103 protein-coding genes, 2 tRNA genes and 5 pseudogenes (1 of these 110 running past the window's edge) are annotated in these 111,477 nt (G+C 69.7%); 47 read left to right on the top strand and 63 right to left on the bottom strand.

The window, feature by feature from the left end:
- From JOE48_RS15415 to JOE48_RS15405, 3 genes are all read right to left on the bottom strand, one after another.
- Positions 1–888 carry the 5' portion of an ABC transporter substrate-binding protein gene (locus JOE48_RS15415; protein WP_210031135.1) on the bottom strand. Its footprint begins 102 nt before the window's first position, so 888 of the gene's 990 nt are visible here — the first part of the coding sequence; the start codon lies at positions 886–888; its stop codon lies off the left edge, out of view.
- A 257-nt stretch (positions 889–1,145) separates the two neighbouring features.
- Positions 1,146–1,850, bottom strand: a complete 705-nt coding sequence (locus JOE48_RS15410) for a response regulator (RefSeq protein ID WP_210031134.1) — start codon at positions 1,848–1,850, stop codon at positions 1,146–1,148.
- Positions 1,847–2,422: a MarR family transcriptional regulator gene (locus JOE48_RS15405; RefSeq protein WP_210031126.1), complete on the bottom strand. Its 576-nt coding sequence runs from the start codon at positions 2,420–2,422 to the stop codon at positions 1,847–1,849. The genes JOE48_RS15410 and JOE48_RS15405 overlap by 4 nt, the downstream gene beginning before the upstream one ends.
- A gap of 295 nt (positions 2,423–2,717) precedes the next feature.
- Between JOE48_RS15405 and JOE48_RS15400 the strand changes: the two genes are divergently transcribed.
- Together JOE48_RS15400 and JOE48_RS15395 are read left to right on the top strand one after the other, a co-directional pair.
- Positions 2,718–3,026, top strand: coding sequence for a DUF305 domain-containing protein (locus tag JOE48_RS15400; RefSeq protein ID WP_210031122.1), 309 nt, complete (start codon positions 2,718–2,720; stop codon positions 3,024–3,026).
- Between the two features lie 83 nt (positions 3,027–3,109).
- Positions 3,110–4,477: an 8-oxoguanine deaminase gene (locus JOE48_RS15395; RefSeq protein ID WP_210031118.1), complete on the top strand. Its 1,368-nt coding sequence runs from the start codon at positions 3,110–3,112 to the stop codon at positions 4,475–4,477.
- Positions 4,478–4,534: 57 nt separating this feature from the next.
- On the opposite strand, the gene JOE48_RS15390 is transcribed toward JOE48_RS15395, so the two are convergent.
- From JOE48_RS15390 to JOE48_RS15380, 3 genes are all read right to left on the bottom strand, one after another.
- The gene (locus JOE48_RS15390) at positions 4,535–6,208 is read right to left on the bottom strand and encodes a formate--tetrahydrofolate ligase (protein ID WP_210031116.1); all 1,674 of its coding nucleotides are present in this window, start codon (positions 6,206–6,208) and stop codon (positions 4,535–4,537) included.
- Between the two features lie 414 nt (positions 6,209–6,622).
- Positions 6,623–8,491 (bottom strand): tetratricopeptide repeat protein, encoded by a 1,869-nt coding sequence (locus JOE48_RS15385; protein WP_210031114.1) that lies wholly within the window; start codon positions 8,489–8,491, stop codon positions 6,623–6,625.
- A gap of 279 nt (positions 8,492–8,770) precedes the next feature.
- A complete protein-coding gene (locus JOE48_RS15380; protein WP_210031109.1) occupies positions 8,771–10,444 on the bottom strand; it encodes an electron transfer flavoprotein-ubiquinone oxidoreductase in 1,674 nt (557 codons plus the stop codon).
- A gap of 333 nt (positions 10,445–10,777) precedes the next feature.
- Between JOE48_RS15380 and JOE48_RS15375 the strand changes: the two genes are divergently transcribed.
- Complete coding sequence (locus JOE48_RS15375) at positions 10,778–11,662, top strand: uracil-DNA glycosylase family protein (protein ID WP_210031106.1); 885 nt, start codon at positions 10,778–10,780, stop codon at positions 11,660–11,662.
- A 155-nt stretch (positions 11,663–11,817) separates the two neighbouring features.
- A complete protein-coding gene (locus JOE48_RS15370) occupies positions 11,818–12,729 on the top strand; it encodes a neutral zinc metallopeptidase (protein ID WP_210031105.1) in 912 nt (303 codons plus the stop codon).
- A 105-nt stretch (positions 12,730–12,834) separates the two neighbouring features.
- Here JOE48_RS15370 and JOE48_RS15365 read toward each other — a convergent pair whose 3' ends face one another.
- Positions 12,835–13,095, bottom strand: coding sequence for a hypothetical protein (locus JOE48_RS15365; protein WP_210031102.1), 261 nt, complete (start codon positions 13,093–13,095; stop codon positions 12,835–12,837).
- A 179-nt stretch (positions 13,096–13,274) separates the two neighbouring features.
- Between JOE48_RS15365 and JOE48_RS15360 the strand changes: the two genes are divergently transcribed.
- Positions 13,275–14,897: an ABC-F family ATP-binding cassette domain-containing protein gene (locus tag JOE48_RS15360; RefSeq protein ID WP_210031101.1), complete on the top strand. Its 1,623-nt coding sequence runs from the start codon at positions 13,275–13,277 to the stop codon at positions 14,895–14,897.
- A 185-nt stretch (positions 14,898–15,082) separates the two neighbouring features.
- Complete coding sequence (locus tag JOE48_RS15355; protein ID WP_210031100.1) at positions 15,083–15,562, top strand: hypothetical protein; 480 nt, start codon at positions 15,083–15,085, stop codon at positions 15,560–15,562.
- A gap of 51 nt (positions 15,563–15,613) precedes the next feature.
- On the opposite strand, the gene mnmE is transcribed toward JOE48_RS15355, so the two are convergent.
- On the bottom strand, positions 15,614–16,927 hold the full coding sequence (mnmE, locus tag JOE48_RS15350; RefSeq protein WP_210031099.1) for a tRNA uridine-5-carboxymethylaminomethyl(34) synthesis GTPase MnmE: 1,314 nt from the start codon (positions 16,925–16,927) through the stop codon (positions 15,614–15,616).
- A 142-nt stretch (positions 16,928–17,069) separates the two neighbouring features.
- Here mnmE and bla point away from each other — a divergent pair, with 142 nt between their 5' ends.
- The 4 genes from bla (at position 17,070) to panC (ending at position 19,844) form a co-directional block, all read left to right on the top strand.
- Entirely contained in the window at positions 17,070–17,948 is an 879-nt protein-coding gene (gene bla, locus JOE48_RS15345; protein ID WP_210031098.1) for a class A beta-lactamase, read from the top strand.
- Positions 17,949–17,961: 13 nt separating this feature from the next.
- The gene (locus JOE48_RS15340) at positions 17,962–18,474 is read left to right on the top strand and encodes a YbaK/EbsC family protein (RefSeq protein ID WP_210031096.1); all 513 of its coding nucleotides are present in this window, start codon (positions 17,962–17,964) and stop codon (positions 18,472–18,474) included.
- A 67-nt stretch (positions 18,475–18,541) separates the two neighbouring features.
- Positions 18,542–18,898: a hypothetical protein gene (locus JOE48_RS15335; protein ID WP_210031094.1), complete on the top strand. Its 357-nt coding sequence runs from the start codon at positions 18,542–18,544 to the stop codon at positions 18,896–18,898.
- Between the two features lie 97 nt (positions 18,899–18,995).
- Complete coding sequence (gene panC, locus JOE48_RS15330; protein WP_210031093.1) at positions 18,996–19,844, top strand: pantoate--beta-alanine ligase; 849 nt, start codon at positions 18,996–18,998, stop codon at positions 19,842–19,844.
- Here panC and JOE48_RS15325 read toward each other — a convergent pair.
- Positions 19,841–20,233 carry a response regulator gene (locus JOE48_RS15325; RefSeq protein ID WP_210031092.1) on the bottom strand — a complete coding sequence of 131 codons (393 nt, stop codon included), beginning with the start codon at positions 20,231–20,233 and terminating at the stop codon, positions 19,841–19,843. The two genes, panC and JOE48_RS15325, sit on opposite strands and share 4 nt — an antisense overlap.
- Positions 20,234–20,561: 328 nt before the next feature.
- Here JOE48_RS15325 and JOE48_RS15320 point away from each other — a divergent pair, with 328 nt between their 5' ends.
- Entirely contained in the window at positions 20,562–21,848 is a 1,287-nt protein-coding gene (locus tag JOE48_RS15320) for an OprO/OprP family phosphate-selective porin (protein ID WP_210031091.1), read from the top strand.
- Between the two features lie 144 nt (positions 21,849–21,992).
- Here the strand turns inward: JOE48_RS15320 and JOE48_RS15315 are convergent, their stop codons facing one another.
- On the bottom strand, positions 21,993–23,441 hold the full coding sequence (locus JOE48_RS15315) for an EAL domain-containing protein (protein WP_210035808.1): 1,449 nt from the start codon (positions 23,439–23,441) through the stop codon (positions 21,993–21,995).
- Between the two features lie 279 nt (positions 23,442–23,720).
- On the opposite strand from JOE48_RS15315, the gene JOE48_RS15310 reads away from it, so the two are divergent.
- On the top strand, positions 23,721–24,596 hold the full coding sequence (locus JOE48_RS15310) for a MipA/OmpV family protein (RefSeq protein ID WP_312893233.1): 876 nt from the start codon (positions 23,721–23,723) through the stop codon (positions 24,594–24,596).
- 62 nt (positions 24,597–24,658) lie between these two features.
- Positions 24,659–24,880, top strand: coding sequence for a heavy-metal-associated domain-containing protein (locus JOE48_RS15305; RefSeq protein WP_210031089.1), 222 nt, complete (start codon positions 24,659–24,661; stop codon positions 24,878–24,880).
- A gap of 49 nt (positions 24,881–24,929) precedes the next feature.
- Here JOE48_RS15305 and JOE48_RS15300 read toward each other — a convergent pair whose 3' ends face one another.
- Complete coding sequence (locus JOE48_RS15300; RefSeq protein WP_192710413.1) at positions 24,930–25,079, bottom strand: hypothetical protein; 150 nt, start codon at positions 25,077–25,079, stop codon at positions 24,930–24,932.
- Positions 25,080–25,734: 655 nt separating this feature from the next.
- Here JOE48_RS15300 and mnmG point away from each other — a divergent pair.
- From mnmG to JOE48_RS15280, 4 genes are all read left to right on the top strand, one after another.
- A complete protein-coding gene (mnmG, locus tag JOE48_RS15295) occupies positions 25,735–27,642 on the top strand; it encodes a tRNA uridine-5-carboxymethylaminomethyl(34) synthesis enzyme MnmG (RefSeq protein ID WP_210031087.1) in 1,908 nt (635 codons plus the stop codon).
- On the top strand, positions 27,639–28,274 hold the full coding sequence (gene rsmG, locus JOE48_RS15290) for a 16S rRNA (guanine(527)-N(7))-methyltransferase RsmG (RefSeq protein WP_210031086.1): 636 nt from the start codon (positions 27,639–27,641) through the stop codon (positions 28,272–28,274). The genes mnmG and rsmG overlap by 4 nt, the downstream gene beginning before the upstream one ends.
- Positions 28,271–29,128 (top strand): ParA family protein, encoded by an 858-nt coding sequence (locus JOE48_RS15285; protein ID WP_280921321.1) that lies wholly within the window; start codon positions 28,271–28,273, stop codon positions 29,126–29,128. Before rsmG ends, JOE48_RS15285 begins: the two co-directional genes overlap by 4 nt.
- A 150-nt stretch (positions 29,129–29,278) precedes the next feature.
- On the top strand, positions 29,279–30,175 hold the full coding sequence (locus tag JOE48_RS15280) for a ParB/RepB/Spo0J family partition protein (protein ID WP_210035807.1): 897 nt from the start codon (positions 29,279–29,281) through the stop codon (positions 30,173–30,175).
- A gap of 171 nt (positions 30,176–30,346) precedes the next feature.
- Here JOE48_RS15280 and holA read toward each other — a convergent pair whose 3' ends face one another.
- The 10 genes from holA to JOE48_RS15230 form a co-directional block, all read right to left on the bottom strand.
- Positions 30,347–31,378 (bottom strand): DNA polymerase III subunit delta, encoded by a 1,032-nt coding sequence (gene holA, locus JOE48_RS15275; RefSeq protein ID WP_210031079.1) that lies wholly within the window; start codon positions 31,376–31,378, stop codon positions 30,347–30,349.
- 6 nt (positions 31,379–31,384) lie between these two features.
- Positions 31,385–31,930: an LPS assembly lipoprotein LptE gene (lptE, locus tag JOE48_RS15270; protein WP_210031070.1), complete on the bottom strand. Its 546-nt coding sequence runs from the start codon at positions 31,928–31,930 to the stop codon at positions 31,385–31,387.
- A 118-nt stretch (positions 31,931–32,048) separates the two neighbouring features.
- Positions 32,049–33,002 (bottom strand): AEC family transporter, encoded by a 954-nt coding sequence (locus JOE48_RS15265; RefSeq protein ID WP_210031068.1) that lies wholly within the window; start codon positions 33,000–33,002, stop codon positions 32,049–32,051.
- Between the two features lie 107 nt (positions 33,003–33,109).
- Complete coding sequence (locus JOE48_RS15260) at positions 33,110–35,344, bottom strand: TonB-dependent siderophore receptor (protein ID WP_210031066.1); 2,235 nt, start codon at positions 35,342–35,344, stop codon at positions 33,110–33,112.
- Positions 35,345–35,518: 174 nt separating this feature from the next.
- Positions 35,519–37,744: a TonB-dependent siderophore receptor gene (locus tag JOE48_RS15255; protein ID WP_210031059.1), complete on the bottom strand. Its 2,226-nt coding sequence runs from the start codon at positions 37,742–37,744 to the stop codon at positions 35,519–35,521.
- Between the two features lie 260 nt (positions 37,745–38,004).
- Complete coding sequence (locus JOE48_RS15250) at positions 38,005–38,889, bottom strand: phosphatase PAP2 family protein (protein WP_210031058.1); 885 nt, start codon at positions 38,887–38,889, stop codon at positions 38,005–38,007.
- Between the two features lie 138 nt (positions 38,890–39,027).
- Positions 39,028–39,882, bottom strand: a complete 855-nt coding sequence (locus JOE48_RS15245; RefSeq protein ID WP_210031057.1) for an alpha/beta fold hydrolase — start codon at positions 39,880–39,882, stop codon at positions 39,028–39,030.
- Positions 39,883–39,908: 26 nt separating this feature from the next.
- On the bottom strand, positions 39,909–40,784 hold the full coding sequence (dapD, locus tag JOE48_RS15240) for a 2,3,4,5-tetrahydropyridine-2,6-dicarboxylate N-succinyltransferase (RefSeq protein WP_210031056.1): 876 nt from the start codon (positions 40,782–40,784) through the stop codon (positions 39,909–39,911).
- Between the two features lie 35 nt (positions 40,785–40,819).
- A complete protein-coding gene (locus JOE48_RS15235; RefSeq protein ID WP_210031055.1) occupies positions 40,820–41,311 on the bottom strand; it encodes a cyclic nucleotide-binding domain-containing protein in 492 nt (163 codons plus the stop codon).
- 63 nt (positions 41,312–41,374) lie between these two features.
- On the bottom strand, positions 41,375–42,061 hold the full coding sequence (locus tag JOE48_RS15230; protein ID WP_192710400.1) for a response regulator transcription factor: 687 nt from the start codon (positions 42,059–42,061) through the stop codon (positions 41,375–41,377).
- A gap of 351 nt (positions 42,062–42,412) precedes the next feature.
- Between JOE48_RS15230 and JOE48_RS15225 the strand changes: the two genes are divergently transcribed.
- On the top strand, positions 42,413–42,979 hold the full coding sequence (locus JOE48_RS15225) for a L,D-transpeptidase (protein ID WP_210031052.1): 567 nt from the start codon (positions 42,413–42,415) through the stop codon (positions 42,977–42,979).
- A gap of 271 nt (positions 42,980–43,250) precedes the next feature.
- On the opposite strand, the gene JOE48_RS15220 is transcribed toward JOE48_RS15225, so the two are convergent.
- Entirely contained in the window at positions 43,251–43,958 is a 708-nt protein-coding gene (locus JOE48_RS15220; protein WP_210035806.1) for a YggS family pyridoxal phosphate-dependent enzyme, read from the bottom strand.
- A 454-nt stretch (positions 43,959–44,412) separates the two neighbouring features.
- Here JOE48_RS15220 and leuS point away from each other — a divergent pair, with 454 nt between their 5' ends.
- Positions 44,413–46,995 carry a leucine--tRNA ligase gene (gene leuS, locus JOE48_RS15215; protein WP_210031046.1) on the top strand — a complete coding sequence of 861 codons (2,583 nt, stop codon included), beginning with the start codon at positions 44,413–44,415 and terminating at the stop codon, positions 46,993–46,995.
- A gap of 170 nt (positions 46,996–47,165) precedes the next feature.
- Here the strand turns inward: leuS and JOE48_RS15210 are convergent, their stop codons facing one another.
- Genes JOE48_RS15210 through JOE48_RS15200 form a run of 3 tightly spaced genes read right to left on the bottom strand, consistent with a single transcriptional unit; the run spans position 47,166 to position 49,694 of the window.
- The gene (locus tag JOE48_RS15210) at positions 47,166–47,954 is read right to left on the bottom strand and encodes an ABC transporter substrate-binding protein (RefSeq protein WP_210031042.1); all 789 of its coding nucleotides are present in this window, start codon (positions 47,952–47,954) and stop codon (positions 47,166–47,168) included.
- Between the two features lie 16 nt (positions 47,955–47,970).
- A complete protein-coding gene (locus tag JOE48_RS15205) occupies positions 47,971–48,744 on the bottom strand; it encodes a TerC family protein (RefSeq protein WP_210031040.1) in 774 nt (257 codons plus the stop codon).
- Complete coding sequence (locus JOE48_RS15200) at positions 48,741–49,694, bottom strand: lipid kinase (RefSeq protein WP_210031039.1); 954 nt, start codon at positions 49,692–49,694, stop codon at positions 48,741–48,743. The genes JOE48_RS15205 and JOE48_RS15200 overlap by 4 nt, the downstream gene beginning before the upstream one ends.
- A gap of 409 nt (positions 49,695–50,103) precedes the next feature.
- Between JOE48_RS15200 and JOE48_RS15195 the strand changes: the two genes are divergently transcribed.
- The 3 genes from JOE48_RS15195 to JOE48_RS15185 all read left to right on the top strand — a co-directional run bounded on the left by JOE48_RS15195 (position 50,104) and on the right by JOE48_RS15185 (position 53,300).
- Positions 50,104–50,895, top strand: coding sequence for a hypothetical protein (locus tag JOE48_RS15195; protein ID WP_312893230.1), 792 nt, complete (start codon positions 50,104–50,106; stop codon positions 50,893–50,895).
- 64 nt (positions 50,896–50,959) lie between these two features.
- Positions 50,960–52,231 carry a thermonuclease family protein gene (locus JOE48_RS15190; protein ID WP_210031038.1) on the top strand — a complete coding sequence of 424 codons (1,272 nt, stop codon included), beginning with the start codon at positions 50,960–50,962 and terminating at the stop codon, positions 52,229–52,231.
- A 28-nt stretch (positions 52,232–52,259) separates the two neighbouring features.
- Positions 52,260–53,300: an aldose epimerase family protein gene (locus JOE48_RS15185; RefSeq protein ID WP_210031036.1), complete on the top strand. Its 1,041-nt coding sequence runs from the start codon at positions 52,260–52,262 to the stop codon at positions 53,298–53,300.
- Between the two features lie 578 nt (positions 53,301–53,878).
- Here the strand turns inward: JOE48_RS15185 and JOE48_RS15175 are convergent.
- From JOE48_RS15175 to JOE48_RS15150, 6 genes are all read right to left on the bottom strand, one after another.
- Positions 53,879–54,544 (bottom strand): hypothetical protein, encoded by a 666-nt coding sequence (locus tag JOE48_RS15175; RefSeq protein ID WP_245252839.1) that lies wholly within the window; start codon positions 54,542–54,544, stop codon positions 53,879–53,881.
- 24 nt (positions 54,545–54,568) lie between these two features.
- A complete protein-coding gene (locus JOE48_RS15170; protein ID WP_210031034.1) occupies positions 54,569–54,919 on the bottom strand; it encodes a hypothetical protein in 351 nt (116 codons plus the stop codon).
- Positions 54,920–54,934: 15 nt separating this feature from the next.
- Positions 54,935–55,348, bottom strand: coding sequence for a hypothetical protein (locus JOE48_RS15165; RefSeq protein WP_210031032.1), 414 nt, complete (start codon positions 55,346–55,348; stop codon positions 54,935–54,937).
- Positions 55,349–55,463: 115 nt separating this feature from the next.
- The gene (locus JOE48_RS15160; protein WP_210031030.1) at positions 55,464–55,985 is read right to left on the bottom strand and encodes an Hsp20/alpha crystallin family protein; all 522 of its coding nucleotides are present in this window, start codon (positions 55,983–55,985) and stop codon (positions 55,464–55,466) included.
- Between the two features lie 153 nt (positions 55,986–56,138).
- Positions 56,139–56,621 carry an Hsp20 family protein gene (locus tag JOE48_RS15155; RefSeq protein WP_210031025.1) on the bottom strand — a complete coding sequence of 161 codons (483 nt, stop codon included), beginning with the start codon at positions 56,619–56,621 and terminating at the stop codon, positions 56,139–56,141.
- A 246-nt stretch (positions 56,622–56,867) separates the two neighbouring features.
- The gene (locus tag JOE48_RS15150) at positions 56,868–59,516 is read right to left on the bottom strand and encodes a DNA translocase FtsK (protein ID WP_210031022.1); all 2,649 of its coding nucleotides are present in this window, start codon (positions 59,514–59,516) and stop codon (positions 56,868–56,870) included.
- A 167-nt stretch (positions 59,517–59,683) separates the two neighbouring features.
- Between JOE48_RS15150 and mtnA the strand changes: the two genes are divergently transcribed.
- Entirely contained in the window at positions 59,684–60,787 is a 1,104-nt protein-coding gene (gene mtnA / locus JOE48_RS15145) for an S-methyl-5-thioribose-1-phosphate isomerase (RefSeq protein ID WP_210031019.1), read from the top strand.
- Positions 60,788–60,976: 189 nt separating this feature from the next.
- On the opposite strand, the gene JOE48_RS15140 is transcribed toward mtnA, so the two are convergent.
- From JOE48_RS15140 to pth, 6 genes are all read right to left on the bottom strand, one after another.
- On the bottom strand, positions 60,977–62,020 hold the full coding sequence (locus tag JOE48_RS15140) for an aldo/keto reductase (protein ID WP_210031018.1): 1,044 nt from the start codon (positions 62,018–62,020) through the stop codon (positions 60,977–60,979).
- A gap of 58 nt (positions 62,021–62,078) precedes the next feature.
- Positions 62,079–63,068 carry a MaoC/PaaZ C-terminal domain-containing protein gene (locus JOE48_RS15135; RefSeq protein WP_210031017.1) on the bottom strand — a complete coding sequence of 330 codons (990 nt, stop codon included), beginning with the start codon at positions 63,066–63,068 and terminating at the stop codon, positions 62,079–62,081.
- Positions 63,069–63,262: 194 nt separating this feature from the next.
- Positions 63,263–64,360: a redox-regulated ATPase YchF gene (gene ychF, locus JOE48_RS15130; protein ID WP_210031016.1), complete on the bottom strand. Its 1,098-nt coding sequence runs from the start codon at positions 64,358–64,360 to the stop codon at positions 63,263–63,265.
- A 9-nt stretch (positions 64,361–64,369) separates the two neighbouring features.
- Positions 64,370–64,810 carry a PIN domain-containing protein gene (locus JOE48_RS15125; protein WP_210031011.1) on the bottom strand — a complete coding sequence of 147 codons (441 nt, stop codon included), beginning with the start codon at positions 64,808–64,810 and terminating at the stop codon, positions 64,370–64,372.
- Between the two features lie 83 nt (positions 64,811–64,893).
- Positions 64,894–65,043 (bottom strand): hypothetical protein, encoded by a 150-nt coding sequence (locus tag JOE48_RS30345; RefSeq protein WP_245252838.1) that lies wholly within the window; start codon positions 65,041–65,043, stop codon positions 64,894–64,896.
- Positions 65,044–65,088: 45 nt separating this feature from the next.
- The gene (pth, locus tag JOE48_RS15115) at positions 65,089–65,697 is read right to left on the bottom strand and encodes an aminoacyl-tRNA hydrolase (protein ID WP_210031008.1); all 609 of its coding nucleotides are present in this window, start codon (positions 65,695–65,697) and stop codon (positions 65,089–65,091) included.
- A 236-nt stretch (positions 65,698–65,933) separates the two neighbouring features.
- On the opposite strand from pth, the gene JOE48_RS15110 reads away from it, so the two are divergent.
- Positions 65,934–66,164: a hypothetical protein gene (locus JOE48_RS15110; protein ID WP_210031007.1), complete on the top strand. Its 231-nt coding sequence runs from the start codon at positions 65,934–65,936 to the stop codon at positions 66,162–66,164.
- Between the two features lie 42 nt (positions 66,165–66,206).
- On the opposite strand, the gene JOE48_RS15105 is transcribed toward JOE48_RS15110, so the two are convergent.
- The gene (locus tag JOE48_RS15105; protein WP_409518585.1) at positions 66,207–68,411 is read right to left on the bottom strand and encodes an FUSC family protein; all 2,205 of its coding nucleotides are present in this window, start codon (positions 68,409–68,411) and stop codon (positions 66,207–66,209) included.
- Between the two features lie 146 nt (positions 68,412–68,557).
- Here JOE48_RS15105 and JOE48_RS15100 point away from each other — a divergent pair.
- Positions 68,558–68,634 (top strand) — tRNA-Arg (locus JOE48_RS15100).
- A 380-nt stretch (positions 68,635–69,014) separates the two neighbouring features.
- Here JOE48_RS15100 and JOE48_RS15095 read toward each other — a convergent pair.
- From JOE48_RS15095 to JOE48_RS30835, 3 genes and pseudogenes are all read right to left on the bottom strand, one after another.
- Positions 69,015–70,238: pseudogene (locus JOE48_RS15095) on the bottom strand (DDE-type integrase/transposase/recombinase).
- 474 nt (positions 70,239–70,712) lie between these two features.
- Positions 70,713–70,883 carry a hypothetical protein gene (locus tag JOE48_RS15090; RefSeq protein ID WP_210031003.1) on the bottom strand — a complete coding sequence of 57 codons (171 nt, stop codon included), beginning with the start codon at positions 70,881–70,883 and terminating at the stop codon, positions 70,713–70,715.
- Between the two features lie 19 nt (positions 70,884–70,902).
- Positions 70,903–71,028 carry a hypothetical protein gene (locus JOE48_RS30835; protein ID WP_280921320.1) on the bottom strand — a complete coding sequence of 42 codons (126 nt, stop codon included), beginning with the start codon at positions 71,026–71,028 and terminating at the stop codon, positions 70,903–70,905.
- Positions 71,029–71,164: 136 nt separating this feature from the next.
- On the opposite strand from JOE48_RS30835, the gene JOE48_RS15085 reads away from it, so the two are divergent.
- The 6 genes from JOE48_RS15085 to JOE48_RS15060 all read left to right on the top strand — a co-directional run bounded on the left by JOE48_RS15085 (position 71,165) and on the right by JOE48_RS15060 (position 73,410).
- On the top strand, positions 71,165–71,548 hold the full coding sequence (locus JOE48_RS15085) for a hypothetical protein (RefSeq protein ID WP_210031002.1): 384 nt from the start codon (positions 71,165–71,167) through the stop codon (positions 71,546–71,548).
- Between the two features lie 54 nt (positions 71,549–71,602).
- A complete protein-coding gene (locus JOE48_RS15080) occupies positions 71,603–71,803 on the top strand; it encodes a hypothetical protein (RefSeq protein ID WP_210031001.1) in 201 nt (66 codons plus the stop codon).
- Positions 71,804–71,868: 65 nt separating this feature from the next.
- Positions 71,869–72,105 (top strand): hypothetical protein, encoded by a 237-nt coding sequence (locus JOE48_RS15075; RefSeq protein WP_210031000.1) that lies wholly within the window; start codon positions 71,869–71,871, stop codon positions 72,103–72,105.
- Positions 72,095–72,361: a hypothetical protein gene (locus tag JOE48_RS15070; RefSeq protein WP_210030995.1), complete on the top strand. Its 267-nt coding sequence runs from the start codon at positions 72,095–72,097 to the stop codon at positions 72,359–72,361. The genes JOE48_RS15075 and JOE48_RS15070 overlap by 11 nt, the downstream gene beginning before the upstream one ends.
- 399 nt (positions 72,362–72,760) lie before the next feature.
- Complete coding sequence (locus JOE48_RS15065; protein ID WP_210035802.1) at positions 72,761–73,297, top strand: hypothetical protein; 537 nt, start codon at positions 72,761–72,763, stop codon at positions 73,295–73,297.
- Positions 73,298–73,336: 39 nt separating this feature from the next.
- A tRNA-Ile gene (locus JOE48_RS15060) sits at positions 73,337–73,410 on the top strand.
- Between the two features lie 882 nt (positions 73,411–74,292).
- Here the strand turns inward: JOE48_RS15060 and JOE48_RS15055 are convergent.
- From JOE48_RS15055 to JOE48_RS15045, 3 genes are all read right to left on the bottom strand, one after another.
- Positions 74,293–75,482, bottom strand: a protein-coding gene (locus JOE48_RS15055) for an IS3 family transposase (RefSeq protein ID WP_210035800.1) whose coding sequence is annotated in 2 segments (ribosomal slippage) — positions 74,293–75,215 and positions 75,215–75,482 — 1,191 coding nt in all. Because the reading frame shifts where the segments join, the coding sequence is not laid out codon by codon here.
- Between the two features lie 58 nt (positions 75,483–75,540).
- A complete protein-coding gene (locus JOE48_RS15050) occupies positions 75,541–75,789 on the bottom strand; it encodes a hypothetical protein (RefSeq protein WP_210035798.1) in 249 nt (82 codons plus the stop codon).
- A 244-nt stretch (positions 75,790–76,033) separates the two neighbouring features.
- The gene (locus tag JOE48_RS15045) at positions 76,034–76,222 is read right to left on the bottom strand and encodes a hypothetical protein (protein WP_210030993.1); all 189 of its coding nucleotides are present in this window, start codon (positions 76,220–76,222) and stop codon (positions 76,034–76,036) included.
- 205 nt (positions 76,223–76,427) lie between these two features.
- Between JOE48_RS15045 and JOE48_RS15040 the strand changes: the two genes are divergently transcribed.
- Positions 76,428–76,790 (top strand): hypothetical protein, encoded by a 363-nt coding sequence (locus tag JOE48_RS15040; protein WP_210030992.1) that lies wholly within the window; start codon positions 76,428–76,430, stop codon positions 76,788–76,790.
- A gap of 924 nt (positions 76,791–77,714) precedes the next feature.
- Here the strand turns inward: JOE48_RS15040 and JOE48_RS15035 are convergent.
- The 7 genes and pseudogenes from JOE48_RS15035 to JOE48_RS15005 all read right to left on the bottom strand — a co-directional run bounded on the left by JOE48_RS15035 (position 77,715) and on the right by JOE48_RS15005 (position 83,490).
- Entirely contained in the window at positions 77,715–77,873 is a 159-nt protein-coding gene (locus JOE48_RS15035; protein ID WP_280921319.1) for a hypothetical protein, read from the bottom strand.
- Between the two features lie 64 nt (positions 77,874–77,937).
- Positions 77,938–78,720, bottom strand: a complete 783-nt coding sequence (istB, locus tag JOE48_RS15030; protein ID WP_210028606.1) for an IS21-like element helper ATPase IstB — start codon at positions 78,718–78,720, stop codon at positions 77,938–77,940.
- Entirely contained in the window at positions 78,720–79,958 is a 1,239-nt protein-coding gene (gene istA, locus JOE48_RS15025) for an IS21 family transposase (protein WP_210035590.1), read from the bottom strand. Before istA (JOE48_RS15025) ends, istB (JOE48_RS15030) begins: the two co-directional genes overlap by 1 nt.
- A 129-nt stretch (positions 79,959–80,087) precedes the next feature.
- A pseudogene (gene istB / locus JOE48_RS15020) lies at positions 80,088–80,783 on the bottom strand (IS21-like element helper ATPase IstB); the annotation flags it as partial.
- Positions 80,780–82,279: an IS21 family transposase gene (gene istA, locus JOE48_RS15015; protein ID WP_210025731.1), complete on the bottom strand. Its 1,500-nt coding sequence runs from the start codon at positions 82,277–82,279 to the stop codon at positions 80,780–80,782. The pseudogene istB (JOE48_RS15020) and the gene istA (JOE48_RS15015), both read right to left, overlap by 4 nt.
- 186 nt (positions 82,280–82,465) lie before the next feature.
- Positions 82,466–82,828 (bottom strand): hypothetical protein, encoded by a 363-nt coding sequence (locus JOE48_RS15010; protein WP_210030988.1) that lies wholly within the window; start codon positions 82,826–82,828, stop codon positions 82,466–82,468.
- Positions 82,829–82,956: 128 nt separating this feature from the next.
- The gene (locus tag JOE48_RS15005) at positions 82,957–83,490 is read right to left on the bottom strand and encodes a DUF1003 domain-containing protein (RefSeq protein ID WP_245252837.1); all 534 of its coding nucleotides are present in this window, start codon (positions 83,488–83,490) and stop codon (positions 82,957–82,959) included.
- Positions 83,491–83,945: 455 nt separating this feature from the next.
- On the opposite strand from JOE48_RS15005, the gene JOE48_RS15000 reads away from it, so the two are divergent.
- From JOE48_RS15000 to JOE48_RS14990, 3 genes are all read left to right on the top strand, one after another.
- Complete coding sequence (locus JOE48_RS15000) at positions 83,946–84,557, top strand: cysteine hydrolase family protein (protein WP_210030983.1); 612 nt, start codon at positions 83,946–83,948, stop codon at positions 84,555–84,557.
- Between the two features lie 88 nt (positions 84,558–84,645).
- The gene (locus JOE48_RS14995) at positions 84,646–85,329 is read left to right on the top strand and encodes an SGNH/GDSL hydrolase family protein (protein WP_245252836.1); all 684 of its coding nucleotides are present in this window, start codon (positions 84,646–84,648) and stop codon (positions 85,327–85,329) included.
- Positions 85,330–85,376: 47 nt separating this feature from the next.
- Entirely contained in the window at positions 85,377–85,688 is a 312-nt protein-coding gene (locus JOE48_RS14990) for a hypothetical protein (RefSeq protein WP_210030981.1), read from the top strand.
- Between the two features lie 225 nt (positions 85,689–85,913).
- Here JOE48_RS14990 and istB (JOE48_RS14985) read toward each other — a convergent pair whose 3' ends face one another.
- From istB (JOE48_RS14985) to JOE48_RS14960, 6 genes and pseudogenes are all read right to left on the bottom strand, one after another.
- A complete protein-coding gene (istB, locus tag JOE48_RS14985) occupies positions 85,914–86,657 on the bottom strand; it encodes an IS21-like element helper ATPase IstB (protein ID WP_210030979.1) in 744 nt (247 codons plus the stop codon).
- Between the two features lie 11 nt (positions 86,658–86,668).
- A pseudogene (gene istA, locus JOE48_RS14980) lies at positions 86,669–88,207 on the bottom strand (IS21 family transposase).
- A 696-nt stretch (positions 88,208–88,903) separates the two neighbouring features.
- Entirely contained in the window at positions 88,904–90,187 is a 1,284-nt protein-coding gene (locus tag JOE48_RS14975; RefSeq protein ID WP_210030972.1) for a TRAP transporter large permease, read from the bottom strand.
- Positions 90,184–90,771 (bottom strand): TRAP transporter small permease, encoded by a 588-nt coding sequence (locus tag JOE48_RS14970; protein WP_210030969.1) that lies wholly within the window; start codon positions 90,769–90,771, stop codon positions 90,184–90,186. Before JOE48_RS14970 ends, JOE48_RS14975 begins: the two co-directional genes overlap by 4 nt.
- Before the next feature lie 28 nt (positions 90,772–90,799).
- Complete coding sequence (locus JOE48_RS14965) at positions 90,800–91,801, bottom strand: TRAP transporter substrate-binding protein (protein ID WP_210030968.1); 1,002 nt, start codon at positions 91,799–91,801, stop codon at positions 90,800–90,802.
- Positions 91,802–92,076: 275 nt separating this feature from the next.
- Complete coding sequence (locus tag JOE48_RS14960) at positions 92,077–92,682, bottom strand: enoyl-CoA hydratase-related protein (RefSeq protein WP_312893228.1); 606 nt, start codon at positions 92,680–92,682, stop codon at positions 92,077–92,079.
- A 151-nt stretch (positions 92,683–92,833) separates the two neighbouring features.
- On the opposite strand from JOE48_RS14960, the gene JOE48_RS14955 reads away from it, so the two are divergent.
- From JOE48_RS14955 to JOE48_RS14905, 11 genes and pseudogenes are all read left to right on the top strand, one after another.
- Positions 92,834–93,652, top strand: coding sequence for an N-acyl homoserine lactonase family protein (locus tag JOE48_RS14955; RefSeq protein WP_210030967.1), 819 nt, complete (start codon positions 92,834–92,836; stop codon positions 93,650–93,652).
- A gap of 12 nt (positions 93,653–93,664) precedes the next feature.
- Positions 93,665–93,991 (top strand): NIPSNAP family protein, encoded by a 327-nt coding sequence (locus tag JOE48_RS14950; protein WP_210030966.1) that lies wholly within the window; start codon positions 93,665–93,667, stop codon positions 93,989–93,991.
- A gap of 65 nt (positions 93,992–94,056) precedes the next feature.
- Entirely contained in the window at positions 94,057–94,929 is an 873-nt protein-coding gene (locus JOE48_RS14945; protein WP_210030965.1) for an NAD(P)-dependent oxidoreductase, read from the top strand.
- Between the two features lie 4 nt (positions 94,930–94,933).
- Entirely contained in the window at positions 94,934–96,370 is a 1,437-nt protein-coding gene (locus JOE48_RS14940; RefSeq protein WP_210030963.1) for an aldehyde dehydrogenase family protein, read from the top strand.
- Between the two features lie 58 nt (positions 96,371–96,428).
- The gene (locus tag JOE48_RS14935) at positions 96,429–96,830 is read left to right on the top strand and encodes a carboxymuconolactone decarboxylase family protein (protein WP_210030961.1); all 402 of its coding nucleotides are present in this window, start codon (positions 96,429–96,431) and stop codon (positions 96,828–96,830) included.
- A 90-nt stretch (positions 96,831–96,920) separates the two neighbouring features.
- On the top strand, positions 96,921–98,297 hold the full coding sequence (locus JOE48_RS14930; protein WP_210030952.1) for an MFS transporter: 1,377 nt from the start codon (positions 96,921–96,923) through the stop codon (positions 98,295–98,297).
- Positions 98,294–99,217: an NAD(P)-dependent oxidoreductase gene (locus JOE48_RS14925; RefSeq protein WP_280921370.1), complete on the top strand. Its 924-nt coding sequence runs from the start codon at positions 98,294–98,296 to the stop codon at positions 99,215–99,217. Before JOE48_RS14930 ends, JOE48_RS14925 begins: the two co-directional genes overlap by 4 nt.
- 21 nt (positions 99,218–99,238) lie before the next feature.
- Positions 99,239–99,628 carry a cupin domain-containing protein gene (locus tag JOE48_RS14920; protein ID WP_210030948.1) on the top strand — a complete coding sequence of 130 codons (390 nt, stop codon included), beginning with the start codon at positions 99,239–99,241 and terminating at the stop codon, positions 99,626–99,628.
- On the top strand, positions 99,625–100,389 hold the full coding sequence (locus JOE48_RS14915; RefSeq protein WP_210030946.1) for a carboxymuconolactone decarboxylase family protein: 765 nt from the start codon (positions 99,625–99,627) through the stop codon (positions 100,387–100,389). The genes JOE48_RS14920 and JOE48_RS14915 overlap by 4 nt, the downstream gene beginning before the upstream one ends.
- Before the next feature lie 85 nt (positions 100,390–100,474).
- Complete coding sequence (locus JOE48_RS14910) at positions 100,475–101,167, top strand: GntR family transcriptional regulator (RefSeq protein ID WP_210030943.1); 693 nt, start codon at positions 100,475–100,477, stop codon at positions 101,165–101,167.
- Positions 101,168–101,729: 562 nt separating this feature from the next.
- Positions 101,730–101,819 (top strand): annotated as a pseudogene (locus tag JOE48_RS14905) (ATP-binding protein); the annotation flags it as partial.
- Positions 101,820–102,504: 685 nt separating this feature from the next.
- On the opposite strand, the gene JOE48_RS14900 reads toward JOE48_RS14905, so the two are convergent.
- The 4 genes from JOE48_RS14900 to JOE48_RS14885 all read right to left on the bottom strand — a co-directional run bounded on the left by JOE48_RS14900 (position 102,505) and on the right by JOE48_RS14885 (position 109,064).
- Positions 102,505–105,366, bottom strand: a complete 2,862-nt coding sequence (locus JOE48_RS14900; RefSeq protein WP_210030942.1) for an EAL domain-containing protein — start codon at positions 105,364–105,366, stop codon at positions 102,505–102,507.
- Positions 105,363–106,169: a PstS family phosphate ABC transporter substrate-binding protein gene (locus tag JOE48_RS14895; RefSeq protein ID WP_210030941.1), complete on the bottom strand. Its 807-nt coding sequence runs from the start codon at positions 106,167–106,169 to the stop codon at positions 105,363–105,365. The genes JOE48_RS14900 and JOE48_RS14895 overlap by 4 nt, the downstream gene beginning before the upstream one ends.
- Before the next feature lie 75 nt (positions 106,170–106,244).
- Positions 106,245–107,282 (bottom strand): 2Fe-2S iron-sulfur cluster-binding protein, encoded by a 1,038-nt coding sequence (locus tag JOE48_RS14890; RefSeq protein ID WP_210030940.1) that lies wholly within the window; start codon positions 107,280–107,282, stop codon positions 106,245–106,247.
- Positions 107,283–107,297: 15 nt separating this feature from the next.
- Positions 107,298–109,064, bottom strand: coding sequence for an ethylbenzene dehydrogenase-related protein (locus JOE48_RS14885; RefSeq protein WP_210030938.1), 1,767 nt, complete (start codon positions 109,062–109,064; stop codon positions 107,298–107,300).
- A 469-nt stretch (positions 109,065–109,533) separates the two neighbouring features.
- Here JOE48_RS14885 and JOE48_RS31240 point away from each other — a divergent pair.
- Positions 109,534–109,764, top strand: a pseudogene (locus JOE48_RS31240) (transposase); the annotation flags it as partial.
- Between the two features lie 377 nt (positions 109,765–110,141).
- Here the strand turns inward: JOE48_RS31240 and JOE48_RS14880 are convergent.
- Positions 110,142–111,176: an alpha/beta fold hydrolase gene (locus JOE48_RS14880; protein WP_210030936.1), complete on the bottom strand. Its 1,035-nt coding sequence runs from the start codon at positions 111,174–111,176 to the stop codon at positions 110,142–110,144.
- Positions 111,173–111,391, bottom strand: coding sequence for a fatty acid desaturase (locus tag JOE48_RS14875; protein WP_210030931.1), 219 nt, complete (start codon positions 111,389–111,391; stop codon positions 111,173–111,175). The genes JOE48_RS14880 and JOE48_RS14875 overlap by 4 nt, the downstream gene beginning before the upstream one ends.
- Between the last annotated feature and the right edge of the window lie 86 nt (positions 111,392–111,477).

The following is a 111,477-nucleotide window of genomic DNA, read 5'->3' as shown; positions in this document are numbered from 1 at the left end:
CTGTTCGATCGGCAGCACACCGGGCGCCGTACCGCGGAGGATCTTGTCGATGTAGATGGCCGAGCGCCGCCACAGGTCGATCGTAGCAGGCCCGTAACTCAGAACTGCGCCAGCGTCCGCCAGAACCGCGAATTCCGACATAACGGGGATCCTGTGGTCTGTCGCAAATTTGACGAAAGCATCCCTGTTCGCGACGACCACGGCGTCTTCCGTGGTCAAGATGACGTCCGCCCTCCAATCCCGGACGCCGACAAGGACACCGCTCATCGCTGAAGGCCCCGAAATGTCGAAGCGTTTCGTATCGATGCCATAGGCGGCGCTCGCCTCCGCGATGCTCTTCGCTTTGAGCAGAACGCTGTCGTTGCTCATGTTGCCGACGACAGCGATGCGGCGTGTCTCCGGAATGCACTCGCGGGCAAACTCCACCCTCTTGGCGCTCAGATCCGACGCATTGAGGCTGAACCCGGTCATGTTTCCGCCGGGGTGCGACAGGCTCTGGGCCAGACCGATCCCGACGGGGTCGCCAATCGTCGCCATGACGATCGGCAAGTCCCTGGTCGAAGCGAGCGCGGCTCTGGACGCCTCGGTTCCTGCTGTCAGGATGATGTTCACGTGGGCGGCGACGAGGTCCCTGGCCAATCCGGCCGCCTTGTTGGGGTCTCCACCAACGTATCTGATCGTGATGTCTAGGTTTGAACCGGTCTTCCAGCCAAGCTCGTCAAGCTTGGCTAGAACGGCATCAAGGCGCCGGCTCGTCTCCGGATCGGCCTCGCCGGATGGCATCAGGATTCCGAGGCGTCGGTTTTCCCTTACAGGTTGCGCATTCGAGCAATCAGGAATGAGCCCCATCGCCGCCACCACACCAATCGCTGTACGGCGGGTCGGCATCGTCTCTCCAGAAAAATCGGGTGTTGCCTGACGGGACGAGCATATGTCGAATTGTTGGAAATCTATAGTCGAGTGGTCTCTCGATAGGGCCCCTAGTCGCTAAAGCGCAGGCAGTCGATCTCGAATTCCGCACAGACGAGCGACTGCGCGGTACGTGAGGGTCCGCATTAACACGATGGCCATTTGAGAGCGGAGGGGCGGAGAACCACCCATCTCGGACATCACCGCGGCTAAGCTGATTTCGTTCAGACCCGTCCTCAATCCACCGCCAGCCGGTAGCCGACGCCCCGGACGGTCTGCAGGAACAGCGGGTTGGCGGGATCGACCTCGGTCTTGCGGCGCAGGCGGTTGATCTGGACGTCGACCGTGCGCTCCATGGCCGCCCCGCCGGAGCCGGCGAGCTGCTCGCGCTCGACATTGCCGCCCCCGGCCATGGCCAGGATCGTCAGGATCTCGCGCTCGCGGTCGGTGATCCGGATCAGCTCGTCGTCCCGGCGCAGCTCGCCCCGGTCGATCCGGAACGCGAACGGCCCGAAGGTCACGGCCTCGGCGGTCGCCGCGCGCGGGCGCAGGCCGCGCTGGATGATGTTGTTGAGCCGGAGCGTCAGCTCCCGGGGCTCGAAGGGTTTGGGCAGGTAATCGTCCGCGCCGATCTCCAGGCCCATCACCCGGTCGTTCGGGTTGGAGCGGGCGGTGAGCATCAGGATCGGCACCCGGGAGGTCTCGCGGACGCTGCGGGCGTAGTCGAAGCCGTTCTCGCCGGGCATCATCACGTCGAGCACCATCGCGTCGAACACGACGCTCTGGGCCCGGGCCCGGGCCTCGGCGGCGCTCGCCGCCGTGGTGACCCGAAACCCCTGGTCGGTGAGGTAGCGGGCGAGCAGGTCGCGCAGGCGGCGGTCGTCGTCGACCACGAGGACATGCGGCGCCTCGTCGGGCAGCTCGGCCCGGGCGGCCGTCACGCGCCGCCCCCGCGGAAATCGGCCGCGCGCGGGTCGGCTGCACGGGTATCGGCCGCACGGCCGCGCCGCGCCATCAGGCGCTGGACCGCCGGGCGGTCCTCCGGTTCGATCATCGCCATCAGGAAGTCCTCCGGGGAGCCGCGCGCGTCCGGTGCGGCGAGGGCCCGGGCGAGGCGGCGCGCCTGGACCCGCGTGAGGTCGGCCGCGAGCCCGGCGCCGGCCTCCGTGCAGTACAGGAGGCGCTGGCGCCGGTCGCTCGAACCCGGCTTCTGCGCGATGTAGCCCTGGCCGATCAGGTCCTTGAGCACCCGGTTCAGGCTCTGCTTGGTGATGCGCAGGATGTCGAGGAGCTCGGCGATGGTCAGGCCCGGATAGCGGTCGACGAAGTGCAGCACCCGGTGGTGCGCCCGGCCGAAGCCGTAATCCGCCAGGATCCGGTCGGGATCGCCCACGAAATCCCGGTAGGCGAAGAACAGGAGCTCGATCAGGTCGTCGCTGCCGAGGGTGGCCGGCGTGGCGCCCGGGACGGGCTTGGCCGCGAAGGACCCTTCGCGCGGGGCTGTCCGTGTCACGGCGCGGCCGCTCCCAACGGGTGATAGGTCAGTCTCCGTGACGTTTCCCAAGCACGGCCGGGCCCGTCAACCCTGATCGGTGCCGGGGCGTTGACCGTCCCACCGTGGTAACCCGTAGCGCGCCCGAATCGAACCCTGCACGGGTGGACAACGCGCATGCGACATCTCGGCCGCCTCTGAGCCTCGGGCTTGTTCTGACCGCGAGCCTGGCCCGCGCGCAGCCTTCGTCTCACGGCCCTTCGGTACCCGGGTTCCGCGATACCCCGCGCAGGGCTTCAAGGCCGCGCACGGCGCGATGATGCGCGCCAGGGCGGTTCCTTCCCGATACGGGGATCCGGACGTCGATTTCCGGCGTCAGACGATCCCCCATCACCAGGGCGCGATCGCGATGGCGCAGGTCGGCCTCGGGCATGCGACGGATCCCTGGACCCGTCAGCTCGCCGAGATGGAGGCCTGGCTCACCCGGCGGGGCGCCGCCGTGCCGGCCGGCGGGGCGCCGCAGCACGTCCAGACGGCCGGATCCTTCCGGAGCCAGGCGGCCGAGGCCGGGACCCGCGCGGCGATGCGCGGCCAGTCCTGGGCACCGGGCGCGGGCATCCGCTAGCGCGCCGCGCCCGGCGCAGGCTTGCGGGTGGTCCGGCCCCTCCGCTACGCATCCCGGGTTGGGCGGACGGAGCGACCGAGAGCATGGCCGAGGCAGCTGAACCGGGCCCCCGCCGCCTGTGGATCCGCGATCCGCTCGCCATCCTGGCCGAGGGGGCCGCCGGCGGGGTGGTGGTCGCGGGAACCCGGATCGTCGAGCACGTGCCGGCGGGCGCGAAGCCCGCGGCTCCCGTCGACGAGACCTTCGACGCGTCGCGCCACGTGGTCATCCCCGGGCTGATCAACACCCACCATCACGCCTTCCAGACCCTCACCCGCGCCCATCCGCTCGCGATCAACAAGCCGCTCTTCCCCTGGCTGAAGGCGCTCTACACGGTCTGGGGGCGGATCACCCCGGAGGCGTTCCGGCTCGCCACGCAGGTGGCCTTCACCGAGCTGCTCCTCTCGGGCTGCACCACGGCGGGCGACCACCACTACCTGTTCCCGAAGGGTCTGGAGGATTCGATCGACGTCCAGGTCGCGGAGGCCCGGGCCCTCGGGATCCGCGCCGCCATCACCCGCGGCTCCATGAGCCTCTCCGACCGGGAGGGCGGCCTGCCTCCCGAGGCGCTGACGCAGGACGACGACACGATTCTTTCGGATTGCGAGCGGGTGCTGAACCTGTTCCACGATCCCGCCCCCGGCGCGATGGTGCAGGTCGCGCTCGCGCCGTGCTCGCCCTTCGCGGTGACCAAGCGCCTGATGTGCGAGAGCGCCGCGCTGGCCGCCCGGCACGGGAGCCGGCTCCACACCCATCTCGGCGAGACGCTGGACGAGGATGCCTACTGCCAGTCGATGTTCGGCTGCCGGCCGGTGGAGTACCTGGAGGAGGTCGGCTGGCTGAGCGACCGGGTCTGGCTCGCCCACGGCATCCATTTCACCGATGCCGAGGTCGCGCGCCTGGGCCAGGCCGGCGTCGGCGTGTGCCACTGCCCGACCTCGAACATGACCCTGGCGTCCGGCCGCTGCCGCACCTGCGAGCTGGAGGCGGCGGGCGCGCCCGTGGGCCTCGGGGTCGACGGCTCGGCCTCGAACGACAGCTCGAACCTGATGGAGGGCGTGCGCCACGCCCTGATGATCAACCGGCTGACCTACGGGGCCGAGGCCGTGAGCCATCGGGATGCCCTCCGCTGGGCGACCGAGGGCTCGGCAGCGTGCCTCGGCCGCTCCGATATCGGCCGGATCGCGCCGGGCCGGGAGGCCGACCTCGCGCTGTTCACCCTGGACGAACTGCGCTTCTCCGGCGCCCACGACCCGCTGGCGGCACTGGTCCTGTGCGGCGCCACCCGGGCCGACCGGGTGATGGTGGCGGGGCGCTGGCGGGTGATCGACGGGCAGCCGCTCGGGGTCGATACGGGGCGCCTGCGCGAGGCCCATTCGCGGCTGGCGGTGGACTTGTTCGGGACGGTGTGAGGCGCATCCCGGAACGGCGCCCGCCCTCCTCTGGGGGACGGGCGGGCGCGACGTCCCTCAGAACAGCCCGTCGATCTGCCCGTTGGCGTCAAGGCGGATCGTGTCGGCGGCCGGCACCCGGGGCAGGCCCGGCATGGTCATGATCTCCCCGCAGATCGCCACCACGAAGCCCGCGCCGGCCGAGAGCCGGACGTCGCGCACGCCGACGATGTGGCCCTCGGGGGCGCCCATCAGGGTCGGGTCGGTGGAGAACGAGTACTGCGTCTTGGCCATGCAGATCGGCAGGTGGCCGTAGCCGTCCTTCTCGAAGGTGGCGAGCTTGGCCTGGGCCTTCGTCTCGATCTGGATGTCGGCGGCGCCGTAGAGCTTGGTGGCGATCGCCCGGATCTTGTCGGTGAGCCGGCTCTCGGTCTCGTAGGCGTGGCGGATCGGCGCCGGCTCGGCCTGGCTGAGCTTCACCACCGCGCGGGCGAGCTCCTCGGCCCCGGCGCCGCCCTCGGCCCAGTGGCGGCAGGTGATCGCCTCGACGTCGAGGCGCTCGCGGCACAGCTCTTTCAGCTTGGCGTGCTCGGCGTCGGTGTCGGCGTGGAAGTGGTTGACGCCGACCACCACCGGCAGGCCGAAGCCGCGCAGGTTGGTGACGTGCCGGGCGAGGTTGGCGAACCCCTTCTCCAGGGCGTCGATGTTCTCGCCGCCCAGGCTCTTCTTGTCGACGCCGCCGTGCATCTTGAGGGCGCGGATCGTCGCCACGACCACGACCGCCGACGGGGTCAGGCCCGCCTGCCGGCACTTGATGTCCAAGAACTTCTCGGCGCCGAGATCGGCGCCGAAGCCGGCCTCCGTCACCGTGTAGTCGGCGAGCCGCAGGCCGGCCCTTGTGGCGATCACCGAGTTGCAGCCATGGGCGATGTTGGCGAAGGGGCCGCCATGGATCAGCGCCGGGTTGCCCTCGAGCGTCTGCACGAGGTTCGGCTGCAGGGCGTCCTTGAGCAGCACCGTCATGGCGCCGGTCGCCTTCACGTCCTTGAGGGTGACGAGCTTGCGGTCGCGGGTCTCGGCGATGACGATCCGGCCGAGGCGCTCCTCCAGGTCGGCGAGGTCACGCGCGAGGCAGAACACCGCCATCACCTCGGAGGCCACCGTGATGTCGAACCCGTCCTCGCGGGGGAAGCCGTTGGCGACGCCGCCGAGCGACTGGGTGATCTGGCGCAAAGCCCGGTCGTTCATGTCGACGACCCGGCGCCAGTGGATGCGGCGGACGTCGATGTTGAGCTCGTTCGCCCAGTAGACGTGGTTGTCGATCAGCGCGGCCGCGAGGCTGTGGGCCGACGTGATGGCGTGGAAGTCGCCGGTGAAGTGCAGGTTGATCTGCTCCATCGGCACGACCTGCGCCTTGCCGCCGCCGGCCGCACCCCCCTTCATGCCGAAGCACGGCCCGAGCGAGGGCTCGCGCAGGCAGATCATGGTCTTCTCGCCGATGCGGTTCAGGGCGTCGCCCAGGCCCACCGTGGTGGTGGTCTTGCCCTCGCCGGCCGGGGTCGGGGAGATCGCGGTGACCAGCACGAGCTTGCCGGGCTTCCGGCTCTCCAGCCCGGCGATGTAGCCGTGGTCGATCTTGGCGATGTGCTTGCCGTAATTGTGGAGCGCGTCATCCGGGATGCCGAGTCGCTCGGCGACCTGCGCGATCGGCTTCAGGGTCGCGGCGCGGGCGATCTCGATGTCTGACGGCATGGGCGTTCCCTCCCTGGATTGCGGGCTCGGCGCCCGACCGCCGGCTGTTGCCGTGCGGGTGACCGGTCGTGCGGGCAGCCGCCCGCGAACGGCTGCGCACTGTGCGTCAAACCGTTCGGAAATGCGCGTCGATTTTTATGAGGTGGCCGACAAAATACTCTTGTCGATCCGGAAAGGGTGGTGGCCCCCATCCGCCCCGGTCTCGCCGTTCCACGAGGGCTCAAGGCGACAGGGTTTAGACGATTCATCTCCGTGTTGACGGTCTCAGGCCGGAGATCCACGCCGTCATTCCGGGCTTCGCTGCGCGGCCCCGGAATGACGGGGGGAAGCGGTCGCCGTCTCCCCGTACCGAAGACGAACATGGCACGGTGTCCAACCCCTAGCGGCAAGGGGCAGGAGAGGCCTGGGACCCCTTCAGCCCCCCGACTTCCTGGCCTTGTCGGCGGCGCCGGGCGCCTCGTGCGGCTGCGGCGCGCCCTTCGGCAGCTCCGGGTTCTCGGCGTTGTGCGGGGCGGCCACCGGGGCCGGCACGGTCTCGGCGGTGGCGGTCGGCTTCTCGATGTCGGGCAGGCCGTCCTTCAGCTTCGCGTTGATCTGCGCGAGGTCGTCCGGCTCGGGGTTCAGGTCCTTGGCATGCTGCCACTGGAACTTGCCTTCCAGCCGCCGGCCCGCGCGCCAGTAGGCGTCGCCCAGATGGTCGTTGATGGTCGGATCGCCGGGCTTCAGCTCGACCGCCTTCTCCAGTTCGCGCACCGCGTCGTCCCAGCGGCCGAGGCGGAAATAGGCCCAGCCGAGGCTGTCGACGATCATGCCGTCGCGGGGGCTCGCGTCGGCGGCCTGCTGCAGCAGCTTGAACGCCTCGTCGATGTTGGTGTTCTGGTCGACCCAGGAATAGCCCAGGTAGTTCATCACCTGCGCCTTGGCGGCCGGCTGGCTGGCCGGCACCAGGGACAGGGCCTTCTTCAGGTCGGCCTCGGCCTTCGGCCATTGCTTGGCGCGCTCGTAGGCGGTGCCGCGGAAGTAGTAGGTCGTCCAGTAATTGGATTGCGGCCGGTCGCCGATCAGGTCGATGGCCCGGCTATAGGTCGCCGCCGCCTCCTCGTACTTCTTGCGCGCGCGCTGGACGTTGCCGAGCGCGGTGATCACGTCGATGTCGTCCGGATGCGCCTTCATGGTGGCGTCGAGATGCTCGAGCGCCTCGTCGCCCTTGCCCATCTGCTCCAGGTTCTGGCCGATCTGGATGTCGCCGTTGAGCTTGAGCGGGGACGTGGCGGGAATCTGCGCGTAGGCCTCGTTGGCGCGCTCGGGCTGCTTCATCCGGTCGAGGGTGTCGGCCAGCGTCAGCCGGGCGAGCGCATGGTCGGGGGCGAGGTAGAGCGCCAGCCGCAGGTAGATCACGGCGGGCAGCTCGTCCCCTTGCGTCGAGCCCGCGGAGCCCAGCCCGTACAGAACCTCGGCGGCGCCCTCCTGGGCGGTGGCGACCAGGCGGGTCAGCGGCTTGCCGGCCTTGAGCTTGTCGAGGGCGTCGCGCACCAGCGGATGGCGGGGCGAGAGCTGGTCGAAATCGGAATAGGCCTGGATCGCCAGATCGGTGCGGCCCAGGCTCGCCTCCATCCGCGCGTAGGCATCGACGATGCGCAGGGTGTTGCGGTCGGCCTCGTAGGCCGCCTTCAGCCGGCGCTCGGCCTCGGCATTGTCGCCGGTCACCGCCGCGATCAGGCCGGCATGGTAGTCGCGGAAGGTGTTGTAGTAGCGCTCGCCGCGGAGCTTGTTGACCGTCTCCAGCGCCTTCTTGCCGTCGCCCGCACCGGCATACGACCAGGCGGTGAGCAGCGTCGCGGTCAAATCGGTGGCGGCGCCCCGGCCGCTGCGTGAAAAATTCTGACGGGCGGCGGCCCATTGGCCGGCCTTGATCTGGCGCACCCCGAGGGAGAGGTTGGCCAGCCCGTTGGTCGGATCGCGGGCGATCAGCTTCTCGGCGGCGCGGAACGCGTCCGGCAGGGCGCCGTCGGCCAAGAGCGAGATGAAGGCGCGCTCGACCAGCTCGGCGTTGCGCGGGTCGGCCTTGACCGCCTCGCGGTAGAAGGTCGCCGCCGCCGCCGTGTCGCGGGACGCGCCCGCGATGTAGGCGGAGAGGAAGTTGCCCTCGAGCGAATCCGCGGGCTCGAAGTCGAGCACCGGGGTCGATTCCTTCGGCTGCGCGGCGAGCCCGGTCTGCGGAAGCCCGGCGGCGAGCAGCAGGGCAAGCGCCGAAACGCTCCGGCGGGCGCGAGATGTCATCATGAACCGATCGCGGCTCCTGGGCGCCGGCTCGCAAGAGGGCCGGGCGCGAGAATGGCGGGGCGTCCCCGAAAAAACGTTGGGGACACTGAACCCATCCCGCCAGCCCCGCAAGGCGAAAGGATGGCGCGGAGGGGCCGAGCGCGTCGTCCGCGTTCCCGTCGTCGCGAGCGCAGCGCAGCGAGCCAGGGCGGCGCCGCCGCAAAAAAGCGTGGCGCCGCTGGATGGCTCCGCTGCGCGCGCGAGGGCGGGGCGCCTCGGCGCCTCGGCCGAGAGCGCCCCTCACATGTTCGGGTAGTTCGGACCGCCCGGTCCCTCCGGCGTCACCCAGTCGATGTTCTGGTTCGGATCCTTGATGTCGCACGTCTTGCAGTGGACGCAGTTCTGCGCGTTGATCTGGTAGCGCACGCCGTCGCTGGCGGACGCGTCCGCCACCCACTCGTAGACGCCCGCCGGGCAGTAGCGGCCCGAGGGCCCGCCATAGACGTCGTGCTCGGAGCGCTTCTGCAGCTCCAGGTCGCGGACCTTGAGGTGGGGCGGCTGGTCCTCCTCGTGGTTGGTGTTCGACAGGTAGACCGAGGAGAGCCGGTCGAAGGTCAGCTTGCCGTCGGGCTTCGGGTAGACGATCGGCGTCACCTCCGAGAGCGGCTTGAGGCAGGCGTGGTCGGGCTTGCCGTGGGACAGCGTGCCGAACGGCGAGGCGCCCAGCAGGCTCGTCGCCCACATGTCGATGCCGCCGAGCCCGACGCCGACCAGCGTGCCGTACTTCGACCAGAGCGGCTTGACGTTGCGCACCGCCTTCAGGTCCTGCCCGATCGGGCTGTCGCGCCAGCCGGCCTCGTAGGCGGTGAGCTCGTCGCCGGCACGACCCGCCTTCAGGGCATCGGCGATGGCGTCGGCCGCCTGCATGCCGGACAGCACCGCGTTGTGCGAGCCCTTGATCCGCGGCACGTTCACGAAGCCCGCCGAGCAGCCGACCAGGCAGCCGCCGGGGAAGACCAGCTTCGGCACCGATTGCCAGCCGCCCTCCATGATGGCGCGGGCGCCGTAGCCGATGCGCTTGGCGCCCTCGAAGGTCTCGGCGATCATCGGGTGGGTCTTGAACCGCTGGAACTCCTCGAACGGCGACAGGGTCGGGTTCTCGTAGTTCAGGTGCGTGACGAAGCCGACCGAGAGCAGGTGGTCGTCGAAGTGGTAGAGCCAGGAACCGCCGCCGGCCTTGTTGGGCAGCGGCCAGCCCATCGTGTGGCGCACCAGCCCCGGCTCGAACTTGCCGGGCGCGAGCTGCCACAGCTCCTTCACGCCGAGCCCGTACTTGAACACGTCGCTGTGCCGGTTGAGTTCGAAGCGCTGGATCAGGCCCTTGGTCAGGTTGCCCCGGGCGCCCTCGCCGAACACCGTGTACTTGGCGCGCAATTCCATGCCGCGGGTATAGTCCTCGCGCGGCTCGCCCGACCGGCCGATGCCGAGATCGCCGGTGGCGATGCCCGCCACGGCGCCGTTCCCGTCGAACAGCACCTCGGAGGCCGGGAAGCCCGGATAGATCTCGACCCCGAGCGCCTCGGCCTGGGCCCCGAGATACTTGCAGACGTTCGACAGCGAGCCGACGAAGTTGCCGTGGTTCGACATGAGCCTGGGGAAGAACAGGTTCGGCAGGGTGACGCCGCTGTTCTTGGTGAGCAGCATGAACTCGTCGCGCTGAACCTCGGTCTTCAGCGGCCGCTCCGGATCGCTGCGCCAGTCCGGCAGCAGCCGGTCGAGGCCGCTCGGGTCGATCACCGCTCCGGACAGGATGTGGGCGCCGACCTCCGAGCCCTTCTCGACGACGACGACGGAGATCTCCTCGCCGATCTCGGCGGCGCGCTGCTTCAGGCGGATCGCGGTGGAAAGCCCGGCCGGGCCGGCGCCCACCACGACCACGTCGAAATCCATGCTCTCGCGTTCGGGCAGCGCCATCCTCGGGTTCCTTTTTTTGTTCCCGCGCCCGGTTCGTCGCCGGGCCGGCCTTCCTGATGCCGTCTCAAGCGATTCCAAGCTAGAAAGGCAAGTTGCCGACGCCCAGGGTTATGGCAAAGTTCCCTTTGCCGCACGGCAGGCTAATGGTGTGATCGAGCCCTCCCCCGCCTTCGCGGCCTTCGCTGCGCTCCGGCACCTCAGGATGAAGGGGTGGATGGGACGATCCGTCCCCGGGGCTGCCGGCAGCGCGCTGTTCGGTCACGCAAGACCTTGCCCGCGCGGAGGGTTTCGCGCGTTGTCCACAGGCTCCGCGGATCCCAGATAGTCTCTTCCATGCCGAGCCCCTCCGACGCGCAAGCCGACCTGATCGCCTATCTCGACTTCCACGTGGAGGCCGGGGCCGACGCGGTGCTCGACGAGCAGCCGCACGATCGCTTCGGCGAGGCCGACACGCCGGCCCCGACCCTGCGCGCCCCCCGCCGCGCGGCGCCTCGGGCCGCCGAGCCGCCGGCCGGCACGGTCGCCAATACGCTCGTTCCCCCCCCCGGATCGCCACCCCCCGGATCGGCCGCGCCGTCGCGCACCTTCGGCCGTGCCGCCAGCGCCCAGCCCGACGAGGCCGCGAGCGACGCCCGCGCCCGGGCGCGGGAGGCCAGGACGCTCGACGAGCTTGAGACGATCCTGGCCGATTTCGACGCCTGCCCGCTGCGCTTCACCGCCAAGAACCTCGTCTTCGCCGACGGCAATCCGGAGGCGCGGGTGATGTTCTTGGGCGAGGCGCCCGGCGCCGACGAGGACCGGATCGGCAAGCCGTTCATGGGCCGCTCGGGCCAGCTCCTCGACAAGATGATGAAGGCAATCGGTCTGGACCGGACCAGCGCCTATATCGGCAACATCGTGCCCTGGCGGCCCCCGGGCAACCGCAACCCGACGCCCCAGGAGGTGGCGGTGTGCCGGCCCTTCGTGGAGCGCCAGATCGAGCTGGTCGATCCGGAGATCATCGTCTGCCTCGGCGCGCCCGCGACCCAGACGCTGACCGGCACCAAGGACGGCATCCTGCGGACCCGCGGCCGCCTGTTCCCGTACAAATTGCCGAACCGCGAGGCGAAGCTGCTGGCGACCCTCCACCCGGCCTTCCTGCTGCGCCAGCCGGTGCAGAAGCGCTTGGCGTGGCGGGATTTCCGCGCCCTGCGCGCGCTGCTCGACGGGAAAGCGTGACCGCGCGCTTGACCGGGCTGGCGGAACCGGGTCTCCCCTCCCGCCATTAGAGCTTCGTTCCCGCCGGTGGTCCGCCACCGGGCGGGCCAAGCGACGTGCAGACAGCCGCGGGCTGCCCGAGGCGGCCGGCGCAGCATCGATGGCGGGACCCAACCATGCGCTGGGAAGATCTACGCAGCTCCGACAATGTCGAGGACCGTCGGGGCGAGGGTGGCGGCGGCGGCGGCATGGGCTTCCCCGGCGGCGGTGCCGGCGGGCTCGGCATCGGCACGATCGTGGTGCTGCTGATCGTCAGCTACTTCACCGGCATCAACCCGGCGATCCTGATCGGCGGTGCCGAGCGGATCGGCGGCGGGCGCGCCCAGCAGGAGCAGCCGGCCGACCCCCAGGCCCAGGCCAAGCGCCGTCAGGCCCCGACCGACGAGAGCGGTCGGTTCGCGTCGAAAATCCTGGGCAACACCGAGGATGTGTGGAGCCAGATCCTGCCGCAGCAGACCGGCAAGCAATACACGCCGACGACGCTGGTGCTCTATACCGGCGGCACCCGCTCAGGCTGCGGCTCGGCGCAGGCCGCGATGGGCCCGTTCTACTGCCCGCTCGACAAGAAGGTCTATCTGGACACGGGCTTCTTCAAGGAGATGGCCTCGAAGTTCGGCGTGAAGGGCGACTTCGCCTACGCGTATGTCATCGCCCACGAGGTCGGCCACCACGTCCAGGACGTGCTCGGCATCCTCGGCAAGGTCCAGGCCCGCCAGCAGCAGGCCTCGAGCAAGACCGAGGCGAATGCCCTCTCGGTGCGCATCGAGCTGATGGCCGATTGCCTCGCCGGCGTCTGGGCCAAGAACTCCAACGACAAATACGCCGAGCTCGACCAGGGCGACATCGACGAGGCCCTGAACGCCGCCGCACAGATCGGCGACGACGCGCTGCAGCAGCGCTCCCGGGGCTACGTGGTGCCGGATTCCTTCACCCACGGCTCCTCGGCCCAGCGCCAGCGCTGGTTTACAGCCGGCTACAAGAGCGGCCAGACCAAGGCCTGCGACACGTTCCGGACGGCGAACAACTGAGGCACCCGATGCGCGCCCTCCCCCCTCGGCGGGGGAGGGCGATGTGCCGCTTTCCGTCAGATGGTGCTCAGCAGAGCTGCAGACCTGCGGGAGCGCGTGCGTCCCTCATCCCCGGCTCAGCCGCCTCGCATTGGCCTGGACCTTCCGCCGGTAGCTGCGGATCACCTTGCCGTTCGAGGCGCCCGTGGCCAGCATCACGGCGGCCTCGCCGGCAGCCAGCATCTTCTCGGTCACCATCAGCTGCGCCTCGGCCTGTGCGGCCGGGCCGCCGAGGGCGAACATCGCCATCCGCTGGGCGATCACGCCCTGCGCCTCCAGGCCGAGCATGGCCATGTCCATCCCCGTCTTCCACCAACCGAACAGCATCGCGTTCCTCGTGTTGCGCGGGGTAACGGCCGAGCCTGGCTTCGGCTCCCGGGCTGCACCCGCATCGTGCCTGCATGCAGCGCAGGCCCGTCCCGCGAAGCCGATCCCGTCTTTGCGCCGTCTCGATCCATGCCGTAAGCGCCCCAGGAGATTCCTCCCGGACACCGCGCCCGCTCTCCATGATACGCCTGGACAAAATCACCAAGCAGAACGGGCGCCAGCTCGTCTTCATCGAGGCCTCGGCCGCGCTGCAGCGCGGCGAGAAGGTCGGGCTCGTCGGCCCGAACGGCGCCGGCAAGACCACCCTGTTCCGGATGATCATCGGCCAGGAGGAGCCCGACGAGGGGCAGGTCGCCGCCGACCGGGGCATCACGATCGGCTATTTCAGCCAGGATGTCGGCGAGATGTCGGGCCGCAGCGTCGTCACCGAGGTGATGGACGGGGCCGGCCCGGTGAGCACGGTCGCGGCCGAGCTCGCCGCGCTCGGCGCGGCGCTCGCCGACCCGGACCGGGCCGACGAGATGGACGCCCTGATCGAGCGCTACGGCGAGGTCCAGGCCCGGTTCGAGGAGCTCGACGGCTACGCCCTGGAGGGCCGGGCCCGCGAGGTGCTCGACGGCCTCAGCTTCAGCCAGGCGATGATGGACGGCGACGTCGGCGCCCTGTCGGGGGGCTGGAAGATGCGCGTGGCGCTCGCCCGCATCCTGCTGATGCGCCCGGACGTGATGCTCCTCGACGAGCCGTCGAACCACCTCGACCTCGAGAGCCTGATCTGGCTCGAATCGTTCCTGAAGGGCTATGACGGCGCCCTGCTGATGACCTCGCACGACCGCGAGTTCATGAACCGCATCGTCACCAAGGTGATCGAGATCGACGGCGGCGCGCTCACCACCTACTCGGGCGATTATGCCTTCTACGAGGGCCAGCGGAAGCTCAACGAGGCGCAGCAGCAGGCGCAGTTCGAGCGCCAGCAGGCGATGCTCGCCAAGGAGATCGCCTTCATCGAGCGCTTCAAGGCCCGGGCCTCCCACGCCGCCCAGGTGCAGAGCCGGGTGAAGAAGCTCGACAAGATCGAGCGCGTCGAGCCGCCCCGGCGGCGGCAATCGGTGGCCTTCGAGTTCCAGCCGGCGCCGCGCTCGGGCGACGACGTCGTGATGCTCAAGGGCGTGCACAAGCGCTACGGCAGCCGCACGATCTACGAGGGCCTCGACTTCTCGGTGCGCCGCCGCGAGCGCTGGTGCGTGATGGGCATCAACGGCGCCGGCAAGTCGACGCTGCTCAAGCTCGTGACCGGCACCACCGCGCCCGACGACGGCGCGGTCACGATCGGGGGCAGCGTCAAGCTCGGCTACTTCGCCCAGCACGCCATGGACCTGCTCGACGGTGACCGCACCGTGTTCCAGACCCTGGAGGAAGCCTTCCCGCAGGCCGGCCAGGGCTCGCTGCGGGCGCTCGCCGGCTGCTTCGGCTTCTCGGGCGACGATGTCGAGAAGCGCTGCCGGGTGCTCTCGGGCGGCGAGAAGGCCCGGCTGGTCATGGCCCTGATGCTCTACGACCCGCCGAACTTCCTGGTGCTCGATGAGCCGACCAACCATCTCGATATGGGCACCAAGGAGATGCTGATCGAGGCGCTGGCCAATTACGAGGGGACGATGCTGTTCGTGTCCCACGACCGGCACTTCCTGGCGGCCCTGTCGAACCGGGTGCTGGAGGTGACCCCGGACGGCATCCACCAGTATGGCGGCGGCTATACCGAGTATGTCGCCCGCACCGGCCAGGAGGCGCCGGGCCTGCGGAGCTGAGGGGCGGCGTCATCGCGAGCGCGGCGAAGCGACCCAGGGTAGCGGGACTTCTCGGGAGCGAGCGCGTCGCTGGATTGCTCCGCTCCGCTCGCAACGACGGCCATTTCGGCCCTGCGACGGCCGCTCCGCTTACCGCGCCGGCCGACACGGGTTAGGCTGCCCCGAAACGGCCCTGGGACGACGCCGTGCGACGCCTCCTGAAATTCCTGCACACGATGGGATCGGCCGGATTGCTCGGCGCGATGGCCGCGCTGGTCGTCCTGCTGAGCCTCGCGCCCGCGCCGGCGGCTCTGCAAGGATACGCGACGATCCGGGGTGCGATGGGCGCGGTCGCCACCTGGATCTTCCTGCCGGCCCTGGCCGTGACGCTGATGTCGGGCCTGCTCGCGATGGCGCTGAACCGGGCCTATCTGAATGCCGGCTGGGCGTGGTTGAAGCTCGCCACCGGGGTCCTGATGTTCGAGGGCGGCCTCGTCTACGTGCAGGGTCCGATGAAGCGGGAGGCCGAGCAGAGCGCACAGGCGCTCGCCGGCACGCTCGATCCCGCCGTGCTGGCGGTCTCGCTCCCGGGCGAACGCGGCACGCTCTGGGTGCTGCTCGCCGTCGCCACCGCGAACGTGGCGCTCGGAATCTGGCGGCCGCGCGTGCTGCGGATCCCCCGCTAGGGATGCCCATCCGACCCGCGTCCCGAACCCGGGCGCACCGCGATCCGGTCGTCACTTCCCAATACAGAAGCCGGCAAACAATCGGTCGAGCACATCCTCGACACCGACATGGCCGCCGACCTCGCCGAGCGCCCGGACGGCAAGCCGCAGGTCCTCCGCGGCGAGTTCCGGCAGGGTGCCGGTGCTGGCCTGCAGCCGGTCGAGATGGGCCACGCAGGCCTCCAGCGCCGCCCGGTGACGCGCTCGGGTGATCAGCGCGTCGCCGGCGCCGAGCCCGGTTTCCGCCGCTACCTGGATGGCGTCGAGCAGCGCCTCGAGACCCGCGCCGGTCCGTGCCGAGACGGCAAGTCCCGCATGAAGTGAGCCGGCAAATAGATCGGCTTTCGTCAGAACCGTTACGGCTGGAACCGCCACTGTGTCGAGGTCCGGTGTGGTCCCGTCGGGCGGCACGAGCAGCAGCACCAGATCGGCGCCCGCGATCCGCGCGCGGGTGCGGGCGATGCCCTCGGCCTCCACGGGCTCGGCGGTGTCGCGCAGGCCCGCGGTATCGACCAGCAGGACCGGCAGGCCGCCGAGATCGAGCCGGACCTCGATCGCATCCCGGGTGGTCCCCGGCAGGTCCGAGACGATCGCGGCCTCGCGCCGGCTGAGGGCATTCAGCAGCGTGGATTTGCCGGCATTCGGTGCGCCGGCCAGAACCACGGTGAAGCCGTCGCGCAATCGCTCGCCCCTGCGGCCGTCGCGCAGGGCCGTCGCGATGGCGTCGCGCAGGGCGGCGGCCCGGCCGAACAGGGCGGCGTCGAGGCCTGCATCGTCCACATCGCCCTCGTCGGCGAAGTCCAGGGCCGCCTCCGCGGCGGCCAGGCAATCGATCGCCTCGGCGCGCCAGGCCGCAACCTGCCGGCTAAGTTCGCCGTCGAGCTGGCGCAGCGCCTGACGGCGCTGTGCGTCGGTCTCCGCGTCGATCAGGTCGGCGACCGCCTCGGCCTCGGCGAGATCCATCCGGCCATTCAGCACGGCGCGGCGGGTGAAGGCTCCCGGTCCCGCGGCCCGGCAACCCGGAATGGCCGCGAGCGCCGCGAGCACGCCCATGCGCACCGCCGGTCCGCCATGCAGATGCAGCTCGGCCATGTCCTCGCCGGTATAGGTGCCCGGTCCCGGAAACCAAGCGACCAGGGCCCGGTCGAGCTCCATCCCGCAGGCAGGATCGCGGAGCGTCCGGAGCGACAGCCGTCGCGGCGGCGGCAGTGTCCCCGCCAGGGCCAGCACAGCGTCCCGCGCGGCCGGGCCGCTGAGGCGGAGCACCGCCACCGCGGAACGGCCGAAGCCGGTGGCGGGGGCAAAGAGCGTGTCGGTGTCGGTCATGGTCTTCGATACGGGTGGGGCCCAGCGGCCGCCGGGCTGTCGGGACGGGATTTCACGTGAAACACGCACCCGGTCCTATACCATCCTGCCGCCATCGTGCTGGGCCAGGGGAAATGGACGGCACGTCGAATCGGGGATCGCCATGAGGCTCTGGACCCGTCGCAGCATCGGCCGCGGCCTGCTGGCGGCCCCCGCAATCCCTCTGCTTCGGCCGGCGCTGGCCGGAACCGAGCCCGAACTCGTGGCGATCGAGCGCCGGCTCGGCGGGCGCCTCGGAATCGCGGCGGCCTCGGCCGGGCGCGTCCTGATCGGCCATCGCGCCGGGGAGCGCTTCCCCCTGTGCAGCACGTTCAAGGTCCTGGCCGTCGCGGCGGTTCTGGCCCGGGTCGATTCCGGGTCCGAGACGCTGGAGCGGAGCATCGCCTACGGACCGGACGACCTGCTGAGCTACGCGCCGGTCACCCGGAAGGCCCTGGAATCCGGCGGCGGCCGCCTGACGGTCGCCGAACTCTGTGCGGCCGCCCTCGAATGGAGCGACAACACCGCCGCGAACCTGCTGCTCGCGAGCCTCGGCGGCCCGGAGGGGCTGACCGCGTGGCTGCGCAGCCTCGGCGATCCCCTCACCCGGCTCGACCGCACCGAACCGACCCTGAACACCGCGATCCGCGACGATCCGCGCGACACCACCACCCCGGAGGCCATGCGGGCGACCCTCGGGCGGATCCTGCTCGAGTCGGCGCTGTCGCCGCCCAGGCGTGCAAGGCTGGAGGACTGGATGGTCGGTTGTCAGACCGGCTTCAAGCGGCTCCGCGCCGGACTCCCGGACCAATGGACGGTCGGCGACAAGACCGGCAGCGGCGACAACGGCACCGTGAACGACGTGGCGATCCTGCGGCCGCCGGGGCGTGCGCCGGTGATCGCGACCGTGTACCTCACCGGTTCGGCGGCCCCCGCGGCGGCCTGCGAGGCGGCCTTCGCCGAGATCGGCCGGCTCGTCGCCGCGCGGGCGGCCGGTGCCTGAGACCGGACAGACCATGGCCAAGACCGCCGCGAAGACCGCCGCGAAGGCGCCCAGCAAGATCACACGGGCGACGCAGGTCCTCGACAAGGCCGGGTTCCGCTACAGCGTCCACACCTACGCCTACGATCCGGATGCCCCGCGCATCGGCCTTCAGGCCGCGGAGGCGCTGGGCGTCGATCCCGGCCGCGTGCTGAAGACCCTGATGGCGGCGGTGGATGGACGCCCGGTCTGCCTGCTGGTCGCCTCCGACAGGGAGGTCGCGATGAAGCGCGTCGCGGCCGCCTTCTCGGGCAAGGCCGCCGCGATGCTGAAACCGGCCGATGCCGAGCGCCTGACCGGCTATCATGTCGGCGGGATCAGCCCGCTCGGCCAGAAGCGGAGCTTTCCGACGGCGATCGATGCCGGCTCCCTGGGCGATCCGGGTGCCGAGATCCACGTCAATGGCGGCGGCCGCGGCCTTCAGATCCGCCTGACCGAGGGCGACCTCGTGGCGGTGCTGGACGCCCGGGTCGTCCCGCTCGCCTAGCCGGGCCGGGTAAGGGCGCGTTTACCCCGTTCCCGCACGGTGCGGCTTCCTGAGAGGTGGGACCGGCATGCGGAACGTGGGGCGCGGGGTGATGGCGGTGCTCGCACTCGCCCTGCTGACCGGTGGTCCCGGCGCGGCGGCGGATCTCGAGGTCCGCGGAGCCTCCGAAACCGGGGTGAGCGGCAGCCCGCGCTTCTTCCCGCGCAGCGACGGGATCGATCGCCGGCCGGTCTACGCCATCCGGACGCGGGCGGTGCCGGTGGGCTGCACGCCCCGGCGGGCACCGGTGCCCACCAACGCCCCGGACGATCCGAGCTATGTCGGATCCGAATACGGCCTGTCGCATCCGAGCTATTACGGCTTCACGCCGCCGCTGGGCGTCGATGATCCCTTCGGCCGCTCGCTCCTGCCCTATTGTCCCTGACGGGTCCGTCGGCGCGGAGGATCCGCTGCGTCGTTCCCGATTGCAACGCGATCGGAAACGGCTCTAGACCGGCGGCACTGCCCCCGGAGCCCGTGCCTTGCCCGAGTCGACCCCGCAGCGTTTCAGCGATCTCGCCGCCCTGCGCGGCTGCGTGGCGGCGTGGCGCGCGGCGGGCGAGCGCGTCGTCCTGGTCCCCACGATGGGCGCCCTGCACGAGGGCCATCTCGCCCTGGTGGCCGAGGCCAGGAGGCTCGGGCAGCGCATCGTGGCGAGCATCTTCGTCAACCCGACGCAGTTCGGCCCCAACGAGGATTTCGCCCGCTATCCGCGGGACGTGGAGACCGATCTGGCCCTTCTCGGTCGGGCGGGGGCGGATGCCGCCTGGACGCCCGACGTGCCGACCATGTACCCGCCGGGCTTCGCCACGCGGATCGAGGTCGGGGCGCTGTCCGAAGGCCTGTGCGGCCCGTTCCGCCCGGGTCATTTCGCCGGGGTCGCCACCGTGGTGACCAAGCTGCTGAACCAGGTCCGGCCGGACGTCGCCCTGTTCGGCGAGAAGGATTTCCAGCAGCTCCGGGTGATCCAGCAGGCGGTGGCCGATCTCGATCTCGCGGTGGAGATCCGCGGCGTGCCGACCGTGCGGGAGCCGGACGGCCTCGCCCTGTCGTCGCGCAACCGCTACCTCTCGCCCGAGGAGCGGGCAACCGCACCCCGGCTCCACGCGGTGCTGACCGAGATCGCGGCCGCCTCGCGCAACGGCACCCCGGTGGCCGGCCGGATCGCCGCCGGCAGGGCCGCGCTGGAAGTCGCGGGCTTCCGGGTTCAGTACCTCGCCGTCTGCGACGCCCGGACTCTGGCGCCGGTCGAGCGGGTCGACGGCCCGGCGCGCGTCCTCGCCGCCGCCTTCCTCGGCCGGACCCGGCTGATCGACAATCTGGCCGTCTAGGCCGGCTCCGGCGCGGCTACGCCCGCGAGCAGGCGTCCGCGTGCCCGAAGGATTTCGGGCGGCGCGAACGGCTTCTCCAGCCGGCAAGCTGCCGCGTAGCGTTCGGGCAGGACGGTCTGATCGTAGCCGGTGGCGAACACGAACGGCACGCCGCGGGCGATCAGACAGTCCGCGACCGGATAGACCATCTCGCCGCACAGGTTCACGCCGAGGATCGCCGCCTCAGGTGCCGCCTCGCTTCGGAGCAGGGCGAGGGCGCCATCGACGGACGAGACCGGCCCCAGCACGGTGGCCCCGGCCTGCCGCAAGGCCTCCTCCAACGCCTCCGCGATGACGTATTCGTCCTCGACCGCCGGGACGCGGCGGCGGGAAAGAGACCCGGCAGACATCGGCACGCCCCTTCCAGGCCTGCAGGTCCGGAGCAGGCCGGACAAGGGTGCTCCGAACGCGGCCGGTTTCCATCACGGAGGTTGGTCTGGCACCGGGTCGATCAACCACCGACGCAAATCGGTGCACCCGAGGGCCGTCCCCGGTCACCGGCCGGTGCAGGGGCCGTACGGCACCGGCGACATGCGCCGCGGGGTCCGAAGCCAGGCGGCGCGGGGCGAGCGCGTTTGGGAGCCGCGTCGTGGCCGCCGGGTCACGCTCCCGGGGTTTTCACCATTTGTTATCCCACGCTGTTGGCGCTGCCGTGCCGACCTGCTCTCTGCTGGCCCCGTGATCGGACCGCGCCCCGCCCTGGCCTTCCTGGCCGCCTCCCTCCTCTGCGCGACCCAGGCCAGTGCTGGGGACGACGCGTTCGAAGGCATGGCCGGCCCCTACGGCGAGCGCCTGCGCTACGACGAGAAGGGGCTGACCCTTACATTTCCCGATCCCGCGGTGAGCCTGAATATCGGCGGCCGGCTCCACCTCGATGCCGGCGCGGCGGGCTTCAGCCGGCCCGGCCTGCCCGAGGCCTTCCCCGACAATTTCGCCGTGCGCCGGGCCTGGATCGAGCCGACGCTGACCATCGGCAAGGATTGGGTGATCGCCTTCCAGTACGATTTCAGCGATCCGCTTCAGCCGATCAACGATGCCTTCGTGGCCTGGAAGGGGCTGCCGGACACGATCCTGACCCTCGGCAACATGAAGGTGCCGTTCAGCCTCGAATGGCTGCAGAGCAACAACGACATCCTGTTCACCGAGCGCTCGCTGGCCAACGCCTTCGTGCCGGATCGCCGCTTCGGCTTCGCGGTCGGGCATCACGGCCAAGCCTGGACCGCCGTGGCCGGCGTGTTCGGCAACGCCGCCAGCAACGGCATCGGCGGGGACGGGGTCGCGGCCGCGGGGCGGGCCACCGTGGCGCCGATCCTGGCGGAGAGCGAGACCCTGCATTTCGGCCTCGCCGGAATCGTCCGCCGCCGGTCCCGGAGCGACGGCGATTTCAGCTTCTCGACCCCGGCGGAGGCGTCGCTGTTCGCGCGACCGTTCGCCGATACCGGCGACCTGCCCGACGTGGCGCGCGTCTCGCGGCTCGGCGCGGAATTCGCCTATCGCAACGGCCCGTTCCTGGTCCAGGCGGAGTACATCCGGGCCGAGATCGAGCGCTTCGCGGGACCCGGCGGAGCGCCGCCCGCGCGGGCCTTCCAGGGCGGCTATGTCGAGGCGGCCCTGGTGCTGAACGGGGAGGGCCGCCGCTACGCGCTCACCCCGAACGGCGGCACCACCTACGCGACCTTCAAGGGCGTGGCCGTCCCGGAGGGGCAGCGGGTCTCCCGGGGCGGGATCGGCGTGTTCGAGCTGGCCGCCCGCTTCAGCGCCATCGACCTCGACGATCGGGGCCTGCGCGGCGGGATGGAGCGGGACGTGACCCTCGGCCTGAGCTGGTACCCCGAACCGAATCTCCGGCTCATCGCCAATTACGTCCACGGCCGCGTGCGGCCCGGTGCGGCGCAGGCCGACACATTCGGCACCGCGCCGTTCTCCGTCGATACGGTCATCGGGCGCCTGCAGATCTACTGGTGAGGCCGCCCCGGCCATCCTTGCGCGCGGAGCGAAGCCATCCGGAATCGCGCCCCGGTCACCGAGAGGTCGCGCCGCCCTGGGTCACGCCGCTGCGCGCGGGATGACGGGAGCCTCGTCAACCGTAGCCGTGGAACGGAAACCGCCTCAGACGGCGCGGCGCAGGACCGACCGGAAGGAGCGCCGCTCCGGTTCCGGCTCGGTGGGCGGCACCGGGGCGTCGGCGGGCGTCGCCAGCACTTCGGCGCGGACGGGCCGGGGGGTGGCGAAGGCCGAGCCCTGCGCGAACGGGACGTCGAGGTCGATCAGGTCGGGGACATCCGCCTCGTCGCCGACCTCCGTGGCGACCAGCCGGATGCCCGCGCGGCCCAGGGCCGGCGCGGTATCCTCGACGGCGAGGTCCGCGAGGCGGTCCCGGTCGGAGGCGGGGTGCAGCAGCATCGCGACCGGAACCTTGACCTGTCCGATGCCGAGCGCGGCCAGCTCCGCCGCGTCGAAGCGGAGATCGTCCGGGCGGTCGAGGCTGAAGCCGATCCGGCCGCGCAGGGGGGCCAGCAGGCTCCGCTGGCCGGCATCGAGGCCGCGCCAGCTGGCCTGCGGCAGGGCGATGATCAGACCCGCCAGGGCGGGATCGTCCGCGGCCATGCGGGCCAGCTCGCGCAGCAGGCCGGGCTCGAACAGCGACAGTGGCGACAGGCCGTAGGTCAGCATGGTCTCGCTGCCCCGCCGGGCGAGGTGGCGGGTCACGATGGCCGCCCGCTGCAGCATGCGGCGGTCGAGCTCGGTGGTGCGCCCGTGGCGCTCCAGCACCGGCAGGAACGTTTCGGGCTCCGCCGACGATCCGCCGACCCGCAGCCGGGCCAGCGCCTCGTAGGCCACGACCTTGCGCTGGGGCAGGGTGACGACAGGCTGGAGATGGATCTCCAGCCCCTCCCCTTCGAAGGCCCGGATGATCTCGGCCTCGCCCTCGGGCTCCCGGGCCGGCCGGGGCGGGATCGGTCGTGGGGAAATCGGCGGTTGCGAAATCGGCCGCGCCGCCGGCGGCGCCGGCACGATCGGCCGGGCGGCCGTGACGGGCGGCGCCTCGGACGCGACGGCCTGCGGGCGGGATGCGAGGGCGGCCGGGACCGGCTCCGGTGCGGACGCGGCCAGCTCGGCCCGGATCTCGGCTCGAAGATCCGGTATCGCGGCCGGCCGGGCGTTCAGGCGGGCGATCTCGGCATCCTGGGCGCTCACCACCCCGGTGAGGTCCCGGACGATCCCGCTCAGGAGCCCGAATTCGACGGTGAGCTCCTCGATCTGCGCCCGGAGCGCCGCCTCGGCCGATTCGGGCCGCAGCTGCGCGGCCGCGGTGGCGGCGGCCGTCTCGACCTTGAGCAGGCGGCGGGACAGCAGGTCGACCTCGCCGGACAGCTTCTCGCAGCGCCCCTTCAGGATCGCGATGCGGGTCAGCGCGAGGCCCGCGACCCCGGCGGCCAGGACGCCGAGCGTCAGGGCACTCCAGAGCGGCAGGAACACGGCGAGCGGCCCGAACACGACGAGCCCGAGCAGGCCGACCGTCAACAGCCCCGCGTACCGGCCGAGGACCGGGACCATCGTCTCTACACCCGCCAGGGTCACGCACCGGTCGCCGGGGGAGATCCCGGGCGAAGCCCCGCCGGGCGAGAACCGCTCACCGAATCTTTGGCGCCGCGCGGCCGGGGCGGCAAGGCCGTGCAGGCGCTGCGGCGGCGCGCAGGGTGTGAATTCCGGGCGGTGTGACGCCGGCGCCCACTGGAACGTTGCTGAATCGTCACGGCCGAGCCGATTGCGAGGCGTTCCGGGGAGGGTTGCGCGGCTTGCGAATGCGGAGGGGATGAAAAGGCGCCATAAAGCGTGACCATGACGTCAGTCTCCTCCCGTTCCTCTCGAATCCGCGCCCTGCTCGGCGCCGCGCTTGTCGCTGCCTGCGGCACGGCAACGTCGCGGGCCGCCGATCTCGGCGCGGTGCTGCCGCGCGCCGCGCCCACCTTCACGATGGTCGATCCCAGCACCTGGGTCGTGACGGTCAGCGGCTCGATCCAGGCCGTGCCGCGCTATCCCGGCGCGAGCGACTACACGGCGGTGGGCTATCCCTCGATCGACATCCGACGGGTCGGCGAGCCGCGCCGCTTCTCGACGCCGGATGACGGCTTCAGCCTGTCCCTCTACGACAGCGAGACCTTCCGGATCGGCCCGACCGCCCGCTTCGTGCCGGGCCGCTACTACGGCGACGACCGGCGCCACCTGTTCGGCTTCCGCGACGCGCGCTTCGCGGTCGAGCCGGGGGTGTTCGCGGAATTCTACCCGGTCTCCTTCATCCGCACCCGGGCCGAGATCCGGCAGGGCATCTACGGGCATCACGGCACGGTCGGCTCGGTGGCGGCCGATTATCTGATGCCGGTCGACAAATTCCTGTTCTCGATCGGGCCGCGCTTCAACATCGGCGATGCCAGCTTCGCCCGGAAGTATTTCGGCGTGTCCCCGACCGAGGCGGCGCTCAACGGCCGCGTCACCCCCTACGATCCGGACAGCTTCTACTCGGCGGGCGCCCTCGGCGCCGTGACCTACACGCCGAACGAGACCTGGGCCTACACGGCCTATGCCGGCTACACCCGCATCCTGGGCGTGTCGGGCGACAGCCCGCTGGTGCGCCGGCCTTTCGGCAACCCGAATCAGTACCAGTTCGGCCTGCGGATCGACTACGCGTTCCGGATGCCGGCCCTCTTCTGAGCCGCCTTGCGCGGCGGGAGCCCGGTCCCGACATTGCGGGACCTGGATTCTCGGAGAACGCGATGGACGCGACGCACACGGATCTGCTGATGCGGGTCGAGGGCATGACCTGCGACGGCTGCGCCGCGGCGGTGACCCGAACGGTCCAGCGCCTGGATCCCGCGGCCGAGGTCCAGGTCGATCGCGCGACCGGGCAGGTGGCGATCCGCACCGACGCGCAGGCCCTGATGGTCGCCGAGGCCCTGACCAAGGCGGGCTACACCGCCACCGCGATGACCGGCTGAGGCCGGCGATGGCAGCGGCCCGGGGCTCGGCCTCCGGCCGCTGTCGGTCTCAGGAGCGGGTCAGGAACATCCCGGTCAGCAGCAGGGCGAAGCCCGCGAGGCCGAACAGGCCCTCCTTGCGCTTGGTGCTGTCGAGGAAATGGGCGGCGGCGCCGGCCGCGCAACAGACGGCGCCCAGGCCGATTGTCAGCGACGACATCTCGATTTCTCCTCACCGCGCGTCGCTCCGCGACGCAGCGAAACAATCCCCCGCCTGGGCCTGACGGACGCCGTTGTCCGTTCAGGATTCCGTGACGGGCAAGATTTGCACGGCCCGGATGCACTGGCAAGGGCGGCCGGGACAGTCCTCACCGGCCAGGCTGAAGTATAGCGTCTTGGCAGGACAGAGGCGGACGGCGCGCGGGCGCGGAATACTGCCGTGCCGTATTCCAGAACCGCCGGTTTCGGGCCCATCGGGTGTCCCGTGGCGAGCGGACGGCAGGACCTCGAACACGGGCTGACCAACCACAGCGCTTCCCCGTCTCGTGCAACACGCAATCCGTCATGCCAGGGCGCCGCAGGCGAACTCGGAGTCGGAGGCGTAAAGTCCAGAAGCGCTCTCGAAGCCCTTTCGGGAACGCCGCGGGGTTCTGGATTCCGGGCCCTGCTGCGCAATCCCGGAATGACGGGTTGGCTTCTGGGATGGGCAGCCTGCTCTCGTGAACGCGCGTTCGGGATCCTGGGGCGCGGGACCGCCGGACGCGTTGACCGCCGCATCCGCGCGCGCTTAGACCGGCCATGACCGGCCCGACCTGCGGGCCCTCCCCCGTGTGGATGATGCGGCGGGATCTCAGCGAAAGGCTGCGCGCCACCCGATGCCCACCCCCTCACCCGACCGGTTCGACGTCGCGATCGTCGGCGGCGGCCATGCCGGCGTCGAGGCCGCCGCCGTCGCGGCGCGCTGCGGCGCGCGCACCGCCCTGGTCACCCACGACCCGGCGACGATCGGGGCGATGTCGTGCAACCCGGCCATCGGCGGCCTCGGCAAGGGCCACCTCGTGCGCGAGGTCGATGCCCTGGACGGGCTGATGGGCCGGGTCGCGGACGCCGCCGGCATCCAGTTCCGCCTGCTCAACCGCCGCAAGGGCCCGGCGGTGCGCGGCCCCCGGACCCAGGCCGACCGGAAGCTCTACGCGGCCGCCATGCAGGCGGCCATCGCCGAGACTGCGGGCCTGACGGTGATCGCGGGGGCCTGTGAGGATCTCGTCCTCGACGCGGGCGGCCGCATCGCCGGCCTCGTCCTCGCGGATGGCCGGACCCTGGCCTGCGCCGCCGTGGTTCTCACCACCGGCACCTTCCTGCGCGGCCTGATCCATATCGGGGAGCGGCAGATCCCGGCGGGCCGTGTCGGCGAGGCGCCGGCGATCGGGCTCGCGCGGACGCTGGACCGCCTCGGCCTGCGCCTCGGACGCCTGAAGACCGGGACGCCGCCGCGCCTCGATGGCCGGACCATCGACTGGGCCGGCCTGGAGATGCAGGAGGCCGACGCCGAGCCGGTGCCGTTCTCGACGCTGACCGAGCGGATCACCAATCCGCAGATCCGCTGCGGCATCACCCGGACGAGCCAGGCGGTCCACGACCTGATCCGCGCCAACCTGCACCGCTCGCCGATGTATTCCGGCGGCATCGCCAGCCGCGGGCCGCGCTACTGCCCGTCGATCGAGGACAAGGTCGTGCGCTTCGGCGACCGCGAGGGGCACCAGATCTTCCTGGAGCCTGAGGGGCTCGACGACCCGACCGTCTACCCGAACGGCATCTCGACGGCCCTTCCGGAAGAGGTGCAGCACGCGATCATCCGGGCGATTCCGGGCCTGGAGCGGGCCACGATCCTGCGGCCGGGCTACGCCATCGAGTACGATTACGTTGACCCGCGCGAGCTCGACACCGGCCTGCAGGTGAAAAGCCTGCCGGGCCTGTTCCTGGCCGGCCAGATCAACGGCACAACCGGCTACGAGGAGGCGGCCGGCCAGGGGCTGGTGGCCGGCCTCAACGCCGCCCGGCTGGCGGGCGGACTCGCGGTCGCGACCTTCGACCGGGCAGAATCCTATCTCGGCGTGATGATCGACGACCTCGTCACCCACGGGGTCAGCGAGCCGTACCGGATGTTCACGTCGCGCTCCGAGTACCGGCTGTCCCTGCGAGTCGACAACGCCGATGCCCGGCTCACGCCGCGCGGGGAGTCGCTCGGCTGCGTCGGCCGCCACCGGGCTGCGCATTTCGCGGCGTCGCAGCAGGGACTCGACGCGGCCCGGGCCCGGCTTGACGCGGTCAGCCTGACGCCGAGCCAGGCGGCCGCCCACGGGATCAGCCTGAACCGCGACGGCATCCGCCGGACGGGCTTCCAGCTGCTCGCCTATCCGGAGATCGCGTGGCCGGATCTTGCGGCGATCTGGCCAGACCTGGCTTCGGTCGCGCCGCGGATCGCCGACCGGCTCAAGACCGACGCGACCTACGCGGTCTATCTCGACCGCCAGAACGCCGACATCGCGGCCTTCCGCCGGGACGAGGCCGTGCGCCTGCCGGCCGGGCTGGATTATGCGGCGATCAGCGGCCTGTCCAACGAGATGCGGGTGAAGCTCGAGGCGGTGCGACCCGGGACCCTCGGGCAGGCCGCGCGGATCGAGGGCGTGACCCCGGCCGCGCTGACGCTGCTCGCCGCCCATGCCCGGCGCGGCGCCCGGGTCACCGCGGATCGCGCCGCCGCGGACCGTCTGTCGGCATGAGTGATCAAGACCGCGCGCGCGTCCTCGCCGGCTCCCGTGTTTCACGTGAAACAGCCGAGCGGCTCGACCTCTACGTCGCGCAGCTCCGCCGCTGGCAGCCGATCAAGAACCTCGTCGGCCCCGCCACCCTGGCGGAGGTCTGGCGCCGGCATATCGACGATGCGCTGCAGCTCCTCGATCTCGCACCGGAGGCCCGGACCTGGCTCGATCTCGGCTCCGGGGCCGGCATCCCGGGGCTGATCCTGGCCATCGCCGGGGCCGAGCGCGGCATCGAGGTCAGCCTCGTCGAGAGCAACGCGCGCAAATGCGCCTTCCTCACCGAGACCGCCCGTCTCACCGGCGCACCCGTCCGGGTGCGCAACGCCCGGATCGAGTCGGTGATCGAGGATTATGCGGGCACCGAGATCGTCTGCGCCCGGGCCCTGGCGCCCCTGGCACAGCTCCTCGCCTGGACGGAGCCGCTGTTGAAAACGGGCACCACCGGTCTGTTTCCGAAGGGCCGGGATGTACAAGCCGAATTGACCCAGGCCGCCGCGCAGTGGAGAGTCGTTAACGACCTCGTGCCGAGCCGGACCGATTCCGATGCCCGGATCGTGCGCGTCACTGCCCTCGCCGCCCCGAGCCACCGATGAGCGAAGCGATCCTCGGCGAGTCCGCCGACCGGTCCATGGATTCATCCATGCGACGCCCTCTGCGCGTTCTGGCGCTCGCCAACCAGAAGGGCGGCGTCGGCAAGACCACCACGGCGATCAACCTCGGCACCGCGCTGGCGGCGATCGGCGAGGACGTGCTGGTGATCGATCTCGATCCCCAGGGCAACGCCTCCACGGGGCTCGGGATCGACCGCGCCAAGCGGCGGGTCTCGACCTACGAGGTGATGGCCGGCGAGGCCTCGCTGGCGCAGGCGGTGGTGCCGACCGCCGTGCCGCGGCTGTCGATCGCGCCCTCGACCATGGATCTCCTGGGGCTGGAGCTGGAACTGGCCACCCTGCCCGACCGGGCGCACCGGCTGCGCTCGATGCTCAAGAGCCTGACCCAGGCGCCGAGCCTGTCGAAGATCAGCTACGTGCTGATCGATTGCCCGCCCTCGCTCAACCTGCTGACCATCAACGCGCTGGCGGCGGCCGACGCGGTGCTGGTGCCGCTGCAATGCGAGTTCTTCGCCCTGGAAGGCCTCAGCCAGCTGCTGCGGACGGTCGAGCAGGTGCGCGGCGCCCTCAACCCGAAGCTGACGATCCAGGGCATCGTTCTGACGATGTTCGACCCGCGCAACAACCTCTCCGCCCAGGTCGTGGCGGATGTGCGCGGCTTCATGGGCGACAAGGTCTACGAGACCGTGATCCCCCGGAACGTCCGCATCTCCGAAGCGCCCTCGCACGGCAAGCCGGCCCTGCTGTACGACCTGAAATGCGCCGGCAGCCAGGCCTATCTGCGCCTCGCCTCGGAGGTGATCCAGCGCGAGGGCCGGGTCCCGGCGGCGGCCTGATCTGACCGCGCGGGCGCCCCGCGGACCGGATGCCGGCTCGGCACCGGAGGGCGCATCGAACAAGGAGCCGCCACCGACAGGGTCGGAGCGGCGCCGATGAGCCCCTCGCCGATCCGGGGGGATGTGTGGAGCGTGACACGGGTGGCGATCATGGCGGAGGAGGGGGCAAGACCCCGACTGGGGCGCGGGCTCGCGGCGCTGATCGGTGATTTCGGCGATACCGGGCAGGCCGCCGCCGCGAAGGTGGAGGCGCAGCGCAAGGTTGCGGTGGAGTTCCTGCGGCCGAACCCGCGCAACCCGCGCCGGAGCTTCAGCGAGACGGAGCTGTCCGAGCTGGCGACCTCGATCGGCCAGCGCGGCATCATCCAGCCGATCGTGGCGCGGCCGATCGGTGACGTGCCCGGCACGTTCGAGATCGTCGCCGGCGAGCGCCGCTGGCGGGCGGCCCAGAGGGCCGGGCTCGACGAGGTGCCGGTGGTGGTGGTCGAGATCGACGACCGCGCCTCGCTGGAATTCGCCATCCTGGAGAACGTCCAGCGCAGCGACCTCAATCCGATCGAGGAGGCGTCGGGCTACGAGCGCCTGATGCAGGACTTCTCATACACCCAGAAGGAGCTGGCCGAGATCCTCGGCAAGAGCCGGAGCCACCTCGCCAACACCCTCCGCCTGCTCAATCTGCCGCCCACCGTGCAGGCGCGCGTGACCGAGGGCGAGCTGACCGCCGGCCATGCGCGGGCGCTGCTCGCGGTGCGGGATCCGGAGGCTCTGGCCCGCCGGGTCGTGGCGGAGGGCCTGTCGGTCCGGGACGTGGAGGCGATCGCGTCCGCCGAAGCCGAGCCGACCGAGGCGCCCCGCCCCGGCCGCCCGCGCCTCTCCGCGGAGCGCGCCGCCCCGGTGCGGGATCTCGAATTGCGGATCCACCGGGCGCTCGGCGTCCCGGTCTCGTACCGGCCGAAGGACGAATCCTCGGGCGAGATCCGCATCCGGTACGAGACCCAGGACGAGCTCCAGGGGCTGCTCAACCGCTTCCGGGTGTCGGACGGCTGAGGCCGGGCTGGCTTTGCGCCGGGGCGCTTGATTCGCGCTCCGTCATCACGGGCGGAGCGACGTGACCCGGGGCAGCGCCATGCCCGAGGTCCGGGCGCCCCTGGATTGCTTCGCTGCGCTCGCAAGGACGGCGGATGGCTGCCCTGCGCGTGACGGGCCGAGGGCCGACGCCTACCGCCGACGGCGCGCCCCGGCCTCGGCGACGCGCAGCAGGGCCGCGGAGGCCAGCGCGTGGGCCAGCTCCGGCTCGGCCCGCCGGCAGGCCAGGACGGCCGCCTGGAGGGCCGCCACGGCCTGCCGCAGGGTGCCGGCGGGCCATGCGCCGAGCTGGCCCTCGATGCTGGCCTTGCGCTTGAAATGCAGGCCGCGCCACGCCGCCACCATCATCGCCGGCGTCTTGTCGGGATTGTCGAGGCGGGTGGTGAGCAGCGTCAGCGCGTGCCGCAGCGCCGAGCCGAGCACCACGCCCGGATCGAGGCCCTCGTGCCGGAAGCGCCGGTAATCGCGCTCGACCGCATCGCGGCGGCCGTCGAAGGCCGCGTCGATCAGGGTGTTGAGCACGCTGGCGGCCACGTCGCTGGTGACGGCCTCGACATGGTCGAGGGTCACGGTGCCCGCCCCGGCCGCGTACAGGGCGAGCTTCTCGATCTCCATCAGGCTGGCCCGGCGGTCGCCGCCGAGGCTCCGGACCAGGACCTCGCGGGCGGCGCGGTCGATGCGCAGGCCGCGCTCCTGAAGGGTGCGCTCGATCAGGTCCGAGAGGGTGCGCTCGTCGTCGGCGTAGCAGGGGATCGCCAGCGCTTTGGCCGAGCGCTCGCACAGGGCGCGCAGCGGGTTGTTCTTGGCGAGGTCACCCGCCTCCACGACGATGCGGGCGTCGGCGACGGTCGCGCCCAGCAGCGCCTCGACCGCGGGCGCGTAGTTGCGGGTGCCGGGCCGGACCCAGATCGACCGCCGGCCGCCGAACAGGCCCATCGTGCCCGCCTCGTCGCAGAGCCGGCCCGGGTCGGAGGCGAGGGTGTCGCCGTCGATCCGCACCAGGGCGAAGGGGTCGGCCGGGTCGGTGACGAAATCCTCGGCGAGCTTGCGGGCGCGCTCGGTGACGAGGCCGGTATCCGGCCCGTAGACGAGGATCACCGGGATGCGCGGATCGGGCCCGCGCCGGATCAGCCCCTCGATCTCGCCGGCCTTGACCGCGGTCACCGCGGGTTACGGCTTGGTCGAGAGCACGGCCGCGAGGCGGCTCTTGATCTGGTCGGAGAGCACGCCGGCGAGGCGGATCTCGGCGTCGCGCGCCGCCCGCTGGCTGGCGAAGCGCTGGACCGACCGGTCGTAGGTCGCGGTCGAGGTCGCCACGCCCTCGGTGTAGACCTTGGTGCCGGACATGTCCTCGAGGCTGTACTTGATGTTGGCCACCAGGGTGCCGGCCTCGGCGCGGCCCGTGGTCGAGGAGACGATCGGGGTCTGGACGATCTCCGAGCCCGAGAGCTTCAGCCGGTAGCGCTTGGCCGAGGGCTGGCCCGACCCGTCGAGGTCGAAGACCAGCTCGCTGCGCAGGTAATGCCCGAGCCGCTCCTGGCCCTGGGCCATCACCACGTCGTCGACCTGCACGGAGGCGAGCAGCGCCTGGACGGTCTCGCCGGAAGCCGTCGGCCCGTAGAGTGGGCGAAAGCAGGCCGAGAGGTTCAGCGCCAGGCCGGCCACGCAGGCGAGACGGCCGATCCGACCCGCGATCGATACCCCAGACCTCACCATCAGCCGCCGTTCCGCCCCGCTTTGCCGGATCGTTCTAGCGCGGACACAGAGGCCCGCGCCATGATGCTAGGCCCGAAGCGTTACGATTCCTCTGCGGCAAGAGCGTGGTCGCCGCGTTTCAGAGTGTCGCCAGGTAGCCCGAGACCGTCAGCACCGCCAGCACCGTCGAGACCAGCACCACCGTGGCGGTCAGGTCGGCCTCGCGCCGGTAGAACTCGGCCAGCATGAACGGCCCGGTCCCGGTGGGCAGCGCCGCCATCAGCACCGCCACGTGCAGCAGGAGCGGCGGCAGGTCGAACAGGTAGCGGCCGAGCCCGTAGGCCAGCAGCGGATGGGCGGCGAGCTTCAGCCCGACGAGGAGCCCCGCCACCCGCCCCTGCCCGCTCTGCCGCCGGCGCTTCTGGGCCAGGAACAGGCCGAGGGCCACCAGCGCGCAGGGCGAGGCCGCGCCGCCGAGGAGCTTCAGGAAGGTCTCCAGCGGCGCCGGCAGGGCGAGCCCCAGGCTCGGCACCAGGGCGCCCAAAGCCGGCGCCACCAGGAGCGGGTTGCGCAGCAGCGAGCCGCCGACCGTGCGCCAGACCGGGAGGCGGGCGCCGCCCTGTCCGGTCGCGGCCGCCTCGCCCCGCAGCCCGGTCTCGATCAGCACGATCGCCACCGCGAAGACGGCGCAGACCGTGAGGATCGTCGCCACCGTGGTCGGGGCCAGCGCCTCGGGCCCGAAGGCCACGAGCGCCAGGGGGAAGCCCATGAAGCCGGTATTGGCGTAGCCGGCATTGAGCCCGTCCAGGGCGGCATCGGCGAGCGGACGCCCCTCCCCCCGCCGGATCAGCACCGTGAGCGCGAAGATCGCGAGGCTGCTGAGCCCGAAGGCGCCGATGAAGCCGGGCTTCCAGATGGCGCTCCAATGGGCGTGGGCGGTGACGTCGAACAGCAGCGCCGGCAGCGCCAGGAAGACCACGAACCGGTTGAGCTCGGTGGTGGCGGCGGCGCCGAGCACGCCGATCCGCCGGGCCAGCCAGCCGGCGAAGATCAGCGCGAAGATCGGCAGCACGACCGGGAGGGTCGAGAGCATGGTGGGTCCGGAGCGGAGGACGATGCTCCGGCCTTAGGACGGAATCCGCGCCGATCTCCAGTGCCGGGGGCGGGGGCCAGCCATGCCGGCGCCCGCCCCCAACGCAGTCACCAGCGGTAGATCAGGCTGCCGATGACGGTGGCCGGCGCGCCCCGGAAGCAGTTCCCGAACGCGCAGGTGTTATAGGTCCGGTCGAAGATGTTGTAGGCGTTGATCTGCGCGCGCAGGCCTTGGTACTTCGGGTCGATCGCGGCGAAATCGTACGCGACCAGCGCATCGTAGAGCGTCACGGTGGGGTTGCGCACCGTGTTGTCGTCGTCGGCGAAGCTGGTGCCGATGTAGCGGATGCCGCCGCCGATCGTCAGGCCCCGCAGGGGCGAATAGGTCGGAAACGCGTAGGTGAGGAACGACGCGTAGGTGTCGCTCGGAATGCCGGAGACGCGGTTCCCGTCCTGGTTGGCGCCCCCGAACGAGGTCTGGCTCAGGAAGCGGAAATCGAGGTGCGTGTAGGCGATGGTCAGGTTCGTGCCCGGCGCGAGGTTGGCGGTCGCCTCGGCCTCGAAGCCGCGGGAGCGTACCGAGCCGGTCGCGGCCTGGAAGGCGATGTTGGTCGGATCGGTGCGCAGGATGCTCGACTGCTCGATGTCGAAGCCCGCGAACGCGGTCTGGATGTTGGTGCCGGGGATCAGGTACTTCACGCCGGCCTCGATCTGGTCGCCGCTCGCCGGCTTGAAGGCCTGGCCGCGGGCATCCGTGCCGACCTGGGGCGTGAAGGTCGTGGCGTAGCTCGCGTAGGGCACGAGACCGGGCGCCAGCACGTAGCCGAGGCCGACGCGGCCGGTGAAGGCGGTGTCGTCCTGGCGGGTGACCGCGCTGACCGGCGTGGTGCGGTTGTCCTGGAAGATCCAGTCGTGGCGCCCGTTCAGCGTCAGGATGAAGTCGCCGAACCGGGCCTGATCCTGCAGGTAGACGCCGATCTGGTCCTGGGCCTGCCGCGTCGGGCTCGCCAGGGTCGGCGTCGGGATGAATTGCCGGCCGTAATTCTGGGTGATGAGATTGAGGTCGGGTGCGGGGCCGCCGCCGAAGCGGTTGCTCAGGCCGTAATGGGCGTAGTCCACGCCCGCCACCAGGGTGTGGGAGACCGGGCCGGTGACGAGGTGTGCCTCGAGCTGGTTGTCCAGCGTCTGCTGCACCAGCCCCTCCCGGATATAGCCGGTCGAGCGGGCGCCCAGCGTGCGCGCCGCGTCGATGGAATCGATGCTGGTGTACTTGGCGCTGAGGAAGACCCCGTAGTGCCGGAAGTTCTGGCGGAAGATCAGGTCGTCCGAGAACCGGTGTTCGAAGGCGTAACCGACCCGGTACTGCGTCTGGTCGAGCCCGGCGAAGCGCGGGTCGCCGCTGTAATACTTGGTCACCCGGAAGCCGGGATCGTTGTAGTAGAACACGGTGGCCGGCGTGTTCCGGACCTGGAACTCGCTCAGGAAGGTGAAGGTGGTGTCGGCCGAGGGCTTCCACGTGAAGGCCGGGGCGATGTTGAGCTGGTCATCGTTGGTGCCGCGGCCGATGAAAGTGCCGGCTTCCCGGCGCACGCCGGTCAGCCGGTAGGCCATGGTGCCGTCCGAGCCCTCCACCGGGCCGCCGAAGTCGAAATTGCCCTGGACGCGGTCGAAGCTGCCAGACTGGAACCAGACCTCGCCGAAGCGGGCGAAGACCGGGCGCTTCGAGGTCGCGTCGAGGATGCCGCCCGGTGAGCCGAGGCCGTAGAGGCCCGAGGCCGGCCCGCGCAGGACCGTCACGGCCTCCAGCCCGTAGGGCTCGATGCGCGGGAAGATGAAGCCGCTGCCGATCTGGCGCAGGCCGTCCCGGTAGGTGCCCTGGTTGGAGAGCACGTCGAAGCCGCGGATGAAGACCTGATCGAAGCGGGGATCGAAGCCCGAGACGTTGATGGTGGCGCCCGGCACGTAGGCGAGGGCGTCGCTGAAGCTCTGGACGTTGCGGTCGTTGAGCTGCTCGCGGGTGACCACCGAGACGGATTGCGGGGTCTCGAGCAGCGGCGTGTTGGTCTTGGTGGCGGTGGGGCTGATACGGGCGACGTATCCGGTGATGCCGGAGGGGCCGCCCCCGCCCCCGCTGGTGGCCGAGCTGTTGCCGCCGTCGCCGCCGCTGACATTGCCGGCCGCCCCGGAGACGGCCGGACCGGTCACGACTGGGCCGGCGGCCTCGACAGAGAGCTCGTTGAGCTGGACAGCGGCGGGCTGTGCCGCGGCCCGGCCGACCATGTGAGGCCCGACGAGCGCCGTGGAGGCGAGGAGCAGACCGAGCGAGGCAGAACGCGTGAACATCGAGGACCCTGACTGCGCGCCGTTGATCGGCACTTGAGGTCCTCTTCGCCCGTTCACGGTTTCTTGATCAAGCCGAAAACGTGTTATTCATCACACACTTAGAACGCTTAAAATGTGAAACGGTTCGAAGCTGCGGTCCGCCCCGAAGCCGGCACGGACCGACCAGGCCCTGCCCTACCAGCGGTAGATCAGGCTACCGATCACGGTGGCGGGCGCGCCGCGGTAGCAGAAGCCCGACTGGCACGTGTCGTAGTTGCGGTCGAAGATGTTGAACGCGTTGATCTGCGCCCGGAAGCCCTTGTACTTCGGGTCCAGCGCGGCGAAATCGTAGGCGACTAGGGCGTCGAACTGCGTCACCGTCGGGTTGCGCACGGTGTTGAGGTCGTCGGCGAAGCTCGTGCTCGTGTAGCGGATGCCGCCGCCGATCTGCAGGCCGCGCAGCGGCGAGGCGGGCGGGAATTGATAGGTCCCGAAGGCCGCGAAGGTGTCGCCCGGGATGCCCGAGACGGCATTGCCGCTGATCGACTGGGTCGTGCCCGGGAAGGTCGCGTTGCGATAGCGCAGGTCGAGATGCGTGTAGGCGACGGTCAGGTTCGTGCCGGGCGCGACATTGGCGGTCAGCTCCGCCTCGAAGCCCTTGGACTGGACCGACCCGGAGGCGACCTGATTGGCGACGTTGGTCGGGTCGGTCTGCAGGACGCTCGACTGCACGATATCGAAGCCGGCAAAACTTCCGGTGATGTTGGTGTCGGGGAGGGCGTATTTCACGCCGGCCTCGATCTGGTCGCCGGTGGCGGCCTTGAACGGGCGGCCGTTGATGTCGACGCCGAGCTGCGGTGTGAAGGTCGTGGCGTAGCTCGCGTAGGGCACCAGCCCCGGCGCCAGCAGGTAGTTGAGGCCGGCGCGGCCCGTGAAGGCGGAATCGTCCTGGCTCCGCGCCGCGCCGAGGCTGCCCGGCGTGCCGGCGCGGGTGGACTGGCTGACGAAATCCTGGCGGCCGGTCAGCGTCAGGACGAAGCGGTCGAACTTCGCCTGCTCCTGGATGTAGAGGCCGATCTGGTCCTGCGCCTGCTCGGAGGCCGAGGCGAGGGCCGGGCGGGGCACGAAGGTGCGGGAGCGGAAGGTCGAGAAGTCGCCGACGCCCGCGAGGTTGAGGTCCGGGATCAGGCCGAAACCGGCATCGCGCCGGTAATCGTAGTGGAGGTAATCGACGCCGGCGAGCAGGGTGTGGCTCACCGGGCCGGTGACGAGATGCGCCTCGAGCTGGTTGTCGACTGCCACGTAGCCGAGCCGGTCGTGGATCAGCCCATTCTCGCGCTGGGCCGAGAGGCCGGTGACGCTGTCGATCTGCGTGTAGGCGAGATGGCTGTCGATGTTCTGGTAGCGGACATTCTGGCGGAAGATCAGGTCGTCCGAGAACCGGTGCTCGAAGGCGTAGCCGATCCGGTAGGAATCCTGGTTCAGGGCGTTGAAGGCCGCGTCGCCCTGGTAGAGGCGGGTGATGACGAAGCCCGGCGCGGTGTAGAAGGCCGAGGTGCCGGGCGCCTTGGAGTGCTGGAACTCGGTGAGCAGCGTGACGGTGGTGTCGGCCGAGGGCTTCCAGGTCAGCGCCGGCGCGATGGTGAAGCGGTTGTCGCTGCCGCTCGGCAGGAACGTGTTCGCCTCGCGGAACGCGCCGGTCAGCCGGAAGGCGAGGGTGCCGTCCGAGCCCTCGATCGGGCTGCCGATGTCGAAATTGCCCTGGGTGCGGTCGAAATTGCCGCCCTGGAACCAGACCTCGCCGAAGGGCACGAAGACCGGCCGCTTCGAGGTGATGTCGACGATGCCGCCCGGCGAGCCGAGCCCGTAGAGTCCGGAGGACGGTCCGCGCAGGATGGTCAGCGCCTCGGTTCCGTAGGGCTCGATCCGGGCCACCGCCTGCCCGACGCCGGGCTGGCGCAGGCCATCGCGGAAGACGCCGTTGTTCGTCGCGGCGAAGCCGCGGATGTAGAAGGCGTCGAAGCGCGGATCGAAGCCGAACACGTTGCTCGACACGCCCGGCGTGTAGGCCAGAGCCTCGTTGACGCTCTGGACGTTGCGGTCGTTGAGCTGCTCGCGGGTGACGACCGACACCGATTGCGGGGTCTCGATCAGCGCGGTGTTGGTCTTGGTGGCGGCGGGGCTGACCCGGGCGACATAGCCGGTGATCCCCGAGGGCCCGCCGCCGCCGCCGCTGGTGGCCGAGCTGTTGCCGTCGCCGCCGCTGACATTGCCGCCCGCGCCGGAGACGGCCGCGGCGGCCGGGCTGGGGCCCGCGGCCTCCACGGAGATCTCGTTGAGCTGCACCTTCGCCTCCTGGGCGAGGGCGGAGCCGGTGAGCGCCGTCGAGGCGAGAAGAACCGTGAGGCGGACCGAACGCATGACCTTCGAAACCCGAACCGGCACCGGTGACCGGTGATCGAGCGCTCACGGTGGGCTGCGCCAGGAGGATCGGGCAAGGCAGATTTGTGTTGCAAATCACACAGTTAGAGGACTTAAAATCTATAACGTTTCCAGCCTGACAGGCTGTTCAAAGCCGGGCCTGCCTTCGAGGCGGCCCTGGAACCCAACCCGGGCAGCAGAGCTGTCGGCACCCCGACGGGATCTACGGGTACGCTCCGTTTCATCTGCGCCGGCCGACCTCAGAATTCCAGCGGCGGCTCCCGCAGGGCATCGGCCTCCCGGGTGCAGGTCGCCTGATCGGGCGCGGTCCCGGCCCCGGCGAGGGCGGCGCGCAGCTCGGTCCGGGCCTTGTCGAGGTCGGCCCGGAAGGCCGGGTCGCCCATCAGGGCGGCGAAGACCGCGGTGCCGGTGAGGCGCCCCGCGGCCACGTCGCTGAGCCAGTGGACGCCGCAGACGATCCGGCTCTCGCCATAGGCCCGGCCGCGGACCAGGATCGGGGTCGCCTTCTCGGGCACCAGCGCCGCCAGGATCAGCGCGTAGGCCCAGCCCTGCGTCGCGTGGCCGGAGGGATAGCTGAAGCTGTCGGCCAGCGCCTGGCTGCGCTGGACGCAGATCGGGGCCTCGTTGCCCACGAAGGGCCGCAGCCGGCGGTAATGCACCTTGGGACCGCGGGTCGCCCGGGCGAGGTCGAGGCGGGCCCGCTCCAGCAGGTTGATCACCGCCGGCACCTGGGTCTGGTCGATCCGGGTGCCGAGCACGCAGGCGAAATTCTCCAGCACCGCGGCGGCGCCCTCGGCGACGTCGTTGCTGGCGATCTCCCAGCGCGGGCTGCCCTTGAGGGCGCGGGTGCTGGTGAAGGCCGCCCGGTCGGCCTTGTCGAGGGGCGCGTCGTGGGCCGGCGGCGCCGGCAGGATCTTGAGGGCGTCGGGCAGCGCCGTGTCGGCGAGATAGGGTTTCGCCGCCGGCTTGCCGGGCTTGAGCGTGTCGGAGCCGAGCGACGGCGCCACGCCCGGCGGGGCAGGGCGGGGCATGTCCTCGGCCGGTGCCGGGCCCGCCGCGGCCAGGAGAGCGGCGAGGAGAGCGGCGAGGACGCACGGAGCGAGACGGGGCGGGGTGCGCAGCATCGGATCCGGGTCTCTCTCGGATGGAAACCTGCGGGCCAGTCCCGCTGCCGGACGAACGGCTCGGCCGGCTTGCTCAGTCCGTGCACAGGTGGGCAGTCCTGTCCAGATGGGGCCCGTCGCGCCCTGCGCTGAGGGACGTCAGCCCGCCCGGATCGCGGCGGCCACGGCCCCCGGATGCTCCTCGTGCGGGCTCAGCGCGCCGGGGATCACCGCGCCCGTCACCCGGCCGCCGGCGATGAGGGCGTCCATCTCGGCTCCCGAGCGGCGCGGGGCGCCCTCGGGCCGCAGCACCAGGATCGGCGGCAGGGCCGCGTCGAACAGGTCGAGGAAGGCGGCGCGGCTGCCCACCGGGTCGAGGCCGCCGGTGACGAAGGCCGCGGTGCCGAACCGGCCGTTGCGCTGGCGGGTGATCGCGTGCTTGTCGCGGACCACGGCCGGTGTGACGCGCGCCGCGTCGGCGTAGACATGGGCGCGCATCATCCGGCCGATGATCGGCGGGCTGATGTTGATCCGATAGAGCGCCTCGCCGAGGATCGGGGCCTCCACGGCCCGGCGGATGCGCGGGAACCAGTGCGCGCGGCCCGGCATCGCGGTGGACAGCGGCCCCCGCCAGGTCGGCGCCACCAGGACCAGCCGGGCGAAGGTGCCGGGATGGCGCCGCGCCGCCGCCACGAGGTAGCCGGCGGCATGGCCGGCCGCGACGCCGAGGGCGTAGGGGCCGGGCGCGGCTTCGAGCAGCGCGTCCAGGAAGGCGTGGAACGTCTCCGGGGCCAGGGGCAGCCGGGCCCGGGGACGGGCGCCGAAGCCCGGCCAGTCGGGGATGCGGCAGCGATACGCACGCCCCAGCTCGCGGGCGAGGTCGCGCATCTCGGCCCGCGCCGAGATGGTCGAGAGGGCCGGGAGCAGGAGCGCGTCCTGCCCCTGGCCGATCCCGTCGCAGGGCGTCGGCACCGGCCGGCCCGCCACCGTGAGATTGAACTCCCGCGTCTCCATCGGGCCGCCACCAAGTCCCAAAAGAATCAGGTGCGGAGCAGCTCGTTGATCGCGGTCTTCGACCGGGTGCCGGCATCGACGCGCTTGACGATCACCGCGCAGTACAGGCCCGGGCCCGGGGATCCGTCCGGCAGCGCCTTGCCGGGCATCGTGCCCGAGACGACGACCGAGTAGGGCGGCACCCGGCCATACATGACCTCGCCGGTGGTGCGGTCGACGATCTTGGTCGAGGCGCCGATATAGACGCCCATCGACAGGACGCTGCCCTGGCCGACGATCACGCCCTCCGCCACTTCGGCGCGGGCGCCGATGAAGCAATCGTCCTCGATGATCACCGGGTTGGCCTGGAGCGGCTCCAGCACGCCCGCGATGCCGGCGCCGCCGGAGATGTGGCAGTTCTTCCCCACCTGCGCGCAGGAGCCGATCGTCACCCAGGTGTCGACCATCGTGCCCTCGCCGACATGGGCGCCGAGATTGACGAAGCTCGGCATCAGCACGGCGCCCGGCGCGATGTAGGAGCCGCGGCGGACGAAGCAGCCCGGCACGGCGCGCAGGCCGGCGGCGCGGAACTCGGCCTCGCCCCAGCCGGCGAACTTGGAGGCGACCTTGTCCCACCAGGGCGCGCCGCCGGGGCCGCCCTCGATCGCCGCCATGTCGTTCAGGCGGAAGGAGAGTAGCACCGCCTTCTTCAGCCACTGGTTGACGACCCAGTCCTGGTTGCCGCTCTTCTCGGCGACGCGGGCCTGGCCGGAATCGAGCAGGTCCAGAGCCGCCTCGACCGCCTCGCGCACCGCGCCCTTCGTGGCGGTCGAGATGTTGGCGCGGTCTTCCCAGGCGGCTTCGATGGTCTGGGCGAGATCGGAATGGGCGGGATCGGAATGGGGCTTGCCGGCCTGGGACATGGACGGGTCAGAACTCTTGCGGCGGGAGCCCGTGCTTACAAGCGGTCTTCGGGGCTGTCACCTGAGGAGATGCCGTCGATCGCCGCGAGCAGCCCGCGCACCTGATCGAGATCGGCGACCAGACCGGCGAGGTCGTCCGCCAGCGTGTCGTGGACGGCCTGGGCGGCGCCGGGGAATTCCTCCAGCACGCGGCGCATCAGCGTCGGGGTGATCCGCATGAGTTCGGCGGCGCCCTCGGCCCGGGCCTCGGTCGGGCGCGTCCCGCGGACGAACAGGGCGAGCTGTCCGATCAGCGCCGCGCGTCCGGCCCGCACCGGCTCGGCCCCGGCCCCCCGCGGCGCGAGCCGGATCGTGCCCGACATCACCACGAAGCCGCCATCGGCCGGGTCGCCGCGGGAGAACAGTAGGTCGCCATCCGCGAGCTCGCGCCGCTCGGCCGCGAAGGTCAGCAGGCGCAGGGCATCCCGGTCGAGGAAGCCGAACAGCGGCGCGGCGGCGAGGATCGCGATATCGTCGTCGAGCCCCAAGACGCCTCACCACCCTGCGCATACGCGACGCGATTGATCGCCTATACGTAAAACGTCTTTTCGTCAGGGCAGCAACTTGTATCCACCGCCCTCCGTCACGAGGATCGCGGCGGTGGCGGGGTTGGGCTCGATCTTCTGGCGCAGCCGGTAGATGTGCGTCTCCAGCGTGTGGGTGGTGACGTGGGCGTTGTAGCCCCAGACCTCGGCCAGCAGCGTGTCGCGGTTCACCACCGCCCGGCCCGCCCGGTAGAGGAAGCGCAGGATCGCGGTCTCCTTCTCGGTGAGCTTGAGCTTCGAGCCGCGCTCGCCGACCAGCAGCTTGGCCCCCGGCCGGAACGTGTAGGGGCCGATCTGGAACACCGCGTCCTCGGACGCCTCGTGGCTGCGCAGGTGCGCGCGGATCCGGGCCAGCAAAATGCCGAACTTGAACGGCTTGGTCACGTAATCGTTAGCGCCGGCCTCCAGCCCCTCGACGTGATCCGCCTCGGAATCCTGGGCGGTGAGCATGATCACCGGGCCGCGGTACCCGGCCGCCCGCATCCGGCGCACGGCCTCGCGCCCGTCGAGATCGGGCAGGCCGACATCCATCACCGCGAGGTCGATCCGCTCCGCGGCCACCCGCCGGATCGCGTCCGCGGCGTTCGCCTCGGTGATCACCGAGAAATCCTCGCAGAGGTCGAGCTGCTCGGTGAGGGTGTCGCGCAGGATCGCGTCGTCGTCGCAGATCAGCAGGCGGTAGGCATTCGGCATCGTCCGGGTCCCAGAGCAGGCTGCGGAAGGGCAGGAGCGCCTTCCGGGCGCAGCGTGCGATGACTGAAGGTCTCAGCAAAATCGCGTGTTGCGACCCTGCGGAGGTTGATGTTTCCGCATCATTGTCCGTGCCGGGTCGATGGCGCACCGTGATTCGAGGGCGTTGGCCGCGCGAGGCGTGGCGGGTTCGCTCCCAAATCCCGGATCGACAGCCGGGTTTCGGCCAAGGATAGGGCATCGGTTGTGGCCGGAAACTGCCTTGTGCGCAATTGTTCACCGGTTTCCAACTGCGAATCCGGGACCTAAGAGCCGCCGTTCCGCTTCGGCGGTCCGGCCGAGGAAAGGGCAGCCGTGCGTCGAGGACGAAATGAGGAGCCCGGCTCGGTCCGCCTGACCCTGGGCGAGATCCGCGTGCGGGCGACGGTCGGGGACCGGCGGCGGGGGCAGCTTCTGGTCGGCCCGACGGTGATCCCCTGCGCCCTCGGGGCCGGGGGGATCGTCATCGCCAAGCGCGAGGGCGACGGCGGCTCGCCGCGGGGCCGGTTCCGCCTGCGGGGCGGCGCCTACCGGCCCGATCATCTCGGGATCCGCCCGCGTACGGCGCTGCCGCTCCGGGCGACCCGGCCCGATGACGGCTGGTGCGACGAAAGCCGGGACCGCCGCTACAACCGGCCGATCCGCCTTCCGGCCCCGGGCGTCAGCGCCGAATCGATGTGGCGGGACGACGGGCTCTACGACGTGGTGATCGACCTCGACTACAACCGTGCCCCGATCCGGAAGGGGCGGGGCTCGGCGATCTTCCTGCACATCGCCCGGGACGGCTACCGCCCCACGGAGGGCTGCGTCGCCCTGGCCCGGGCCGACCTGCTGCGGCTGCTCCGGCGCCTCGGGCCGCGGACGCATCTGCGGATCGGGTGAGGGCGGCTTGCACGCGTCCGCGGGATCGAGCTGGTCAAGGGCGGCACGAAGCTTGATCGGCCACGCTTCGCCCTCGGCCACGACGGTCTCGTCGCGGAAAGATACGGCCACGCGGCCTGAGATTCAGGAGGTGGGGTCGGCCTACCTCCGCCATGACGCGGGTGTCGCTCGTTCACCCGGGGCAACGCTCGGGTCGCGTCGTGATATGCTTGAAAGCGGATATCCCGCCGCGACGGATCCCGATGGCGCCCTGGAGCCTGCCCAGCGCCCGCTACGCTTTCGGCTGCCGCGCCCCGAAGATCGCGGTGCCGACCCGGACATGGGTGGCCCCGAGCTGGATCGCCGCCGGGAAGTCGGCGCTCATGCCCATGGAGAGGATCGGCAGGTTGTGCGCCTTCGCCAGCCGGGCCAGCAGGGCGAAATGGGCCGAGGGCGGATCCTCCGCGGGGGGGATGCACATCAGCCCCTGGATCGCGAGCCCGTGGGTCTCGCGGCATTCGGCGAGCAGGGTGTCGAGTTGGTCCGGCAGGACGCCGCCCTTCTGGGGCTCGGCGCCGGTATTGACCTGGATCAGCAGCTTCGGGGTCCGGCCGGAGCGGTCGATCTCCTTGGCGAGCGCCGCCGCCAGCGACAGCCGGTCGACGGAATGGATCACGTCGAACAACGCCACCGCCTCCCGGGCCTTGTTGGATTGCAGCGGCCCGACGAGGTGCAGCTCCACATCCGGATAGCGCGCCCGCAGGTCCGGCCATTTCGCCGTGGATTCCTGGACGTAGTTCTCGCCGAAGATCCGCTGCCCGGCCTTGAGCGCCGGCAGGATGCCGTCGGCCGGCACGGTCTTGGACACCGCCACCAGCTGGACCTCGGCCGGATCGCGCTCCGAATCCTCGGCGGCCCGGGCGATCGCGGCCCGCACCTCGGCGAGCCCGGCGGCGACGTCGGCTTGGCCCACGGGAAGCTTGTCGGTCCTGTGCCCCATCCCGTCTGTCGCGGGCGGGTTCGGGGAAGGGGTCGCGTCGTCCATGGCGTGCCTGTCCTGTCGCTGCCGGACGCTGATCCATGCGTCCCACGGTGCACGACACAATGACGAGCTTTGCCCGGGAAGGGCTTTCCCGCCCATCCCCTCATCAGGAGGTGCCGGAGCGCCGCGGAGGCCTCCAAGGAGGCCTCCAGATGGCCCGGCGATCCCTGGAGCCCTCCTTCACGGCCCGCTGACGCGGGCACCTCAGGATGAGGGAAGCGAGTGGGAGCGTCCCGGCTCAGGCCCTCGTCGTGTTCTGTGCCTCGTCATGCCGACCTATGCGTTTGCGCGCCCCGTGCAAGCCCGAATCGCGTGCCGCGTTGACCGGCTCCGGCGCAGATATGCTATCGCGGCCCAACCGTGCCGCGGCGGCTTCCATGGCCGCTGCCGAGCCCCTGACCCCACCGGACCCATGACCAGCACCACCCCCCAGCCCGTCGAGCGCTACAACGCCAAGGATGCCGAGCCGCGCTGGCAGGAGGCCTGGGCCGAGAAGCGCCTGTTCGAGACCGACAACGGCGACACGCGCCCGAAATACTACGTGCTGGAGATGTTCCCCTACCCGTCGGGGCGCATCCATATGGGCCATGTCCGCAACTACGCGATGGGCGACGTGGTCGCCCGCTACAAGCGCGCCCGCGGCTTCAACGTCCTGCACCCGATGGGCTGGGACGCCTTCGGCCTGCCGGCCGAGAACGCCGCCATGGAGCGCAAGGTCAACCCGCGGGACTGGACCTACGCCAACATCGCGTCGATGCGCGACCAGCTGAAGGCCATGGGCCTGTCGCTCGACTGGAGCCGGGAGATCGCGACCTGCGATCCCGATTACTACAAGCACCAGCAGCGCATGTTCCTCGACTTCCTGGGCAAGGGGCTCGTCACCCGCCGCACCGCCAAGGTGAACTGGGACCCGGTGGACCACACGGTGCTGGCCAACGAGCAGGTGATCGACGGGCGCGGCTGGCGCTCCGGCGCGCTGGTGGAAAGCCGCGAACTGACCCAGTGGTTCTTCAAGATCACCGACTTCGCCGAGGACCTGCTGACCGCCCTCGACGGGCTGGACCGCTGGCCGGAAAAAGTCCGGCTGATGCAGAAGAACTGGATCGGCCGCTCGGAAGGCCTGGAGGTTCTTTTCGCACTGGCCCGACCGCCAGCCGGCGCGGCCGAATCGGTGACCGTCTACACGACCCGGCCCGACACGCTGTTCGGCGCCAAGTTCCTGGCGATCGCGGCAGACCATCCGCTGGCCGCGGCGCTCGCCGCCGACAGACCGGCGCTGCAGAGCTTCATCGAGGAGTGCCGCCGCACCGGCACCGCGCAGGCCGCGATCGACACCGCCGAGAAGCACGGCTTCGACACCGGCCTCACCGTGCGCCACCCGCTCGACCCGTCCTGGGAGCTGCCGGTCTACGTGGCGAATTTCGTGCTGATGGAATACGGGACCGGCGCGGTGTTCGGCTGCCCGGCGCACGACCAGCGCGACCTCGACTTCGCCAACAAGTACGGGCTCGGCAACACGGCCGTCGTCTGCCCCGAGGGGCAGGACCCGGCGACGTTCGTCATCACCGACACCGCCTATGTCGAGGATGGGCGGATGATCAATTCGCGCTTCCTCGACGGGCTGAGCACGGACGAGGCCTTCGAGGCCGTGGCCCGGCGGCTGGAAGGGGAGGGGATCGCCAAGCGCAAGGTCCAGTTCCGCCTGCGCGACTGGGGCGTCTCGCGCCAGCGCTACTGGGGCTGCCCGATCCCGATCATCCACTGCGACAGCTGCGGCCCGGTCCCGGTGCCGGTGGCCGACCTGCCGGTGAAGCTTCCCGAGGCGGTGTCCTTCGACCAGCCCGGCAACCCGCTGGAGCGCGACGCGGCGTGGCGCAACGTCCCCTGCCCGCATTGCGGCGCGCCGGCCCGGCGCGAGACCGACACGATGGATACGTTCGTCGATTCGTCCTGGTACTATGCCCGCTTCACCGCGCCCTGGCTCACGGACGCGCCCACCGACCGGGCCGTGGTCGATCGCTGGCTGGCGGTGGACCAGTATATCGGCGGCATCGAGCACGCGATCCTTCACCTGCTCTACGCCCGGTTCTTCATGCGGGCGATGCGCGAGACCGGCTGGGCCGGCGTCGCCGAACCCTTCGCCGGCCTGTTCACGCAGGGCATGGTGGTCCACGAGACCTACAAGGATGCGGCCGGCGCCTGGGTGCCCCCGGCCGAGATCCGCTTCGCCACGGAAGAGGGTGAGCGCCGCGCGTTTCACGTGAAAACTCAGGCGCCGGTCGCGATCGGCCCGATCGAGAAGATGTCGAAGTCGAAGAAGAACGTGGTCGATCCCGACGACATCATCGCGAGCTACGGGGCCGACACGGCGCGCTGGTTCATGCTGTCCGACTCGCCGCCCGAGCGCGACGTGATCTGGACCGAGGAGGGCGTCCAGGGCGCGGCCCGGTTCGTCCAGAAAGTCTGGCGGCTCGTGAATGCAGCCGGGCAGGCGACCGGCGACGGTGCCGCGGATCTCGCCCTGCGCAAGGCCGCCCACCGGGCGCTGGCCTCCGTGCAGGACGATATCGAGCGCCTGCGCTTCAACCGCTGCGTGGCCCACATCTACACCCTGGCCAACGCCCTGGAGGATGGCTTGCGCGGGCCGGTCTCGCCGGCTGTCGCCAGGGAGGCGGCCGGGATCCTGGTCCAGCTCATCGCCCCGATGATGCCCCACCTCGCCGAGGAATGCTGGGCCGTGCTCGGCCGCGCGGGCCTTGTGGCCCAGGCGCCCTGGCCCGAGACCGAGGCGGGACTCCTCGTCGAGGACGAGATCACCCTGCCGGTGCAGATCAACGGCAAGAAGCGCGCGGACGTGACCGTCCCGCGCGATGCCGACGCCAAGGCCGTGGAGGCCGCGACCCTGGCGCTGGCAGTGGTCCAGACGATCCTGGAGGGGAGGGCGCCCCGGAAGGTGATCGTGGTGCCGGGGCGGATCGTGAACCTGGTGGTGTGACTGCCAGCCTATGGCGACGCCGGCCTTCGTCTACACGCGTCCGTCGAACGCACGGTCCTGGCCCCGGATGCGACCGAGCCGGGTCCCCGGCGCCATCGAGATCCTCGATAGCAAGGAGGCTCTCGCGGCGGGCGTGGATCTGGCGCATCGGCGCGCCGCATGACGCCCGCTCAGGGCGCCGCCAGATCCGGATCCTGACCGCTCGCTTTGAGACCCTGTCGCACCAGCCCGTCGCGCTTGGCCTGCGCGAGGAACGCGGCGAGATACGCCGCCCCGGCCGGGTGCCCGACCGGCATTCCCATCGCCTGCGGGATCTCCATGAAGTGCCCCGGCAGCAGCCGCACCTCCGGATGCGCCGCTGCGTAGGCGGCGAGCGGCTGCGCCACCCCGGCCGCGACATCGAGACCGTCCCGCGCGAAGGCCGTGACCGCCTCGGCCGAGGTCGGCGCCCGCACCAGGGTCGCGTGCGTGAGGGTGCGGGTCAGGAACAGGTCATAGGCGCTGCCGCGGCCCACCGAGACGCGCACGCCGTCACGGTCGACCTCCTCCAGGCTGCGGATCGGCGAGGCCACCGGCACGAGGTAGCTGCCGGCGATCTGCACGTAGGGCTCCGTGAAGGCGATGCCCTCGGCCCGTTTCGGATCGATCGCCAGGAAGCAGATGTCCCAGGCGCCCGATCCCGCGGAGCCCGAGACCGCGCCCGCTCCGGGATAGGTCACGAGCGCCACCTTCACGCCGAGCCGGGCGGCGAGCGCACGGGCGAGATCCACCGACACCCCGGCGGGCCCGTCCGGGCCGGCTTGCGCGAGCACCGGATTGCCGAGGTTGATCGCCGCCCGGAGCGTGCCGGTGGGGGCGAGATCGTGCAGGACCTTCGGATCCGGCGTCATGTCGCGTGTCTCCGCGTGGCCGAGGGCCGGAAGGAGGAGGAGGAGGCCGAGGGCCGCGCGCAGCCGCATGGGGACCGACCCGGCCTCAGGCGCGCCGGGCCTGGACGGCCGGGGCCGGCGGCGCGCCGCCCCGGGCCGCCCGCCGGCGCCGCCGGGCCAGCATGTTGAGGCCCTCGACCCCGGCCGAGAAGGCCATGGCGGTGTAGATGTAGCCCTTCGGCACATGCGCGCCGAACCCTTCGGCGATCAGCGTCATGCCGATCATGATCAGGAAGCCGAGCGCCAGCATCACCACGGTCGGGTTGCGGGCGATGAAGGCCGAGAGCGGCTCGGCGGCGACCAGCATCACCACCACGGCGATCACCACGGCGATCATCATCACCGGCACGTGCTCGGTCATGCCGACCGCGGTGATGATCGAGTCGATCGAGAAGACGAGATCGAGGAGCAGGATCTGGCCGATGGCCGCGCCGAAGCCGAGGCTGCCGCCGGTCGACCCCTCCGCCTCGGGCTCCGGATCCACCGTGTGGTGGATCTCCTTGGTGGCCTTCCAGAGCAGGAACAGGCCGCCGCCGATCAGGATCAGGTCGCGCCACGAGAAGGCCTGCCCGAACACCGCGAAGACCGGCTCGGTCAGATGGACGATGAACGCCACGGTGCCGAGCAGCCCCAGCCGCAGGATCAGCGCCAGGCCGATCCCGATCCGCCGCGCCCGGGTCTGCTGATCCGCCGGAAGCTTGTTGGTCAGGATCGAGATGAAGATCAGGTTGTCGACGCCGAGCACCACCTCCATCACCACCAGGGTGGCGAGGGCCGCCCAGACGGCGGGCTGGCTGGCGAGCTGGATCAGGTCGGTCACAGGCGGGGGGCCTCGCTGGTCGGGAACAGGCGGTTGCCCAGGGTGGCGAGATCGAAGGGGGCGGGACCGCGCACGGGCTCGGGGGAGAAGACCTGCAGGATCTTCGGGAAGACCTTGAAATGGGCGGGCGTGTGGGTGGTCAGCTCGCCGTCGGTGTTCACCGGCCGGGGCTTGCGGGTCGAGAGCCGGATCTCCTGCGCGTGGAAGGTCCGCACGTCGGCCGCGCGCCCCTGGGTGCCACGGCGCAAGGCGGGCAGCAGCGCGAGGAGCCGCCACCAATGGTCGATCTCCAGGCTGTAGAAATCGAGCTTGCCGTCGTCGACCGCGGCGCTCTCCGCCACGGTCATGCCGCCGCCGTAATGCCGGCCGTTGCCCACCGAGACCTGGATGGTGGTGATCGTCTCGACGACGCCGTCACGCTCGATCGTCACCGTGAAGGGCCGGACCCGGCGCAGCAAGCGGATGGCCGCGACCGCGTAGCCCAGCACGCCCCAGATCTTCTTCGATTCCGCCGTGAGCTCGCCGGCGAGCTCGGCCGAGAAGCCGACGCTGGCGACGTTGAAATAATAGTGGCCGTTGACCCAGCCGAGATCCACCGGGCGCGCCTCGGCGGTCGGGATGAAGCGGGCCGCCGCGAGCGGGTCGAGCGGCAGGTTCAGGGAGCGAGCGAGGTCGTTCGCCGTGCCGAGCGGCAGGATCGCGAGCGGCAGGCCGCTCTCCACTAGGGCCGGCGCGGCGTAGTTCATGGTGCCGTCGCCGCCGCCCAGGATCACGAGGTCGACCGCGCCGGCCCGGTCGCGAATCACGTCGCGGCAATCGGCCTCCGGCGGCGGTTCCTCCGGCTCGATGCCGCCCGCGCGCAGGATCCCCCGGACCTCGTCCAGGTCGAGGGCGCCGTTGCGGGCCTTGGCGTTGCAGAGCAGCAGGGCCCGGCGCGGGGTGGCGCTCATTGGGCGTTCCCGGGATGCGGGCCTGGGGGCGAAGCGGTCTCGGGTCGGGCCACGGGATCCTCGATGCGCGGCGGAGGCGGGCGGTATGGGAGCCCGGGAATGGCCAAAGGCCAAGACTGTCCCCGACTTGGTACCCAAACGTCCGAACGCAACCCCATCATCCCCGCAATCCAGGGCTGGTCGCCGCCGTCCGATTCGGCAGGATGGGTGCGCGCCCGAAACGATCGTGGGACCCCCTCGACGGGCGGGCGCGTTCTCCCGATTGCCCGCTCCGGCCGCCAGGAAGGCACCGATGTCCGCCATCCGTTCCCCCCGATCCCCGACACTCGTGATCGGCCTGCTCCTGCCTCTGGCCCTCACGGGCGCAGCGTCGGCTCAGCAGCCAGGGGCGGATCCTCGATCGGCCTGGGTGGATCCGCCGACGCGCACAGCGACCCCGGCCGCCGGAGCCGCGAAGGAAGCCCCCGGGGCGGCCGATCAGGCCAGCACCGTGCCGGCGGACAAGCCCGTGGCGCAGCAGGCGGCGAAGAGCCGGCCTGCCGTCACGCCCGATGCCGCGCGCGACGCGGAACCCGTCCGGCGGGCCGCCCGGCCGGAGCCGGCCGAGGACGCCCTGCCGAAAGCCGCCGGAACGCGGGCGCCGAGCCCGAAGCGGGCCGCCGCCCTGGAGCGGCCGCCGGCCCGCGAGGCGCTGCGCCGCCCCGCGCATCACCCGCACCGCCTTGCCGAGACGCCGGCGGCCTTTGCGCCGGCTCCCGTCTCCGCGTCCGCCTCGGCCGAGCGCGCCGCCGCGGCCCGGGCGCTGACCGCCAGCTATCTCGCCACCGTCTCGGCCTCCGGCGACACCATGGTGGGGGCCGCGACCCAGTATTACGCGACCCGCGTGCGCTTCTACGGGCGGCCGATCACGACGGCCGGCCTCGTCGCCGAGAAGCGCAGCTTCGTCCAGCGCTGGCCCGAGCGGCGCTACCAGCCGCGGGCGATGCACGCCGCCTGCGATGCCGAGACCTGCACGATCCGGGCGATCGTCGATTTCCGCACGGCCAATCCGGGCCGCGGCGCCGTCTCCAGCGGCGAGGCCGAGCTGATCCTGGAGGTGGGCTTCGCGGGCACGCGGCCTTACATCCTGGGCGAGACCGGGCGCGTCCTGCGTCGGAGCATCCAGGCCGGCACCCTGGCTCCCTCGCCCGGCAAGGCGTAAGAGCCTCGCGTGGCGGCCCGCGGCGCCGTCGCGTGCGGCGCGTGGTGATGCCGGGATCGGGTGTATGACGTCTTCAACGGTGGTGGCGCAGCAGGAAGCGGGGCCGGCGCGTCCGGCGCTCGACGATCCCGGTCGCGCCGCCCTCCGCGCGGCGATCCGGGCCGAGATCGCCCGCGCCCGTCCGCGCCCGGTGGCCGTGCGGACGCTCGAACTCCTGGCGGAAGCCGCGACTCAGCCCGACGCGGCCGGCACCGGCCTGCGCGTGCTCGACCGGCACGGCGCCGTGCGCCTGCGCGGCGGTACATCCGAGCCGATGACGCTCGCCGACCTCGTCGCGGAGCTGCAGGAGCGGCATCCCGCCCTGTTCCTGCCGCCCGAGCCGGAACCGGAGGCGGTGCCGGTTGAGGAATCCCGGGATTCGCCGCTCCTGAGCGGCGCCTACGAGATGAAGGCCGCCACCGCGCGCTTCGTCGAGACCCAGTCGGAGCGCGCCCGCTCGCTGGCCGAGCGCTCCTCCGTGCAGGGCCGGGCGCTGGCGCAGAACGCGGCCGGCCGGTTCGCAACCCTGCGGACGAACCTGCGTGGCCGGCTGGCCCGTCCCGCCGGCGAGGCCGACGGGAATGCCGGGGTATCGGCCTCCGGATCGGACCCGGTGACGGCCTGGAATGCGGGCGCCGGCCGCTTCGGCGAGACCGTGCGCGACGGCGTCGAGCGGCTGCGCGATCGGTTGCGTTTCGGCCGGGACGATCTGGACGAAGGCGCCCGCCGGCAGCGCCGCTGGCTCGTGGGCGCGAGCGCGGCCGCCCTGGTGGCGGTCGTCGCGGCCGGGCTCGTCCTGGAGAACCGTCCGCCCGAGACGGCCCGGACCGCCGCCACCGAGCCGGCCGCCGCGCCGACGGGTACGCCGGGCGGCGCCGCCCGGGCCACGCCCCCGGCCGCTGCCCCCGCCGCCCCCGACACGGTGACCCCGCCCCCCGAGACCGGCGGCGATCCCGAGCCCGATACGCCGCCGTCGTCGCCCAATGCGGTGACCGGGCCGGTCCAGGTGATCGATACCGCCACCCTCAAGGTCGGCGGCAAGGTCGTCCATCTGTTCGGCGTTGAGTGGGTGCGGGGCGGTCAGGCGGACGAACTGGCCCGCTACATCGGCGGCCGGACGGTGACCTGCCAGCCCGCACCGGGCAGCGAGACCATGAACTGCCTCGTGGACGGGCGCGACCTCTCCGAGGTGGTGCTGTTCAACGGCGGCGGCCGCGCCTCCCCGGAGGCGAGCCCCGAGCTCGTCGCGGCCGAGGACCATGCCCGAAGCGAGCGGCTCGGCGTCTGGAAGCGCTAGACGCATCCCGGCGGCACGGAGAATCGGCATGCCGGGCGCAGTCTTCGGTCATATGGCGGACGGGCAGGCGGTCGGCCGCCACAGCCTGAGCCTCGGCAGCCTGCGCGTCGACATCATCGAGTTCGGCGCCGTCGTCACGCGGATCGCCGTGCCCGACCGGACCGGACGTTCGGCCAACGTCGTCCTCGGCCTCGACACGCTGAGGGGCTACGAGACCGTGAGCCCGAGTTTCGGCGCGGTGATCGGACGCTACGCCAACCGCATCGCGGGCGGTCGCTTCAGCCTCGACGGGCACAGCTACCACCTGCCGGTGAACGAGGGGCCCAACACGCTGCACGGCGGTCCGCAGAACTTCGGCAAGCGCCTGTGGCGGGTCGAGGGCTCCGACGCGACCAGCCTGGCCCTGGCCCTCCGCTCCCCGGACGGCGAGGAGGGGTTTCCGGGCAACCTCGAGGTCCGGGTGCGCTACAGCCTGCCCGCGGACGGCGTGCTGCGCATCGACTACGCGGCAACGACCGACCGCCCCACGGTTCTGAACCTCACCAACCACAGCTACTTCAACCTCGCGGGGGAGGGGACCGGGAGCGCCCTCGGCCACCTCGTGCAGCTCGAATCCGACGCCTTCACCCCGACGGACGCGACCCAGATCCCGACCGGCGCGATCTCGCCGGTCGCCGGCACCCCGTTCGACTTCCGCACGCCGTACCCGCTGGAGGCCCGCATCCGGGACGGCGACCCGCAGCTCGCCATCGCCAAGGGCTACGACCACACCTTCGTGCTGCGCGGTCCCGCCGGGACGCTGCGGCCGGCGGCCCGCTGCATCGATCCGACGAGCGGGCGCCGCCTCGACGTCTGGACCACCCAACCCGCGCTGCAGCTCTACAGCGGCAACAACCTCGACGGCACGCTGATCGGGCCGTCGGGCCGGATCTACCGTTCCGGCGACGGGGTCTGCTTCGAGACGCAGGACTTTCCGGACGCCCCGAACCAGCCGGCTTTTCCGTCAGCGGTGCTGCGACCGGGCGAGACCTTCGCGGCGACCACGGAATTCCGGTTCTCGGTGGCGTAGGCACCGATCTCCGCAGATCGGCTCATGGGAAGCGCGCCGCGCGGCCGGTCAGCGCCGGAACCCCACCCAGCCCCACTAGACCCGATGATGGGTGATGCGGCCGCCGCGAGGTCCATCACCGCGACGAGGTCGACCTGATCGCCCTGCGGCGTGGCGCGGGGATATTCCCGGGTGAGCTGCCGGCCGTCGGAGAAGAACGTCCCGGTGCGATACCAGCGGCCGAGGCCGTTCCCGACCTCGCGGAGCCCCGCCGCGGAGAACGGCCGGATCTCGGACCGGCCCCGCAGGATCCCGGAGGCCGCGTCCGTCAGCGCCATGAGGATCAGGGGCGATTCGAGGATCGCATCCGCGGCATAGCGGTCCATCAGCCCCTCGAGATCGCGGGCCACGACGGCCTCGTCCACGCCTGCCTCGACCGCATCGAGCGGGCGCACCACCTCGCCGGCCCGCTGGCGACCGCGCGGATGCGGGTGCTCTGCCCGCAAGGCTGGCTGCGGGGCGCGGTGACCGGCCGCGCCGTGCAGATCACGCCGAAGGGCAGGATCGCCCTGCGCACCGAGCTCAGCCTCGATCCGGCCTCATGCGGCGGCGCGCGTGAACGCCCGTGGCTCACAGTCCCATGAATCGCGCGCTCCTGAATCGTGTGCTCCCGACACGGGGCGCGCGGCCGCCGGCGCGGCGGGATGGGGATGCCACGTCTCGCCGAGCGCCCGGAGCGCCGCCTTCACGTCTTCGAGCCGCGACGGCTCGCCCTCGGCCATACCCTCGGCGGCGGCGACCTCCTTCAGGTACTCGTCCCAGGCCCAGCGCCGCAGGATCTCCCGCTTGCAAGGGCGCAGCAGCCGGGGATGGTCGCGCACGGCGGCCGGCGTGTCGAACACCGCCGCCGGGTTGACCAGGGCCCGCTCCAGATCGGGCAGCCCCGCGGAGGTCGGCGCGCCGGCACGCCGGTTCGAGCGCCAGACCCGCAGGGTCTTCGTCCGCGCCCTCCGCGCGGGCTCGGGCTCGGCGCTGTCGGCGAGGCCCTGGCGCTCGGCATAGGCCAGAGCCTGCGCCCGCGTCGGGAATGGCAGCACCACCTCCGTGGCGAGCGTGTCGGCCCGGGCGCGGCCCGCGGTCTCGACGGAAGGCCCGTAGCGGTGGATCCGCGCCCGCTGGCCGGCGAGCCACGGCGCGGCCGCCGCGGCGGGCGGGTTGTTGTGTCCGATTCCGATGGTCCGATCCTGCATGGTTTGATCCTGCATGGGTGCCTCCCTGTCGCGCCGCGCTCAGCCGGCGAAGAGGCCGAGGCGCGCCGCCGATTGCACGCCGAAGCTCGCCGCGAAGGCGAGCAGCGCGGCGTCCCAGGCGGTCAGGTGCGGGGCGTCGGCCGGCGGCCCGGCCTGCGTGATCGCCAGACCGAGCCAGACGAAGCCCGACACGCTCAGCAGGCCGGCGAGCACCCAGGGCAGGGCCGGCGCCGGGCAGGGCGCGGCCAGGGCGAGGCACAGCACGGTCGACGCGATCCAGCCGCCCAGCACGGCGCCGTCGGTGGCGCGGCCCTGGATTCTGGCCGACCCTCCGCGCCGGCTGCGCCGGGACCGGAGCCTGCGCCCGCCCTTCAGGTCGAAGGTCGTCATGGCAGGCCTCCCGGTTCAGTTCAGCGCGCGCCCGGCCGGGCCGCGCTGCCAGCGCCGCGTCAGGCTCCCGGGGCGCCGCGGATTGCCCGGCGCCGGAGGAGCGGCCGGTGCCGCGCCGTCGTCGAGCGCCTGGAGCGCGGCCAGGATCGTGTCGAGCGGCACGGGTTCGGCCCGGCAGCCCGGCAGGCAGCGCAAGCTCGGGCAGGACTCGACCGCGCACGCGTCCGAGGCCCAGGAGGCCAGGATCGCCCGCTTCTCGGCCCGCGACAGGCCCGGATAGCCCAGCACCTCGCGCGGATGGCGGAAGACATCCCCCGGCGCCACGAAGGCTTCGAACGGCTCGATCGCCGGCGGCCTGAGGCTGGCGGCCGCCACCGGACCGAGGCGCTCGATGTCGGGCTGGAGGGACAAGGATTCGATCGGCTGCATGCAATCCTCCACGTGAGCAAAGGCTGGCGCGGCCGGCACGCCCGCTCGGGACGCGCCGGCCGCTGCGTCCTGCGTTCAGCCCGCGGCCGCCGGGGCAGCCGCGTTCGCTGTTGGCTCAGTGCTTGGCGGCCGAGGCCGCGCTGCCGTTGATCGCGATCCGGCGTCGGCGATCCGGCGCCTCGGCGGCCCGCGGCAGGGTCACGGTGAGGACACCGTTGCGGAACGTCGCCTCGGCCTTGTCCTCCTCCACCGGCACGGGGAGGGCGATCGACCGCTCGAAGCGGCCGTAGCTGCGTTCCGTGTAGCCGCGCGCCGCGTCGGTGGTCTGCGCGCGCTTCTCACCCTTGAGGGTCAGGACGCCGTCGGCGATCAGGAGCTCCACGTCCTTCTCGTCGAGCCCGGGAAGCTCGGCGGAGACCCGCAGCGCGCCGTTCTCCTCCACCAGCTCGACATGCGGCCAGCCGAGGCTGCGGCCCGCCAGGCTCGGCAGGCTGCCGAACCCGCTGAACACATCGTCGAACAGCCGGTTCATCTCGCGGTGCAGTGTCAGGAAGGGGCTGGCCGCCTCGCCCGACACGGGGGCCGGCGCGGGGGCCGGGGTGGTGCGGTTCCAGGGGATCAGATCTCTCACGCTCATGGTCCTATCTCCATCGCAAGCGATGCCGTCATGGGAACAGGCCCGCGGGTCCGCGGACCCGTGAGACATGTCGATGGGCGGCCGCGGCGGCGCCCGGGCAGGGGGCCGGGCCGCCGGCCCTCCAGCGGCCGCCAGTGCTCAGGCCGCCAAGAATCAGGCTGCTTGGGCCTCGCGGGCGATCTGCGCCGGCTCGTTGTCCTGGCTGGACACGCTCGTCGTGCCGCCGATGGCGATGCGGCGGGGCTTCAGGGCCTCCGGCACCTCGCGTCTCAGCGCGACGGTGAGCAGACCGTTCTCCAGGGACGCGCCCACGACCTTCACGTGCTCGGCCAGGTTGAACGTCTGGCGGAAGCTGCGTGCCGCGATCCCGCGGTAGAGGAAATGCGTCCCGCCCTCCGGGGCGGCCTTCTGGCCCGAGACCAGGAGCGTGGTGTCCTGCTGGGTCAGGTCGATCTCGTCGGCCGTGAAGCCCGCCACCGCCATGGTGATGCGGTACTGGTCCTCGGCGACCCTCTCGATATTGTAGGGCGGCCAGGCGGCCGATGTCTCGACGCGGTCGGCCTGATTGAGCAACTCCAACAGACGGTCGAACCCGATGGACGACCGGAACAGGGGCGAAACGTCGTAAGTCCTCATAACCACATCCTCCGACGAGCAACGTGACTACAAGCGACGCCGGACACCGTGCCCGGCGCCCTCGCTGCGAGCCCGTTTCCAGGCCTCGCACGCGCGTAACGTGCGGGTGGCGGAGAGGTTCCGGGCCGAGCGCGAATTTTTTCGCTTTGGCCGACGGGTATTTGGGTGGGGCGATCGGTCCGGCGTGTCTCCATCCCCCGCAGGGGGGGAGGGGGAGCTGTGGACGCGGCGGTGACGTCAGAAGCCTCAGCCGACCGCGTCTTCCACCAGGATCTCGCGCTTGCCGGCATGGTTGGCCGGGCCGACGATGCCCTCGACCTCCATCCGCTCCATGAGCGAGGCGGCGCGGTTGTAGCCGATCTGCAGGCGGCGCTGGATGTAGCTGGTCGAGGCCTTCTGGTCGCGCAGAACCACCTGCACGGCCTGGTCGTAGAGGTCGCCGCTGGCCTCGCCGAACGAGCCCTGGTCGAACACCGTGCCGTCGAGTTCGAGCTCCGTCGCGCCGGCCTTCCCCTTACCGCCCTTCTCGGGCGCGCCCTCCTCGTCGTCGGCGGTGACGGCGTCGAGGTAGCTGGGCCGGCCCTGGCGCTTGAGGTGGGCGACCACGCTCTCGACCTCGCTGTCCGAGCAGAACGGCCCGTGCACGCGGGTCGTGCGCCCGCCGCCGGCCATGAACAGCATGTCGCCCTGACCGAGCAGCTGCTCGGCGCCCATCTCGCCCAGGATCGTGCGGCTGTCGATCTTGCTGGTCACCTGGAAGCTGATCCGGGTCGGGAAGTTCGCCTTGATCGTGCCGGTGATCACGTCCACCGACGGCCGCTGCGTCGCCATGATCAGGTGGATGCCGGCCGCCCGCGCCATCTGGGCGAGACGCTGGATCGCGCCCTCGATGTCCTTGCCGGCCACCATCATCAGGTCGGCCATCTCGTCGACCACGATCACGATGTACGGCAGCGGCGCCAGGTCCATCGCCTCGTCCTCGTACACCGCCTCGCCGGTATGGCGGTCGAAGCCGGTCTGCACGGTCCGGGTCAGGACCTCGCCGCGCGCCGCCGCCTCGGCGACCCGGGCGTTGTAGCCGTCGATGTTGCGCACCGCGATCTTGGACATCTTCTTGTAGCGCTCCTCCATCTCGCGCACGGCCCATTTGAGGGCGATCACCGCCTTCTTGGGGTCCGTGACGACCGGGGAGAGCAGGTGCGGGATGCCGTCGTACACGGACAGCTCCAGCATCTTGGGATCGACCATGATCAGGCGGCATTCCTCCGGCTTGAGCCGGTAGAGCAGGCTGAGGATCATGGTGTTGATCGCCACCGATTTGCCGGAGCCGGTGGTGCCGGCGACCAGGAGGTGGGGCATGCGCGCGAGGTCGGCGATGATCGGCTCGCCACCGATGTTCTTGCCCAGACACAGAGCCAGCTTGTGCTTGCTCTCGGCGAAATCGGCCGACGCGAGCAGCTCGCGCAGGTACACCGTCTCGCGCTTGGCGTTCGGCAGCTCGATGCCGATGGCGTTGCGGCCGGGCACGACCGCGACGCGGGCCGAGACCGCCGACATGGAGCGTGCGATGTCGTCGGCCAGCGCGATCACGCGGCTGGACTTGGTGCCGGGGGCGGGCTCGAGCTCGTAGAGGGTGACGACCGGGCCGGGCCGCACCGCCAGGATGTCGCCGCGCACGCCGAAATCGCCCAGCGTCGCCTCCAGCATCGTGGCGTTCTGCTCCAGGGCGTCCGCCGAGACCTGGCTCGCCGGGGAGGGGCCGCGCGGTGCGGCCAGCAGGTCGAGGGCCGGTAGGGCGTAGTCTTCCGGACGGGTCGGCGGCGCGGCCGCGCGGCGGGCCGGCACCGGCGCGGCGGGCGGCGGGGCGACGCGGGACGCGGCGGCCTCGGGCTGCGGCGGGGTCGGGCCCTGCGGCGCCGCGAACGCCTCCGCCTCGTCTTCCTCGTCGTGCAGCGGCACGGCCCGGCGGGCGGCCTGGTCGGGCGACGCGTCCCGCGCGTCGAACACGGGCTCGCGCCGGGCCGCGCCCGGCCGGGCGTCCTCGGGCAGGTGGTCGGCCCAGGGCAGGTCCGCATCCGTGAAGGCCCGCCGGGCCGCGAGGGCGGGCGAGGCGCCGTCGAACGGCTCGGCCCGGTCCGCGCGCCAGGTCGCGATCCGCTCGGAGGCGGCGTGGCGGAGGCCCATCAGCCCCTGCGCCAGGGCGCCGACCCCGACAAGCCCGAGGCTCGGCTCGTCGGCATCCTCGCGCTCGTCGCGGCCCGAATCGCGGCCCCGCACCGGCGCACGCCGGACGGGGTAGGGCTCGTCGTGGAGGGAGTCCTCCTCCACGGCCCCGAAGCGGCAGGCGCCGGTCAGGCTGAGAATCGCCACCGCGGCGTAGCCGAAGCCGACGAGATGCGCGGCCGCCGACGAGACCGCCCCGACGATCGCCCGGGCCATCGACAGCAGGCCGTCGCCGGCCACGCCGCCGAGGCCCGTGGGCAGCGGCCAGCGCGTCGTCGGCGGCAGCGCGCTCGCCACCGCGCTCGCCGCGCAGAATCCGATGATCCAGAGGGCGATGCGCAGCCCGCCGTCAGGGAGGTTGCGCTCGCGCATCAGCCGCACGCCCCAGAGGACCGGCGGCAGCACGAAGGCGAGGGCGCCGAGGCCGAGGATCTGCATGGCCAGATCCGCCACGACGGCGCCCGGCTGGCCGAGGACGTTGTGGGCGGCATGGTCGGTGGCGTGGTTCAGGCTCGGGTCGTCGATCGACCACGTGGCCAGAGCCACGGTCAGGGCGACCGCGCCGGTGAACAGCACGAGGCCGCCGAGTTCCGTCAGGCGCTTGCCCAGGAACGGGCGAACGCTGTCGACGAAAGTGTCGTAGGGCGATGCGGGACGGCGAAGCGAGCGCATGCGGGACCGGACGCAAAACGGGGACTTACCCCGAAGGCTAGGCACGGGGGCCTTAACGAGCCGCTAAGGTTGAGGAAGGCTGACCGGTCCCCAATCGGGCGTCCCCAGGCCGGTGCCGGGTCATCCGGAGGGTGCAAAACCCGTCCCGCTGTGGCACAGGACCGGCCATGAATATCGACGGCCAGCCCTACCGCACGATCTTCCCGGACCCGGACGGCGTCAGCGTCCAGGTCATCGACCAGACGCGCCTGCCCTTCGCGTTCGAGCTGAGGCGGCTGGCGACCCTGGACGACGCCGCGGTGGCGATCCGCTCCATGGTGGTGCGCGGCGCGCCGCTGATCGGCGTCACCGCCGCCTACGGGCTGGCGCTGGCCATGCGCGAGGACGCCACCGTTGCCGGGATCGACCGGGCGGTGGCGACGCTCGCCGCCACCCGCCCGACGGCGATCAACCTGCGCTGGGCGCTCGACCGGGTCTCGGCCAACCTGCGGCAGGCGCAGCCGGGCGAGCGCTTCGCCCGCGCCTTCGCGGAGGCCGGCCGCATCGCCGAGGAGGACGTGGCGAGCTGCCGCTCGATCGGCGCCTATGGCGGCCAGATCATCGCCGACCTGCACACGGCCAGGGGCGGCGGCAGGCCGATCACGGTGCTGACCCATTGCAACGCCGGCTGGCTCGCCACGGTGGATTGGGGCACGGCGCTGGCGCCGATCTACGCCGCCCACGAGCGGGGCGTGCCGGTCCACGTGCTGGTCGACGAGACCCGGCCGCGCAGCCAGGGCGCCGCGCTCACGGCCTTCGAGCTGAACGGCCACGGCGTGCCGCACACGGTGATCGCCGACAATGCCGGCGGCCACCTGATGCAGCACGGCCAGGTCGATCTCTGCATCGTCGGCTCGGACCGGACCACGGCCTCGGGCGACGTCTGCAACAAGATCGGCACCTACCTGAAGGCGCTGGCGGCCCGCGATACCGGCGTGCCGTTCTACGCGGCGCTGCCGTTCTCGACCATCGACTGGACGCTGGACGACGGCGTGAAGGAGATCCCGATCGAGGAGCGCGACGGCCGCGAGGTCACCCACATGACCGGGCGGCTCGCCGATGGCGGCTTCGCCACGATCGAGGTGGTCTCGCCCGGCAGCCCCGTGGCCAACCCGGCCTTCGACGTCACGCCGGCCCGGCTGATGACCGGGATCATCACCGAGCGCGGCGTCTGCGACGCGAGCCGCGAGGGCCTGTACGGGCTCTATCCGGAGCGTCGGAACGCGGCGTGAGAGCCCGGTTCGGCGTTGTTCCGGCGCCTGATCCCGAGCGACACTGAGGCGGTGCCGGGCCCCGTGCCGGACCTCCGACCGGCCGCCTCATCCTGAGGTGCCCGAGCGCAGCGGAGGCTCCGGGGCCCGCTGGCGCGGGCCCATCGGGCGGAGGGGGCGGATCGGATGGGGCCGCGCGATCCGGTTGCCTCAGCGCACGCCGGGCCGGCCCGATTCCGCGAGCTGCTGCGCCCGGACGCCCTGGCGCTCGAACATCCAGCCCGGATACTCCGCCGGCAGGGCGCTCACCGCGTCGAGGGCGTCGAGTTCCTCGCCGGTGAGGCTGAGTTCGGTCGCCGCGATGTTGTCCTCCAGCTGATCGAGGCGCTTGGCCCCCACGATGACGCTGGTCACCGCCTTGCGGTGCAGGAGCCACGCGAGGGCCACCTGCGCCACCGAGACGCCGCGCGCCTCCGCCACGGTGCGCATCGCGTCGATGCAGGATTCGGCCCGGGGCCGGTCGACCGGCGGGAAATCGAAGCTTGCGCGCCGTCCCTCGCCCGCGCCGCCGGCATACTTGCCGCTGAGCAGGCCGCCGGCGAGCGGGCTCCAGACCAGGAGGCCAAGCCCCTCCGAGCGCAGCATCGGGACGATCTCGCGCTCCAGGTCGCGGCCGGCGATGGAATAGTAGGCCTGCAGGGTCTCGAAGCGGGCGAGGCCGGCCCGCGCGCTGATCCCCAGCGCCTTCACGATCTGCCACGCCGCCCAGTTCGAGACGCCGACATAGCGGACGTGGCCGTGCTGGACGAGGATGTCGAGCGCCCGCACCTGCTCCTCGATCGGCGTCGCCGGGTCGAAGCCGTGGATCTGGTAGAGGTCGATATGGTCGAGCTGGAGCCGCTTCAGGCTCGCCTTGCAGGCGTCGATCAGGTGCAGGCGCGAGGCGCCCTTGGCGTTGGCGCCCGGGCCCGTCGGCCCGTAGCCCTTGGTGGCGACGACGACGCTGTCGCGCGGGACCTTGAGATCGCGCAGGGCCTGGCCGGTGATCTGCTCCGAGAGCCCTTCGGCGTAGACGTCGGCCGTGTCGATGAAGTTGATCCCGGCCTCGAGCGCCCGCCCGACGAGGCGCCCGGCCTCCGTCTGGTCAAGGGCGCCGATCTGGCGCCACATCCCGGCCCCGCCGCCGAAGGTCATGGTGCCGAGGCAGAGTTCGGAGACGAACAGCCCCGTGTTGCCGAGCTTCTTCTGGTACATGCCTGCCTGATCCTGTCCGTTTCCCTGGCGACAACGCGCGGCACCGGGCCCGGTGCGCTCAGGGCTCCCAGCGATGGAACACGGCGCTGTCGAAGGCGAAGACCGGCTCGCCGCGCTGGTTCACCCCGGTGTTGCGGGCAAAGGCCAGGCCCCAGCCCGGCCGCGAGGCCGAGGCGCGCTTGTCGGTGAGTTTCGCGCTGAACCGGACCGTGTCGCCCGCGTAGACGGGCTTCAGCCAGCGCAGATTCGTGAACCCCGGGGAGGGGCCGGCCTCGGGCACCGGCCCGCGGGCGGCCGTATAGGCTTCGTCGCGGGCGCGGGTGGTGAGCATCCGGTTCATATAGGCGGCGGCCGTGTGCCAGCCGGAGGCGCAGAGGCCGCCGAAATGGCTGCGCCTGGCCGCCTCGGGATCGAGGTGGAAGGCCTGCGGGTCGTAGGCCCGCGCGAAGGCCACGATCGCCTCGGCGGTGAACGCGTAGGCGCCCAGCTCCCGCACGGCGCCGATCTCGGCATCCCGCAGGAACGGCAGGATCTCGGCGTCGTCCGGCTCGGTGACCGGGCCGGGCTCCCCGATCGCGACGGGCCGCGGGGGTAGGGGATCGGTGCCGCGGCGGGCCAGCATGAAGGTGAAGCGCTGGGCCAGCACCGCCTCGCCGCGCTGGTTGTCGAGGGCGACCTCGGCGGTCACGAAGCCGAGGCCGGGCTTGGTGGCCGAGTCGCGCATCCCCACGACCCGGAAGGTCAGGGTCAGGGCGTCGCCGGGCAGGACCGGGGCGAGCCAGCGCAGCTCGTCGATCCCCGGCGCGCCCATCGACGAGCCGCCCTTGAACGGACCCTGCTGGAGCAGCCGCATCCCGAGCGCCGCCGTGTGCCAGCCCGAGCCGATCAGCCGGCCCACGAAGGTCGTCTCGGCGGCCGTCTCGTCGAGGTGGAACGGCTGGAAGTCGAAATCCTTCGCGAAGCCCACGATGGCGTCGCGGGTGACCGTCAGCGGCTCCCCGACGATCACGTCACCGACGGAGAAGTCTTCGAGGGCGGGGTCCGGCATGGCGGGCTCGTCTCGTTGATCAGCGGGGCGGGGAGTCGATTCGCCACCGGGACGTTCGCCCCACCGCCGTCTTTGCGGGCGGAGCGAAGCCATCCAGCGGTGCCACGTTTACCGGGGTCGCGCCGCCCCTGGTTGCGTCGCTCCGCCCGCCAGGACGGGGAAGAGGCACACGCGCCGTGCTGACAGCACCGACTTCAATTGGCGAAGCGGAAATGCAGCACGTCGCCGTCCTGCACCGCGTATTCCTTGCCTTCGAGCCGCAGCTTGCCGGCGTCCCGGGCCCCGGCCTCGCCGTTCAGCGTCGTGTAATCCTTGAACGCGATGGTCTCGGCGCGGATGAAGCCCTTCTCGAAATCCGAGTGGATCACCCCGGCCGCCCCGGGCGCGCGGGTGCCCTTGGTGATCGTCCAGGCCCGGGCCTCCTTCGGGCCGACCGTGAAGTAGGTCACGAGGCCGAGGAGGCCGTAGCCGGCGCGGATCACCCGGTTGAGGCCCGGCTCGGTGAGCCCCACCGCCTCCAGGAACTCGGCTTGGTCGGCTTCCGGCATTACGGCGATCTCGCTCTCGATCTTGGCCGAGACCACCACGGCGACGGCACCCTCGGCCTTAGCGCGGGCGACGACCGCGTCCGAATAGGCGTTGCCCTTGTCGGCGTCGCCTTCATCGACGTTGCAGACGTAGAGCACGGGCTTGGCGGTCATCAGGCCAAGCGACTGGAACAGCTTCTCCTCGTCGGGCTTGCGCTCCACCAAGCGGGCCGGCTTGCCGTCGCGCAGGAGCGGGAGCGCCCGGTTGACGAGGTCGAGAATCTCCTTGGCCTCCTTGTCGGCGCCCTTGGCCTTCTTCTCCAGCGACAGGGCGCGGCGCTCCAGGCTGTCGAGGTCGGCGAGCATCAGCTCGGTCTCGATGGTCTCGATGTCGGCGGCCGGATCGACCTTGCCCTCCACGTGGGTGACGTCGCCGTCCGTGAAGCAGCGGACCACGTGGGCGATGGCGTCGACCTCGCGGATATTGGCCAGGAACTGGTTGCCCAGGCCCTCACCCTTGGAGGCGCCGCGCACGAGGCCGGCGATGTCCACGAAGGTCAGCCGCGTCGGGATGATCTCCTTCGACGACGCGATCCGGGCGAGTTCCGTCAGTCGCGGGTCCGGCACCGCCACCTCGCCGACATTCGGCTCGATGGTGCAGAACGGGTAGTTCGCCGCCTGGGCGGCCGCCGTCTGCGTCAGCGCGTTGAAGAGGGTCGACTTGCCGACGTTCGGCAGGCCGACGATGCCGCATTTGAAGCCCATGGATCGGTCCTAGTGTTCGGTCACGACGGCCTCGGGGCCGACCATGAATGGGTTGAGGATGGTGGTGCCGCGGACCGTGCGACCGTGCTGGTAATCCTCCGGAAGAAGATAGCGGCACCCGGCGCGCCTCGCAGCTGCGAAAATGATGCACGCCCACCACTGGACGATGGTCTCGGTCCGGATCGACCAAGCCCGCGTGATGAGTTCGAGATCGGTTGCGCCCTGGGAAAAGGGCTGCAGCTCCAGCGCCGGCCGCCGCATCGCTGCGCTGTCGACGGCGACCTTCCCGCGGAGGACCGCATTGTCGATCTCGCCGAGCACCGGCGGACTCACGACGAGGGCCTCGCGGGCCGCGAGCGTGTGCGTGGCCGGCCGTTGCTTGTTCGGAAAACGGTCGTCGCGGGCATACAGGAACACGTTCGTGTCGACGAAGACCAGATCAGTCGTCATCGTAGAGTTGATCCCGGGTCGGAGCCTTACCGTTCGCGTCCAGAACGTGGAGGGGCGGTCCGGCCAGGAACCGCTCGATCGCCTCACGCTGCGTCAGCGGTCGGCCCACCCGCTGCTCGACCGCCTCGGCGATGAAGCGCGACAGGCTGCGACAGGCTCTTGCCGTCGCGCGCGGCGGCGACGCGCGCCCGCTGCAGCAGGGCCTCGCTCATCGTCACGGTGACGTTCTTCATGGCAGCCTCCGAGGCCGATCCATATCGTGTCCCCGTGTTTTCGTGTCAATTTTTCGCGCCGAGCGTCTTCACGTCGTCCCAGCCGCGGCCCGCCATGGCGAGGTGGACCTTGTTCTGGAAGCTCGCATCCTCAGCCGCCGCCAGTAGCGCGGCGTGGTCGGCCACGGCCCGGCAGAGATCCTCGACCCAGGGCAGCTCGGCCTTGCCGAAATCGTTCAGCACGTAGGAATGGACCAGCGCCTTGTCGCCGGGATGGCCGATGCCGAGCCGGACCCGGCGATACTCGTTGCCGCATTGCGCGGTGATCGAGCGCAGGCCGTTATGGCCGGCATTGCCGCCGCCGACCTTCACCCGCAGCTTGGCCGGGGCAAGGTCGAGCTCGTCATGGAGCACGATCACGTCGCCGAGGGGGATCTTGTAGAAGCGCTGCGCCTCCGAGACCGAACGGCCCGACTCGTTCATGAAGGTCGAGGGCTTCAAGAGAATCGCCCGTTCCGTGCCCAGCACGACCTCGGCGGCCTCGCCCTGGAACCGGTGCCGGAACGGGCTCGCCCGGTGCTGCCGGGCGATGGCGTCGACGGCGAGGAAGCCGATATTGTGCCGGTTGCCCGCGTAGCGCGCGCCCGGGTTTCCGAGGCCGACGATCAGCCGCATGGTGGTTGCATCCCTTTCAGGCCGCGGTCTCTGGCACGCTTCCGCGCGCGGCGCATCCCCCGTGCGCCAGCGCACGGCGTCGGACGAACCCGGAGCAGTACATCTCCGTTGAGAGGTCACATTCGGCCAAGCAAAGCCCGAGTGATCAAGACCGCCGCACCGACGATCTTCCTCACCCGACACGGTTGACCGGATGACTTCCCGTTGAAGTCATACGAAGACACCAGGAGATCATCATGACGATCCGCATGCTCGCTGCCGCCGCCCTGGTCGCCGCGGCCGCCACGCCGGCCCTCGCGCAGGGCCTGGACTCGAAGCACTCGCCCTACCCGGCCTCCGCCTATTCGGGCTGGATCGGCAACGCCGCGGTGGCGTCGCAGGCCCCCGCCGCCTATGGCCGGCCGCTCGCCTACCGCTATTCCGGCCCGCATGCCGGCGGCCCGGCCAACGCCCTGCCGCGGTACTGACGCCGCGGGCCCCGGATCGTCCGGGGCCACCGCCGCGTCGGGCTAACGGGTCACCGGCACCGCCGGCGGCCCGGGCGGCGCGGTCATCCCGGCCGCGACCGCCGCCCGGATCTGACCGGGACGCAGCGTCCCGGTCAGAAGATCGACCTGGCTCACCAGCCGGGTCAGGGACTGACCCTGGTTCAGATCGGGCCGATCCGGCAGCGGCCGGTCGGCGCCGAGCGCCGCCAGCGTCGCGGTGATCCAGCGCCGCCAGATCTCCGCCTTCGGGTCCGCGGCCTCGGGGGCATGCCGCAGCACGGTCAGCCGGGCGCTGATCCGGCGCAGGGTCGCGTCGGCCACGAGGGCGGATTCCACCTCCGGATGGTGGCCGGCCCGGGGCTGCTGCAGGGCGCGCGACAGCGCCGCCTCCAGATCGTTGAGGGCGAGGCCGGCCGCGCGGGTGCTGGCCAGGAGCGCGGCCTCCCGCTCCGGCCCGGGGCCTGCGCGCAGCACGGCCTCGGCGAAATCCGCATGGGCCTTGAGCGCCCGGCGCAATTCCTGGCGGACCTGGTCGGGTTCCCAGATCGGCCAGAGCACCAGGCAGCTCGCCACCGCGATCAGCCCGCCGAGCACCGTGAAGCCCGCCCGCATGGCGACGATCTCCCAGGAGCTGTGGCCCGGCTCGAGCAGCTCGACCAGCAGGACCACGAGCGGGGTCAGGCAGGTGACGAAGAGGCCGTAGGAGATCTGGCGCGCCGCGAAGCCGACCACGCTGAGCACGAGGATCAGCCCGGCCTCCATCAGCGGGGTCGTGGCGTAATAGGCGAGCACCGCGCCCGCGAGCCCGCCCAGCACCGTGCCGCCGATCCGCTCCAGGGCCCGCTGCCACGTTGCCGCGTAGAAGGGCTGCATGGTCAGCACCACGGTCATCACCAGCCAGTGCGTGAAGGCGCCCGCGTAGCTCAGGGTGGCGGCGAGCGCCGGCGCCGCGACCGCACTCGCCCGGAGCGCGTGGCGCAGGTTCGGCGAGGCCAGGGTGAAGTTCTGCTGCAGCGGCCCGATATAGCGGGTCCAGCGGTCGAGGCGGCCGCCCTCGGTGAGCGTGCCGCCGGGCCGGTAACCCTCCGGCGCCGAGAGCTTGGCGCCGATGCGCACCCGCCCGACGATCCGGTCGGCGAGCCCCGCCAGGGTCGGATCCTCCGCCAGGCCCTCAGCCGTCCGCGCGATGGAATGTTCCAGGCGGCCGAGGTCGAGGTCGACATCGTCGCGGATCGCCCGGGCGATGGTCACCAGCAGGGGGCGCAGGCGCCGCAGGAAGGCTTTTGCCAGCGCCCGGCGACGCGTGTCGGGCCGGCTGTCGATCAGCTCGCCCACGGCGATCAAGGCGGAAAAGATCTGCTCGGCGCTCTCCAGGCGCAGCAGCGCCTGGGCGGTGCGGTCCGAGACGCGCTCCCGGGAGCGGGCGAGGTCGAGGATCATGGTCCGCGCGGTCTCGATGCGCGCCCGCACGCCCCGCCGGTGGCCGCGGGCATGGCCGTCGAAGGCGGCCGTGTCGGGCTCCGGCAGGGCGACGAGCCGCTCGAGATCGCCGCAGAGGCGCGCGAGGTCGTGCCAGACCTCCGCCACCGCCCGGTGGGCCGGCCGGTAGGGATGCAGCCGCCAGATCACGAGGGCCAGGAAGGTCGCCCAGAGACCGCCGGCCGCGAACATCAGCACGGTGATGCCGGCCTGTTCGGGGGTGAGCGGCCGGTCGAGGGCGATGCACAGCACCACAACGAGGACGTTGCCGGCTGACTGCGCCTGCAGGCTCCAGACCCGCGCATACGCGCAGGCGAAGATCAGCGCGCAGGCGACAGGGACGACGACGGCCAAGCCCAGCGGCAGGAGCAGGCCGAGCCCGGCCCAGAGCAGGCCGCCGAGCAGCGAGAAGGCGGTGAGCACGCGCAGGCGCGCCCGCATCGGCCCGCCATTGTCGCAGAAGCAGGCGAGGTTGGCGGCGAGCGCCATGGTCAGCAGCGGCGGCCACTGCACCCAGATGTTGATCAGGATGACGACGCCGAACGCGAAGGCGGCGCGCACGCCCTCCACGAGGCGCAGGCCCCGGAGATCGAGGCCCATCGGCAGGCGCCGCAGATCCGCGCCGGGCCGGTTCTGGCTGCCCCGGCCCGCGGCGAGCCGGCGGCGCCGGGCGCGCGCGGATGGCGGTTCTGTGGGGCTCGGCGCGGGCAAGTTCGGTCTCCGGACACGGGCACGGCGCCCCGGCATGAACCGCATCCGGGCCTGTCCGGATCCGTCCCGCTGCGCAAGGCCCCCGCCGCGCGCAGGCGGGATCCGTGCCGGCCGGTGCGTGCGCCCGCGCGGGTGCTTGACCCTCGGGCGAGCCCGTGGCTTCTGGGGCCGCCTGGCCTCCAGACTCCGTAGCTCAGCTGGATAGAGCAGCCGCCTTCTAAGCGGCAGGTCGTAGGTTCGAGCCCTACCGGGGTCGCCAGGATTAAGCCCGAGATGTCAATGACGTGGCGGGTTTTTCTTTGCGACGCAGGCCGTTTCTGGGCCCGCAACACGTCGCAACACAGATCGTTTTTTTACATCGAGTCACGCTGTGAGCCGACGCGATTGCGGCTGCTCCACGCAACACGGGCGCAACACGAAGGGCATTGCCGAGAGCGCTCTGTGAGATGTCCGCCAGGGTTCAGACAGCTAGTCCGACGCATGAGCGTTGAGGCTTGAGCGCGCCCGCTTGGCCGCTCGCTGACGAGGTGGCCGGCTCAGTCCGGTGCCCGCGCCGGAGGGTCTTTGTCCGTCGTCAGATGATTTGAGACGGTTTGCGTTTCTCAGGAGCGGAGGCCCTGGTCCCTCTGGGTTGAGAGGTTAGGCAGCCTGCGCGTGATGGCGCAAGCGGCGATCCATGAGGGTCTGACGCTTGATCCGTGCCCGCTCCTGCAGGATAGCCTCGCCGCGGCCGAAGTAGACGTCGGCCGGGGTGAGGTTGCCCAGGCTCTCGTGAGCCCGGAGATGGTTGTCGTGCGCGACGAAGTCGGCAACCCGCGCCTCCAGCTCGCCTGGCAGGTGAGCGTGCTCGAGCAGGATGCGGTTCTTGAGCGTCTGGTGCCAGCGCTCGATCTTGCCCTGGATCTGCGGATGGCGGGGCGCACCGCGGATGTGGGTCATGCCGCGGCTGTTGAGCCAGTCAGCCAAGTCACTCGCGACGTCGCTCGATCCGTTGTCGGTGAGCAGCCTGGGACGATGCACGACATCCACCTGATCGAGGCCAGCGGTGGTCAGCGCCAAGTCGAGCGTGGCGCCGACGTCGCAGGCCTGCATCGTCGTGCCCAGCTTCCACGCCACGATGCAACGCGGGAAGTCGTCCAGTACCGTCGACAGGTAGTACCAGCCCCATCCAACGACCTTCAGGTCGGTGAAGTCCGTCTGCCAGAGTTGGTTGGGCGCGGTGGTCTTGTCGCGGAACGCGTCGGCGGCCTTGACGACGATGTAAGCCGGGTTGGTGATCAGGTCCTGGGCCTTGAGTAGGCGGTAGACGGTCGCCTCCGAGACGAAGTAGCGCCGCTCATCGGTGAAGCGCACCGCCCACGCGCGCGGGCTGAGTTCCGGCTGCTCCAGCGCGAGGGCGACGATCTGATCGCGGATCTCTTCGGGCAGGCGGTTCCAGATCCGGCCGGGTCGGGACGGGCGATCCGCCAAGGCCCCGGGGCCGTTGCGCCGATAGGCGTCGTCCCCAGCCGCGGTCATACTTCTTGTCAGCAGGCGGTTCTCCAGGACGAGATCGGCCACGACCTCCTTCGGCGCACCCGCCTCGCGGCGCAGGTCCTTGACCTCATCGGCGGTCGCGGCTCGGGCCGTGTCGCCAGCCAGCCGCTTCTTGCCGGCTTCCAGGAACTCCTTGGATCAGCCGTCGTATATCGAGCTGGCGATGCCCTCGCGCCGGCACAGCTCGGCGATGCTGTCCTCGCCGCGCAAGCCCTCCAGTACGATGCGGATCTTCTCCTGGGCCGAGAACTGTCGGCGTGTCGCGCGGCGGATGGCCTTGGTCACGGCTTCTGCCGGCTTCCGCGCCGGCCCGGATGTCTGTTTCATCTTCGCTCCTGGGGGCTACGATGAACCAGCCATCCTCCGTTCGTGAAGACCCTCAATCTGTCCCAAGCGTGCTGACGGCGGACAAATCAACCTGCCCCTACGCGACAAGAGCAGCCGCTATGATCGTAGGACGGATCCGAATGGCGGATCTCAATGGCGGCCGACAAGGGACGGAACCGCTCATCCGGCGGCAAGATTAACTGTCGACCCTTGCGGTGACGGAGATGCCGAACGATGGCTAACCCTGGCATACCCGACCCCGGCGGACCGGATTTACCAACACCCGGTGAGCCCCCGCCGACCGAACCCATGCCCGGCGATCCGCCGATGCCACAACCGCCTAGCGATCCGGTGCCCGGCGATCCGGTCGGGCCAGACTTGGTGCCGGGTGATCCGGTTGGCCCCGGCACGTTGATCTGAGGTGCAATTGAGAAGGGCCGCGTGGCGGTATCGTCACGGCGTGCCCGCTCAATCCTATCCGTCCATGAGCCCCATCCGCTCCGCTTCCGCGACGAGTTCAGCGCCGGTCATCACCTCACCGTTCACACGCCATAGGCCAGGATCCTCGTCGAAGCGCTCGACCATGTAGCCGGCCGCAATCAAAGCCTCCACGGCTTCGGTCGTCGGATCGTCGCCTTCGATCATAGCGAGGTGCCTACTGAAGTCACGGAAGACGCGCGATCCCGCGGGCCACGGCGATGATGGCCGCGAGCGCCAGCAGCACGGCAGCTATCGCCAACTTGGCGCGTACCAACCAGGCGTTCAGTTCAGCCATCAGCGTCAGTTTCACAAGAGCGCCGCCGATTGGGGTTCACGGGCGAGGTGTGCCAGCCGTTCCGACATCGGTCGCAGTTGGCGTTGATACCGCGAGTTCTTGCAGGCACTGTATCGGCAGGTCATCGCTCAGAGACGCGGGAGACCCATCGATGCGCACTCTGCTGATCCGCACCGCCTTCGTGGCTTTCACCTCCTCCACCGCCTCCGCACAACCTGCCGCGCCCGCCACACAGGGCGAGACCTCGAAAGGACCCGCCTGGGTCGATGCAAAGGGCATGACGCTCTACACGTTCGACAAGGACGTGGGCGGTAAGTCGATGTGCAACGGACGCTGCGCCGAGAACTGGCCGCCCCTGACGGCAGCGTCCGCATCGACAGGCTCCGGCGATTGGACGACGGTAACGCGCGACGACGGCACCGCTCAGCGGGCCTTCAAAGGCAAGTCACTCGACACTTGGACCAAGGACACCAAGTCCGGCGACATCACGGGCGACGGCTTTTTGAATGGCGCGTGGCACATCGCCAAGCCCTGATCGCCTCCGCTACCTTAGAGAAAGCCCTGAAGGCCAAACGATCATAGGTGAGGCATGAGCGATCCCGAGCCTGACGCCGACTTCCGCGAGCGCTTGCTGCGCGAAGTTCCTGACGGCGATCGGGACCTCGTGATTGGAGCGTCAGGGAAGCAACTGGACGCGCTGGGTCGCAAGTACGACGTGTACCGGACTGGCGTACCCCTCGATGGATTCGATGGTTTCGAGGACGGAGGCTCCGACGATGACGACGCCTGATCCCGAGGCCGCACGGGCAATCCGCGAAGCCCTCACCGAGCACCTGAAGGCGAAGGGCTATCGAAGTGAGCGACGCTGACGTCCAGCCTGAGGAGTTGCGCGAGATCCTTCGGCTCGCGATGGCCCTGGCAGAGCAGTTTCTGCAGTCAGATGCCGCGGAGGACTCGACGCATCCTGAGAGGCTCAAGGCTCTCATCAGTTCCGCTCAGTTCCTTCATGATCATGATGTGTCATGGCCGCCCGTCCTGCGCGAGGCCGTGAGCAAGGCCGTTGAACGCATGGAAGCGATCCGTGGACCTTGAGGACCGCGACTTCGAGCACTCGCCTCTGTCCGGATCCTTCAGCCGCGACGGTGAGACGGTCGATGTCGAAATCGATCGCTACGCTGGGACGCAGGATCCCTGGCAGCTGGTCGTGATCGACCTCTTGCCTGGCGGCTGCACCGCTTGGACGGAGACCTTCGCGACGGACCAGGAAGTCTACTCTGCTTTTGCCGCGATGGTCGAGGCAGACGGCATGGCATCTTTCACGGGTGTCGTTCCGCCCGTGCAGCACTGATCCCGTCCGCCGGCTCGTGATAGACGCGCCGGAGTGATGTGGGCGTAGGGCGGCGAACATGCGCCCGGGGCGGTCGAAGCGGGAGCTGCCCGACAGCCAAATCTAGCATTTGTCGGATCCGAAGATCGTAGTCCTGAAGCCCCGAGATCGACGGCGTCGCCAACACCAAGGGTCCGACCGGACCACGAAGGTTGCCCTTTCGGCCGTGACCCTCATCGTGGTCGTGCTAGCGGGTGGGCCGCTCTTGCACGCGTGGTCAGCGGTCTGGCACGCCCTCTCGGACTGACGTCTAGCCCGGGGCTACGTGCGGCACAGCGGGGATCCTGAGAGAGTGCAATGATCCGGTTTGCGAATGCACCCTCAAACCCTGACCACAAGACCAAGGAAGTCGAGCTATTGATGGCAAATGACGACACACTCGCGAAGGCTTTGGCCAGCGTGAGGCAGCAGCGCGTGTCCCTTGAGGCTGACTACGCGCGCGTGGGCGACGAGTTGACGAAGCTCCGTCTCGCTGAGCGGTCGCTCGCATCGATTGTAGAAGGCACGCCCTTGGAGGAGCCTGCCGCTGATCGACCGGCGAGCCGCCGCATTCCGGCGAGCGGGGATCGACCTCGTGGTAGCCGGGGACCCCGCGGGCCGCGCGCTAACTCGGCCAAGGGACGGTTGAAGGCGCTTCTTGAGGAGGCTGGATCCGAGGGTTTGACGCATGCCGAGATCAGCGAACGTCTGACAGATGTGGCTGCTAACACCCTGAACACGTATCTCAGCGTGATGACCAACAGCGGCGAGTTGGAGCGGTACGGAGATAAGTACCGCGCCGGTGCTCCGGCGGCTGCGGAGGCGGACGACGACGCTGCCGGGGATGATCAAGAAGGCAGGGATCAGGCTGAAGCGGCCGAGGAGTTCCGCGCACCTTCTACGTCGCCCTGTCGGTAGGTTGCGACTACAGGGTGGCGATGGCTATGCCCTTGCGGGGGCCTGCAGCTCAACGGTTAGAGCCGACCGCTCATAACAGTCTGGTTGCAGGTTCGAGTCCTGCCGGGCCACCATCCCCCGCCGCGTGGAAGAAGCGCTCAAAGCGGTGCGGATTGTTGATTTTAATCAGCAAATAGCGCACGCGAATTGTCTAATCAGTGAATATAGGAATAGCTTATAAGCTATGATCGCCGGAAGTTGGCGCGATGACTGCTGCTTGCTTGTCTCTAGCTTTGGTGAAGCAGTTTAAGGCTTGGGCGGTTCGAAGCTCTCATAGCCTTGTTTTCATCTGCGCCACATTCACCGCCATAAATCCCGTCATAGCTGAAGAGAAAATTCCAAATTTTCCTAAGAACACATCCTATGATCAGGCTCGATCAAGCTTGTATTCGCTCGGATGGGCTCCAGTGAAACAAATTAATCAATATTGCGACCACTCAGGATGCTATGACCGTTGCGCTCGGGGCATTGATGGGCGCTGTGAAGCCTATCCTGAAGCCGAGGCTTGCCATGAGTTGGGGATGGCGAGCTGCGAGATGATATGGCACCGCGGCGGCGCCTTAATTGAGGTACGGACATTCAGCGCGGACATCCCGCCGTATGTTGATCGGGTTCAGTGCCGTGCTGGCTGCTGAGCCGCTCGTTGCATCGTCAGCTCCTCACGGCAATCCATCCGCGTGGCCTTTTTCACCTCTGCCCGCTATTGGCCGACATCGCCGCGGCCCGGCAAGGCAATCGCAGATTGCGCGTTCTCCAGCGCCAGCCCGTGCATCCGGCCGAACGTGCTGTCCATCACGCCTGCCCGCTGTTGGCCACCATCGCGTAGGCTCTGCCCTCGACACCACCATCCCGCTTATATCCTGCCGGGATGCGTACAGCCCTCGCCGCCCTCGCTCTAGTCGTTGCTGCTGGCGGGGTCAGGCAACCGAGCCGACGGCGAAGCAGCTCATCAAAGCCTACACCGCAGTGACCTGACCGGATTTTTGACCGAGCCGATTGAGAGGCTCCTGCATGGTCGCGGTCATGGGTAGCCGGAAGGCCAGATCCGGGTAGCTGACGGGCGCGGGCGGCCGACAGCCCAGCGACGAATGCGGTCGGACGTGGTTGTCGGTGGTTTGCCACAGACCGATCGCGATCTGCGCCGCCTTCAGCGAGGAGAAGATCTCCTGGCGCAGGCACTCGTCACGGAGCTTGCCGTTGAAGCTCTCGCAATAGCCGTTCTCCCACGGGGATCCTGGCGCGATGGACTGGACCTGCGGGCCAGCTTTGGCGGCCCACTTGCGCAACGCCTTGGAGATCATCTCCGGGCCGTTGTCGCAGCGGATATGCCCCGGGATGCCGTGCAGGCACATGGCGTCGGCTAGCGCCTCGATCACGCCGACGCTCTTGATGCGCCGTGCCACCTTCAGCGCGAGGCACACCCGGCTGTGCTCGTCGATCAGCGTCAGGATGCGCAAGGTTCGGCCGTCGTGGGTCTGAGCCTGTACGCAGTCGAAGCTCCAGACGGGGTTGCGGTGAAGCGGTCGTAGCCGCACGCCGGAGCCGTCGCTCAGCCACAGGCGGCTGCGGGGTCTATGTCGGCTGGGGACCTTCAGCCCCTCGCGACGCCAGATGCGCTGGACCCGGTCCTTGCCTACCGGCCAGCCGGCTGCCTGCAGCAGCGCGGTGACGCGACGGTAGCCGTAGCGTCCGTATTCGGACGCCAGGGCGATGATGGCGCGGGTCAGCTCATCCTCTTCGGCCGGCACGGTGGGCACGGAGCGCCGCGTGCCGCGGTGTTGGCCGACGATCCGGCAGGCGTGACGTTCCGAGAGGCCGTACTTCTCCCGGATCCCGTCGACTGCCTGCCTGCGTCGCTCGGGGGCTACAAGTTTCCCGAGGCGACGTCCGCCAGAACCTGCTGTTCCAGAGACAGGTCCGCCACGAGCCGGCGCAGACGAGCGTTCTCGCGCTCCGGATCCTGCATCTTCCTAGCTTGATCGACCTGAAGGCCGCCGTATTCCTTGCGCCAGCGGTAGTACCTCTGCTCGGAGATATCCGCCTCCCTGCATGCAAGAGCCAAACTCTTGCCCTGGGCCGTCCGCACCTCGATCTGGCGCAGCTTGAGCACGACCTGCTCCGCGTTCGTCTTCTGGCCTCGCCGCAGGTCCAGACCCTCTGGTCCTGGCTGATCCTCGCAATCAGCCCGGTCCAAAGCCAGCCGGTCAGGTCACCAACCGCGGCGCCCTATGCCGCTCGTGACGCCACAGAGCCACCGCAACGCGGCGAGCCTCGTAGGTCCGCCGGAGCGACGTCCCGAGATCGCCTTGGCCCTCCGGGGAGAAGGCATAGGTCAGCACCCCATCCGGCCCATAGTTCCGGCGCATTTCGGCACGCCAGACGCGATCGGCAGCTGCGAGGGCAGCCTCCGTCAAGACGAGGCGATCAGGGCTGGTCGAGGGCTGGACGTGCATCTGGTTCAACGTACCGATCGGGCGGAAGGTCCGTCTCGACCCCCGCCCCATCGCCCGCCATCTTGAGCCCATGCCCGCGCAGCACGGCCAGACCTACGACGCGCAGGAGGAGCCGCCCGCACCTTCAGTGCGTGTAGTGTGATACCCCTGCTGCGACCGTGCGCTCTACCGTACTGCTGCCGTCGGCTCCCGCACGCTACCGTGATTGCTGTGAACCTGCTGACAGCGTCGGCCAGCGCGAGGGTCAGTGCCTTTGAGCCCGATCTGCCTCCTCGGCCGCAACGGCCTCGACCGCGGCGATCACGTTCTCCAACTCGGCGACTTGGCGCAGCGCGCTTCCGGCCGGCATGCCGTCGTGCTGAGCCATAGCCAGGATGAGCGTGCGCTGGTGCGCCTTCAGGCGTTCAAGGAGGGCGTCGAGCTTGTCGGGCATGGGTGGACCTGTAGCTGCAAGATGAAGGCTGGGCCAATACCGGCGCCTCGACACGCACCGCGACGTTCGCCATCCTGGAAATATGCTCAAGCATCAAGACCAGATCTACGGCCCGCAGAAGAGGCCAGCTTCACGGAGAGGCCTGTCGACGCACGCTCGATCTCTCGCCCTCGGCCGTCTCTCAGTCGCGTGCTGCGCGCTGGCCATGTTCGCGTTCGCGAGCTGCAATGCGATTGCCGGGCCGACCAAGGCGCCGGAAGCTGCGCTGCCTCAAGATGCTACTCGCCTCGACCAAGCCGCACGGATGATCGTCCGCGTGACCCTCATCGGCCGGAACTGCGCGCCGTTCTACGCTGTCGATCAAGCTCAACTGCAGGAGATTGGAACCGCGCTTTTCTCGCAGTCGCTGAACCGCTTCGGGCAGGACCGGCTGCTGAAGGCAATGAATGTCGCCGAGACCGAAGACACGGCTGCGCTACGCGAGAGTGGTGCCGCGTTCTGGTGTCCTCTCCAGCGGGCCTACCTCAACAGCCTGAGAATGCGAGGCCTGATCGGGGGACAACGGTAAGGGCTCGGGCCATCCCAGACGCTTTTGCGCGGCCCATCTGACGCTCGGGTCCCGACCGCAACGCCTCAGACGCCACCCGCCCCCGCGTCGCGCAGCCCTCCGTAGAAGCGGCCCGGGTCGAACATCGCCTTTGCCTGCTGCAGGCCGATGGGGCTCGGCCGACTTGGTTGTTGAGCTGCATGCCGCCCTTCTGCCCCCGCTTTTGCTGGCCCGCCGCCGCGGCTTTCAGGGCGTTGCCGATCTGGACGACCCCATCTGATGCCGCGCCCCCAACTTCCGGCATGCTCAGCATCGGCATCGAGGGTCAAAACCGCCCGCGGCTGGTATCAGGCTGGTATCGGAAGGGGTGGCTGGTATCACCCTCGGCGGCTAAGTCGCTGCCGCTGCGAGCGAAAGAGTGGAGCGGGTACTGGGAATCGAACCCGGGTGTTCAGCTTGGAAGGCTGAGGGATGTCGTTAATGTTATCGAGAGGTGTCCCCTCACCGCGATGTGTTCTCCGTCGCACTTTGCCGTCGACGATCGTTCGCCCCTGACGGTATCCGTCATCCCAACGGCGTACAGAAGACGATCAGTGCCGCCCACCGTCTTATGTGGGTCTCACAACCGAACCCCTTGCCCCAGGCTAGTCGGATGTTGCCACGGCGGCCTGAGATTTCATCGAATTTTGTAAGGAGGGAAGGCCCTTTCAAGAGTTCGATAGTTTGAGCTTGGCTTCTGCGGTATATCTGAAGTGGTAGGTTATGCGCCGGACGCGGCGTGGGCAGGTTTTTTCCGAGAACCAGCCGTTCCGCTTTGCGCTCTGTAAAGGGCGGACCAATTCCAGGCCGCCGTGTCGGAGCAAAATCAGGCCACTGGCAACGTGCAGCTCGAACGAAGAAGGGGCCCGATCGGGCCCCTTCTTCGTTCGTCGCCGATCGTAAGGGTCAGGCCGGCGGGATCTCGCCCGTCTCGGGGTCGTGAGGATCGGCGGTGGCCTGGTTTTGCTCCGCCCCTTCGGCCCGGCCGCGCCGGCTGCGGGAAGTTTTGAGGCGGTAGCTGTTGCCGTTCAGGCTCAGGATGCTGACGTGGTGGGTCAGTTTCAAGCGACATCCGGAACTGACCCCTTCGCGTCATGAGGATCTGACCCCCACGCCGATTTCCCCTCGCCTAGACGGGTGTGGGTTGGGGGACCGCAGCCGCCTTTTGCAGAAGGCCGCTGCGACGCTTCTCACGAAGCCGGTAGCTGTCGCCGCGGATGGTGACGACGTGGCTGTGGTGCAGCAGCCGATCGAGGATCGCGGTAGCCACCACCGCGTCGCCGAACACGCTACCCCACTCGCCCACCGCCCGGTTCGAGGTCACCAGCATCGCGCCCCGCTCGTAGCGGCGGCTGACGAGCTGGAAGAACAGATGCGCGGCATCCGGCTCGAACGGCAGATAGCCGAGCTCGTCGATAATCAGCAGCTTCGGCTTGGCGTAGTGCGTCAGTCGCTCCTCCAACCGGCCTTCAGCATGCGCCTTGGCCAACTGCGCCACGAGCGTCGTGGCCGGGGTGAACAGCACGCCATAGCCGGCCACGATCGCCGCGCGCCCGATCGCCACCGCTAAGTGCGTCTTGCCCACACCCGGTGGGCCGAGGAGCAGCACCGCCTCGCCATTGGCGATGAAGCGGCCGGTGGCGAGTTCACGGATCTGTGCCTTGTCCAGCGAGGGCTGGGCGCCGAAGTCGAAGCCGGTCAGATCCCGCACGAAGGGGAAGCGAGCCAGACCGAAGGCCATGTCAATGCGGCGCTGGTCACGCCGAGCAATCTCGCGCTCGCAGAACAGGGTCAGCGCCTCGCGGATCGTCAGCTCGCCCCGGCCGGCCTCGTCGATCAAGCTATCGAGCTGATCGCGCATAGCCGTCAGCTTCAGGCGATCGAGCAGTATGGTGAGGTGATCTTCGCCCATCAGAAGCCTCCCCCGGCGACTGCCTCGTACTCGGCGAGCGGCCGCAACAGCGCCGGTGGCATGGCAGAAGACGGGTCGAGCCGGTGAGCCGGTCGCTCTCGGCTGCCGACAAGCCCGGCCAGATGGGCATCGTCGACGACACGGCCGTGGCGTCCCTTCAACGCGGCGTGCACGGCGACCTCCCGTCCGCCGTGGTGGACGCGCACCACCGCTCCGCTCACGGTGACGCGAACCCGCTCGCCGATCAGCCGCCAAGGCACCGAGTAAGCGTTGCCGTCGACGCTGACCGCGCAGTCTGCCCCGACCCGGCGCACGAGGTCGCGCGCGGCGGAGAATGGCGGCACGCCCGCCAGCGGCCGCAGCGCCCGGGCCTCGTCCCGGGCGAACCGCGCGTGCGGCGCCTCACCGGTCGTGCCGTGCGCGCGCCGGTCGGCCACGTCCCGTGTCCAGGCGTCGAGATGCGCCTCCAGGGCGGCAAAGCTCGCAAAGCGGCGACCGGCCACTGCGTTCTTCTTGACGTAGCCAACGCCGCGCTCGTCCTTGCCCTTCGTGCGCGCCCGGTACGGGGCGCAGGCTCGCACCCGGAAGCCCCAATGCCGGGAGAAGGCGTGCAAGCGCGGATGCAGGATGACCTCGCGGCTGACCGGGTCATGGTGCAGGACCAGGGCGCGGGCATTGTCGAGCAGCACCTCGCGCGGCACGCCGCCGAACGCCTGGAAGGCGCTCTCCAATCCGGCGAACCAGTCCTCCTGCCGCTCGTGGCCGAAGGCGCGCACGTGCAGGCGGCGCGAGTAGCCGAGCGTCGCCACGAACAGCGAAACCCGGGTCGGCACGCCGCCGATCTCGATCCGCCGCTCGCCGAAGTCGATCTGCATCTGCTCACCTGGCCGCGTCTCGAACCGCACGCTCGCCCGCGCGGCGATCACCAAGTCCCGCCGCAACGGCGCCACGGCCCGTTCCACGGTGCGCAGGCTGACGTGGATGTTCTTCTCGTTGGCGAGGTCCTGGCGCACGACGTCGGCGTTGCCCGCATGCTGCCGGAACCGTTCGGCCAACCAGTCCGTCAAGCCGTCGAGCCGCTTCGACCGTGAGGGCGTTTTAGAGGGGCGCCAATCGCCCTGACGGAGCCAGTGCTTGACCGTATTCTTCGAACAGCCGAGCTCGGTCGCGATCCGCTTGGCGCCCCAGCCCAGCGCCTTCAGCCGCACCATCGCCGACACGTCGTCCGGCGTCTTCATCTCGGTCCTCCGCGGATCGTCCGTCCGCTGAAGAGCCTGATCCTCGTTCCTGATCATCTCGACCTCCTCGCTCATCGAGGGGGTCAGGTCCTCATGGCGTCAGGGGGGCAGTTTGCCCTGTCGCCTGACAGTCAGCCGGTCGAGCAGCGCGCCCGTGAGCCGTTCCGAGCCCAGAACTGACGTCCAGTCCTCAAACGGGAGGTTCGAGGTCACCACGGTCGAGCCACGCTCGTAGCGCTGCGAGAAGACCTCAAACAGCAACTCCGCCCCCGTCGACGACAGCGGCACGTAGCCGAGTTCGTCGACGATCAGGAGCTTGACCGCGGCTAGTTCGCGCTGAAGCCGGAGCAGACGACGCTCGTCGCGCGCCTCCAGGAGTTGGTTGACCAGCGAGGCCGCGGTGGTGAACGTGACCGAGAAGCCCTTCTGGCAAGCCGCCAAGCCGAGAGCCAAGGCGATGTGGGTCTTGCCAGTGCCCGAGTTGCCAAGTGCGATGACGTTCTCCCGGCCGAGGATGTAGCCACAGCGGGCCAGTTCCAGCACGAGCATCTTGTTCAGGCTCGGGATCGCGGCAAAGTCGAACGTGTCGAGGCTCTTCACCGCCGGGAAGCGCGCCGCCCGGATGCGGCGCTCGACCATGCGCCGCTCACGGTCGATCAGCTCCAGTTCAACCAGCCGCAACAGGTAGCGCGAGTGGTCCAGGCCGCTCTGAGCGCACTCGCGGGCAACCTTGTCGTACTCGCGCAGCACCGTGGGCAGCTTGAGCTGCTTGAGGTGGTGAGCCAGCAGGACGCCCGGCGTGGTCTCGTCGCGCGCCGGGCTCATGCGGCCACCTCCGGCACCAGCACGGCATAGTCGGCAGCCACGGTGGTCCGCACCGTGGTTCTGGGCAGGTGCGGATAGGCTGCCAGGTCGAGCCGGGGCGGTCGGTGCTCGAGTCGGGCCAGCGCAATCAGCTTGACCGCATCGAAGCCGATCGCCCCGAGCCGGATCGCCTCCGCGACGGCTGCGGCCACCACGTCCTTGGGCATCGCCTCCATCAGGCGCAGCACCTGGATGAACTCGCGCTTGCCCCGGTTGCCCATGCGCGCCTCCAGGAGATGGCGCAGGTGCTGGAACGCCTCGGGCAGATCCCAGTCCTGGAGGGCCGCCGCTTGGTCGAGGGCGTTCGGCTTGGTCTCGATCAGCGCGAGGTAGTGCAGCGGCTCGGAGACGAACACGCCGGTGCCGTAGCTGCGTTCGTGCCGGGCGATCTCGATCCCGCCGCACAGGATCACGACCTCGTCGACGAAGCCCTTCACCAGCACGTCCCGGAAGCCGTAGGCGGTGGGCACCGAGTAGTCGTTGCCGTGATAGCGCACCAGCGCGGTCGAGGAGACACGACCAGCCCGCTTCTCGCACGGCTCCAGCGGGACCGCCGGCAGGGCGCGCAGGACCGCACGGTCGGCCACGAGCCGCGTACCGATGAGCTCGGCAGACCGACCGGCACACTCATCCTGCCGGACTCGGCAGCGTCGCTCCAGATCAGCGTTCAGCGCCTCGAACGAAGCTGCCTCCGGAGCCGGGGTCATGAAGTTGGACCGGGCGAACTTGACCAGCCCTTCGACTTTGCCCTTGTCGTTGCCCCTGCCCGGACGGCCGAAGCGGTCGCGGAACAGGTAGTGGCTCACCAACTCGGTGAAGGCGCGCGTGCGCTCGCGCTGCCCGTCACCGCAGATCTTGGCGACCGCGATCTTCGTGTTGTCGTACAGGATCGACAGCGGCACGCCCGTGAAGAAGGCGAAGGCGGCGACGTGCCCGTCGAGGAACGCCTCGGTGGTCTCCCGCGGATATGCCTTCACGAAGCAGGCGTCGGAGTGCGGCAGGTCCATGCAGAAGAAATGGATCTTGCGACGCACGCCGCCGATCGTGGCCACCGCCTCGCCGAAGTCAACCTGGGCATGGCCAGGCGGGTGGGCCAGCGGCACGAAGGTCTCCCGCCCCTGCGATCGGCAGATCCGCACGTGGTCCTTCACCACCGTGTAGCCGCCGGCATAGCCGTGCTCGTCGCGTAAACGCTCGAAGATCCGCTTGGCCGTGTGCCGCTGCTTGATCGGCGCGCTTCGGTCCGTTTCCAGGATGGCCGTGATCACCGGCAGAAGAGGCCCAAGCTTCGGCTTCTCGACCGGCTTCGAGCGCGTATAGCCCGGCGGCAGGGAGAACCGGCACATCTTGGCGATCGTCTCTCGGCTCAGCCCGAACACTCGAGCCGCCTCACGCCGAGAGTTGCCCTCGATAAACACGAACTGCCGAACGGCCGCGTAGACTTCCACGGCAAACATCCCCAGCTCCTCTCGAAAGAGAAGCTTCTCCACTGGCCGGCTTTTACGCCGCCCGCATCAGCACGACGCCGACGCTCCAGTGGATGGTTTTGTCACCGCCCTACACACCCAATCCGTGAGGCCAAAGCGGCGGCCCAGCAGCAGGGTTCCGGGCCCTGCCTTCCCGTCCTCGCCGGTTTGCCACTGCTAGGAAATGGCGGGACGCTGCTGCAGCCGCTTGGGCGCGCGCTCACGCCAAGACTGCTCTAGGAGGCGCTGCAGGGTACGCTCGTCGACATACGCGAGGTGAACCCGCAGTCGAAGATGGCTCCGCCGAAAGGCATTGTCGGAGAACGTTCTCGGCTCTGCTTCGATCAGCATCTCGCGTTCATCATCGCCGGCATCGACCAGAAGCGAGATACCGTCCTGATCGAGGCGCGCCAGAAGCTTGCGTCCGACCAGCAACGCGGGACCTTCAGCTGTGCCGCGCTCCTGAACGCCGGGCAATGAGAGCGCGACGCGGCGTGCAACTTCGAACCAGATCGACGGCTTCCGGAGCCGGGGGGGCAAGCGTGGCAGCCGCGTTTTGCCCTCGTGATGCAGACGCGGTCGCTGAGCTGCTTGCGCGGGAGAAGGCTCCGCGACTGCGAGTATTTGGGTTCGGCGGCCACCCGACCGAACAGAGCCGGTGGGAGGCCTCACGAGCCGCCATTCCGCTCGATCTCGTCGAGCACTGCGTCCGGGGCGATGTCCTGCTGAAGCTCCTCAACCTCGTCGTCCGCCTCCGTCTCGATGCCGAGATGATCCGTGATCGCGGAGACCAGGGTCACCAGCTTGGTCACCTCGTGCTCAGCCAGGAGGCTGATATGCAGGTCGAGGTCGGCGCGCTTGTCAGCGGCGGCTGCCATGCGGTTCTGACTGATCAGCACGAAGGTCGAGAGGAAGATCGCTTCAACGGAAGCCGAGGTGCCGAGGATCACAAACGACTCGTCCCACTTCGGCAGCAGCGTCAGCAGGCCCGTGTTTACGAGGATCCAGAAGCCGAACAGCACCACGTGCAGGTAGACGAAGGCCATGCTGCCGGTGAAGCGCGTGATCGCCTCGGCGACACGCTCCTGCAGCGACGCTTGCCGCTCCTCATGCCTGCGGCGCTCCTGGAGCGTCCGGATGTTGCGCGCGAGCGCCGGCGACAATCCGCCCGGCTGTGGCGGCGGGAAGGTCGGTTTCGCCATCCGGCGCACATGACGCTCGGATTGGACATTCATCAGCGTGCGCCCCGTCTGGATCTGTCCAGTCCAACCCTGTGAACGCCGCACCTGATCCCATCACCCGGATAGCAGCCCGCATCCGGCGACCGACAGCCTCAGACCGTGCGAGAACGGCCGGATCGAGTTGCCGACACAAGCAACGCGCTGGTTGCACCACGAGGATCCGGACCAAGTGATCAAGGCCGCCGCGAGCTTACTAGCTAGCAACTGAGGCGCAAACTCCCCTCGAGTTGTCTATATTGTGGAGTTAACGTTGATATTTCTGCGTCAACTCTTCCTGAGATTCGGTGAGTCCGCCAGGTTATGCTGATCGCACCTCAGGACCGACGTCAAGTTGATCCATATTTTTCGTGGAACTCGCCCCGACGCGCCCGGTTGAACGCGTCACAGACAGGTCAACACCTCGGAATGCGTGCCCCATGGCAGGAGATGACGAGCTTCGCTTCGGAGCATTGGGTGACAGCTGCGCGCATCTGTGTGTCGACATGCAGCGGATGTTTGCCGAACATACGGACTGGTGCACGCCCTGGATGCCGCGAGTCCTGCCGAAAGTGCAGGCGATCGTCGAAGCTCATCCTCACCAGACCGTATTCACCCGCTTCATCCCGGCACAGGGGCCCGGCCGGGGTGAGGGCACTTGGAAGCGCTACTACGAGCGCTGGGCCTCCATGACGGTCGAGCGGCTCGGCGCAGACCGGGTCGGGTTGGTGCCGGAACTCGCCCGGTTCGTTCCCCCGGCCGAGATGGTCGACAAGCACGTCTACTCGCCCTGGGTGGAAACAGACCTCCACGAACGCCTGCGCGGGCGCGGCATTGACACGCTCGTGGTCACGGGTGGCGAGACGGATGTCTGCGTGCTCGGCACGGTGCTGGGGGCCGTCGACCGCGGCTACCGCATCGTCATCGTCACTGACGGGCTCTGCAGCTCCTCGGACGAGGCGCACGACGCGATGCTTACCCTCTACCACGGCCGCTACGGCCAGCAGGTCGAGACCGTCTCCACGCAGACTCTGCTCCGCCACTGGGCATAGCGGAGGCAGAGTTCGGGAAGGCGAGACGATGCCGGCGCGCAGGCTGAGCCGATCTGTCCGCCGGCGCAGCATCCTCGCGGCGGCTCTCTTGCTCGCGCCGCACGCCCGATCCCGGACGCCCAACCCTCGAAAGGAACCCATGCCGCACGTAGTGCTTCTCGGCGATTCCGTCTTCGACAACGCCGCCTATGTGGGCGGAGGGCCGGACGTGGTCTCGCAGCTTCGAGCAATTCTCCCTGCCAATTGGCAGGCGAGCCTCCTCGCCGTCGACGGCAATGTCATCGCCGACGTACCTCGTCAGCTCACCGGTCGCCCTCAGGACGCGAGCCATCTCGTGGTCAGCGCCGGCGGCAACGATGCACTGCGGGCCGCCGCCGTGCTGGATCGGGCCGCTCGATCCGTGGCCGAGGCCGTGGCTGTCCTGGCCGATGTGCGGGACCGCTTTCGGGCCGCGTACGGCGCCATGCTGGACGCAGTGCAGGCGACGGGCCGGCCAGCGGCACTCTGCACGATTTACGATCCGCGCTATCCCGACCCGCAGCGGCGACGCCTGACCGGAGCGGCCCTCGCCCTGCTCAACGACGTCATCACGCGCGAAGTCTTCGCGCGCGGCCTCCCGCTGATCGACCTGCGCGTGCTCTGCGGCGAGGACGCGGATTTCGCCAACCCCATCGAGCCCTCGGTCCAGGGCGGGCGGAAGATCGCGAAGGCTGTCGCGGCGCTCGTGCAGGCGCGCCCCGAGCCTCCGGGCAGCTTGGTACTCGCGCGCTGAGAACGGAGCGCCCGCTGCCCCGCCGATCCCCCGCCCCGACCCGCGCCATGCCCAACCACCTGATCCAGATCCTCCTGCCTCTGTCCGACAACGAGAGCAGGCGCTTCCCGCGCGCCGCGTATGCACAGGTGCGCTCTGAACTCACCGAGCGGTTCGGCGGCATGACGGCTTTCACCCGCGGTCCGGCTGAAGGCCTCTGGGAGGAGAACGGAAGGACGGCTCGCGACGACATCGTCGTGTTCGAAGTCATGACGTCCGATCTAGAGGCTCCGTGGTGGGACGGGTACCGGCGCAGCCTGGAGACCCGGTTCCGGCAGGAGCGCATCATCATCCGCGCGCAGGACATCGCGCTGCTCTGATCTGGCGGGATAATAAGGTGCGAGGCCTTCCGGCCGTGCCGCGCACGTGAGCGGCCGAGGCGCCTGTTGGCGTTGTGCGTATTCCGACGAAGCCGGCCGGGGATTCCGATTTGAAGCCGGCCGTCATTCCGAGGCGAAGCCGGCCACCGGTCCGATCTGAAGCCGGCCAGCGACGGGGCACTCCCGCGGGTCTGGGGGGGAAGATCACGAGGTCGGTTCAACAGGTCAAGCGGTTGGCTCGGCCGCCTTGCGTTTGCGCAGGCTCTCGCCGGCGAGTTCGATGCGGTGCGCGTTGTGCAGCAGCCGGTCGAGGACGGCATCGGCGAGCGTGGGGATGCCGATGATCTCGTACCAGCGATCCACTGGGACCTGGCTGGTGATCAGGGTCGAGCCGGCGTCGTAGCGGTCCTCGACAATCTCCAGGAGATCGCGCGCCTGTTCGGGCAGGAGCGGCTCAGGGCCCCAATCGTCGAGGATCAGCAGGTTCGCCTTCGCGATCTGGCGCAGCAGCCGGCCGTAGCGGCCATCGCCGCGCGCGAGGCTCAGAGCCGCAAACAGGCGCGGAACTCGATAGTACAGGACCGAGAGGTCGTCTCGGCAGGCCCTGTGCCCGAGCGCGCAGGCGAGCCAGCTCTTGCCCACGCCGCAGGGGCCGGTGATCACGAGGTTGCGCCGGGCCCGGATCCAGTCGCCGGTGGCGAGCTTGAGGAACAGGGCACGGTCCAGGCCGCGATGGCTGCGGTAATCGACGTCCTCGATGCTGGCGGGATGGCGCAGCCGCGCGGCGGGGGCGCGGACCTCGAAGCGCTTCTGCCGCCGAGCCGTGGCCTCGTGGTCGAGGAGCAATCCGAGCCACTCGGCGTGGCCGAGGGCGCGGGCTTCGGGATTGGCGTCCAGCGTCTTGAAGCCCGAGGCCATGCCACTCAGGCCGAGTTCGTGCAGGAGATCGAGGGTGGGATGGGTGAGCATTGGTGTCTCCCTCAGTGGAAGTAGCGCGGGCCGCGCAGGTTGGGGTGGAGCATCACCGGGACGGCCTCGGCCGGCGGGACCGTGCGGTCGAGACCGTTGGCCAGGATCGAGGCGATGCTTTTGTAGGTGAGTGCGCCGAGCGCCACGGCTCGGGCCGAGGCGGCCTCCGCCCGGCCGGGGTCGAGCCCCCGGTAGAGGCGCAGGATGCCCAGACAGGTCCGGAAGCCCTGCTCGGGATGGGGCCGGTCGTGCAGGATGGCGATGACCAGCCCCTCCGTCTCCGGCCCAATGCCGCGCGCCCAGCGCCGGAAGCGCTCGGGGCTCCACTCGGCGTAGCGGCGATGGGCGCTGGGCATGTGGTCGGGATCGGTGCCGTGCCGCCGTCCGGTGTAGCGGCGTTCGTGGGCGGCGACGCGCTGACCGCGATGGAACACTTCGACGGTGCGCACTGTCAGGCGGACGTCGACCTGCTCGCGGATCAGGGCGTGGGGCACCGAGTACAGGAAGCCGCCCGCCTCGACGTGGTAGTCGAGGTTGACCCGAGCCAGCCGCCACTCGGCGAAGGTGTAATCCTCCTCCGGTAGGGGACGCAGCGCCGCGCGCTCGATCGCCTCGAACAGGGCGCGGCGCGTGGTGCCGAGCCGGCGCATGAGGTGGGCGTTGATGCGCTCCACCATCGCGACGATGGCGGCGTTGCACTCGGCCAATGAGAAGAACGTCTGCCGGCGCAGCCGTCCCAGGATGTAGCTCTGGGCGAAGCGCACGCCGGCCTCGACCTTGGCCTTGTCGCGCGGCTTGCGGGGCCGGGCCGGCAGGACGCCGATGCCGTAATGCTCGGCCATCATCCCGTAGGAGCGGTTGATCTCGGGATCGTAGAACGAGGCCTTGTGCACCCCGCTCTTGAGGTTGTCGGGCACGACGAGACGGGGGACGCCGCCGAGGAAGCGGAACAGACGGACATGCGCGCCGATTCAGTCGGGCAGCGTCTGGGTCCAGGTCGCCTCGGCGTAGGGCAGGCTCGACGCGCCGAGCACCGCCACGAAGATCTCGGCCTCGCGCACGATACCGGTGGCGGGATCGACGATCCCGACCTTCTTGCCGGAGTAGTCGACGAAGACCTTGTCGCCGGCGTCATGGTGCTGGCGCATCACCGGGGTGAGACGGTGCTCGAACTCCCGATAGAGGTCGCAGAACCGGGAGTAGCCGTAACCCTCCGGATGGGCCTCGCGGTACTCCTCCCAGAGCACCGTGAGATTGACCCCGGGCCGGCGCATCTCTCGCACCAGCGAGGGCCAGTCCGGCTCAGGCAGCCGACGCATGCCCTGCTTCACCCCGGCCCGGGCGAACAGGCGCTGCTCCAGCACTGCGTCGGTGACTTCCGGGTCGAGCGGCCAGGTCAGGCCGGCTGCGCTCGCTCGGGCGAGGTTGTCCTGCACGGTCGAGCGGGCGATGCCCAGCGTTCGCCCGATCTCTCGCGAACTCGCCCCGTCGCGGGCGAGACGCAGCATCTGTTTGATCTGTCGCATGGTCAGCTCTCTCCTGGCCGGCATCCCGCTCTCCTCGTGGTCGAGGACAGGGATGCCGCGGTTGCTGACCCGCGGGGGTGATCCGTCGCCGATATCGGCTACCGGTTGGCCGGCTTCATCTCGGAATGGTGGCCGACATCAAATCGGAACGCTGGCCGGCTTCGCCTCGGAATGAGTGGCCGGCTTCCGTCGGAATCCGCAGCGTTGTTTCTGCGATCCGCGAGAATAGAAGCTTAGGTTTACTTGCGAGGGGGCGTGGGCAGCAGCACGCGCGAGCAGGTTGGGTCGGGAGCGGCATGTCCGCTTCTCCGGCAGAAGGTCTCCAGAGCAGTCAGGCCGTTTTCGGCCAAGAGCCGCCAAAATTGGCTCGCCCGGCTGCTTAGAAGCGGACGTCAAGGCTTTCTGCATCGGATGGTGCGGGCATCGGGACGGAGCCCGGAAGCCAACGCTCAATTTGGCTTCGACGCCGCTGACGAGCTGAGCCCAGCAGCAATCCCTGATGTAATCCAAGTCGTTCGTTCGGCGACGCGAAGATCTCAGACGCTGTCCCGGTTTTTGCTCATCGGGACTGCATAAAGCTCGACTCCAGCGGATCTCGTCGCCTGCTTTCGGGACGCGGATTGAAAGGATGTCGCGTCCGCCCAGCGACCATCGGGAGGCAAAGTTGCGTCATTGCAGGCTGGCACACAGCCTGCGCGTTGCCGATGGCGACACGACACGTCATATCGCCCCGAGCGCCCGCGGAAGCCACAGGGAGAGGCCGGGCCAGTAGGTCACGAGGATCAGGAAGGCCAGCATCGTCAGGAGCCAGGGCAGCACCGCGACCGTCAGCTCGGAGATGCCCATATGGGCGATCCCGCTGGCGACGTAGAGGTTGAGTCCGACCGGCGGATGGCACAGGCCGACCTCCATGTTGACCGCCATGATGATCCCGAAATGGATCGGGTCGATCCCGAGCTTGACGGCGATCGGGAACAGGATCGGCGCCATGATCAGCAGGATCGAGGACGGCTCCATCACGTTGCCGGCGATCAGCAGGATGATGTTGACCACGAGCAGGAAGACCAGCGGGCTGAAATTCATGGCGATCAGCCACGCCGCCATCGTCTGCGGGATGTTCTCCGACGTCATCAGGAACGAGAACAGCACCGCGTTGGTGATGATGTAGAGGAGCATCGCGCTCATGTTGGCGGAAGCGAGGAGCACGCGGGGCACGTCCGACAGCTTCAGGTCGCGGTAGACGAACACCGCGATGACGAAGGCGTAGACGGCGGCGGTCGCGGCCGCCTCGGTCGGGGTGAAGATACCGGCGTAGATGCCGCCGATCACCATCACCACGAGGAACAGGCCCCAGGCGCTCTCGCGGAACGCGCGCAGGCGCTCGGCCCAGGACGCCTTCGGCATGCGCGGATAGCCGCGTCTCTTGGCGATGACGAAGGTGACGCTCGCCAGCATGGCCGACAGGACGATGCCGGGCATCACCCCGGCGAGGAACAGGTTGCCGATCGAGGAATTCGTCGACACCCCGTAGAGCACGAGGATGATCGAGGGCGGCACGAGGATGCCGAGCGCTCCCGATGTGGTGATCACCCCGGCGCCGAAGCGCCGCGGGTAGCCCTCCGCCACCATGGCCGGCAAGATGATCGAGCCGATCGCCACCACGGTCGCCACGCTCGAGCCCGACACGGCGGCGAACAGCGCGCAGGCGACCACGCCGGCGAGGCCGAGGCCGCCCGGCCAGTGCCCGACGAGCGAGGTCGTGAAGGCAATCATCCGCCGCGCCACGCCGCCATGGGCCAGGAAGTTGCCGGCGAGGATGAAGAACGGGATCGCCATGATCGAGAAGTTCTCGATCCCGGTGAACAGCTTGAGCGCGACGCTCTCGATCGGCACCTGCGTCAGGGTGAACAGGAAGGTCAGCACCGTCAGGCCGAGCGCGATCGAGATCGGCATGCCGGTGAGCATGAGGGCGATGAGCAGCCCGAAGATGATCAGGCCGCTCATGCGGGGCCTCCCTCGCGGCCGAGCTGGATCGGGTCGACGCCCTCGACGGTCTGGACGCCGTCGACGTGGGCGTGGTCGCGGGCGGGCAGGTGCCCGGTCCGCCAGAAGCCCCACGCGACCTGCAGGAAGCGGAAGCACATCAGGTAGGAGCCGAGCGGGATCGCCAGGTAGACGATCCAGACCGGGATCTCCATGTCGGGCGTCGTCTGATCGGTGTGTCCGATGCGCCAGACGAAGTTCGTGCCGAGCGTGCCGACGATCCCGGTGAACAGGGCGCCCGCCGCGAGGCTGACCAGGACCATGACCTGGCGCGCGCCCGAGGGCAGGCGGTTGACCAGCACGTCGACGCCGACATGGATGCCGGTGCGCACGCCGTAGGCCGCGCCGAACTTCGCGACCCAGATGAACATGTAGATGCACAGTTCCTGGGACCAGCCGAAGTCGATCCGGTCGGTGTAGTCCTGCAGCGCCGGGATGCCGGAGAGGAACCGGTGCACCACCGTGGCGAAGGTGATGACGGTCGCGGCCGCCATCAGCGTTCCGATCAGCACCTCTTCGAGCCGATCGAGAAGTTTCAGCAACATGGTCGGTCCGGGCGGCGCGGCGGCGGGATCAGTTGTTCGGCGCCGCCTCGGCTTCCTTGTTGAGCGCCGCGACCAGGTCCTTGCCGACGCGGGAGGCCATCTCGCGCTGGACTGGCGCCAGGGCCTTGCGCCACGCGGCGTTCTCGGCCTCGGTCGGCGTGTAGACCTCGGTCTTCCCGGTGGCGCGGATGTCGGCGAGCGCCTTCTCGTTCTGCTTGTCGGCGATCTCGTGCTCGTAGGCGGTCGCGTCCTTCATCGCCCCTTCGAGCGTCGTGCGGAGGTCGGCCGGCAGGCCGTCCCAGAAGCCCTTGTTCACGATGACTGCGTAGCCGACGTAGCCGTGGTAGGTCAGCGCGGCGTGCTTCTGCACCTCGTTGATCTTCTGGGTCGTCACGTTCGACGGCGGGTTCTCCTGGCCGTCGACGACGCCGGTCTGCAGCGCCTGATAGAGTTCGGAGAAGGCCAGGACCTGCGGCAGCGCCCCGAGCTGCTTGAACTGCGCCTCCAGCACCTTCGAGGACTGAATCCGGAACTTCAGGCCCTTCAGATCCTCGGGTCCGTGCATCGGCTTGTTGGCGGTGAGGATCTTGAAGCCGTTGTCCCAGTAGCCGAGGCCCTTGATCCCCTTGGATTCGAGCTTCTTGAACAGGCCCTGGCCGATCGGCCCGTCCTGGACGCGCCGCAGCACCTGCTCGTTGGGGAAGATGTAGGGCAGGTCGAAGGCCTCGAACTCCTTCACGCCGAGGGGGCCGAACTTGCTCGTGGACGGCGCCAGCATCTGCACGGCGCCGAGCTGGAGCATCTCCACCTCCTCCTTGTCCTTGTAGAGCGTGCTGTTCGGGTAGATCTCGACCTTGACCGCGCCCTTGGTGCGCTCCTCGGCGAGCTGCTTGAACCGCTCGGCGCCCTGGCCCTTGGGCGTGTCGGTGGTGGTGACGTGGCTGAACTTGATGACGATCGGCGTCTGCGCCGCGGCCGGCGCGATGAAGGCGAGCGCACAGGCGAGCGCACCGAGAATCCGAGCCGTCATCGTGTCCTCCCAGACTTGAGTCCGCGTCGTTGCGCGGATTGAATTTTGGATAGACTTGCAGCTGGGCCGCGTGCCGACAAGCGCCAAAGTGCGACGCCTGGGGGAAGATGTCGTTCGCGCCGGCGGTTCTGCCCTGCGTCCGGGATGACGCGAGAGCCGGATGCAGTCGGATCACGTCTTGTCGCGCCCGCCGATGAAGGCCTGCAGCGCCTCCCGATGCTCGGGCGTGGCGGTGACGACGGCATAATGCGAGGCGATCAGGTCGAGATGGGTGCTCACGTCGTTACGCTTCCCTGGTAGACCGCGCGCTTGATCAGGCTCAGCGTCAGCGGCGGAGCCTTGGCGATCTTCCGCGCCAGAGCCGCGACGGCCGGCATCAGGTCCGCATCGGCGTGGGCGCCGTTGACGAGGCCGATCCGCAGGGCCTCGTCGGCGTCGACGAAATCGCCGGTGAAGAACAGCTCCAGCGCCTTCGCGGTCCCAACGAGGCGGGGCAGGAACAGGGCGCCGCCCGCGCCCGGGACCAGGCCGACCCGCATGTAGGTCTCGGCAGATCGGGCGCTCTTGGCGGCGTAGCGCAGGTCGCACGTCAGGCCGAGGTCGAGGCCTGCGCCGGTGGCGACCCCGTTCAGGGCGCCGATCACCGGCTTGTCGCGATTTTCCAGCGTCAGCGGGATGCGCTGGATCCGCCCGTGGAGCTCGTCCTTGCGCCGCGCCGGCGGCAGGGCGAGGCGCTCGCCCGTCTCGACGATGTCGCCGCCGCTGCAGAAGGCCGAGCCCGCCCCGGTCAGGACCACGACGCGGATCGCCGCGTCGTTGCGGCAGCGTTTCGCGCTGCGTCGCCCGAACGTGCAGGCCTGATCGGACCGAGAGCCCGTCACCGCGTCGCCGAACGGAGCCGACGATCGACACCGGCAATTGCAACTCTGCCTGATTGACAGATTGTCCGACGATATGCACAATTCGGCTCGCAGATGAGACGCCTCCGCGAGGACGAGTCGGGTCAACCGGCCGCCCAAAGGAAACGCCCGCATGGACGCAGAGATCTACAAGATCTACAAGATCTACGCGATCAAGTACGCGCATCATCACCGTATGGCCCGCGAGAATTTCATCGGCGGGGACATCCACGACGGTCCGATGCCGATCGATTACTTCGTCTGGGTCGTCGTCGGCGGCGGCAGTACCGTCGTCGTCGATACCGGCTTCGACCGCGCGATGGCAACGAAGCGGGGTCGCGACATCGTGCGGCCGGTCGGGGAGGGCTTGGCGCGGATCGGAGTCGATCCGATGCAGGTCGAGGACGTCGTCCTGACCCACCTGCACTACGACCATGCCGGCAACCACGACCTGTTTCCGAAGGCCCGCTTCCATGTACAGGAGCGCGAGATGGCCTTCTGCACCGGCCGCTGCATGTGTCACCCGGAGGTCCGCCACCCGTTCGCCGCCGAGGACGTGAAGGCGATGGTGGACCGCCTGTTCGAGGACCGCGTCCGCTTCCGCGAGACGACCGACACGCTCGTTCCGGGGATCACCCTTCACCGGGTCGGCGGGCATTCGGACGGCCTGCAGATCGTCCGGGTCCGGACCGCGCGGGGCTGGGTCGTGCTGGCCTCCGACGCCGCGCACTTCTACGCCAATATCGGACGCCGGCTCGCCTATCCGATCGTCTACAACGTCGGCGACATGTTCGAGGGCTACCGGACGGTCCGGCGTCTGGCCGACTCCGAGGATCACATCGTCCCGGGCCACGATCCGCAAGTTCTCGCGATCTACCCGCCGGCGGCCGACGACGTCGCCGGCTGGATCGCGCGCGTCGACCTGCCCCCGACCGCTTCACCGACCTACTGACCGGAGGATTCCATGATCGTCGAGATGCGCGTCTATTACTGCGCCCCGACCCGATTGCCGGCCCTGCTGGAGCGGTTCCGCTCCACCACGCTCGGCTTCTTCCAGAAATACGGCATCGAGCAGATCGGATTCTGGACCACGCTCGTCGGGCCCGACAACCACGCGCTCACCTACCTGCTCAAGTGGGACGACATGGCCCAGCGCGAGGCGCGCTGGAACGCCTTCCAGGCCGATCCGGACTGGATCGCCCGCCGCGCCGAGACCGAGAAGGACCGGGCGATCGTCGCCCGGATCGAGAACACCTTCCTCACGCCCACGGACTTCTCCGCCCTGCGCTGACGGGGACACGTGGCGCCGATCCGGTCCAGATGTCGCCCAGCGGCACCAAGAGGGACATTCACGGCATGGAACACAGAACCGTCGGCTTCATCGGTCTCGGCATGATGGGCGACCCCATGAGCCGGTGCCTCGCGAAGGCGGGGCACGCGCTGCACCTGCTCGACGCGGACGCAGGCCGGACCGAGGCGCTCTGCCGGGACCTCGGCGCGACGACGCTCACGCGTGAGAGCGCGGCCGGGCTCGACCTGCTGATCACGATGCTGCCGAACTCGGCCATCGTCGAGACGGTGCTGCTCGACGCGGGCTGGGCCAACGCGCTCCCGGCCGGCGCCACAGTGATCGACATGAGCTCGTCGGAGCCGGTGCGATCCCGCGCCCTCGGCGAGACCCTCGCGGGGAAGGGGCTCGGTTATCTCGACGCGCCGGTGTCGGGCGGCGTGCGGCGGGCGGTGGACGGCACGCTCGCCATCCTTGTCGGCGGCGAGGCGGATCTCCTCGCCCGCTGGCGGCCGGTGCTGGAGGTGATGGGCACGTCGGTGCTGCATATCGGCCCGGCGGGATCGGGCCACGCCGCCAAGGCGCTTAACAACTTCGTCTCCGCCGCGGGCCTGCTCGCCACGGTCGAGGCGCTCCACGTGGCCCAGCGCTTCGGCATCGCGCCGGAGGCCATGACCGACGTGCTCAACGCCTCGTCCGGGCGCAGCAACACCTCCGAGAACAAGGTCAAGCAGTTCATGCTCAGCGGCAGCTTCGCCTCGGGCTTCTCGCTGAAGCTGATGGACAAGGATCTCGGCATCGCCGGCGCCCTGGCCGAGTCGGTCGATTACCCGCTCGGCTTCGGCCGGCACTGCATCGAGACCTGGCACGCGATCGCCGGCGAGGTCGGGCCCGCGGCCGACCACACCGAGATGTACCGCCTGCTGGCCGAAGGAGCCTGAGACGATGGCGCTCCCGGATCTGAGCCGCTTCTACATTGGCGGCGCCTGGGTCGAGCCGGCTGCGGCCCAGCCGTTCCCGCTGATCGATCCCGCCACCGAGACGGCGTTCGGCACCCTCGCGCTCGGCAGCGCCGAGGATGTCGACCGGGCGGTCCGCGCGGCCCGCGCCGCCTTCCCGGCCTTCTCGGAGACGGCGCCCGCCGCGCGTGTCGCGCTCCTGCGCCGGATCCTCGCGCTCTTCGAGGAGCGGTTCGAGACCTTCGCCGAGACGATCCGGCAGGAGATGGGCTCGCCGATCGGCTTCGCCCGCAAGGGGCAGGCGGCACGGGGACCGGCGCACCTCAACGCGCTCATCGAGGTGATGGAGCGCTTCGCGTTCGAGGAGGATCGCGGCACCACCCGGATCCGGCGCGAGTCGATCGGCGTCTGCGGCCTGATCACGCCCTGGAACTGGCCGATCAACCAGATCGTCGTGAAGATCGCCCCGGCGCTCGCGGCCGGCTGCACCATGGTGCTGAAGCCCAGCGAGTACTCGGCGGTCAGCGCGCTGCTGTTCGCGCAGGTTCTGCACGACGCGGGCGTGCCGCCCGGCGTGTTCAACCTCGTGAACGGGGACGGCCCCGGCGTCGGCGCCGCGATCGCCGCGCATCCGGGGATCGACATGGTCTCGTTCACCGGGTCGACCCGCGCCGGCATCGAGATCGCCCGGGCGGCGGCCCCGACCATCAAGCGCGTCGCGCAGGAGCTCGGCGGCAAGTCCGCCAACATCCTGCTCGCGGACGTCGACTTCGATCAGGCGGTCCGGCGCGGCGTCGCGGCCTGCTGCACCAATTCCGGCCAGTCCTGCTCGATCCCGACCCGGATGCTCGTGCCCCGGGCCCGGATGGACGAGGTGGCCACCATCGCGGCCGAGACGGCGGCGGGCTTCCGCCTCGGCCCGACCGCCGATCCCGAGACGGATCTCGGGCCGGTGGTCAACCGGAACCAGTACGAGCGCGTCGTCGGGCTGATCCGCACCGGCATCGCGGAGGGCGCGCGTCTCGTCGCCGGCGGCCCGGAGCGGCCGGACCACCTCGATCGCGGCTTCTACGTCCGCCCGACGGTCTTCGCCGACGTGACCCCCGACATGACCATCGCGCGGGAGGAGATCTTCGGGCCTGTCCTGTCGATCCTCGCCTACGACAGCGAGGACGACGCCGTCGCGATCGCCAACGGGTCGCGCTACGGGCTCGCCGCCTACGTGCAGGGGCGGGACCGCGACCGGGCGCGCGCCGTGGCGCGTCGGCTGGTCGGCGGGCAGGTCCACATCAACTACCCGCCCCCGGACGTCCACGCGCCGTTCGGCGGTTACCGCCAGTCCGGCAACGGCCGGGAATGGGGCGAGGCCGGTCTCCAGGAATACCTCGAGACGAAGGCGATGATCGGCTTCGGCCTCGACTGATCCATCCCGCGCGCTGCGGCCGGCGCCTGCGCGCACCGGCCTCGACCAGGAGAACCAGATGTCCGACGAGAGCGAGCTGTTCGGCCAGGGTTTCGAGAACCGCAAGACCGTCCTGGGCGCCGCCCATGTCGAGAAATCCTGGGCCAATGCCGACGCGTTCAACCGTCCGGTCCAGCGGCTCGTCACCGAGTATTGCTGGGGCGCGGTCTGGGGCGACGAGACGCTGCCGTTCAAGACCCGCAGCATGCTCAACATCGCGATGTTGACCGCGATGAACCAGCACCACGAGCTCGGCGTCCACGTCAAAGGCGCCCTCAACAACGGCGTGACCAAGGACGAGATCCAGGCCGTGCTGATGCAGGCGCTCGTCTATTGCGGCGCCCCGGCGGCCCTGGCCGCCTTCCGGACCGCCTCCGCGGCGATCGCCGCGTGGGACGCGGAGCACGCCGGCGGGCGCTGATCTCGCGAACGACCGCGCGGGCACGCACCCGCGCCCCGCACCGACGCAGTCAAAAAAATTGCGCGGCAGACGAACAGGGAAGGAGACGCCATGTCGGTCACGTCGGCAGCCTTGGCAACGGACGCGGCGGGCGTGCGCCCGGCGTCGTCCCAGTCGGTCGAGGAGAAGCGTAAGAGCGCCATCCGCGGCGCGTTCTTCTCAGAATACATCGACATGTTCGACATCTACCTGCCGGTCGTCGCACTGGCTCCGGTGATGTTCATGTTCCAGCCGAAGAACCTGTCTCCCCAGATGGAGACGGTGCTGGCGTCGCTGGTCTTCATCACCACCTTGCTCGGCCGCCCGATCGGCGCGCTGATCTTCGGTCTGATCGCCGACAAGGTCGGGCGCCGGTCCGCCTCGATCTACTCGGTGGCGGGGTTCGGCGTGATCACGCTGCTGATCGGCCTGCTGCCCGGCTACGAGACCCTCGGTCTCGCCTCGTACATCCTGCTGGTGCTGCTGCGCTTCCTCGACGGGATCTTCCTCGGGGGCGGCTATACCGGCGCGATGCCGCTCGCCATCGAGTATTCCAAGAAGGACAAGCGCGGCTTCGTCGGCGGTTTGATCATCGCGGGCTTCCCGGCTGCCTATGTCAGCATCAACCTGATCACGATGCTGATGTTCTACCTGTTCCCCCTCGACGGGCCCGGGTCGCCGTACACGGTCTGGGGCTGGCGCATCCCCTTCATCGTCGGCGCGGCGCTGGCCGGCCTGCTCGCGCTCTACTACGTCCACAAGGTCTCGGAATCCGAGGTCTGGAAGAAGGAGGCCGCCGGCGGGGCGGTCCAGGCCGAGACGTCGCCCATGGTGGGACTGCTCTCCGGGAAGGGCGGCCGCGACCTCCTGCAGGTCCTTCTGCTGATGACCGGATTCTGGATGACGCAGAACATCATCACGATCTACATGCCGACCGGGTTGCTGGTGAAGACCCTGCACCTCAACGGCTTCGCGCTGACCGCGACGCTGATGATCTGCTACACGATCCTGTTCTTCAGCTATATTGGTTCCGGTCTGATGGGGCAGGTCATCGGCCGCCGACGCTTCTTCGTGATCGTCGGCCCGCTGATCGCGACCGTCGGCGCGTACATCCTCTACACGCTGACCGTCACGCCCGACATGACGTTCGGCACCCGCGTGCTGCTGGTCAGCCTCCTGGCAGTCATCGTGACCTCGCCCTGGGGCGTCATCGTCACTTACATCAACGAGCGCTTCGCCACGGATGTCCGCGCCACCGGCTTCGGCATCGGCTTCAGCCTCTCGGTGGTGATCCCGTCCTTCTACGCCTTCTACATGGATTGGCTGAGCGCGCTGATGCCGCTCGCGCTGACGCCCGTGGCGCTGCTGATCGTCGGCGGCCTGATCGGCACCGTGGGCGCGCTCATCGGGCCGGAGACCAAGGACGTCGATTTCGGCACCGGGTACTGAGCGGGCCGCCGCGCGGAGGACGCAGCATGAACGGGAACCGGATCGGATTCATCGGGCTCGGCAACATGGGCGGCCGCATGACGCGCCGCCTGACCGGGGCGGGAATCGACGTCGTCGGCTTCGACACCGACCGGGAGGCCGCTTCGCGCTGGGGCGCGACGGCCGCGGCCTCGACCGCCGCGGTCGTCGAAGGGGCCGACGTCATCCTCATGTCCCTGCCCGACAGCAAGGTGGTCGAGCGCGTCGTGCTCGGCGAGGGCGGCGTCCTCGCGGGATGCCGGGACGGGCAGATCGTCGTCGATCTCAGCACGGCGGCCGCCAGCTCGACGCGCCGCATCGCCGCGGCGCTGGCCGAGCGCGGCGTCGCCTACGTGGATGCCGGCATCTCCGGCGGCGCCGCGGCGGCCGAGAAAGGTACGCTGACCCTGATGGTCGGCGGCGATCCGGCGGTGATCGACCGGCTCGGCTGGGTGTTCGCGCCGATCGCCCGGAAGGTCGTCGTGATGGGTGCCTCCGGCGCCGGCCACACGACCAAGCTGCTCAACAACTTCCTGAATGCGGTCAGCCTCGCGGCCACCGCGGAGGTCATGGTGGCGGGCAGGAAGGCCGGGCTCGACCTGCACCGGCTCCTAGAGGTGCTGAACGCCTCCAGCGGCGTCAATTTCGCGACGCTGAACCGATTCCCGAAGATCGTGGACGGCGACTACCTGGAAGGCGGCCTGACCGGCAAGCTCATGACCAAGGATGTCGTCCTCTACACCGATCTCCTGCACGAGCTCGGTGTCGCCTCCCTCAACGCAGCGGGCCCGATGGCGACCTTCGGCCTCGCCACGGCGCTCGGCTACGGCGACGTCATCTCCAACCGCGTCGTCGACGCTATCGGCGACGTCTCCGGCGGCGTCCGGCTCCATGGGAACTGACACGAGAACTGAGAGGATACGATGCAGATTTTCCACGGTCGCGAGAAGAGCGCGAAATCCGAGAGCCGCGGGCCGACCTTCACCGGGCAGGTCTGGGCCGATCCGGTGATGCCGTCGACGGGCGGCGTGATGATCAACAACGTCTTCTTCACGCCCGGCGCGCGGACCTTCTGGCACACGCACGCGCAGGGCCAGATCCTGCAGGTGACCGCCGGCAAGGGCTGGATCTGCGTCGCGGGCCAGCAGGCGCAGCCGATCCGGGCGGGCGACATCGTCTGGATCCCCGCGGACGAGCGGCACTGGCACGGCGCGGCCGCCGACAGCTACCTGCTCCACACGGCGATCTCGCTCGGCCAGACCAACTGGCAGGACGAGGTGGTCGAGGCCGATTACGCCGGAGCCACGGTATGACCGGGGCCGCGCCGAACCCGGAGAGCCTCCGGCACACCGTGCAGCAGCAGCTCGGCTACTGGGACGCGGAGCAGGCGGCTCTGGCCGAGCTGTCGCCGGGCTTCCTCGACGCCTGGGCGCGGCTGGCGATGGTGCCGGTGCGCAAGAATCATCTCGGAGCCAAGGACCGCGCCCTGATCGCGCTCTCGGCCGCGACGGCCGCGACGCATCTCTACGCGCCCGGGACCCGCCGCCAGATCCGAAACGCCCTCGACGCGGGCGCGACCGCCGACGAGATCGCGGAGGTGCTCGCGCTGACGGCCACGCTCGGCATCCACGCCTGCAACATCGGTGTGCCGCTGCTGCTGGAGGTGCTGGAGGAGGCCGGGCAGCGAAGCGTCCCCGAGCCGCTGTCGCCGCGGCAGGAGCAGCTGAAGTCCGACTTCACCCGCGATCGGGGCTACTGGCACGCGTTCTGGGACGGACTTCTCGAACTCGATCCCGACCTGTTCGAGGGCTATCTCGACTTCTCGGCGTGGCCCTGGCGCCACGGCGTGCTGACACCGAAAATGAAGGAGTTCGTCTACTGCGCCTTCGACGCGGCGGCGACCCATCTCTACGTGCCGGGCCTGAAGATGCACATGAAGAACGCGCTCGGCTACGGGGCGACCAAGGAGGAACTCATGGAGGTTCTCGAGATCGTCAGCCTGATCGGCATGCACGGCGCGGAACTGGCCGCGCCGATCCTGCTCGACGAGCTGGCCGCGCGGGGCCGGGGCTGACCGACGCGCTTCGGGACATCCCTTGCCACCCGGGGCTGCGTCATGTCACCCGTTTAGCTCATCAGCGCTCCCCGAACACCAGGCGATGAACAAGATCAGGGCCATCCAGCCAGACACGCTCCGTCGGAAGGTCGAGGACGCCGTCCGCGAGGCGATCACCTCGGGCGTCTACGCCCCCGGCGAGCGGCTGATCGAGCGCGAATTGTGCGAGGGGCTCGGCGTCAGCCGCGCCTCCGTGCGCGAGGCCCTGCGCCGGCTCGAGGCCGAGAAGCTGGTCCACACGGTTCCACATCGCGGCCCGGTCGTGGCCTCGATCTCGGTGGAGGAGGCGCGTCAGCTCTACGCGCTGCGGGCTGTCCTGGAAGGCTACGCGGCCCGAGAATTCGCCACCCAGGCTTCGGACGCTGCCGTCACAGAATTCGCTGCGGCAGCCCGGCATCTGCGCGAGGCTGCTAGCAGCGGCAACACGGATCACGTCCTGCGCGCGAAGGGTATTCTATACGATATCATGCTCAGCAATTGCCGAAACGATCTCGTCTACGAGATCCTTTGCGGATTCTACTCCCGAATCAACCTGCTGCGCGCGACATCCCTGATGCATCCCGAGCGGCTGCCACACAGCCTCGCCGAGATCGATGCCCTCGTCGAGGCTTTTCAGGCCCGCGACGCCGCGAAAGCCGAACACGTGGCGCGACTCCATGTCATGAATGCATGTGCGGTCGCCCTGAAGCAGCTCTCGGCGCGCACCCACCAGCAGACGCTCGATGCTGTCAGCTGAGCCTGATTTCTTCTGCCTCGGCAGCGTGACGCGGTCCTGCATATGCGGACGCAGGGTGATTCAACTGTCGGTGGAATAACTCCCCGTCCCGAGACAGAAATTTCCAGCGCCTGCGACCAGTCTTACCGGCGTGTTTTTAGCGGCGAGGCTGGTCGCGGCCATCGGGAGATCGCGTCCGGTGGCAGATCGAACCCGATCCCGCGCAACATCTTCAGGTGCGCCATAAGGGACTTGGGCGAGTCTGCCCGATTTTTCGGCGCGACTCCCATGAAGCGGCGAGCCCGCTTTTGGGGAAGGCATCGTCAGGCCGGACCGGACGTTCGGCTTGGCGCCCATCGTGGTCGGTCAGGCGACGAGGGAATTTGCCCCGAAGCGGCCGCTGACGGAGGCTCGCAAAGCAGCCTTTTCCCTGAGATCTCCTCAGCTTCAGCTTTCCACCTTTCGTGGAAACGCAGCCGACCGAACACGGCCGGGATGAACCGGGTCGTGCCTCAGACGAGCGGCGCCCACCGCGACGGGCCTCCCGGCAAGGACCGAGCAGCCCGCCAAATCCGTCACGACCTTGAGCGGGGCGCTGCCCGACCGGCTCATCCATCACTGTGAGATCGTCGAGACCGGCAATGAGAGCTGGCGCTTCAAGAACCGCGCCTGAGGCCAGAGCTTACGACGCCAAAGCCAGATGTCGGATCGGCTCAGCCGCACCGTATGAGCTTGCGCAGGGGGCCAATTGCGGGCCGATCTGGGGTCCCGTTCCGGGGCTGTGGCGCGGTGCCGGTGCCGACCGGACAGACGTTGCCCGAAGCCCGGCTTGCGGCACGGGCCCCGCGCGACGCCAAAACCCCCGAGCGTAAGACGACCCATTCAACGATGTTCGAAGATCGATCGTCCTAAGATGCCTTACCGATAAATTGGAAGACCGAACCCAATCAGTCCAAGTCCAAGTATCAGGAGGCCGCCACCAACACCTTCTATCAGCACTAGGTGATGCGCGTGCTTGGACGCCGAATTAGATGTGGCAATTCCCGCAACGATACATAAGATGCTGAGGCAGAACATTCTATGGACCAAAAATATTATCCGACAATCGTCGCTTAAATCCTGCAGATAAACAGGATTGAGGCTTCTTAGCAGCAATTCTTTCTGTCGAAAACTAATGATTTCAGTCCCGGATCTGTGAGTGGGTGATTGTGTCTGATGAGCAACAAAGCGCCGTCCCGGAGCACGCGAGCCGCTTCACAGCGCGCTATTTGATCCGTCGCGACGGACATCCTTCGAAGACGTGCCTGATTGAACGCGTGCTCGGCGCGATCCCGGCTGCATCGGTGCGGGACATGATCTCAGGCTGCGGCGCTGAGATTGCACTGGGCGAGGATGAATCCGGCCACCCCAGCGGCGGGTATGGGCCGGCTCAGGAGGTAGCCTTGGACCTCCGAGAAGCCGCTCGCCCGGAGCCGGGCCAGCTGCTCTTCCGTCTCGACGCCCTCGGCCGTTGTAGTGATCTTCAGGCTGCGGCCGAGTTCTGCCACGACATGAACGATCGCGGCGGCCTCGTCCCGTTCCATAAGATTCCGCACAAACGACTGGTCCAGTTTGATCTTGTCGAAGCGGAAACTGTTGAGGGAACTGAGCGACGAGTAGCCCGTGCCGAAATCATCCATCGAGAACCGCACGCCGAGGCGGCGAAGCCGGGTTAGCTTTTCGTAGGTGGCTTGATCTTGGCCGAGGATCACCGATTCGGTGATCTCCAGTTCGAGGCGTTGGCTCGGAAGCCGGGTTGCGTGCAGCACCTCCTCCACGATCTGGTCGATATGACCCTCCCGGAACTGGGCCGGCGAGATGTTGACCGCCACACGCAGCGACCCTGGCCATTCCATCGCGGCCGCGCAGGCAGTCCGGAGGACGTAGACCCCGAGCGCATCGATCAGACCGGTGGCCTCGGCTACCGGCACGAACTCGCCGGGCGAGATCATGCCGCGTTCGGGGTGGTGCCAGCGGGCCAGTGCCTCGAATCCCGTCACCGTGTTGGTGGCGAGCTCGAACAATGGCTGGTAGTGCAGCTCGATCTGTCCATTCTCGATCGCGATGCGCAGCTCGCGCTCGATCCAGCGCCGGTGATGCTGACGCTCCTCCATCTCCGGCTCGAAGGCGCGCACCCTTCGGCCGCCATCGGCCTTGGCGACGTAGAGCGCGAGGTCGGCGCGGCGGAGGAGATCGTCGCCGTCGGCATCGGTCGGTGTTGAGATCGCGATCCCGAGGCTCGCATCGGCGGAGACGAACTGATCGGCGATGAGGAACGGGCGCCGCAGCTGAACCAGAGCCTCCTCCGCCAGCCTGAGCACGCCATCCCCAAGTTCCGACCCGGACAGGACCATCGCGAACTCGTCGCCGCCGAGGCGTGCCACGGTGCTGCCCGGCGGGCTCAAGGCCGTCAGCCGGCCGCCGACTTGACGGAGCAGATCGTCGCCCGCGGGATGGCCGAAGGTGTCGTTCACCCCCTTGAAGTCGTCGAGGTCGAGGCAGATGACCGCAACGGCGCGGCCGCCCCTGGCGAGTTCCGAGAACGCCGAGCCCAGACGTTCGGCGAGCAGCGTCCGGTTCGGAAGCCCCGTCAGGGCGTCGTGGGTTGCCAAGTGCGTGATGCGCGCCTGCGCGATCACGCTCGTGGTGACGTCCTCGTGCGTCTCGACCCAGCCTCCGTCGACCATCGACTGAATGGCGATCTCGACGCAGCGTCCGTCGGCAAGGGTTGCGGTCGTCACGCGGCCGTGTGCACCTAAGTCCCGGCCCGCCAGATCGGCGAGTCCGGCCAGCGACCAGACATCGGAATGGTTTGGATCGGGCCCAAGAGCCTCGGGTGCGATCCTGTAGATGCGGAGGAACTGCGCGTTCGAGACCTTGAGGCGGCCGTTCGCGTCGAACATGCACAGGCCCTGGGACATGTTGTTCAGGGCCGCGTCGAACCGCTCGTTCTGCTCCTCTAGCTGCGCCTCCCGCTCCGTCAGGATCTGGTTCTTGGCGAAGACGTCGTCGCGCAGCTGGTCCCGCTCCGCGAGGGAGTGCTCCAGGACGACCACCGCACGGGCGATGTCGCCGACCTCGTCTTCGCGCCGGACGTCCGGCACTGCCACATGCCAGTTTCCCCGCGCGACTTCGGCGACTGTCTGGGTGATCCGCACCAGCGGACGGGTGATGCGGCTCGACAGGAACAGGAGCACGATCGCCACGAGGCACAGGGTCAGGCCCGCGACGACGCAGAGCGTCGTCAGGAGGGAACGGGAGCTCGCCTCGCCGATCTCGACGACCTTGTTCTTGATCTCCTCGAGCTCCCGCAGGGGTGCCGCGACGCACAGCCGGATCTCCTGCGCCACTGGGATGCAGCGCGCGACCTTCTCGGCGCCGGCGATCGGCTGAAGGCCCGACGCGGAGACAACGCCGAGTCCCGCGCTAAGGATCTCGGCGCCCGCCGATGAGAGAAGGCGGGCGCCCGCGAGGATGAGGACGTCGCGTCCGCTCAGCGCGGAGAAAGCCGTCAGGATTTCCTCGCGCGGGCGGAGCACCCGGTAGCCGACCAAACCGCCGATCACTTCGCCGAACTCGTCGAACAGCGGTTGACCGAAGACGTCGACGAGCGATCCGGTCTCGTCCGCGGCGAGCGCGCCGGCCAAAGCGGGGTCCCAGCGCAGGGACATCACGAACCCAGTCGAACGTTCGCGGTCGTTCCTGGCTATCATCCCGCGCAGCGCGGCCGCCAGGGGTGTCTGCGCGAGCGCCGAGTTGGCCGTGAGCAGGTCCGCCTCGACCCGGTCGGCAGTAAGCGCCCGCAAATTCTGGTCGAAGGCGATCACCCCGTCGAGATCCGCGAGCGAAAGGGCGGGTCGCATGAGCTCGGACGCTGCCACCGTGTTACCGGAGAACACGGCCTTGGACACGTCCCAGCGCTTGGCCATTGTGGCGAAGCGCCGTTCCACATCTTCGCGTTGCATCTGGAGCCGCGCCGCCGCGAGCTTTGCGTCGCTCAGTAGGCGGCCCGAGAGCTGGGCTTCCGACCAGCGCGAGATCTCGTGGGCCTGCTCGCTCAGGGTCTGCCCGGAGCGCAGCGCCACGAGAAAGACGAGGGCCGCGAGGGCGATCGCGGCCGTCGAGAGCGTCGCGCCCACGAGGCGCGCGCGCAGGGAACGCGAGAACGGATTCCGCGTCACGGCTTGAGCGGAGCGCCGCCCCGCTCCTCCAGCAGGCGCTTCGCGTGGTCGGAGGTCGCGAAGGCGAGGAAATCGGCCGCCGCGGCGTCGCGCGTGGCGGCCTTGTAGATCAGCGCCAGGGTCACCGCGCTGGGGTAGGCAGGATCGCGCGGCGTGTTGCCGTCGATCGCGAGTACGGTGAGGTCTCCCGCCAGCGCGGGCGAAAACGGGCCAAAGCCGATCGCGCCGGGGGTCTGGCGCACGGTCTCGATGGCGTCCTGGGTCGTGGTCGCGGTTTTCGAGCGGCTCGTCAGGACGAGATCCCGCCAGCCTCCCATGCTTGACCGAAGGACCGCCAAAGTGCTGTCCGTGTCCTCGCGCCGGACGACACGGATCTTGAGGTCAGGGCCGCCGACAGCACTCCAATTGTCGGTCGTCCCGGCGAAGATCGCTGCTACCTGCGCGCTCGTCAGGCCTGTCACGCCGACGCCGCCGTGTACGAAGAACGCGGAGGGAATACGTGTCAACGGCACCTCGACGAGGCCTTGCCCCTTCTCCGCCTCAGTGAGAGGGCGAGCCACTCGGCCGAGCTTCTGCCGCTCGCCGCCGACCGCCGCGACCGCGCCGCCCGACCCGATACTCGGCGGGACTGTCACCCGCACCGCGCCGCCCGCATTGTAGGCCGTCGCGATTGCCTGCAGCATCTCGATTCCATCGCCTGTGCCGACGATGGCGAGGTCTTCTGCCCACGCACCGAATGACAGCGCCAAGAAGGCCAAGGCTGCCACGGGAAGCTTGCGGAGACTGACGAACGCAGGTGCCATGGCCGCAACCTGCTATCTGAGTGGTTAAATTGGTGTCACCGAATACGTGGATACCAATCTTTGGTTGATGATCCTTTAGACCACAGGCTCGGTTTTGGTTGTCTGATGACGCGTAACCCGCTGGAGGAGGCGCTGGATGAAATTCAGTTCCGCCGGGTGCTTCGTCGTGCCGGTCCGCTCGGCGGCATAGAAAGGGTCCGCGTAGCAGGTTGCCCCTGCCGCCGCGGCCAGGAATTGCACTGCCGCGACCAACTCAGGCCCTCCAGCGGTGACGACCGTGTCATCCGCGGTGAGCATCGGGAGATGCAGCGTCGGCCGACCGGGGCGTGCGTCGTCAGGCGGGTTCGCGCCGCTGCAGGTCAGGGTCGTCGCAGCCCCCCGTTCGCGCAGCCATTGCAGGGCTGGACGCATGTAGAGGTTGTGCGCATGACGCGCTCCTGCCACGACCACTATGTCGCGCTCCGGCTCACGCAGGCGGCTCGCCCGCGCCACCGCCCAGGCCGGCGCGAAGCCCACCCCGGCCGATACCACGACGAGGCGCCCCCGTCCGAGCCGGTGGAAGGCGTGGCCGAACGGACCCTCGACCTTGACGGCGGATCCGGGACTGATCTGCTTCCCGAGCTGTGACGAGACCGCGCCACCGTCAAGCTGGCGGATCGAGAAGATCAGCTCGTTCAGCTCACCCGATCCGTCTGTGCGCAGGGTTGGGCTGTAGTCCCGTGGCGGGCAGCCTGGGAAGGTGACGCGGACGTATTGCCCCGGCAGATAGGCAAGCCGCTTGCGCAGCGTCACCGTGACCTCGACGATTTCGGGGGTCAGGGCGACCACGCTCTCGACCGTCCCGCTGCGCCGGACGACATCGGGCACCTCGTCGAATTCGATGACCGTCTCGGTCGTAAGTCGCGCCCGGCAGGCGAGCACCGTGTCGCCGACCCGCGTGCCCCCATCGTCGACGGTGCCCGAATAGACCCGCACACGGCATGTGTCGCACTGCCCTGTGGCGCAATCGTGCGGGATCGCGCGACCGCCGGCGAGACCGGCATCGAGCAGCGTCTGCCCGGCGCTCGCCGTCACGCGGCGACCGTTAATGACGAGGGCGACCTGTCCAGCCATCGTCGCCAATCCGCGTCAGCGCAACAGGACTTCGACCGGCCGCATGTGCCGGGTGTGGCGCGTCTGCGTGTGGTCGAAGGCCGAGACGTACAGGTAGAAGACGTTGCCGGGCAGGAAGTCCACGTCGTACTTGCTGCCGCTTGCGACCTTGCGCGAGGCGACCAGGGTCCAGTGGTCGTCGGCCCAGTGGGCCGCCGCCGTAATGCCCGCCCGGTCGCCGGTGTAGCCCTCCGTCAGCAGCACGCCGGGCATGACGGTGCCCACCGGGATCTCCGCGTCGACATCCTTCGCGTACGGCACCGTTTCGGATGCCTCGACCATCCACCAAGCCGCGCCCTCCGAGGCGCTGGCATCGGGATCGAGATCCACTGTGCCGAGCTTGGCCTTGGTGGCGCGCCAGTCCTTGGGGAGCCGCAAAGGCTCGACCGCGCCGGTATAGCCGCCCGGCCCCTCGAAGCGGAAATTGTAGCGGTAGGCGCTGGTGCCCGGATCGCCCCAGTAGCCCGCCTGATAGCGCCCCTTGATTGCGCGCTCCGCTGGGGTCGGATCGGTCGGCGGCCCAATATGCATGTCCTCGACCACGCCGAGCATGCCGCCCCGTCCCGATTTCCACTGCCACATATCGATGTAGCTACCGTCGGTGGTGTAGTGGTAGCCGCGGCCGTTCAAGGGGGCCGGCGCGTCGGGCAGCGGCCTGGCACCCAGATGCGTCGAACCGCCGGAGCCGAAGGCGTCGGAACGCGAGAAGATAACCGCGAGCTTATCCTCGTAATAGGCGGTGACGTCGGCCTTCGCGGCGTTCGAGTCGAGGAGGTGCCAGCCGTCCTCGCGCTTGATCATCGGCACACGCTTCAGGGAGCGCGACGGGTCCCACCAGCGGAAGGCAAAATAGACGGTCTTGTCGTCCCGCACGGCGCGGATCTCGACCGTGGTCTCGCCGGTGCCGCCGAAATTTGCACCCTGCATCGTTCGGACCGAGACGGGGCGGGCGGTCTTCCAGACCGGATCGTCGAGCAGCTTGCCGAGGTCGGGCCCGGCCGGCACCCGGTCCACCACGAGGGTCGAACGGCCGGCGAAATCCGCCCAGGCCAGGCCGCCCACCACCGGGATGGCGAGGGCAGCGGCCGCGAGCAGCGGCTGGCTCCGGCGAACCGCCGCGTCCGCTAGGGGCGCGGGACGGAACAGCCTGAGGAGCTGCCAGACGCCCCCGTACATGAAATGCGCGAGGGTATGGACCGCGATGTAGCCTAGTGCCACCAGGGCACAGGTGGCGTGCAGCCACACGACCCATCCGCCGTAGCCGAGATACAGCACTATGCCGGTGCCCGTGAGGATGAGGGTGATGGCGTAGACCGCCCAGTGCAGGGCGACGTTGATGCCGCCCCAGCGGGCCTTCCGGGCGGCTTTCGTGCGGCCGCTGACGAAGATCGCGCGTAAACGGGACAGGCCGTTGCGCTCCGCCAAGCGGCCACGAACGAGGTAGACGAGATAGGCGGTGATGCCGAAGAACAGGCTGAGGCCGGCGACAAAGTGGACCGTCCAGACCTCGCCCTGAGGCAGCAGCGGCGCTAGGAACTTGGCGGTCCGCGCCACCGGCGCGTCGGCCGAGATCCGAAGGCCCGTGATCAGGCTCGCGATCATCGCGACGGCGACGATCCAATGGATCACGATCGTGCCCGTGTCTGATCGTGGATGCCGGTCGGCGAGCGTTGCCAAGCTTACTTGCCGTTCCCGACCGGGCGCTGTCTCGGCTGGCGGATGCGGCGCGAGTGTGTCAGACATTCTGGTCACCCAGTCGCTCGCGCGTTCCGAACGCAGTAAGCAGGTTCTTTCTCAACTTAAGGCTGACGGACGGTTATTGCCAAGGTTGTGAATTCGAGAAAGCGGTGAAATTCCGGGAGTGTGACGGGACTGCACTTGAAGCGCCCGTTCGCCGTCGGCCGCCGGGGATCAGGCGCGATCCGGCAGGGATCGAAGTGCGATGACTGGAAGTCAGAGTGACGTTCAGGATACCCGAGGCAGGTCGGTAGAAGGCCGTCCGCTTTTCCAGCAAGCAGGCTCCGAAGCGGCTGTTCCGCTATCGGCCCTGGCTGTGTCAAAACCTCGATGGTGGTAGCTTTGTCCTGCTCGCCCGGAGGATGGCATGGGACGGTGCGTGGTCGGTGCCGAGCGCGATCAGACGACGCTATTTCCGCCTTGCCTGAAAGATTAAATCGCCGAGGACAACCCTGTCCGCGTCGTCGATGCCTTCGTGGATGCCCTGGAACGCGGCGCGCTCGGCTTTGCGGGGGGGGGGGGCGATGCAGCACGCACGGGGCGACCGGGCTACCATCCGGCCGCTCTCCTGAAGCTCTACGTCTACGGCTATCTCAACCGGGTCCCGTCGAGCCGACGGTTGGAGCGCGAGGCGGGCCGCAATGTCGAGGTCATGTGGCTGACCGGCCAGCTGTCACCCGATCATAAGACCATTGCCGAGTTCCGTCGGCAGAACGGGCTGGCCATCGGTCGCGTCTGTGCCCGCTTCGGCGCCTTGTGCCGCGCGATGGGCCTTCTGACGGGGACGTGCGTCGCGATCGACGGCTCGAAGTCTAAGGCGGTCGACAATCGCGAGCGCAACTTCACGCATGGCAAGCTCGACCGGCGCCGCCAACAGATCGAGGAGAGCGTGTCGCGTTACCGCTCGCAGCTCGACACGGCTGGTCGGCAGGATCCCACGCCGGAACTGGCGGCCAAGGTCGAGCGGCTGAAGGAGAAGATCGCCCGCCTCGGTCAGGAGATGGAGCGGCCTGCCGGTTTAGAGGAGCAGATGAAGGCGACGCTCGAGACGGCTCTCCCCGCGCTGGCGGACAGGCCGGGCTTTCAGGGCGCGCGCGCTCCCGCCGAGGCAAGGAAAGCCCGCACGGTGTCGCGGAGAAAGGCCGCATCGGCTGGGTTGGTCGAGGGATTGCCGGCGCGGTGGCCCCAGAGGCTCGGGATCGGCCGCAGAACGGCATCGCGCAGGTGCGGCAGTTCGGCGGCGTTGTCGGCGACGCGGAAGTAGAGATCGGTCTCACCCGGCAGCAGCAGCAGCCGGGCCGTGATCGCGCCCAGCGCCCGCGCGAGGTCCCCGCCGTAGCGTGGGTCGCGGCTGATGTCGCCAGCATCCCAGGTGTGGAGCTGCGCGTACAGATCGGCTGCCGGCCGGCGGCCGAAGCGCTCCTCCCAGTCGGTGCGCAGGAAGGTGTCGAGGTCCGGGGCGCCCAGGGCGGTGCGGTGTAGGTCTGCCCGGTAGAAATCCTGGCTGAGCGCCCAGCCCGCGTAGATGCGCCCGAAGGCCCGGAGCGCCGCGGCGGGCTCCGCCGAGAAGCGGCCGGCGCCGCGATGTTCCGGCGCGGCCTCCAGCACCGCCATGAGGCCCTTCAGGAACACGCGGTTGTGGGTGGCGGTCCGGGCGCTGCCGCAATTGATCACCGCGCGGGCGACCTGCTCGGGAAACAGCGCCGCCCAGTGGTAGGCCTGCTGCGCCCCCATGGACCAGCCATAGACGGCGTGCAGACGCGCGATCCCCCACACCTCGGCGAGAAGGCGGCGCTGGGCGTGGACGTTGTCCCAGGCGGTGACGAGGCCGGGCCAGTCCGGCGTGTTCGACGGGCTCGACGACAGGCCGTTGCCGAACATGTCCGGGATGACGATGAACCAACAGCTCGGATCGAGCACCCCATCGGGCCCGATTAGCCATTCCAAGTCTGTATGCTGGGCCGAATAGCTCGTCGGATAGAGCACGACATTGTCCCGGGCGGTCGACAGCGTCCCATGCGTCTTCCAGCGCAGCTGCGCTCTCGGCAGCACCGCGCCCGACTGTAGCGTCAGGTCGCCGAGTTCGAAGGTTCCGGTGGCCGTCGCCCAACCGCTCACGGGCGCAGCGTCCGCACGAATCCGACATGCCAGTGGGCGTCGTCTCGCTGGCGCATGCCGAGGCGCAACGCCGCGCGGGCGTCTGGCAGGCGGTAGAACAGGATCGACGGGTGGAGGCGATGCTCGGCGTGAAAGGGCATGGTCCACATGAGGAGCCGCATAAGGCCGTTGGTCAAGGCCGTGCGCATGTTGGTCGGGCCGTCGTCGTCGATCATGCAGAGCGTGTGCTCGGTTGGGAGGCAGAGCCGCCGGGACGGCTACCCGAAGATCCGCGGCCCGATCCCAATTCCAGGGGCCGAGC

It is taken from the genome of Methylobacterium sp. PvR107 (genome assembly GCF_017833295.1).
Classification (GTDB): Bacteria; Pseudomonadota; Alphaproteobacteria; order Rhizobiales; family Beijerinckiaceae; genus Methylobacterium.
The sequence above is the reverse complement of the archived record's forward strand: the minus strand, read 5'-3'. Positions and strand labels throughout refer to the sequence as shown.

Excerpts from the sequence above, each read along its gene's own strand:
- JOE48_RS14915 (WP_210030946.1), top strand. The coding sequence starts at position 99,625 with ATGACCGGGGCCGCGCCGAACCCGGAGAGCCTCCGGCACACCGTGCAG.
- leuS (WP_210031046.1), top strand. The coding sequence starts at position 44,413 with ATGACCAGCACCACCCCCCAGCCCGTCGAGCGCTACAACGCCAAGGAT.
- JOE48_RS15125 (WP_210031011.1), bottom strand. The coding sequence starts at position 64,810 with ATGACGACTGATCTGGTCTTCGTCGACACGAACGTGTTCCTGTATGCC.
- JOE48_RS15050 (WP_210035798.1), bottom strand. The coding sequence starts at position 75,789 with ATGCACGTCCAGCCCTCGACCAGCCCTGATCGCCTCGTCTTGACGGAG.
- mtnA (WP_210031019.1), top strand. The coding sequence starts at position 59,684 with ATGAATATCGACGGCCAGCCCTACCGCACGATCTTCCCGGACCCGGAC.
- JOE48_RS15040 (WP_210030992.1), top strand. The coding sequence starts at position 76,428 with ATGTTCGCGTTCGCGAGCTGCAATGCGATTGCCGGGCCGACCAAGGCG.
- JOE48_RS15220 (WP_210035806.1), bottom strand. The coding sequence starts at position 43,958 with ATGGGGCACAGGACCGACAAGCTTCCCGTGGGCCAAGCCGACGTCGCC.
- JOE48_RS15315 (WP_210035808.1), bottom strand. The coding sequence starts at position 23,441 with ATGGTCCCGGTCCTCGGCCGGTACGCGGGGCTGTTGACGGTCGGCCTG.
- pth (WP_210031008.1), bottom strand. The coding sequence starts at position 65,697 with ATGCGGCTGATCGTCGGCCTCGGAAACCCGGGCGCGCGCTACGCGGGC.
- mnmE (WP_210031099.1), bottom strand. The coding sequence starts at position 16,927 with ATGACCGACACCGACACGCTCTTTGCCCCCGCCACCGGCTTCGGCCGT.
- JOE48_RS14875 (WP_210030931.1), bottom strand. The coding sequence starts at position 111,391 with ATGATCGACGACGACGGCCCGACCAACATGCGCACGGCCTTGACCAAC.
- ychF (WP_210031016.1), bottom strand. The coding sequence starts at position 64,360 with ATGGGCTTCAAATGCGGCATCGTCGGCCTGCCGAACGTCGGCAAGTCG.
- JOE48_RS14920 (WP_210030948.1), top strand. The coding sequence starts at position 99,239 with ATGCAGATTTTCCACGGTCGCGAGAAGAGCGCGAAATCCGAGAGCCGC.
- JOE48_RS15085 (WP_210031002.1), top strand. The coding sequence starts at position 71,165 with ATGCGCACTCTGCTGATCCGCACCGCCTTCGTGGCTTTCACCTCCTCC.
- JOE48_RS14885 (WP_210030938.1), bottom strand. The coding sequence starts at position 109,064 with ATGTCTGACACACTCGCGCCGCATCCGCCAGCCGAGACAGCGCCCGGT.
- rsmG (WP_210031086.1), top strand. The coding sequence starts at position 27,639 with ATGAGTGATCAAGACCGCGCGCGCGTCCTCGCCGGCTCCCGTGTTTCA.
- JOE48_RS15370 (WP_210031105.1), top strand. The coding sequence starts at position 11,818 with ATGCGCTGGGAAGATCTACGCAGCTCCGACAATGTCGAGGACCGTCGG.
- JOE48_RS14930 (WP_210030952.1), top strand. The coding sequence starts at position 96,921 with ATGTCGGTCACGTCGGCAGCCTTGGCAACGGACGCGGCGGGCGTGCGC.
- JOE48_RS15390 (WP_210031116.1), bottom strand. The coding sequence starts at position 6,208 with ATGCCGTCAGACATCGAGATCGCCCGCGCCGCGACCCTGAAGCCGATC.
- JOE48_RS15385 (WP_210031114.1), bottom strand. The coding sequence starts at position 8,491 with ATGATGACATCTCGCGCCCGCCGGAGCGTTTCGGCGCTTGCCCTGCTG.
- JOE48_RS15135 (WP_210031017.1), bottom strand. The coding sequence starts at position 63,068 with ATGCCGGACCCCGCCCTCGAAGACTTCTCCGTCGGTGACGTGATCGTC.
- JOE48_RS14950 (WP_210030966.1), top strand. The coding sequence starts at position 93,665 with ATGATCGTCGAGATGCGCGTCTATTACTGCGCCCCGACCCGATTGCCG.
- istB (WP_210030979.1), bottom strand. The coding sequence starts at position 86,657 with ATGCTCACCCATCCCACCCTCGATCTCCTGCACGAACTCGGCCTGAGT.
- JOE48_RS15140 (WP_210031018.1), bottom strand. The coding sequence starts at position 62,020 with ATGTACCAGAAGAAGCTCGGCAACACGGGGCTGTTCGTCTCCGAACTC.
- JOE48_RS15160 (WP_210031030.1), bottom strand. The coding sequence starts at position 55,985 with ATGAGCGTGAGAGATCTGATCCCCTGGAACCGCACCACCCCGGCCCCC.
- JOE48_RS15245 (WP_210031057.1), bottom strand. The coding sequence starts at position 39,882 with ATGGAGACGCGGGAGTTCAATCTCACGGTGGCGGGCCGGCCGGTGCCG.
- JOE48_RS15300 (WP_192710413.1), bottom strand. The coding sequence starts at position 25,079 with ATGTCGTCGCTGACAATCGGCCTGGGCGCCGTCTGTTGCGCGGCCGGC.
- JOE48_RS15005 (WP_245252837.1), bottom strand. The coding sequence starts at position 83,490 with ATGGCGAAACCGACCTTCCCGCCGCCACAGCCGGGCGGATTGTCGCCG.
- JOE48_RS15250 (WP_210031058.1), bottom strand. The coding sequence starts at position 38,889 with ATGCTGCGCACCCCGCCCCGTCTCGCTCCGTGCGTCCTCGCCGCTCTC.
- JOE48_RS15340 (WP_210031096.1), top strand. The coding sequence starts at position 17,962 with ATGGCCAAGACCGCCGCGAAGACCGCCGCGAAGGCGCCCAGCAAGATC.
- JOE48_RS15325 (WP_210031092.1), bottom strand. The coding sequence starts at position 20,233 with ATGTCTGCCGGGTCTCTTTCCCGCCGCCGCGTCCCGGCGGTCGAGGAC.
- JOE48_RS15400 (WP_210031122.1), top strand. The coding sequence starts at position 2,718 with ATGATGCGCGCCAGGGCGGTTCCTTCCCGATACGGGGATCCGGACGTC.
- JOE48_RS14935 (WP_210030961.1), top strand. The coding sequence starts at position 96,429 with ATGTCCGACGAGAGCGAGCTGTTCGGCCAGGGTTTCGAGAACCGCAAG.
- JOE48_RS15150 (WP_210031022.1), bottom strand. The coding sequence starts at position 59,516 with ATGCGCTCGCTTCGCCGTCCCGCATCGCCCTACGACACTTTCGTCGAC.
- JOE48_RS14945 (WP_210030965.1), top strand. The coding sequence starts at position 94,057 with ATGGAACACAGAACCGTCGGCTTCATCGGTCTCGGCATGATGGGCGAC.
- JOE48_RS14910 (WP_210030943.1), top strand. The coding sequence starts at position 100,475 with ATGAACAAGATCAGGGCCATCCAGCCAGACACGCTCCGTCGGAAGGTC.
- JOE48_RS15210 (WP_210031042.1), bottom strand. The coding sequence starts at position 47,954 with ATGCGGCTGCGCGCGGCCCTCGGCCTCCTCCTCCTCCTTCCGGCCCTC.
- JOE48_RS15175 (WP_245252839.1), bottom strand. The coding sequence starts at position 54,544 with ATGCAGGATCAAACCATGCAGGATCGGACCATCGGAATCGGACACAAC.
- JOE48_RS15080 (WP_210031001.1), top strand. The coding sequence starts at position 71,603 with ATGAGCGATCCCGAGCCTGACGCCGACTTCCGCGAGCGCTTGCTGCGC.
- JOE48_RS15375 (WP_210031106.1), top strand. The coding sequence starts at position 10,778 with ATGCCGAGCCCCTCCGACGCGCAAGCCGACCTGATCGCCTATCTCGAC.
- JOE48_RS15255 (WP_210031059.1), bottom strand. The coding sequence starts at position 37,744 with ATGCGTTCGGTCCGCCTCACGGTTCTTCTCGCCTCGACGGCGCTCACC.
- JOE48_RS15200 (WP_210031039.1), bottom strand. The coding sequence starts at position 49,694 with ATGAGCGCCACCCCGCGCCGGGCCCTGCTGCTCTGCAACGCCAAGGCC.
- bla (WP_210031098.1), top strand. The coding sequence starts at position 17,070 with ATGAGGCTCTGGACCCGTCGCAGCATCGGCCGCGGCCTGCTGGCGGCC.
- JOE48_RS15365 (WP_210031102.1), bottom strand. The coding sequence starts at position 13,095 with ATGCTGTTCGGTTGGTGGAAGACGGGGATGGACATGGCCATGCTCGGC.
- JOE48_RS15185 (WP_210031036.1), top strand. The coding sequence starts at position 52,260 with ATGCCGGGCGCAGTCTTCGGTCATATGGCGGACGGGCAGGCGGTCGGC.
- JOE48_RS15395 (WP_210031118.1), top strand. The coding sequence starts at position 3,110 with ATGGCCGAGGCAGCTGAACCGGGCCCCCGCCGCCTGTGGATCCGCGAT.
- JOE48_RS15165 (WP_210031032.1), bottom strand. The coding sequence starts at position 55,348 with ATGCAGCCGATCGAATCCTTGTCCCTCCAGCCCGACATCGAGCGCCTC.
- JOE48_RS14975 (WP_210030972.1), bottom strand. The coding sequence starts at position 90,187 with ATGAGCGGCCTGATCATCTTCGGGCTGCTCATCGCCCTCATGCTCACC.
- JOE48_RS15305 (WP_210031089.1), top strand. The coding sequence starts at position 24,659 with ATGGACGCGACGCACACGGATCTGCTGATGCGGGTCGAGGGCATGACC.
- JOE48_RS15170 (WP_210031034.1), bottom strand. The coding sequence starts at position 54,919 with ATGACGACCTTCGACCTGAAGGGCGGGCGCAGGCTCCGGTCCCGGCGC.
- JOE48_RS15285 (WP_280921321.1), top strand. The coding sequence starts at position 28,271 with ATGAGCGAAGCGATCCTCGGCGAGTCCGCCGACCGGTCCATGGATTCA.
- JOE48_RS15230 (WP_192710400.1), bottom strand. The coding sequence starts at position 42,061 with ATGCCGAATGCCTACCGCCTGCTGATCTGCGACGACGACGCGATCCTG.
- JOE48_RS15000 (WP_210030983.1), top strand. The coding sequence starts at position 83,946 with ATGGCAGGAGATGACGAGCTTCGCTTCGGAGCATTGGGTGACAGCTGC.
- JOE48_RS14895 (WP_210030941.1), bottom strand. The coding sequence starts at position 106,169 with ATGGCACCTGCGTTCGTCAGTCTCCGCAAGCTTCCCGTGGCAGCCTTG.
- lptE (WP_210031070.1), bottom strand. The coding sequence starts at position 31,930 with ATGGTGAGGTCTGGGGTATCGATCGCGGGTCGGATCGGCCGTCTCGCC.
- dapD (WP_210031056.1), bottom strand. The coding sequence starts at position 40,784 with ATGTCCCAGGCCGGCAAGCCCCATTCCGATCCCGCCCATTCCGATCTC.
- JOE48_RS15380 (WP_210031109.1), bottom strand. The coding sequence starts at position 10,444 with ATGGCGCTGCCCGAACGCGAGAGCATGGATTTCGACGTGGTCGTGGTG.
- mnmG (WP_210031087.1), top strand. The coding sequence starts at position 25,735 with ATGCCCACCCCCTCACCCGACCGGTTCGACGTCGCGATCGTCGGCGGC.
- JOE48_RS15105 (WP_409518585.1), bottom strand. The coding sequence starts at position 68,411 with ATGCCGGGGCGCCGTGCCCGTGTCCGGAGACCGAACTTGCCCGCGCCG.
- istA (WP_210035590.1), bottom strand. The coding sequence starts at position 79,958 with ATGAAGACGCCGGACGACGTGTCGGCGATGGTGCGGCTGAAGGCGCTG.
- JOE48_RS30345 (WP_245252838.1), bottom strand. The coding sequence starts at position 65,043 with ATGAAGAACGTCACCGTGACGATGAGCGAGGCCCTGCTGCAGCGGGCG.
- JOE48_RS15335 (WP_210031094.1), top strand. The coding sequence starts at position 18,542 with ATGCGGAACGTGGGGCGCGGGGTGATGGCGGTGCTCGCACTCGCCCTG.
- JOE48_RS14940 (WP_210030963.1), top strand. The coding sequence starts at position 94,934 with ATGGCGCTCCCGGATCTGAGCCGCTTCTACATTGGCGGCGCCTGGGTC.
- JOE48_RS15090 (WP_210031003.1), bottom strand. The coding sequence starts at position 70,883 with ATGATCGAAGGCGACGATCCGACGACCGAAGCCGTGGAGGCTTTGATT.
- JOE48_RS15360 (WP_210031101.1), top strand. The coding sequence starts at position 13,275 with ATGATACGCCTGGACAAAATCACCAAGCAGAACGGGCGCCAGCTCGTC.
- JOE48_RS15190 (WP_210031038.1), top strand. The coding sequence starts at position 50,960 with ATGACGTCTTCAACGGTGGTGGCGCAGCAGGAAGCGGGGCCGGCGCGT.
- JOE48_RS15155 (WP_210031025.1), bottom strand. The coding sequence starts at position 56,621 with ATGAGGACTTACGACGTTTCGCCCCTGTTCCGGTCGTCCATCGGGTTC.
- JOE48_RS15260 (WP_210031066.1), bottom strand. The coding sequence starts at position 35,344 with ATGTTCACGCGTTCTGCCTCGCTCGGTCTGCTCCTCGCCTCCACGGCG.
- JOE48_RS15265 (WP_210031068.1), bottom strand. The coding sequence starts at position 33,002 with ATGCTCTCGACCCTCCCGGTCGTGCTGCCGATCTTCGCGCTGATCTTC.
- JOE48_RS15110 (WP_210031007.1), top strand. The coding sequence starts at position 65,934 with ATGACGATCCGCATGCTCGCTGCCGCCGCCCTGGTCGCCGCGGCCGCC.
- JOE48_RS15065 (WP_210035802.1), top strand. The coding sequence starts at position 72,761 with ATGGCAAATGACGACACACTCGCGAAGGCTTTGGCCAGCGTGAGGCAG.
- JOE48_RS14890 (WP_210030940.1), bottom strand. The coding sequence starts at position 107,282 with ATGGCTGGACAGGTCGCCCTCGTCATTAACGGTCGCCGCGTGACGGCG.
- JOE48_RS14990 (WP_210030981.1), top strand. The coding sequence starts at position 85,377 with ATGCCCAACCACCTGATCCAGATCCTCCTGCCTCTGTCCGACAACGAG.
- JOE48_RS14965 (WP_210030968.1), bottom strand. The coding sequence starts at position 91,801 with ATGACGGCTCGGATTCTCGGTGCGCTCGCCTGTGCGCTCGCCTTCATC.
- JOE48_RS14955 (WP_210030967.1), top strand. The coding sequence starts at position 92,834 with ATGGACGCAGAGATCTACAAGATCTACAAGATCTACGCGATCAAGTAC.
- JOE48_RS15045 (WP_210030993.1), bottom strand. The coding sequence starts at position 76,222 with ATGCCCGACAAGCTCGACGCCCTCCTTGAACGCCTGAAGGCGCACCAG.
- JOE48_RS14970 (WP_210030969.1), bottom strand. The coding sequence starts at position 90,771 with ATGTTGCTGAAACTTCTCGATCGGCTCGAAGAGGTGCTGATCGGAACG.
- JOE48_RS15280 (WP_210035807.1), top strand. The coding sequence starts at position 29,279 with ATGGCGGAGGAGGGGGCAAGACCCCGACTGGGGCGCGGGCTCGCGGCG.
- istB (WP_210028606.1), bottom strand. The coding sequence starts at position 78,720 with ATGGGCGAAGATCACCTCACCATACTGCTCGATCGCCTGAAGCTGACG.
- istA (WP_210025731.1), bottom strand. The coding sequence starts at position 82,279 with ATGTTTGCCGTGGAAGTCTACGCGGCCGTTCGGCAGTTCGTGTTTATC.